This window comes from Alteromonas sp. (genome assembly GCF_984505615.1).
Genome location: NZ_CFHOXV010000002.1, coordinates 1 through 115343, shown reverse-complemented (window position 1 = coordinate 115343; position 115343 = coordinate 1). Strand labels below are relative to the sequence as shown.

General features: G+C 48.1%; 105 protein-coding genes and 1 pseudogene (1 of these 106 running past the window's edge). 43 read left to right on the top strand and 63 right to left on the bottom strand.

The features are described from left to right. Nucleotides 1-1418 carry the beginning of a phosphoribosylformylglycinamidine synthase gene (gene purL, locus AC4PME_RS02085; RefSeq protein WP_491045070.1) on the bottom strand. 2479 nt of this gene lie to the left of the window's left edge, so only the first 1418 of its 3897 coding nucleotides appear in the window; its start codon is at nt 1416-1418; its stop codon lies off the left edge, out of view. 215 nt (nt 1419-1633) lie between these two features. Here purL and AC4PME_RS02080 point away from each other — a divergent pair, with 215 nt between their 5' ends. Further along, entirely contained in the window at nt 1634-2587 is a 954-nt protein-coding gene (locus AC4PME_RS02080; RefSeq protein WP_491045069.1) for a membrane-bound lytic murein transglycosylase MltF, read from the top strand. A gap of 275 nt (nt 2588-2862) precedes the next feature. Here the strand turns inward: AC4PME_RS02080 and tadA are convergent, their stop codons facing one another. Next, the gene (gene tadA / locus AC4PME_RS02075; protein WP_491045068.1) at nt 2863-3399 is read right to left on the bottom strand and encodes a tRNA adenosine(34) deaminase TadA; all 537 of its coding nucleotides are present in this window, start codon (nt 3397-3399) and stop codon (nt 2863-2865) included. Between the two features lie 295 nt (nt 3400-3694). Here tadA and AC4PME_RS02070 point away from each other — a divergent pair, with 295 nt between their 5' ends. Then, nucleotides 3695-3928 (top strand): hypothetical protein, encoded by a 234-nt coding sequence (locus AC4PME_RS02070; RefSeq protein WP_119500502.1) that lies wholly within the window; start codon nt 3695-3697, stop codon nt 3926-3928. 8 nt (nt 3929-3936) lie between these two features. On the opposite strand, the gene AC4PME_RS02065 is transcribed toward AC4PME_RS02070, so the two are convergent. Continuing rightward, nucleotides 3937-5874 (bottom strand): monovalent cation:proton antiporter family protein, encoded by a 1938-nt coding sequence (locus tag AC4PME_RS02065; protein ID WP_491045122.1) that lies wholly within the window; start codon nt 5872-5874, stop codon nt 3937-3939. Between the two features lie 174 nt (nt 5875-6048). On the opposite strand from AC4PME_RS02065, the gene AC4PME_RS02060 reads away from it, so the two are divergent. Then, on the top strand, nt 6049-6954 hold the full coding sequence (locus AC4PME_RS02060) for a GGDEF domain-containing protein (RefSeq protein WP_161599110.1): 906 nt from the start codon (nt 6049-6051) through the stop codon (nt 6952-6954). A gap of 62 nt (nt 6955-7016) precedes the next feature. On the opposite strand, the gene tilS is transcribed toward AC4PME_RS02060, so the two are convergent. The 17 genes from tilS to rpsB all read right to left on the bottom strand — a co-directional run bounded on the left by tilS (nt 7017) and on the right by rpsB (nt 26582). Continuing rightward, on the bottom strand, nt 7017-8369 hold the full coding sequence (gene tilS / locus AC4PME_RS02055) for a tRNA lysidine(34) synthetase TilS (RefSeq protein ID WP_491045067.1): 1353 nt from the start codon (nt 8367-8369) through the stop codon (nt 7017-7019). A 16-nt stretch (nt 8370-8385) separates the two neighbouring features. Continuing rightward, nucleotides 8386-9342 carry an acetyl-CoA carboxylase carboxyl transferase subunit alpha gene (gene accA / locus AC4PME_RS02050; RefSeq protein ID WP_491045066.1) on the bottom strand — a complete coding sequence of 319 codons (957 nt, stop codon included), beginning with the start codon at nt 9340-9342 and terminating at the stop codon, nt 8386-8388. Between the two features lie 33 nt (nt 9343-9375). Beyond that, nucleotides 9376-12858, bottom strand: coding sequence for a DNA polymerase III subunit alpha (gene dnaE, locus AC4PME_RS02045; protein ID WP_119500498.1), 3483 nt, complete (start codon nt 12856-12858; stop codon nt 9376-9378). Between the two features lie 11 nt (nt 12859-12869). Next, nucleotides 12870-13445 carry a ribonuclease HII gene (gene rnhB / locus AC4PME_RS02040; RefSeq protein ID WP_490708465.1) on the bottom strand — a complete coding sequence of 192 codons (576 nt, stop codon included), beginning with the start codon at nt 13443-13445 and terminating at the stop codon, nt 12870-12872. Then, nucleotides 13438-14592, bottom strand: a complete 1155-nt coding sequence (gene lpxB / locus AC4PME_RS02035; protein WP_491045065.1) for a lipid-A-disaccharide synthase — start codon at nt 14590-14592, stop codon at nt 13438-13440. The genes rnhB and lpxB overlap by 8 nt, the downstream gene beginning before the upstream one ends. Continuing rightward, the gene (gene lpxA, locus AC4PME_RS02030; RefSeq protein ID WP_491045064.1) at nt 14593-15363 is read right to left on the bottom strand and encodes an acyl-ACP--UDP-N-acetylglucosamine O-acyltransferase; all 771 of its coding nucleotides are present in this window, start codon (nt 15361-15363) and stop codon (nt 14593-14595) included. A 1-nt stretch (nt 15364) separates the two neighbouring features. Next, nucleotides 15365-15814, bottom strand: coding sequence for a 3-hydroxyacyl-ACP dehydratase FabZ (gene fabZ / locus AC4PME_RS02025; RefSeq protein ID WP_303574431.1), 450 nt, complete (start codon nt 15812-15814; stop codon nt 15365-15367). A gap of 186 nt (nt 15815-16000) precedes the next feature. Continuing rightward, the gene (locus AC4PME_RS02020; RefSeq protein ID WP_119500493.1) at nt 16001-16516 is read right to left on the bottom strand and encodes an OmpH/Skp family outer membrane protein; all 516 of its coding nucleotides are present in this window, start codon (nt 16514-16516) and stop codon (nt 16001-16003) included. A 48-nt stretch (nt 16517-16564) separates the two neighbouring features. Beyond that, on the bottom strand, nt 16565-19042 hold the full coding sequence (gene bamA / locus AC4PME_RS02015) for an outer membrane protein assembly factor BamA (protein ID WP_474844608.1): 2478 nt from the start codon (nt 19040-19042) through the stop codon (nt 16565-16567). Nucleotides 19043-19099: 57 nt separating this feature from the next. After that, the gene (gene rseP / locus AC4PME_RS02010; protein ID WP_491045063.1) at nt 19100-20455 is read right to left on the bottom strand and encodes a sigma E protease regulator RseP; all 1356 of its coding nucleotides are present in this window, start codon (nt 20453-20455) and stop codon (nt 19100-19102) included. After that, a complete protein-coding gene (gene ispC, locus AC4PME_RS02005) occupies nt 20455-21636 on the bottom strand; it encodes a 1-deoxy-D-xylulose-5-phosphate reductoisomerase (protein WP_491045062.1) in 1182 nt (393 codons plus the stop codon). The genes rseP and ispC overlap by 1 nt, the downstream gene beginning before the upstream one ends. Further along, a complete protein-coding gene (locus tag AC4PME_RS02000; RefSeq protein ID WP_119500489.1) occupies nt 21636-22499 on the bottom strand; it encodes a phosphatidate cytidylyltransferase in 864 nt (287 codons plus the stop codon). The genes ispC and AC4PME_RS02000 overlap by 1 nt, the downstream gene beginning before the upstream one ends. A 53-nt stretch (nt 22500-22552) precedes the next feature. Further along, entirely contained in the window at nt 22553-23332 is a 780-nt protein-coding gene (gene uppS / locus AC4PME_RS01995) for a polyprenyl diphosphate synthase (protein WP_119500488.1), read from the bottom strand. A 9-nt stretch (nt 23333-23341) separates the two neighbouring features. Beyond that, nucleotides 23342-23899, bottom strand: coding sequence for a ribosome recycling factor (gene frr / locus AC4PME_RS01990; protein ID WP_119500487.1), 558 nt, complete (start codon nt 23897-23899; stop codon nt 23342-23344). Nucleotides 23900-23915: 16 nt separating this feature from the next. Continuing rightward, a complete protein-coding gene (pyrH, locus tag AC4PME_RS01985; protein WP_119500486.1) occupies nt 23916-24656 on the bottom strand; it encodes a UMP kinase in 741 nt (246 codons plus the stop codon). Nucleotides 24657-24849: 193 nt separating this feature from the next. Continuing rightward, nucleotides 24850-25722: a translation elongation factor Ts gene (gene tsf / locus AC4PME_RS01980; protein ID WP_119500485.1), complete on the bottom strand. Its 873-nt coding sequence runs from the start codon at nt 25720-25722 to the stop codon at nt 24850-24852. A gap of 128 nt (nt 25723-25850) precedes the next feature. Beyond that, on the bottom strand, nt 25851-26582 hold the full coding sequence (rpsB, locus tag AC4PME_RS01975; protein ID WP_119500484.1) for a 30S ribosomal protein S2: 732 nt from the start codon (nt 26580-26582) through the stop codon (nt 25851-25853). A 404-nt stretch (nt 26583-26986) separates the two neighbouring features. Between rpsB and map the strand changes: the two genes are divergently transcribed. From map to dapD, 3 genes are all read left to right on the top strand, one after another. Beyond that, nucleotides 26987-27781 carry a type I methionyl aminopeptidase gene (gene map / locus AC4PME_RS01970; protein WP_119500482.1) on the top strand — a complete coding sequence of 265 codons (795 nt, stop codon included), beginning with the start codon at nt 26987-26989 and terminating at the stop codon, nt 27779-27781. A 184-nt stretch (nt 27782-27965) separates the two neighbouring features. Beyond that, entirely contained in the window at nt 27966-30617 is a 2652-nt protein-coding gene (glnD, locus tag AC4PME_RS01965; RefSeq protein ID WP_119500481.1) for a [protein-PII] uridylyltransferase, read from the top strand. Next, on the top strand, nt 30614-31438 hold the full coding sequence (dapD, locus tag AC4PME_RS01960; RefSeq protein WP_119500480.1) for a 2,3,4,5-tetrahydropyridine-2,6-dicarboxylate N-succinyltransferase: 825 nt from the start codon (nt 30614-30616) through the stop codon (nt 31436-31438). The genes glnD and dapD overlap by 4 nt, the downstream gene beginning before the upstream one ends. Nucleotides 31439-31538: 100 nt before the next feature. On the opposite strand, the gene AC4PME_RS01955 is transcribed toward dapD, so the two are convergent. From AC4PME_RS01955 to AC4PME_RS01945, 3 genes are read right to left on the bottom strand one after another with little or no spacing between them, the layout of a single operon-like run. Continuing rightward, on the bottom strand, nt 31539-31988 hold the full coding sequence (locus AC4PME_RS01955) for a flavodoxin domain-containing protein (protein WP_491045061.1): 450 nt from the start codon (nt 31986-31988) through the stop codon (nt 31539-31541). A gap of 22 nt (nt 31989-32010) precedes the next feature. After that, entirely contained in the window at nt 32011-32730 is a 720-nt protein-coding gene (locus tag AC4PME_RS01950) for a pseudouridine synthase (RefSeq protein ID WP_491045060.1), read from the bottom strand. Between the two features lie 28 nt (nt 32731-32758). Next, nucleotides 32759-33070 carry a YqcC family protein gene (locus AC4PME_RS01945; protein ID WP_491045059.1) on the bottom strand — a complete coding sequence of 104 codons (312 nt, stop codon included), beginning with the start codon at nt 33068-33070 and terminating at the stop codon, nt 32759-32761. 109 nt (nt 33071-33179) lie between these two features. On the opposite strand from AC4PME_RS01945, the gene AC4PME_RS01940 reads away from it, so the two are divergent. Beyond that, a complete protein-coding gene (locus tag AC4PME_RS01940) occupies nt 33180-34232 on the top strand; it encodes a DUF3549 family protein (protein WP_491045058.1) in 1053 nt (350 codons plus the stop codon). Between the two features lie 4 nt (nt 34233-34236). Then, on the top strand, nt 34237-34539 hold the full coding sequence (locus AC4PME_RS01935; RefSeq protein ID WP_119500478.1) for a DUF3301 domain-containing protein: 303 nt from the start codon (nt 34237-34239) through the stop codon (nt 34537-34539). A gap of 847 nt (nt 34540-35386) precedes the next feature. Here the strand turns inward: AC4PME_RS01935 and AC4PME_RS01930 are convergent. Both AC4PME_RS01930 and AC4PME_RS01925 read right to left on the bottom strand, forming a co-directional pair. Beyond that, nucleotides 35387-36034, bottom strand: a complete 648-nt coding sequence (locus AC4PME_RS01930) for a GNAT family N-acetyltransferase (RefSeq protein ID WP_119500476.1) — start codon at nt 36032-36034, stop codon at nt 35387-35389. Between the two features lie 135 nt (nt 36035-36169). Next, a complete protein-coding gene (locus AC4PME_RS01925) occupies nt 36170-36529 on the bottom strand; it encodes a DUF3192 domain-containing protein (RefSeq protein ID WP_119500475.1) in 360 nt (119 codons plus the stop codon). Nucleotides 36530-36739: 210 nt separating this feature from the next. Here AC4PME_RS01925 and AC4PME_RS01920 point away from each other — a divergent pair, with 210 nt between their 5' ends. Next, nucleotides 36740-37030: a hypothetical protein gene (locus tag AC4PME_RS01920; protein WP_491045057.1), complete on the top strand. Its 291-nt coding sequence runs from the start codon at nt 36740-36742 to the stop codon at nt 37028-37030. A gap of 3 nt (nt 37031-37033) precedes the next feature. On the opposite strand, the gene syd is transcribed toward AC4PME_RS01920, so the two are convergent. Further along, nucleotides 37034-37582 (bottom strand): SecY-interacting protein, encoded by a 549-nt coding sequence (gene syd, locus AC4PME_RS01915; RefSeq protein ID WP_119500474.1) that lies wholly within the window; start codon nt 37580-37582, stop codon nt 37034-37036. A 102-nt stretch (nt 37583-37684) separates the two neighbouring features. Between syd and queF the strand changes: the two genes are divergently transcribed. From queF to AC4PME_RS01880, 7 genes are all read left to right on the top strand, one after another. Next, nucleotides 37685-38527: an NADPH-dependent 7-cyano-7-deazaguanine reductase QueF gene (queF, locus tag AC4PME_RS01910; protein WP_442858452.1), complete on the top strand. Its 843-nt coding sequence runs from the start codon at nt 37685-37687 to the stop codon at nt 38525-38527. A gap of 20 nt (nt 38528-38547) precedes the next feature. Beyond that, nucleotides 38548-40080 (top strand): GGDEF domain-containing protein, encoded by a 1533-nt coding sequence (locus tag AC4PME_RS01905; protein ID WP_150154247.1) that lies wholly within the window; start codon nt 38548-38550, stop codon nt 40078-40080. A gap of 9 nt (nt 40081-40089) precedes the next feature. Beyond that, nucleotides 40090-41448, top strand: a complete 1359-nt coding sequence (gene ppnN / locus AC4PME_RS01900; protein WP_303574449.1) for a nucleotide 5'-monophosphate nucleosidase PpnN — start codon at nt 40090-40092, stop codon at nt 41446-41448. Between the two features lie 91 nt (nt 41449-41539). After that, nucleotides 41540-41914, top strand: coding sequence for a DUF3192 domain-containing protein (locus AC4PME_RS01895; protein WP_119500471.1), 375 nt, complete (start codon nt 41540-41542; stop codon nt 41912-41914). A 10-nt stretch (nt 41915-41924) separates the two neighbouring features. Beyond that, entirely contained in the window at nt 41925-43538 is a 1614-nt protein-coding gene (locus AC4PME_RS01890; protein ID WP_119500470.1) for an HDOD domain-containing protein, read from the top strand. Between the two features lie 218 nt (nt 43539-43756). Then, nucleotides 43757-44764, top strand: a complete 1008-nt coding sequence (locus AC4PME_RS01885) for an isocitrate dehydrogenase (RefSeq protein ID WP_119500469.1) — start codon at nt 43757-43759, stop codon at nt 44762-44764. Between the two features lie 169 nt (nt 44765-44933). Continuing rightward, nucleotides 44934-45257: a ComEA family DNA-binding protein gene (locus AC4PME_RS01880; protein WP_490708447.1), complete on the top strand. Its 324-nt coding sequence runs from the start codon at nt 44934-44936 to the stop codon at nt 45255-45257. A 57-nt stretch (nt 45258-45314) separates the two neighbouring features. Here AC4PME_RS01880 and galU read toward each other — a convergent pair whose 3' ends face one another. The 4 genes from galU to wecA all read right to left on the bottom strand — a co-directional run bounded on the left by galU (nt 45315) and on the right by wecA (nt 49477). Beyond that, the gene (gene galU, locus AC4PME_RS01875; protein WP_119500467.1) at nt 45315-46208 is read right to left on the bottom strand and encodes a UTP--glucose-1-phosphate uridylyltransferase GalU; all 894 of its coding nucleotides are present in this window, start codon (nt 46206-46208) and stop codon (nt 45315-45317) included. A gap of 359 nt (nt 46209-46567) precedes the next feature. After that, nucleotides 46568-47425 (bottom strand): glycosyltransferase family 2 protein, encoded by an 858-nt coding sequence (locus AC4PME_RS01870; RefSeq protein ID WP_119500466.1) that lies wholly within the window; start codon nt 47423-47425, stop codon nt 46568-46570. Continuing rightward, nucleotides 47422-48312 carry a glycosyltransferase gene (locus tag AC4PME_RS01865; RefSeq protein WP_491045056.1) on the bottom strand — a complete coding sequence of 297 codons (891 nt, stop codon included), beginning with the start codon at nt 48310-48312 and terminating at the stop codon, nt 47422-47424. Before AC4PME_RS01865 ends, AC4PME_RS01870 begins: the two co-directional genes overlap by 4 nt. Before the next feature lie 94 nt (nt 48313-48406). After that, the gene (gene wecA, locus AC4PME_RS01860) at nt 48407-49477 is read right to left on the bottom strand and encodes a UDP-N-acetylglucosamine--undecaprenyl-phosphate N-acetylglucosaminephosphotransferase (protein WP_119500465.1); all 1071 of its coding nucleotides are present in this window, start codon (nt 49475-49477) and stop codon (nt 48407-48409) included. A gap of 552 nt (nt 49478-50029) precedes the next feature. On the opposite strand from wecA, the gene AC4PME_RS01855 reads away from it, so the two are divergent. From AC4PME_RS01855 to galE, 8 genes are all read left to right on the top strand, one after another. Beyond that, a complete protein-coding gene (locus tag AC4PME_RS01855; protein WP_119500464.1) occupies nt 50030-50383 on the top strand; it encodes a hypothetical protein in 354 nt (117 codons plus the stop codon). Between the two features lie 14 nt (nt 50384-50397). Then, nucleotides 50398-52245 carry a polysaccharide biosynthesis/export family protein gene (locus tag AC4PME_RS01850; protein WP_181013654.1) on the top strand — a complete coding sequence of 616 codons (1848 nt, stop codon included), beginning with the start codon at nt 50398-50400 and terminating at the stop codon, nt 52243-52245. Continuing rightward, a complete protein-coding gene (locus tag AC4PME_RS01845; protein ID WP_119500462.1) occupies nt 52245-53027 on the top strand; it encodes an ABC transporter permease in 783 nt (260 codons plus the stop codon). The genes AC4PME_RS01850 and AC4PME_RS01845 overlap by 1 nt, the downstream gene beginning before the upstream one ends. Beyond that, nucleotides 53024-53674, top strand: coding sequence for an ABC transporter ATP-binding protein (locus tag AC4PME_RS01840; RefSeq protein WP_491045055.1), 651 nt, complete (start codon nt 53024-53026; stop codon nt 53672-53674). The genes AC4PME_RS01845 and AC4PME_RS01840 overlap by 4 nt, the downstream gene beginning before the upstream one ends. A gap of 22 nt (nt 53675-53696) precedes the next feature. Next, nucleotides 53697-54806 (top strand): KpsE/RkpR family capsule polysaccharide export protein, encoded by a 1110-nt coding sequence (locus tag AC4PME_RS01835; protein ID WP_491045054.1) that lies wholly within the window; start codon nt 53697-53699, stop codon nt 54804-54806. 199 nt (nt 54807-55005) lie between these two features. Beyond that, entirely contained in the window at nt 55006-56487 is a 1482-nt protein-coding gene (locus AC4PME_RS01830) for a peptide MFS transporter (protein ID WP_474844842.1), read from the top strand. Nucleotides 56488-56597: 110 nt separating this feature from the next. Then, complete coding sequence (locus AC4PME_RS01825) at nt 56598-56900, top strand: DUF6170 family protein (RefSeq protein ID WP_303574457.1); 303 nt, start codon at nt 56598-56600, stop codon at nt 56898-56900. After that, nucleotides 56897-57916 (top strand): UDP-glucose 4-epimerase GalE, encoded by a 1020-nt coding sequence (gene galE, locus AC4PME_RS01820; RefSeq protein WP_119500459.1) that lies wholly within the window; start codon nt 56897-56899, stop codon nt 57914-57916. The genes AC4PME_RS01825 and galE overlap by 4 nt, the downstream gene beginning before the upstream one ends. Before the next feature lie 103 nt (nt 57917-58019). On the opposite strand, the gene AC4PME_RS01815 is transcribed toward galE, so the two are convergent. The 10 genes from AC4PME_RS01815 to ccmA are packed head-to-tail and all read right to left on the bottom strand — an operon-like array spanning nt 58020 to nt 65907. After that, nucleotides 58020-58838, bottom strand: coding sequence for an MlaA family lipoprotein (locus AC4PME_RS01815; protein ID WP_491045053.1), 819 nt, complete (start codon nt 58836-58838; stop codon nt 58020-58022). Further along, nucleotides 58835-60088 (bottom strand): c-type cytochrome biogenesis protein CcmI, encoded by a 1254-nt coding sequence (ccmI, locus tag AC4PME_RS01810; protein WP_491045052.1) that lies wholly within the window; start codon nt 60086-60088, stop codon nt 58835-58837. Before ccmI ends, AC4PME_RS01815 begins: the two co-directional genes overlap by 4 nt. Beyond that, on the bottom strand, nt 60085-60537 hold the full coding sequence (locus AC4PME_RS01805) for a cytochrome c-type biogenesis protein (protein ID WP_491045051.1): 453 nt from the start codon (nt 60535-60537) through the stop codon (nt 60085-60087). The genes ccmI and AC4PME_RS01805 overlap by 4 nt, the downstream gene beginning before the upstream one ends. Beyond that, entirely contained in the window at nt 60534-61139 is a 606-nt protein-coding gene (locus AC4PME_RS01800; protein ID WP_491045050.1) for a redoxin family protein, read from the bottom strand. Before AC4PME_RS01800 ends, AC4PME_RS01805 begins: the two co-directional genes overlap by 4 nt. Then, entirely contained in the window at nt 61136-63133 is a 1998-nt protein-coding gene (locus AC4PME_RS01795; protein WP_491045049.1) for a heme lyase CcmF/NrfE family subunit, read from the bottom strand. Before AC4PME_RS01795 ends, AC4PME_RS01800 begins: the two co-directional genes overlap by 4 nt. Beyond that, on the bottom strand, nt 63130-63600 hold the full coding sequence (gene ccmE, locus AC4PME_RS01790) for a cytochrome c maturation protein CcmE (RefSeq protein WP_119500454.1): 471 nt from the start codon (nt 63598-63600) through the stop codon (nt 63130-63132). Before ccmE ends, AC4PME_RS01795 begins: the two co-directional genes overlap by 4 nt. 1 nt (nt 63601) lies before the next feature. Continuing rightward, entirely contained in the window at nt 63602-63832 is a 231-nt protein-coding gene (ccmD, locus tag AC4PME_RS01785) for a heme exporter protein CcmD (protein WP_491045048.1), read from the bottom strand. Next, on the bottom strand, nt 63822-64577 hold the full coding sequence (locus tag AC4PME_RS01780) for a heme ABC transporter permease (protein WP_491045047.1): 756 nt from the start codon (nt 64575-64577) through the stop codon (nt 63822-63824). The genes ccmD and AC4PME_RS01780 overlap by 11 nt, the downstream gene beginning before the upstream one ends. Further along, the gene (ccmB, locus tag AC4PME_RS01775) at nt 64577-65236 is read right to left on the bottom strand and encodes a heme exporter protein CcmB (protein ID WP_491045046.1); all 660 of its coding nucleotides are present in this window, start codon (nt 65234-65236) and stop codon (nt 64577-64579) included. The genes AC4PME_RS01780 and ccmB overlap by 1 nt, the downstream gene beginning before the upstream one ends. 5 nt (nt 65237-65241) lie before the next feature. After that, nucleotides 65242-65907 (bottom strand): cytochrome c biogenesis heme-transporting ATPase CcmA, encoded by a 666-nt coding sequence (gene ccmA / locus AC4PME_RS01770; protein ID WP_491045121.1) that lies wholly within the window; start codon nt 65905-65907, stop codon nt 65242-65244. A 141-nt stretch (nt 65908-66048) separates the two neighbouring features. On the opposite strand from ccmA, the gene AC4PME_RS01765 reads away from it, so the two are divergent. Both AC4PME_RS01765 and AC4PME_RS01760 read left to right on the top strand, forming a co-directional pair. Further along, nucleotides 66049-68112 (top strand): hypothetical protein, encoded by a 2064-nt coding sequence (locus AC4PME_RS01765; RefSeq protein WP_491045045.1) that lies wholly within the window; start codon nt 66049-66051, stop codon nt 68110-68112. Beyond that, complete coding sequence (locus AC4PME_RS01760) at nt 68109-68417, top strand: EscU/YscU/HrcU family type III secretion system export apparatus switch protein (protein ID WP_119500448.1); 309 nt, start codon at nt 68109-68111, stop codon at nt 68415-68417. The genes AC4PME_RS01765 and AC4PME_RS01760 overlap by 4 nt, the downstream gene beginning before the upstream one ends. Before the next feature lie 35 nt (nt 68418-68452). On the opposite strand, the gene AC4PME_RS01755 is transcribed toward AC4PME_RS01760, so the two are convergent. From AC4PME_RS01755 to AC4PME_RS01745, 3 genes are all read right to left on the bottom strand, one after another. Further along, nucleotides 68453-70441 (bottom strand): methyl-accepting chemotaxis protein, encoded by a 1989-nt coding sequence (locus tag AC4PME_RS01755; protein ID WP_491045044.1) that lies wholly within the window; start codon nt 70439-70441, stop codon nt 68453-68455. A 379-nt stretch (nt 70442-70820) separates the two neighbouring features. Then, the gene (recA, locus tag AC4PME_RS01750; RefSeq protein ID WP_119500446.1) at nt 70821-71858 is read right to left on the bottom strand and encodes a recombinase RecA; all 1038 of its coding nucleotides are present in this window, start codon (nt 71856-71858) and stop codon (nt 70821-70823) included. Nucleotides 71859-72066: 208 nt separating this feature from the next. Continuing rightward, nucleotides 72067-72582, bottom strand: coding sequence for a CinA family protein (locus AC4PME_RS01745; RefSeq protein ID WP_491045120.1), 516 nt, complete (start codon nt 72580-72582; stop codon nt 72067-72069). Between the two features lie 289 nt (nt 72583-72871). Between AC4PME_RS01745 and mutS the strand changes: the two genes are divergently transcribed. The 9 genes from mutS (at nt 72872) to AC4PME_RS01700 (ending at nt 85538) form a co-directional block, all read left to right on the top strand. Then, entirely contained in the window at nt 72872-75445 is a 2574-nt protein-coding gene (mutS, locus tag AC4PME_RS01740) for a DNA mismatch repair protein MutS (RefSeq protein ID WP_491045119.1), read from the top strand. A 166-nt stretch (nt 75446-75611) separates the two neighbouring features. After that, entirely contained in the window at nt 75612-77243 is a 1632-nt protein-coding gene (pyrG, locus tag AC4PME_RS01735; RefSeq protein ID WP_119500444.1) for a CTP synthase, read from the top strand. A gap of 58 nt (nt 77244-77301) precedes the next feature. Then, on the top strand, nt 77302-78594 hold the full coding sequence (eno, locus tag AC4PME_RS01730; RefSeq protein ID WP_119500443.1) for a phosphopyruvate hydratase: 1293 nt from the start codon (nt 77302-77304) through the stop codon (nt 78592-78594). Between the two features lie 78 nt (nt 78595-78672). Further along, entirely contained in the window at nt 78673-79332 is a 660-nt protein-coding gene (locus AC4PME_RS01725; RefSeq protein WP_491045043.1) for a hypothetical protein, read from the top strand. Nucleotides 79333-79600: 268 nt separating this feature from the next. Then, nucleotides 79601-81160, top strand: a complete 1560-nt coding sequence (gene leuA / locus AC4PME_RS01720; protein WP_119500442.1) for a 2-isopropylmalate synthase — start codon at nt 79601-79603, stop codon at nt 81158-81160. Beyond that, entirely contained in the window at nt 81161-82258 is a 1098-nt protein-coding gene (gene leuB / locus AC4PME_RS01715) for a 3-isopropylmalate dehydrogenase (RefSeq protein ID WP_119500441.1), read from the top strand. It begins immediately after the preceding gene. 9 nt (nt 82259-82267) lie between these two features. Next, a complete protein-coding gene (leuC, locus tag AC4PME_RS01710; RefSeq protein ID WP_491045042.1) occupies nt 82268-83668 on the top strand; it encodes a 3-isopropylmalate dehydratase large subunit in 1401 nt (466 codons plus the stop codon). A gap of 3 nt (nt 83669-83671) precedes the next feature. Next, complete coding sequence (leuD, locus tag AC4PME_RS01705) at nt 83672-84274, top strand: 3-isopropylmalate dehydratase small subunit (RefSeq protein WP_491045041.1); 603 nt, start codon at nt 83672-83674, stop codon at nt 84272-84274. A gap of 85 nt (nt 84275-84359) precedes the next feature. Beyond that, a complete protein-coding gene (locus tag AC4PME_RS01700; RefSeq protein WP_491045040.1) occupies nt 84360-85538 on the top strand; it encodes an HD-GYP domain-containing protein in 1179 nt (392 codons plus the stop codon). Nucleotides 85539-85545: 7 nt separating this feature from the next. Here the strand turns inward: AC4PME_RS01700 and AC4PME_RS01695 are convergent, their stop codons facing one another. Then, on the bottom strand, nt 85546-86691 hold the full coding sequence (locus AC4PME_RS01695) for a general secretion pathway protein GspB (protein ID WP_491045039.1): 1146 nt from the start codon (nt 86689-86691) through the stop codon (nt 85546-85548). After that, a complete protein-coding gene (locus tag AC4PME_RS01690) occupies nt 86684-87595 on the bottom strand; it encodes an ExeA family protein (protein WP_491045038.1) in 912 nt (303 codons plus the stop codon). The genes AC4PME_RS01695 and AC4PME_RS01690 overlap by 8 nt, the downstream gene beginning before the upstream one ends. A gap of 136 nt (nt 87596-87731) precedes the next feature. Between AC4PME_RS01690 and AC4PME_RS01685 the strand changes: the two genes are divergently transcribed. The 5 genes from AC4PME_RS01685 to hemW all read left to right on the top strand — a co-directional run bounded on the left by AC4PME_RS01685 (nt 87732) and on the right by hemW (nt 93890). Beyond that, nucleotides 87732-88844: a tRNA nucleotidyltransferase/poly(A) polymerase-related protein gene (locus AC4PME_RS01685; RefSeq protein WP_491045118.1), complete on the top strand. Its 1113-nt coding sequence runs from the start codon at nt 87732-87734 to the stop codon at nt 88842-88844. Between the two features lie 61 nt (nt 88845-88905). After that, nucleotides 88906-90858, top strand: coding sequence for a RecQ family ATP-dependent DNA helicase (locus AC4PME_RS01680; protein ID WP_491045037.1), 1953 nt, complete (start codon nt 88906-88908; stop codon nt 90856-90858). A gap of 66 nt (nt 90859-90924) precedes the next feature. After that, nucleotides 90925-92136, top strand: a complete 1212-nt coding sequence (srmB, locus tag AC4PME_RS01675; RefSeq protein WP_491045036.1) for an ATP-dependent RNA helicase SrmB — start codon at nt 90925-90927, stop codon at nt 92134-92136. Nucleotides 92137-92155: 19 nt separating this feature from the next. Next, complete coding sequence (gene rdgB, locus AC4PME_RS01670) at nt 92156-92758, top strand: RdgB/HAM1 family non-canonical purine NTP pyrophosphatase (RefSeq protein ID WP_491045035.1); 603 nt, start codon at nt 92156-92158, stop codon at nt 92756-92758. Further along, the gene (gene hemW / locus AC4PME_RS01665) at nt 92751-93890 is read left to right on the top strand and encodes a radical SAM family heme chaperone HemW (protein ID WP_491045034.1); all 1140 of its coding nucleotides are present in this window, start codon (nt 92751-92753) and stop codon (nt 93888-93890) included. The genes rdgB and hemW overlap by 8 nt, the downstream gene beginning before the upstream one ends. Nucleotides 93891-93894: 4 nt before the next feature. Here hemW and AC4PME_RS01660 read toward each other — a convergent pair whose 3' ends face one another. The 13 genes and pseudogenes from AC4PME_RS01660 to AC4PME_RS01600 all read right to left on the bottom strand — a co-directional run bounded on the left by AC4PME_RS01660 (nt 93895) and on the right by AC4PME_RS01600 (nt 104205). Further along, nucleotides 93895-94689 (bottom strand): DUF2884 family protein, encoded by a 795-nt coding sequence (locus AC4PME_RS01660; protein ID WP_491045033.1) that lies wholly within the window; start codon nt 94687-94689, stop codon nt 93895-93897. A 95-nt stretch (nt 94690-94784) separates the two neighbouring features. Then, the gene (locus tag AC4PME_RS01655) at nt 94785-95291 is read right to left on the bottom strand and encodes an Lcl C-terminal domain-containing protein (RefSeq protein ID WP_119500429.1); all 507 of its coding nucleotides are present in this window, start codon (nt 95289-95291) and stop codon (nt 94785-94787) included. A gap of 2 nt (nt 95292-95293) precedes the next feature. Then, nucleotides 95294-96955, bottom strand: a complete 1662-nt coding sequence (locus tag AC4PME_RS01650; protein WP_491045032.1) for an Lcl C-terminal domain-containing protein — start codon at nt 96953-96955, stop codon at nt 95294-95296. Nucleotides 96956-97063: 108 nt separating this feature from the next. Beyond that, on the bottom strand, nt 97064-97555 hold the full coding sequence (locus AC4PME_RS01645) for a PAS domain-containing protein (protein WP_119500427.1): 492 nt from the start codon (nt 97553-97555) through the stop codon (nt 97064-97066). Beyond that, entirely contained in the window at nt 97555-98547 is a 993-nt protein-coding gene (locus AC4PME_RS01640; protein ID WP_491045031.1) for a response regulator, read from the bottom strand. The genes AC4PME_RS01645 and AC4PME_RS01640 overlap by 1 nt, the downstream gene beginning before the upstream one ends. A 209-nt stretch (nt 98548-98756) precedes the next feature. After that, nucleotides 98757-99497, bottom strand: a complete 741-nt coding sequence (locus AC4PME_RS01635; protein ID WP_491045030.1) for an LrgB family protein — start codon at nt 99495-99497, stop codon at nt 98757-98759. Next, nucleotides 99494-99880, bottom strand: a complete 387-nt coding sequence (locus AC4PME_RS01630; RefSeq protein WP_491045029.1) for a CidA/LrgA family protein — start codon at nt 99878-99880, stop codon at nt 99494-99496. The genes AC4PME_RS01635 and AC4PME_RS01630 overlap by 4 nt, the downstream gene beginning before the upstream one ends. A 69-nt stretch (nt 99881-99949) precedes the next feature. Next, nucleotides 99950-100780, bottom strand: coding sequence for a LytR/AlgR family response regulator transcription factor (locus tag AC4PME_RS01625; RefSeq protein WP_491045028.1), 831 nt, complete (start codon nt 100778-100780; stop codon nt 99950-99952). A 17-nt stretch (nt 100781-100797) separates the two neighbouring features. After that, nucleotides 100798-101277 (bottom strand): DUF3718 domain-containing protein, encoded by a 480-nt coding sequence (locus AC4PME_RS01620; protein WP_491045027.1) that lies wholly within the window; start codon nt 101275-101277, stop codon nt 100798-100800. Nucleotides 101278-101467: 190 nt separating this feature from the next. Then, complete coding sequence (locus AC4PME_RS01615; protein WP_490708412.1) at nt 101468-101797, bottom strand: hypothetical protein; 330 nt, start codon at nt 101795-101797, stop codon at nt 101468-101470. Nucleotides 101798-101915: 118 nt separating this feature from the next. Further along, on the bottom strand, nt 101916-102725 hold the full coding sequence (locus AC4PME_RS01610) for an MbnP family protein (protein ID WP_491045026.1): 810 nt from the start codon (nt 102723-102725) through the stop codon (nt 101916-101918). 840 nt (nt 102726-103565) lie between these two features. Next, a pseudogene (locus AC4PME_RS01605) lies at nt 103566-103781 on the bottom strand (hypothetical protein); the annotation flags it as partial. Between the two features lie 241 nt (nt 103782-104022). Further along, nucleotides 104023-104205 (bottom strand): hypothetical protein, encoded by a 183-nt coding sequence (locus AC4PME_RS01600; RefSeq protein WP_483959749.1) that lies wholly within the window; start codon nt 104203-104205, stop codon nt 104023-104025. Nucleotides 104206-104460: 255 nt separating this feature from the next. Here AC4PME_RS01600 and AC4PME_RS01595 point away from each other — a divergent pair, with 255 nt between their 5' ends. After that, a complete protein-coding gene (locus AC4PME_RS01595; protein ID WP_490708410.1) occupies nt 104461-105216 on the top strand; it encodes an abortive infection family protein in 756 nt (251 codons plus the stop codon). Nucleotides 105217-105354: 138 nt separating this feature from the next. Then, nucleotides 105355-107118: an ATP-binding protein gene (locus AC4PME_RS01590; RefSeq protein ID WP_483957458.1), complete on the top strand. Its 1764-nt coding sequence runs from the start codon at nt 105355-105357 to the stop codon at nt 107116-107118. Nucleotides 107119-107315: 197 nt separating this feature from the next. Here AC4PME_RS01590 and AC4PME_RS01585 read toward each other — a convergent pair whose 3' ends face one another. Continuing rightward, nucleotides 107316-107798 (bottom strand): hypothetical protein, encoded by a 483-nt coding sequence (locus tag AC4PME_RS01585; protein ID WP_491045025.1) that lies wholly within the window; start codon nt 107796-107798, stop codon nt 107316-107318. 30 nt (nt 107799-107828) lie between these two features. Beyond that, nucleotides 107829-108695, bottom strand: a complete 867-nt coding sequence (locus AC4PME_RS01580; protein WP_491045024.1) for an HD domain-containing protein — start codon at nt 108693-108695, stop codon at nt 107829-107831. A 134-nt stretch (nt 108696-108829) separates the two neighbouring features. Here AC4PME_RS01580 and AC4PME_RS01575 point away from each other — a divergent pair, with 134 nt between their 5' ends. Further along, nucleotides 108830-109030 (top strand): helix-turn-helix domain-containing protein, encoded by a 201-nt coding sequence (locus AC4PME_RS01575; RefSeq protein WP_483957461.1) that lies wholly within the window; start codon nt 108830-108832, stop codon nt 109028-109030. A 2849-nt stretch (nt 109031-111879) separates the two neighbouring features. Here the strand turns inward: AC4PME_RS01575 and AC4PME_RS01570 are convergent. From AC4PME_RS01570 to AC4PME_RS01560, 3 genes are all read right to left on the bottom strand, one after another. Then, the gene (locus tag AC4PME_RS01570) at nt 111880-112362 is read right to left on the bottom strand and encodes a DUF1643 domain-containing protein (RefSeq protein ID WP_491045023.1); all 483 of its coding nucleotides are present in this window, start codon (nt 112360-112362) and stop codon (nt 111880-111882) included. A gap of 75 nt (nt 112363-112437) precedes the next feature. Next, the gene (locus tag AC4PME_RS01565) at nt 112438-113322 is read right to left on the bottom strand and encodes a DNA polymerase (RefSeq protein WP_491045022.1); all 885 of its coding nucleotides are present in this window, start codon (nt 113320-113322) and stop codon (nt 112438-112440) included. Continuing rightward, on the bottom strand, nt 113301-114302 hold the full coding sequence (locus AC4PME_RS01560) for a hypothetical protein (RefSeq protein ID WP_491045021.1): 1002 nt from the start codon (nt 114300-114302) through the stop codon (nt 113301-113303). The genes AC4PME_RS01565 and AC4PME_RS01560 overlap by 22 nt, the downstream gene beginning before the upstream one ends. Nucleotides 114303-115343: the final 1041 nt, after the last annotated feature.

The following is a 115343-nucleotide window of genomic DNA, read 5'->3' as shown; positions in this document are numbered from 1 at the left end:
TCACGCTGTACAGAAGCAAAATCCAGATCTTCGTTAGACTGACCGGACGCCATAGACGACGCCGCGCCGCCACCGAGACCGATATTCATTGCAGGACCACCCAGCACGATAAGTTTCGCACCAACGGTGATTTCGCCTTTTTCGATATGGGATTTACGGATGTTACCCAGGCCACCGGCCAGCATGATTGGCTTATGGTAACCACGTACTTCCACACCGTTAAAGCTGGAGACTTCCTGCTCATAGGTACGGAAATAACCTAACAGATTAGGACGACCGAATTCGTTGTTAAACGCCGCGCCACCCAGCGGGCCTTCAATCATGATGTCCAGCGCGCTGACGATACGCTGTGGTTTGCCATAGTTGGCTTCCCACGGTTGCTCAGCCCCCGGAATGCGCAGGTTAGAAACGGTAAAGCCCACCAGACCGGCTTTAGGCTTGGAGCCACGGCCTGTTGCACCTTCGTCACGGATTTCACCACCGGAACCGGTAGCGGCACCCGGGAACGGCGAAATGGCTGTTGGGTGGTTGTGGGTTTCCACCTTCATCAGAATGTCGATATCTTCATGATGATATTCGTACTGATGCGACTGCGGGTTCGGGAAGAAACGCCCCGCCTGCCAGCCTTCCATCACAGCCGCGTTATCTTTATAAGCAGAGTGAACAAATTCAGGGTGGGTTTCGAAGGTGTTTTTAATCATCTTGAACAGGGATTTGTCCTGCTCCACGCCATCAATTGTCCAGCTGGCGTTAAAAATCTTGTGTCGGCAGTGCTCAGAGTTAGCCTGCGCGAACATGTACAGCTCAACATCGTTGGGGTTACGGCCTAAACGGGTAAAGCTGTCAAACAGGTAATCAATTTCATCGTCGGCCAGCGCCAGACCCAGACTGATATTCGCATCAATCAGTGCCTGCTTGCCGCTTCCCAGCACGTCCACCGAGGTAAAGCTTTGTCCTTCAGCCTGCTCGAAGAGAACCGCCGCACTTTCCGGTGCTGCAAATACCGACTCAGTCATGCGGTCGTGCAGTTCTGCCGCCACCAGCGCTTTATCTGCATCAGATAATTCGCCGTTTACGTCAACATAATATGCACAACCACGCTCAATGCGGTCGATGGCGGTAAGGCCACAGTTCTGTGCAATGTTGGTGGCTTTAGATGACCAGGGGGAGATAGTACCCGGACGAGGCGTTACAAAGAAACATTCGCCAGCGGGTGCTTTGGTCTGCGCTTTCGGACCGTAAGTGAGGAGTTTATCTAAGACCTGACGAGCATCGTCGGTCAAAGGTTGCGTTGTGTTCACCAGATGAACAAACTCTGCATAAATGCCATTCACGGTGATACCGGATTGACCCAGCCGTTCAATAAGTTTAGTTTGTCTGAATTCAGACAGGGCGGGTGCGCCTCTAAGGACCAACATATCGCTTTACCTGATTGTTTGGAAATAACGTCTGACAGCTCAAAACGCTATCTCTTGGATGGACGAGGATTTCGGCGCGGATTATAGAGGAATTCCGGCCACTTGATAACCTACATTCAAAACAAGTTTAGTTTTTTTTCGATTTTCAACCAAAGGTAATACCACTAACCGTGTCGAGTAAGATGTCTTTTCTCCTGTCTGCCCCACTGACAGTAATGTTACGTTCCGTTACCGGTTTGCTGTTAGTTCTGACCGTTTCCGCCTGCAGCGAACCTGAATTACCCAATCACCTTCGTTCTGTTAAGGAAGCCGGTAAGCTGACAGCAGGCATTGAGTATGCACCTTCACGTTATGAATATGGCCCGCAGGGTCCCCGCGGGTTTGATTACACACTGATCGCCGGATTCGCTGATTACCTTGGCGTGGAACTGGCACTTATCCCCTATTACGACGACCACAGTCTGAACGCTGCTCTGGCCGACTCAGCTATCGATTTGATTGTGAGCAGTGATGCCGGAGCGCAGGCATTGTCAGCAGATATGGTTACCGGACCGGCGTATGCCGGCACCGCCTGGGCATTCTCTGCCCGCCTTGATGACTCTCTTCGCAGTGCAGTCTTTGATTACTTTGCGACGCTCAGGCAACAACGTGTGGTTGCCAAAATGCAGAATGAATGGCTGACGCCGGCGGCTCCGCTGCAAGAGGCAGATATTCCGGCATTCATTCTTACGGCTGCCGGAAAAATAACTGCTCTCAAAGAGCAATTCAGTGCTTACGACAGCGATGCTAATTGGACTCTGCTGGCAGCTTTCGCCTGGCAATTAAATCAGTGGGAAGATGCCGGTGAAACCGCAGATGCAGTAGAGCAACTGCTTACACTGCATGAGAAAATTCCGTCACGGATCCCCGCTACGGAGAGGATGATGATGACCCTTGCAGCGTGGCGCACCGGACTGACACATCTTGAGGATTGCCGGGAACTGACATCCCGCCAGGGCGGCAACAATGACCGCTGGCTGGATGTGAAACAGCGCTATCCATTACTGGCCGTTAAGGACGTTTACCGTCACCTTGATTATGGCTATGCAGACAGCGCAGACACAGTGAGATTTACAGAAAATATTCAGCAGTACGCAACAACGTTGGAAACACTGTCTGAAAAAGATTGAAAATTGTCATAAAGCCTTCATGTTATACCGGTAGAACGGCATGAGGCATAAGAACAATGCCACCCTGAATACGTTCTCCTTACACATTTAAGGATGAGGAGGGTTTATGAGAAGACAAAAAGCAATAAAGGCAAAGAAAATTTTGAAAAGTAATAACCGCAGAAAATTAATGATTAAACGTGCCCATCAACGGGTCCTTCAACGCCGCCGTCATTTTATGACTCATGAAATGTTCGCGAAAAGTCCGGAGTCAACCTGCCAGTAGCAGTTCCGGACTACTCCTCCCCATTTCCCCCGCACTCTTCTGCCTGAGTCGCTCTGGCCAATAACTTAGCAGCTTTGATTTCAGCCCGGCGACGCCGGAAAAATGCAGACAATTTTTCTCCGCAAACACCAGCCAGCACGCCTCCGGTAATATCACATTGGTGATTAAGTTCAGGATGCTGCAACAACTGCATCACTGATCCCGCGGCACCGGTTTTTAAATCACTGGCACCGAATACCACTCTGGCGATCCGTGCGTGCACCAGCATTCCGGCACACATAGCACAGGGCTCAAGAGTGACGTAAAGGGTCGCACCGGTAACCCGGTAATTTTCTATGTGGCTGGCGGCTGCACGTACGGCCAGCATTTCTGCATGAGCGGCGGGATCATGGTCTGTAATCGGTGAATTCCAGCCTTCTCCGATGATCTTTCCGTCTGCAACGACTATCGCGCCCACCGGTACTTCGTTAATCGCTTCAGCTTTATCAGCACGAAGCAACGCCTGCTGCATCCAGTATTCATCACTGAATAATTCTTCGTTACTCATTGGTTATTTTGACCAAACTTTTGGTTATTTCAACTAAAGGAATACAGTACACGGTATATTAAAAATCATAACCAATTGAAATATAATGATTTACCAAATTGGTCACAATCTTGCGTACTCTTAATTATCATACAGCAAAAGCACGGTTAAAGCGGGTCTGTATGCAAAAATTCAGACTGATGAAAAACACAATGTTACGATTTAAATTGTACAAAAAGGTTATAAAACAGGCTGAATTAACGACAAAATGCCCGTAAGCCGTTACACTAAAATTTTACTTTGTTGAGGGAACAAAATGAATACAACCGCCGTTGTCATTGTTGCAATCTGTGCCTGGGCACTGGTCTCTATCGTCACTGCAGCGAAAGACAAGAGTAAATCGAAAAAAGATATCCGTAGTGATAAAGCCATGGAAGCCGAAATCGCGGCACTACGGGAGCGCGTTGAAGTACTGGAAAAAATCGTCACCGAAGAAAATTACGATCTCAAAAAGCAATTTAAAGATCTTGAGAGCGGTAAAGTTGCATAACGGCTTTGTCAGGCACCGTCCATAAAACGACGTTCTGCCCGCTCTACCCTTCTGGGCTTGCCGGCGATGACTAGCACATCACCGGCTTGCAACACTTCATTTCCATCCGGCTGCGCAATTTCGCTGCCATTCCTTCTCAGCCCCTGCAGTCTTACCCGCATTCTTTGAAAATCGATGTCTGACAACGACTGGCCTAAACAGGCTGCATCGTTATTCAATACAACAGCATGAACAAACTCCAGCTTATCTTCAGTGCCGTAGCTGATTTCAGTGGTTTCCCCGGGATAAAAGCCGTGCAGGTGATCGTACCGCCCCTGGCGTTCCTCCCTCACCCTTCGCAGGATCCGCGACATGGGTACGCCGGCATAATGCAGCACCTGGGAAATCAGCATCAGACTGCCTTCCTGTATTTCAGGTACAACCTGACTGGCACCGGCTTTATACAAAGCATCCAGCTGATAGTCCCGTTTTGTGCGTACCATTAGATTGATGTCCGGCGAGATTTGCCTTGCTGCGTTAATGACCTGCTTAGCTTTCTCAGGCTGATCAAAAGTGACCAGCAGTAAACTGGCTCTGCCAACACCGGCATTTTCAAGAATGTCCTTCTGGCTGGCATCACCAAATAAAATCGGTTCGCCGGCATTGCGGCTTTCGTGCACCCTTACCGGGTCTGCATCAATGGTGATAAAGGCAATGTTCTCCAGTTTCAGCAAACGGGCAACAGACTGCCCCACCCTGCCAAATCCGGCGATGACAATATGGTTTTGCAAAGCTGAAGCTTCAGGAATGGCACTGTCGGGCTCCACGTTGACCGCTGACGCAGGTTCGAGTTTCTGCGCCCAGGCCACACTGCGGGTTACCAGCAGCGGTGTCAGTGCCATGCTGATCACGCCCATACTGATGATAATAGAAGATGTTCTGCTGTCGATGACTCCTTCTGCGGTAGCCAGTGCAGCAATAACAAAACTGAATTCGCCAATCTGACACAATTTGATGCCGGTGGCCCAGGCATCCACCGCGTCAGAATTCAGTAACCTTGCAACCAGGCGCAACACCAGCACCTTAAGTACCATTAATACCGCCACCCCACTGAATATCCACAGACCATCCTGATAAAGTACGTGCAGATTGAGTTGCATGCCGACAGTAACGAAAAACAGGCCCATCAGAATATCTCTGAATGGCCGGATGTCCGCTTCCAGCTGGTACTTATACTGGCTTTCTCCCAGCATCATCCCGGCAAGAAAAGCTCCCAGCGCCATGGATAAACCGAAAATATAGGTCAGCCCGCCGGCCAGAATAGCCACCAGAATCGTGGTAAGCACGAACAACTCATCAGTTCTGGTTTTCGCCACTTCACGAAATATCCAGGGTAAAACCCACTTGCCGGCAGACAGCAGCAGGATCACGACCAGTACACCTTTTATGAGTGCCTGAATTAACGCGGTGGCGAGACTGATGTTTTGTTCTGATGACATTAATGGAATGGCAATGAGGAATGGCACCACTGCCAGATCCTGAAACAGCAGAATACTGATGGCCATTTCTGTACGACGGTGATTAAGTGCTCCGGCTTCAGTAAGCTGCTTAATGACGATAGCAGTGGAGCTCAATGCCAGCATACCACCGATGATAACTGCCGGCCCCCAGGCAAATCCGAGAAAGTGTGCGATTGCTGAGAACACACCCGTAGTAACGACCATTTGCCCTAATCCGACACCGAAAACCAGTGAGCGCATGGACATGAGCTTGGGCAGAGAAAACTCGAGCCCCAGAGAAAATAACAGAAATACAATCCCGATTTCTGCCAGCAGGTGCATGTCTTCCGGATGAGGAAACAACGCCAGCAGTTCAGGGCCGGTGAGCAGTCCGGCAAAAAGATAGGCCAGAATCGGGGGCAAATGAAGCTTTCGGAATACTGCGACACTGACCACTGACAGTGCCATTAACACTACGACTTGTCCAAATCCACTTGCTACCACGGCAACTCCTTTAATCCGGCACTACAAGCAGGCACACCACTTGCAAGACTTTAGTCAGACACGCTTAGATGACGATTTTCTGACGTAAAAGTAAACAATCAATGCTAAGTATAACCCATGTTCCCGAGGAGTACTGTTTTGGAATTCTCAACTTCTGTTTATGAACACGTATACCCTGACAGCTTTTATCCTATGGCCTCATCCGGCCCGCGGTTAACTGCCGATCAGAAAAACAGTTTCCTGGGGCAGATCCTGTCAACTATCGATATTTCTGCACTGGGTTCTTTATACTTTCATCAGCTCAGACAACATGTTGCACTCGTTCACCTCAACCTGAGCGATGCGTCACGTCACCTGAGTTATGGCCGCATTAAGCCGGAAGACAATGACACAAACACTCTGATGCTGCCTATGAATAACCGTCACAGCACATCCGCGCCGGAATACATCCGCTATGTGTTTGCCAGCATGCCATCAAGGGAAGAACGTCAGTGTGTAGCTGAGTTACACGTTCTTTTCAGCCATCAGTTCGCCAATGCTCTGGAGTTCGAGCGACTGAAAAAAATGGCGACAAAAGATGCACTGACCACATTAGGTAACCGCAACGCATTTGATGAGTCCTGTGGCCGTCTGACCAGCAGAGCAGATCGCCATGATGAAAAATTCGGATTACTGGTCATAGACTTAGACAACTTTAAGACAGTGAATGACACCTACGGGCATCAGGAAGGTGACAAGGTATTGCAAGCTGTGGCTGCAGAGATTTCGTCAGTGCTGCGTAATGAAGATGAAGCATTCCGCATCGGGGGTGATGAGTTTTGTTGTCTGCTGGACTGCAAACAAAAAGAGTCGCTGAAAGTCATTGCTGACCGTCTCAACAAACGAATCGAAAAGAACCCGTTACTTAAAGGTCACGGAGTTTCCTGCAGTATCGGCGGTGCGGTCTACCGTCAGGGAGACAACATGCAGTCGTTATTTGAGCGTGCTGATCACGCGTTATACCAGGTCAAAGCCGCCGGAAAGAATGCTTATCTTGCGGCATAATCTCCCCGCAGGCTTTTAAATAAAGAGGCAAAACCTTGCCTCTTTACCAGAAGACTGCAATCTTATTCACCGCTGCTTTTGTACATTATTCTATTAAGATCCTGATTGCCGGCCGCCAGCCAGACCACTCTGTCTGTCAACAGCAAAGCTGCCGCTTCACCATTGCATAGTAAAACAGGAATGCGTTCTCTTTCCCAGGGCGGTATCTTCCACTGCTTAAACCATTTCCGCGCTGTTTTCCCTGTGGGATTCCGGCTCACATAAATTTTATCCAGACTCACCGCCGGTACCCGCTGCCAGTCACCCGGGCCGGAGATTTTAAATGTTACCGGCAACCCGGGGACTTGCTGCCACTGCTCTATATCTACCGGTTGCGGATCACCGCTTTCCTGCATCATATCGTCCGTGCAGCTCCCGCTATCCGCAGTAAATAACAGTTCGCTGTTGTAGCGGCGGATCACGCCAGCGCCGGCTTTAACGCACGGTATGGCATCGTCTCTGGCATGTAACATAGCGAGGACCTCGTCCATCTGAGCTTTAGAAGGCAAGGTCACACCCCGTCCGGTCAGCCAGTGACGTATAATCGCCCTCTGCCAGCCAGTGCTTTGCAGCAGCAAAGCAGGAACGCTCAGTCCACCGTTAACGGTCTCAGCGTCTTTAAGCCGTTCAGCAGTCACTTCTGCCAGCAATGCATTTTGTTCCTGCAACAGTTCACAGGAGCGTGAAGCGGCTTTTGCAAAGCCGGGCCAGCGCCTGTGCATATCCGGCAGTACACGATTGCGAAGGAAATTACGGTCAAAACGGTCGTCCTGATTGGACTCATCTTCAACCCACGGCATCCCCAGTGAATCCGCCGCAGCCTCAATATCTTCACGGCGAAAATTAAGCAGAGGCCGGAGAACAGCAACGGGTGACTCGCTCTCACTAACTTGCCGGTAATGCAGCCAGGGCATGCCAGCCAGACCTGCCGGCCCGCTTCCCCGCTTCACCGCCAGTAATAAGGTTTCGAGCTGGTCGTCCTGATGCTGGCCTAAAACCAGCGCACCGTTGTGCTGCCGGCAATAGCGCAGTAATGCATCATAACGGGCGTCTCTGGCACTTGCCTCAAGGCTGGTTCGGGACTGAACCGTCACATTAACGGATAACGCAGAAAAGATAACATTGCGCTGGCGACAAAAAGTTTCGCAGTGATTTTGCCACGCGTCTGCGTTGGGACTCAGACCGTGATGGATATACACCCCGTGAACGGGCAAAGAAGAATATGAAGAGAGTGCGTGGAGTAATAAACCGGAGTCTACCCCGCCACTGAAACCTACCACAAGGCAGTTTGGCGACGGGGTAACAGTATCGAGCAACCTGGCTGTTGTGCGGATGATGTCAGAACACAGCGTACTGACATCCATTTCACCAGCCATCGTAACCCGCTCCGGATCAGCAGTAACCGAAAGACATCAGTCTCTGGTAACGCTCTTCCATCAGGTTTTCCACATCCAGTGTTTTTAACTGGTTCAATTGCTGTTTGATGGTCGCTTTCAGGTTTGCAGCCATGCCGTCATGGTCACGGTGTGCACCACCTAAAGGCTCTTCAACAATACTGTTAATTAAACCCAGCTCTTTGATTTGTGGTGCACTTACGCCCATCGCATCGGCAGCCAATGGCGCTTTATCCGCGCTCTTCCACAGAATAGATGCACAACCTTCCGGAGAAATAACGGAATAGGTAGAATATTGCAGCATGTTAACGCGGTCGCCAACACCAATGGCCAGTGCACCACCGGAACCACCTTCACCGATAACGGTACAGATGATCGGCACTCGAAGCTGAGCCATTTCAAACAAGTTGCGGGCAATGGCTTCACTCTGTCCACGTTCTTCTGCGCCAACACCCGGATATGCTCCCGGCGTGTCGATAAGGGTAACGATAGGCAAATTGAAACGCTCAGCCATTTTCATCAGACGCAGGGCTTTACGGTAACCTTCAGGTTTTGGCATACCAAAGTTACGCTTAATTTTTTCGTGCGTATCACGCCCCTTCTGATGACCAATCAGCATGATTGGTTGATCGTCGATTTTTGCCAGACCACCAACAATCGCCTTGTCGTCAGCGTATGCACGATCACCCGCCAGTTCATCAAACTCAGTGAAGATACGGCCAACATAATCCAGCGTGTAGGGACGCATGGGGTGACGGGCAAGCTGGGAAATCTGCCAGGCGCCCAGATCTGAGAAAATCTTGCGGGTTAAATCCGAACTTTTAGTACGAAGTTTTGTGATTTCTTCTTCAATACCAACGTCAAATTCACCGCCCTGATTAACCAGCCGAAGCTCTTCGATTTTTGCTTCTAGTTCAGCGATCGGCTGTTCAAATTCCAAAAACTGTATACTCATTCTGTGTCCTATCTATACTACCTTTCACGCCTGTCAGTGATAACACATGGCGACTGACTGCTCACCCAGACACTGTTTTAATTCGTGCAACAGCTGATCTTCCGGCGTCACATACCATTGTGCGCCACAGGCCAGCACTGCTTCCGCATCCGGGTGTACTACACGCATTTGTACCGGACAACTGCCGCCCCGGTACGTTTGAAGAATTGCCTGTAGCGACGAAATTCTGTTTTCATCAATTTGCACGGTGTCGAGTTCCAACATCAGTGCTTTTGCGTTCTGTTCTCTGGCCTGAACAATATCCATTGCATCACGGGCAGAGATTGTATTGCCACCGGAGAAATCATCAAAGCTGACCTGTCCTTTTATTAACAGGATACGGTCAGTTTCGAGAATACTCTCATATTTTTCGTACATATCGGGGAAAAAACGTACATCCATGCGCGCGCTCTTGTCGTCGAGAGTTACAATGGCCCAGCGACGCCCCTTTTTGTTTGTCATTACCCTGACGCCCAGCACCAGACCAACGGCAGTGGACATCTGATCTTTTCCGGTCGGTTTTAAATCAACCAGGCGACCATCAGAGTAATGCTTAATTTCATCAGCATACTGGTTAATGGGATGCCCTGTCAGATACAAACCCAGAGTGTCTTTTTCACCATCAAGCCAGACTTTTTCCGGCCAGTACGGCACATCCGCAAAGGCTTGCTTCACATCGTCCGGCTCTGTCGTCAGCAAACCGAACATGTCAGACTGTCCGTAGGATTCCGCTTTAGCATGTTGATCTGCAGCAGCAATAGCTTCAGGTAAAGAGGCCATAATCGATGCACGGTGCGGCCCCTTGCCGTCCTGCGGACCAAGATTATCCATGGCGCCGGCGAGAACCAGCTTTTCCAGCACCCGCTTGTTCACCCGTTTGAGGTCAACTTTAGCACAGAAATCAAACAAATCAGTAAAATTACCTTGTTGTTCCCGGGCTTCAATAATGGCTTCAATGGGGCCTTCACCTACCCCTTTAATAGCACCGATACCGTAAACAATACGGCCATGCTCATCAACCGTAAATTTATACCGTCCGACATTCAAATCCGGCGGCAAAATGGTCATCCCCATACGGTCGACTTCATCTACCAGCGTTACAATCTTATCGGTGTTGTCCATATCCGCCGACATTACCGCCGCCATAAATTCAGCAGGGTAATGTACTTTCAGCCACAGCGTCTGGTATGACACCAGTGCATAGGCCGCAGAGTGCGATTTGTTAAATCCGTATCCGGCAAATTTTTCTACCAGATCGAAAATTTTCATCGCCAGCTCGCCGTCGATGTTGTTGTCTCTTGCGCCATCTTCGAAGGTTGAGCGCTGCTTCGCCATTTCTTCAGGTTTTTTCTTACCCATCGCACGGCGAAGCAAGTCAGCACCACCCAGACTGTACCCGGACATTTCCTGGGCAATCTGCATAACCTGTTCCTGATACAGGATGATACCGTAGGTGGGCTCAAGAATTTCTTTCAGACACTCATGCTGATAATCAGCATCCGGATAAGAGATTTCTTCACGACCGTGCTTACGGTCAATAAAGTTGTCTACCATGCCTGATTGCAGCGGACCCGGACGAAACAGGGCCACCAGTGCGATAATATCTTCGAAACAGTCCGGTTTCAGGCGCTTGATCAGCTCTTTCATCCCGCGGGATTCAAGCTGGAATACTGCCGTGGTCTCTGCCGCCTGCAGTGAACGGAAACTCTTTTTATCTTCCAGCGGGATGGCACTGATATCGACATCCACACCCTGACCTTCTTTGATCATGTCCAGTGCCCACTGGATAATGGTCAGGGTTCTTAATCCTAAGAAGTCAAACTTAACCAGACCGGCGGTTTCGACGTCATTTTTGTCGAACTGGGTGACAGGGTTTTTCCCTTCATCATCACAGTAAAGCGGTGCGAAGTCGGTGATAGTGGTAGGCGCAATAACCACACCACCGGCGTGTTTACCGGCATTACGGGTAACACCTTCCAGAATGCGGGCCATGTCGATAAGGTCTTTGACTTCCTCATCGTCGTTATAAAGTTCCGGTAAACGGGGCTCGACCTCAAAGGCTTTGCCAAGAGTCATACCGGGATCGGACGGGATCAGCTTGGAAATCCGGTCAACGAAACCGTAGGGATGACCAAGTACACGGCCCACATCACGCACAACAGCCTTAGCAGCCATCGTACCGAAGGTAATAATTTGTGATACCGCCTGACGGCCGTAAAGCTCGGCCACGTGGTCAATAACCTCATCCCGCCGGTCCATACAGAAGTCGACGTCGAAATCAGGCATAGATACACGTTCGGGGTTCAGGAACCGTTCGAAAAGCAGGTCAAATTCCAGCGGGTCCAGATCGGTAATTTTCAGCGCATAAGCCACTAATGAGCCTGCACCGGAACCACGGCCCGGTCCTACCGGAATCCCGTTGTCCTTACTCCACTGGATAAACTCCATAACGATAAGGAAGTAACCCGGGAACCCCATCTGGTTAATTACGTCGAGTTCTACTTTCAGACGGTCGTCGTATTCAGGACGCTTTTCTGCTCTGACGGCTTCATCAGGGAACAGGAATTCAAGACGCTCTTCCAGTCCCTCTTCTGATTTTTTAACCAGAAAATCTTCCGTTGTCATACCACCGGTAGGGAATTGAGGCAGGAAGTACTCACCAAGCCTTACAGTGACATTACAACGTGTAGCAATTTCTACTGTATTTTCGATGGCTTCCGGAATATCACTGAACAGCTCAACCATTTCATCGCTGCTACGCAGATATTGCTGTTCGCTGTAGCGTTTGGGGCGACGGGGATCTTCCAGTGTGTAACCGTCGTGAATAGCTACGCGGATTTCATGGGCCTCGAATCCTGCCTGTTCAATGAAACACACTTCATTCGTAGCCACCACCGGCAAACCGTATTCCTCAGCCACAGCCACAGCCTGATGAAGGTAGTCTTCCTCGCCGGGACGGCCGGTGCGGATAAGCTCAAGATAGAAACGGTCGGCAAAATGCTGCTGATAAAACGCCAGGGAGTCCGCCAGCATTTTCTGGTTGTTCTTGGTCAGAGCAATACCGACGTCGCCGTGCAGTGCTCCGGAAAGCACAATCACGCCCTCAGCATGTTCTGCCAGCCAGGCCTGGTCTATCACCGTTTTATGGTGCACCGCACCCCGCAGATAACCTTTTGAAATCAACAGGGTAATATTTTTATAGCCCTCGTTGTTCATGGCCAGCAAAGTGAGGCGGAAAGGTTCCTCGTTCAGAACATCGTTCTGCACCCAGAAGTCGGTGCCGATAATGGGTTTGATACCACGGTTATGGGCTTCAGAATAGAATTTAACCAGACCACACATGTTCATCTGGTCTGTAATAGCCACCGCAGGCATGTTAAAGGCTTCAACCTGCGCGAGGATGGGTTTAACCTTGTTTAACCCATCCATCATTGAAAAGTCGCTGTGAACGCGAAGATGAATAAACGGCGAAGACATGTGAATTTCTCTTATTTTTGTGCTGCCAGACGCGCCTGTACGGGCTTAAAGCTCATACGATAACACGGCAGGACACCATATGCTTCTAATGCTTCAAAATGTGCTTTCGTCGGGTAACCTTTGTGGCCGGCGAAGTTGTACTGCGGATGAAGGGCATGCAATGCAATCATATCATTGTCACGTTCAACTTTAGCAAGAATCGAGGCTGCAGAGATTTCTGCATGCAGTCCATCACCTTTCACGATCGCTTCTGCTGCATACTGCCAGTCCGGCAGACGGTTACCATCGACCCGCACGAAATCCGGCTGTACAGACAACCCCTCAACGGCACGCTTCATGGCCAGCATGGTTGCGTGCAGAATGTTCAGCGTATCGATTTCCTGCGGCGTGGCCCGCCCGATTGCCCAGCAGAGGGCTTTTTGCTTAATCTCTTCTGACAAAGCGATACGTTTTTTTTCGGATAATTTCTTTGAATCGTTGAGTCCGGCAATGGGTTTTGCAGGGTCAAGAATAACCGCAGCGGTCACTACATCACCCACCAGCGGTCCGCGTCCCACTTCATCAACACCGGCAATATATTCAGCCATTGATAACCTCTGCAATCGCATCTGCTGCCATTTTATCAGCATCCAGTTTAAGGGACTGGTGCAAACCGGTAAACCGGCTTACCAGTTCAGTCGTATCCTGCGTGAAAAGGGGCAATAAGTAATCGCAAAGTGTGTCAGGATTCACATCGTCCTGCAGTAATTCAGGAATCAACGCTTCATTGGCCAGTAAGTTAGGCAGGGAGAAGAACGGCGCCTTGTAGAGTCGCTGCATTATTTTATAGGTCAGTGGTGACAACTTATAGCAAGTCACCATGGGGCGCTTGCAAAGCATGGCTTCCAGGGTTGCCGTACCTGATGCCAGCAAAATGACATCGCTGGCAATCATGGCGTCTCTGGCCTGCCCTTTCACCAGCTTGTAGTCGCTGTCACTGAGCCAGGCACTGCAATGCTCTTTCAGATAAGCCTGAATGCCATCAAAACGATACTGATTAGCAGCAGGAATTACAAAGCGGATGCCTGGCAGCAGGGTTTTCATTTTCTCCATGGTGGCAGTAAAAACAGGTAACAGTGCTTTTAACTCACCACCACGGCTGCCGGGCAATACGGCCAGCACAGGACCGGAGCTGCTCAGGCCCAGTGTCTCACGGGCGGCAGACTGATCTGGTTCTAATGGCACGGCATCCGCAAGTGTATGACCGACAAACGTATAGGGAACATGATACTTATCGTAAACCTGCTGTTCGAAAGGAAACAAACCCAGCACGTGATTTGTGGCGGCTTTAATCTTATGAATGCGCTTTTCACGCCATGCCCACACGGTAGGACTGACATAATGAACAGTTTTAATCCCCCTGGCTTTCAGGGCTTTTTCCACACGAAGATTAAAGTCAGGTGCATCCACACCAATGAATACATCCGGCGGATTGGCTTCAAAATGCGCCAGCAGTTGCTTCTTCAGTTTGAGAATAGCAGGAAGATGAGACAACACTTCCACCAGTCCCATGACAGAAAGTGTTTCCATATCGAAGAGTGAGTGAAAGCCGGCGGCTTTCATGTGATCACCGCCGATGCCTTCGATAATGGCATCGGGGTAACGCTTTTTCAGTTCGGCTATCATACCGGCGGCAAGCACGTCTCCTGACGGCTCACCTGCCACAACGCCAATTCGCAATGTTGATGCGGGCATTTAGCGGATGATACCCCGCTCGGCATTTTCAAGGAAAGACACCAGTGAGCGGATATTTTCATCGCTTTCAGCTACATCAGACAGCTTAGCCACAGCTTCAGCGATGGTATTGTTGTCACGATAGATGGCACGGTAAGCCCGCTTTATTGCCATAATTTGATCGGATGTAAATCCACGGCGGCGTAAGCCTTCAGAGTTAATGCCCGCAGCGACGTGCTTCTGGCCGTTAACCATGACAAACGGCGGTACATCACGCAAGACAATCGCGCCGGCGCCAACGAAGGCATGACTACCTACTTTGCCAAACTGGTGAATAGCTGCACCACCACCAAAAATAACAAAATTACCCAGTTCAACATGCCCTGCCAGTGAAACATTGTTCGCAAGAATACAATCGTCCCCGATGATCACATCGTGAGCCACGTGGGCATTGATCATAAACAGGTTGCGGGAGCCAATTTTTGTCACCCCTTCATCCTGAATAGTGCCACGATGCACTGTACAGGTTTCACGGAACACATTGTCATCACCGATTTCCAGACGGGTTTCTTCTCCGGCGTACTTTTTGTCCTGGCATTCTTCACCTACAGAACAAAACTGAAAGAAGCGGTTACGCTTACCCACAGTCGTCGGGCCTTTGATGACCACATGAGACTCAAGAACACAATCGTCACCGATAACCACATCGTCACCGATATAACAGAAAGGACCTACGGAAACATTATTTCCCAGTGTCGCCTTTTCAGATATCACGGCAGTAGAATGAATCACGTTAAACCATCTCTCTCATTGCACACATGAATTCGGCACTGCAAGCTTCTTCACCATCAACGCTGGCGGTCCCCTTAAACTTCCAAATCCCTCTGCGCTCTTTAACCAGACAAACATCAAATTCCAGTCTGTCACCAGGCGTAACAGGACGCTTGAAGCGCGCGCAGTCGATGCCGGCATACAAGTATAGCTTATCTGACTTACCCATGGTCTTGAATCCCAGTACGCCGGCAGCCTGTGCCATCGCTTCCAGGATTAGAACGCCCGGGAAAATTGGACGACCGGGGAAGTGCCCTGTGAAGCAGGGTTCATTCATGGTGATGTTTTTATATGCCTTGATAGACTCGCCTTCCACGTAATCAGTTACGCGATCAACAAGCAAGAACGGATACCGGTGAGGCAATAAATCCAGGATTTCCTGAATATCAATAGTGTTGAGTGAATTGGCCAAAAAAGCTCTCCTAATGCCAAAACCAGTCTGTCATAGGCTTATAGCAGACTGTTTGCCGTATTGTAATTTTAAATGGCGGCAACCATACGCGCATATGCGCTAAAAACAAATCAGACCAACGCCTCACGACGTTAGTCTGCTTGCGGGCTCAGGCCCGGTAATCATCAGCCGGTAACCGGCCGGACATTACTTAATTTTTTTAACCTGTTCCAGCACTTGCTCAGACAGATCATGCTGGTCGTCTGCGAATGCTACAGCACCGGCATTCAGTACCAGGTCATATTTTTCTTTCGCAGCCACTGAGTCAATCGCCTGCTTGATCAAGCCCAACAGTTTGTTGCGCTCTTCATTGCTGCGACGCTGGATGTTCTGTTGCAGAGGCTGACCTTTTTCTGCCAGTTGCTCACGAACACTCAGAATTTTCTGTTGCAGTTCTTTTTTCTCATCTTCACTCATCGTAGCGGCATCACGCTGCAGACGCTCAGCATAGAACTGACCATCTTTCTGAAGCTGGTTAACTTCGTCGATTTGCGCTTTGAATTCGACCTGAATGTTATTAGAGATTTCAGCGGCCTGTGGCATCGCCTGGAATACGCCCTGTACATCTACAACGCCAATTTTTTGTTCAGCCATTGCAGAGGCACTTACCAGCGCACTACCTAACATCAGGGTTGCTACGAATTGTCTTGCCAACTGTTTCAAAAGGAACTCCTTTTTAAAATTTAAGCCCGGTTCACTGCCGGATTAGTATTAGAATGTTTGACCGATATTAAACGTAAAGAACTTGGCATCATCACCATCGCGTTCCTGAATAGCACGCGAGAAGCTGAATACCATAGGTCCCATCGGTGAAATCCATTGTACAGAAATACCGGCGGAACTACGATACTGTGTCCAGTCGGAATAGTCCAACAACTTACCGTACGATGAGTTGATCTGGTCTAAGTTTTTGTACTTATCGTAGTCGAATTCAGTATCCCACACGTTACCTACGTCGAGGAACACACTGGTACGTACTGAATTATCGTATTCCACATCCACAAATGGTGTCGGAACGATTAACTCGATGCCACCCAGTGCCATGGCGTTACCACCCAGGCTCCGGCTGGAGATCTGAATACTATCATCAGCTGCATCGCCCGGATACACCTCTCCGTCAGGACCGGTCACCGTATTATAATTACGTCTGATCACACCACGGGGGCCTACGGTGTTATTTTCAAAGCCACGCAGCGTATCTGCACCACCGGCCGTGAAGTTTTCCGTAAACGGCAGGATCTGCTCATTACCGTTAATGTCGCCGTAGCCGTTACCATAACCTAAACGCAGACGAGCCAGCACTGACCAGCGCTGATTACGTGACAGCGGGAAATAGAACTTGGTATCAAATACAGTTTTAAAGTAATTCACGTCAGAGTTTGGCGTAGTAATACTGAAACTCGCACGTTGTGATGAACCGGCTGTCGGGAACAAACCACGGTTCAGAGTACTGCGACTCCACGCCACACTGGCCTGGAAGCTGTCATAGTTAATAGGAGCTTCCGGATCGGCGGAATCACGGAACTGGTTATAAAACTGCTCAGTCTGCTCGTAGTAACCGGTGTTATATAACTCCACACTGGAGTAAGTAATACCGAAGTTAATACGGTTAACTTCGTTGATTGGATAACCAACGTTAGCGCCCACTGACCAGCGCTTAGAGTTGTACTGGATAACGTTAAAGTCAGAGCCGTCGAACTCGCTGTAACCGATGCTACCACCCAGACTGATACCGTCGATGGTGAAATAGGGGTCGTTATAGGTAATTTGAGCTGAACGCTGATACGATACCGTACTGATGTTCAGACCCACCTGCTTACCTGTACCCAGGAAGTTATTTTGCTGAATACCGGCATTCAGACTCAGCTTCGTTCTGTCACCGTAACCGATACCGGCGTTAAACGAGCCTGAAGGTTGTTCCTTCACTGAGAAGTCCACATCAACCTGATCATCAATGCCAGGCAGACGGTTAGTTTCGAACTCAACCTCTTCCATGTAAGTCAGACGGGACAGCTGCGCTTTTGAGCTTTCCAGCAGTGAATTCGACAGCCACGTGCCTTCCATCTGGTTAACGTTATGACGTAAAACATTATCAGACGTAACAGAGTTACCTTCGAAGTTTATACGACGCACATAGATACGTTTACCCGGATCGACTGACAGGGTCAGTTTAACCGTTTTATCTTCGTCGTTAATTTCCGGCACCGTGGTCACTGTCGGATAAGCGTAACCAAAACGGCCCAGATATTTACTGATAAATTCTTCGGTATAGGTAACTTCAGCCTGACTGTAAAGCTCGCCAACAGTCAGCGGCAGCACCCGCTCGATATACTCTTCGTTACCCAGCAAATCACCGACAAGCTCCACATCAGAGATGGTGTACTGCTCTCCTTCGGTGACATTCATCGCAACGTAGATGCCGTCTTTTTCCGGCGTCATGGAAACTTGCGTAGAATCAATATTGAAACGCAGGTAACCACGGTCCATATAATGGCTTCTTAAGGTTTCCATATCCCCTTGCAGGGTTTGCTGCTGGTAGCGGGTTTCAGACAGAAAATCCCACCACGGTGTGTCGAACTGCAGTTCAAGGTCCTGCATCAGTTCTTCATCTGTAAATACTGAGTTACCGACGATGTTAATTTGCTGGATTTCAGCGGCATCGCCTTCTTCGAACAGCAGTTTCAAATCAACACGATTACGGGGCAACGGTGTCACAATAGCAGACACATCAGCATTGTATTTACCAATGCTGTAGAAGAAGTCTTTGAGGCCATTTTCAATTGACGTCAGCACGGTTTTATCCAGCGGCTCTCCCACACGGATCCCGTTACCATCCAGACTCTCCTGTAACTGCTCATCTTTGATGTCATCGTTACCTTCAAAGATAATGTTACTGATAGTCGGACGCTCTGACACTTTCACGATAAGGGTATTACCGTCGCGTAACACCTCTACCCGCTCAAAGTGAGTAGAAGAATAAAGAGAGCGAATAGCCTGGGTGATGCGGAAGCTGTTCAGGCGGTCGCCTACCTGAACAGGCAGATAGGTCAGTGCCGCACCCAGTGCCACACGTTGCAGGCCGGTAATTTTAATATCTTCAACAACGAATTCACTGTCAGACGCTGCAGCATTGGCGAAGCTAGCACTGGAAACCATGATTCCGGCTGCTACTAACTGATTTAACTTCATCTATTCTTTTATTCCTGGCCGCGTTTGCTGTTCTAATGTAAAACTGCCGTTTTGTCCCTAAGAAACAAAGCGACTAATATCGTTAAATATGGCGATGCTCATCATCATGAAAAGCAGTGCGCCGCCAATTTTAAACCCCCACTCCTGCACATGCTCCGGTACAGGTTTGCCTGATGCCCACTCGATGATATAAAACAGCAAGTGACCGCCATCCAGCATGGGGATTGGCAACAAATTGATAATGCCGAGACTGACACTGATCAACGCTAAAAAACTTAAAAAGTATGCCAGTCCGTATCCGGCACTGACGCCTGCGCCCTGCGCAATGGAAATTGGCCCGCTGAGATTATTCAGCGATACATCGCCGGTAACCAGCTTGCCGAGCATTTCCACACTGACGGCTGTCAGCCGCCAGGTTTTATCCAGTGCTTTACTCACGGCTTCAACAGGTCCGTACTGATGAGTAAAGACATAACCTTCAGGCCAGGGCTCCGCTTTAGGGCTTACCCCTAAGAAACCATCCTGACCGTCAGGGGTATCCCGGCGCGCTATTGTAGCACTAACTGTCTGTTGCTGACCGCCGCGCATTAACGTAATGCTGACGGTTTCACCGGGTAACCCTTTAATAGTGTCAACAAGAGACATCCAGTTTTCTATTTTTTCGCCATTCAGCGCAATCAGTTCATCATCGACCTGTAACCCCGCCTGCTCTGCAGGACTATCTTCAGAAATGAATGCCACCACGGTAGTGATTTCAGGTCTGAAAGGTGCGATGCCCAAACTGTTTAAAGCAGACTGTTTTTCCGGGTCAAAGTTCCAGCCGGCGATATGTAAATTCGTCTGACTGGTCACACCTTGGGCAGATTTCACGGTAATTCCCACCTGAGGTGTACCAATCGCAGAAATCAATTCCAGATTTACCGATTCCCAGTCAGGCGTTTCATGACCACCCACTGTAATAATTTCATCACCGGCTTTTAACTGAGCCTGCGCGGCGAAACTGTCCGGCGTTATATCGCCAATTACCGGCTTAACTGTATTCTGACCAATCAGGAACATCATATACAATGCGAGCACTGCAAAGATAAAATTTACACCGGGGCCAGCGGCAATAATTGCCATACGTTGTAATACAGGTTTGTTATTGAACGCCAGGTGACGTTTTTCCGCAGGCACGTCATCCACGCGCTCGTCGAGCATACGTACATATCCGCCCAGCGGTATAGCGGCTACCGCAAATTCGGTGCCCTTCTTATCTTTTCGTGTCCAGAACGGTTTACCAAAGCCAATTGAAAACCGCTCGACATGCACGCCACACATCCGGGCAACAATAAAATGTCCCCACTCGTGCACCGCGACTAAAATACCCAGTGCGACTATGAATGAACCTAAACTCCACAGAAACGTGAACACTACACCTTACTCCGTACCAGTTCTGTGGCGACTTCCCTCGCCATTCTGTCTTCTTCAAGGATCTGTTGGAGTGACGATACCGTTACAGGTTCCATTCTGTTTAACGTTTCCTCGTTTATTGCTGCAATATCGGTAAAACCAATGGCGCCATCCAGAAAGGCGGCAACGGCAATTTCGTTGGCCGCATTAAGCCGCGTTGTGGCAGCCTGACCGCTGTCACAGGCATCAATAGCCAATTTCAGGTTAGGATACCGCGCGTAACAGGGTGACTCAAAAGTAAGGCTTGCCATTTTCGCAAAATCCAGCGGTTCAACACCGGCATCAATACGTGCAGGCCAGGCGAGGCCATAAGCAATGGGCGTACGCATATCAGGGTTGCCTAACTGGGCAATCACCGAACCATCGGTGTACTGTACCATGGAATGGATCACACTTTGAGGATGCAGTACCACCGTAATATCTTTTGAAGAAGCACCGAATAACCAGCAGGCTTCAATAAATTCCAGTCCCTTATTCATCATGGTCGCCGAGTCCACCGTGATTTTCCGGCCCATGGACCAGTTCGGGTGATGACAGGCTTCCTCTACAGTGATGGTGTGAAAGGTGTCGATATCGCGGTGACGGAAGGGTCCGCCGGAACCGGTGAGCAAAATTTGACTGATCCCTGCCTGCTGCAATTCACCATAGCGAAATCCTTCAGGCAAACACTGGAATATGGCATTGTGCTCACTGTCAATGGGAAGAATTTCTGCCCCGCTCTGATTGGCAGCATCGATGAAAAGCGCACCGGACATGACCAGCGCTTCTTTGTTTGCCAGCAATACACGCTTACCTGCTTTTACCGCTGCGAGAGTTGGTAATAAACCTGCTGCACCCACAATGGCCGCCATCACCGAAGTCACCTCCGGTGCACTGGCAACTTCTTCCAGCGCCTTAGGGCCACAAAGAATTTCAGAACTGACTTTCATCGACTGCGCCAGCTTCACCGCATCGTCATACAAATTATCATCTGCGACTACCACGTAACGTGCTGCGCAGCTGATTGCCTGCCGCATGAGCTTTTCAAGCTGACTGTTGCCGGTAACAGCGAAAACCCGGTATTTATCCGGGTGTCTGTTGATAACGTCGAGGGTACTGCAACCGATGGAGCCGGTTGCGCCAAGTATGGTAACTGTCTGCATCAAGCCATCCAGGTAACATAGCAAAATGCAAATACGGGAAAGGCCGCAGTGAGACTGTCGATACGGTCGAGAATACCACCGTGCCCGGGCAATAATTTGCCGCTGTCCTTAATGCCTGCACAGCGCTTCAGCATGCTTTCGTTCAAATCACCCAGCGCAGATACCGCCACGGTAATACCACCGATAAGCAAGTGCAGCCAGATGCGGTCTGTTGCTACCTGATAATGTAATGCTGCAAAAGCGATAATAGCGAAAGACGCACCGATTCCACCGATTAAACCTTCCAGCGTTTTGCCGGGTGACACATTAGGCCGCAGTTTATGGCGACCGAATTTAACGCCGCTGAAGAATGCGCCGATATCCGCCGCCCAGACAATACCGAGCACATAGAAAATCAGCGATGAGCCATATAAGGTGTCAACATCATGAAGACTGGTTCTGAGACTGATAACGGCAACCCAGGTCGGGATTAAGGTCAGCAGACCGAAGCCTAAACGAATCAGATTATTGTTCCGCCAGAAGGCTGAATAACGGGGATAGAAAATGATCATCCACAGCGAGAACATCCACCAGATAACGGATACGCCCAGGATGAAATGGTAAAGCCCGTGGAGTTGTCCCTGGTACCAGATGTATTGAGCATCCACAATGGAAGACAGCACCAGACACAGCGCAAAAACAAAAGCAGCGAACATGGCTTTGCGGGGACGTGCTGTGATGCCGGACATATTCGCCCACTCATAGGCACCCAACCCGACGACACCGGCAATGGCAACTTCAAACTGCCAGACCGGTAAGAAAAGGATGGCTATCAGCGCCAGAGGCGCCAGAATTAATGCTGTTATTATTCGTTGTTTTAGCATAATTGGCGATGTGCTCCTGATGGCGGTGCCGGCACCGCCGTTAGTTGCAGGCTTCAGTTCCGTGGAACGCTGACCTGTTCGCCCGTAAGACCGAAACGGCGCTGGCGTTGTTTGAAATCATTGACTGCCTGCTGAAAAACATCTTCAGAAAAATCAGGCCATAGTACGTCAGTAAAATAGAGTTCAGCGTAGGCACATTGCCACAGCAAAAAGTTGCTGATGCGATGCTCACCGCCTGTGCGGATAAGTAAATCCAACTCCGGCAGCCCTGCTGTTGACATTTTTGCGTCGAAAGCCTCTTCAGTGATATCAGCCGCAGTCATCGAGCCTTCTGCTACAGCCTGAGATAACTCCCGCGCCGCATTAACGATATCCCAGCGGCCACCATAATTGGCAGCAATATTGAGAACAAGATCCTTATTGTCAGCAGTCATTTCTTCTGCTTTGCGGATCTTATCTTTCAATTTATCATCAAAAGCTGAAACGTCACCGATCACTTTTAAACGTACACCGTTTTTATGTAATCGCTTAGCTTCATTATTCAGAACAAGATTAAAAAGCTCCATCAATACAGACACTTCTTCTTCCGGACGTTTCCAGTTTTCACTGGAAAACGCGAAAAGCGTTAATGACTGAATACTGTTCTGACGGGCAAAACGCACAACTGCCCGGACAGATTCCACGCCGGCTTTATGGCCAAACGTTCTGATTTTGCCTTTCTTTTGCGCCCACCGACCGTTTCCGTCCATGATGATCGCAACATGCTGAGGTCCCGGTACATTGACCGGGGTCTCAGTAGTTTCAGGCGCTGTGTTAGACCGCATTCCTAACATAGTAACTTTTTAAATTTCCATCAGTTCTTTTTCTTTGTCTGCCAGCATGGCATCCACTTTTTTAATGAAATCATTCGTCAGAGACTGAATGTTTTCTTCCGCAGCGCGGCTTTCATCTTCACTGATTTCTTTTTCTTTCAGCAAATCTTTAATGTCACCGTTTGCGTCACGGCGGATGTTACGGATAGCAACACGACCACCTTCCGCTTCGTTACGTACAACGCGGATAAGATCTTTACGACGCTCTTCCGTCAGCGGAGGTAACGGGATACGAATCGACGCCCCTGCACTCATCGGGTTGAGGCCCAGATCAGATTGCATGATAGCTTTCTCTACAGCCTGAATAGCACTCTTATCAAATACACTCAGCGCCAGCGTGCGGCTGTCTTCTGCGACAACGTTCGCAACTTGCTTCAGCGGCGTATCCACACCGTAGTAAGGCACCATGATGCCGTCAAGCAGGCTCGGGTGAGCACGGCCTGTACGAATTTTGCTTAACTGACTTTTCAGTGCACTGATGCTTTTATCCATACGCTCTTGCGCATCTAATTCAATTTCATCAATCACAGTTGTTTCCTATTTCTTACTTAAAATTTTCAGGATGGTCGATCAACGTACCTTCCTGCTCACCCATGACAACCCGCTTCAGACAGCCCGGTTTGTTCATGTTGAATACGCGGATAGGCATACGGTGATCACGTGCCAGAGTGAAAGCAGATAAATCCATCACTTTGAGTTCTTTTTCCAGCACTTCCTGATAAGACAATTGGCCATACAGTGTAGCGTCAGGATTTTTTACCGGATCGTCGCTGTAAACACCGTCTACCTTAGTGGCTTTCAATACGGCTTCAGCTTCAATTTCAATGCCGCGCAGACAGGCAGCAGAATCGGTAGTGAAGAAAGGATTCCCGGTACCTGCAGAGAAGATAACAACGCGGCCGGATTTTAATAAGCTGATAGCTTCTGCCCAGTTGTAGGCGTCACAAACACCATTTAAAGGAATAGCAGACATCAGGCGGGCGTTTACAAAAGCACGGTGCAATGCATCACGCATAGCCAGACCGTTCATGACAGTGGCTAACATACCCATGTGGTCACCCACTACACGGTTCATACCCGCTTTCGCCAGGCCTTCACCACGGAACAGGTTACCGCCACCGATAACTAAGCCAACCTGTACACCCAATTCAACCAGCTCTTTAATTTCCTGAGCCATGCGATCGAGCACTTTAGGGTCTATACCGAATCCTTCGGAACCCATTAGCGCTTCACCGCTGAGTTTTAACAAAATACGTCGATAGGCTGATTTTGGTGTGATACTCATTGTTTGAATAGTCCTTATGAATTCGGCTTGTCTCATGCCTCGTTATACATAACAAGAAATGACGCAAGCCGACTCGTTACAAGCGATATTTTTACTGTCAGGCAGTTGATTGCCTCACTCATAAAAAAGCACCCCCGAAGAGGTGCTCTGTAGTGTATCCGACATTGGCCGAATGAAAAAGCGAAACGCAGAATTATTTCTTCGCCGCTTCCATTTGAGCCGCAACTTCAGCTGCGAAGTCTTCAGTTTTCTTCTCGATACCTTCACCCACTTCAAAACGGATGAAGTTAACAACGTCAGCGCCTTTGCTCTTCAGCAGTTCGCCAACAGAAACAGAAGGATCTTTAACGAAAGGCTGACCTGTCAGGCTGATTTCGCCGGTGAATTTCTTCATACGGCCAGCAACCATTTTTTCAGCGATATCAGCAGGCTTACCAGACTGGATAGCCAGTTCTACCTGGATTTCTTTCTCTTTTTCTACAACTTCAGCAGGAACGTCGTCAGGCTTAACGAACTGAGGGCTTGCCGCTGCAACGTGCATTGCTACGTCTTTAGCCAGTTCTTCGTCGCCACCGTTTAAGATAGCGATTACGCCGATACGACCGCCGTGCACGTATGCACCCAGGTTGTCGCCTTCAACGTTGATAACGCGACGAGGAGAAATGTTTTCACCGATTTTAGCAACTAACGCGTCACGTACTTCGATAACTTTCGCGCCGTCTAATTCAGCTTCGTTCAGTTCTTCAACAGAGTTGATGTTACCGGCATGTGCAACGGCCAGAACTTTGTTACCGAAGCCAAGGAAACCTTCGTCACGGGCAACGAAGTCAGTTTCACAGTTTACTTCCATCATGGTAGCGCGGTTGCCTTCAACCTGAGTCAGGATTACACCTTCAGCGGCGATACGGCCAGCTTTTTTAGCGGCTTTAGCCTGACCAGACTTACGCATGTTTTCGATGGCCAGTTCGATGTCACCGTCGGTTTCAACAAGCGCTTTTTTACAATCCATCATACCTGCGCCGGTACGCTCACGCAGTTCTTTAACAAGTGCTGCAGTCACTGCCATTTTTCAATTCCTCAGCATTAAACATTTAATAAGGTAAAAGGGGCTATTGGTGCCCCTCTTGAGATATTCGGTATTTTTGATGACAGTGGCATGTCATTGCCATGACCACTGTCACCGGTCAGGTCTGATTACTCAGCGGCTTCTACGAAGTCGTCTTGCTCAGCCTGAACTTCAAGGTTGCTTTCGCGACCTTTGTTTACTGCATCAGCAGCAGCATCAAGATACAGCTGGATAGCACGGATCGCGTCGTCGTTACCAGGGATGATAAAGTCAACACCGTCAGGGTTAGAGTTAGTATCTACAACACCAACTACAGGGATACCCAGGTTACGTGCTTCAGTGATTGCAATGTGCTCGTGGTCAGCGTCGATAACAAAGATCACGTCAGGCAGACCGCCCATGTCTTTGATACCGCCAAGGCTGCTTTCCAGCTTGTCCATTTCACGTTGCAGCATCAGCGCTTCTTTTTTGGTCAGCTTGTCGAAAGTACCGTCTTGTGCTTGTTGCTCAAGATCTTTCAGACGCTTGATAGACTGGCGAACTGTTTTCCAGTTAGTCAGCATACCGCCCAACCAACGCTTGTTCACGTAGAACTGGTCACATTTCTGTGCTGCATCTTTTACAGCTTCACCAGCCGCACGCTTAGTACCAACAAACAGGATTTTACCTTTCTTGGAAGCAACACCAGACAGGTAGTTCATTGCTTCGTTGAACAGAGGTACTGTTTTTTCCAGGTTGATGATATGAACTTTGTTACGGGCACCGAAGATGAAAGGCTTCATCTTAGGGTTCCAGTAGCGGGTTTGGTGACCGAAATGCACACCGGCTTTCAGCATGTCACGCATTGATACGTTAGCCATGATATTTTCCTCTTGGGGTTAGGCCTCCATATACCCCTTCCATCGATCCGCGCGGTCTGTGAAGTCCTTGCAGACACCCCGATGACAAGTGTCGGTATATGTGTGTTATTTAAAAAGTTAATTTACGAATATTGCGGTCCGGATAAACAGTGTTTTTCCGACTCTCACAAAACGCGGGCGCTTTATACCACAACAGGCCCCCATGCTCAAGTTTTAACGTCATCTGAGGCTGTCAAAATGCAGGATGACTATACAGTTGCGCTGTCAGACGTTACCATAATAGCAATCATGCGCCTGCCGTTTTAATTTGTGATAACTTCAAATACCTGAGTCAGGTATATCATCAGACTAAACACATTCCCGGCGCATTCCCGTTTTCTCTGTTATCAATAATCGAGGGTACAGTGGCAGCTATTATTAAAACCGCTGAAGAAATTGAAAAAATGCGCGTTGCCGGCAAACTCGCCGCAGATGTGCTGACGATGATTACACCACATGTGAAAAAGGGTGTAACCACTGACGAACTGAATACCTTATGCCACGACTATATTGTCAATGAGCAACAAGCGATTCCGGCACCATTAAACTATGGTCATCCACCGTTTCCAAAATCTATTTGTACATCGGTAAACCATTGTATTTGTCATGGCATCCCGTCGGATAAAAAACTTAAAGACGGCGACATCATTAATATTGATGTAACCGTGATAAAAGACGGTTACCACGGCGATACCTCAAAGATGTTTATCGTCGGTAAGCCCGCCATTCTGGCTGAACGCCTGGTGCGGGTAACGCAGGAGTGTTTATATAACGCCATCAAACAGGTAAAGCCCGGCATGCGTCTGGGGGACATTGGTCACCTTTGCCAGACACATGCTGAATCGCATAATTATTCTATCGTCCGTGAGTACTGCGGACACGGTATCGGTGCAGGTTTCCACGAAGAACCTCAGATTGTTCACTACGGCCGTCCGGGCACGGGTGATGAACTGGTTCCGGGTATGTGCTTCACAATTGAACCCATGGTAAATGCCGGTAAGCGCCACTCAAAAGTACTGCCGGATCAATGGACTGTGGTCACTAAAGACCGCAGCCTGAGTGCCCAGTGGGAGCATACTTTGCTGGTTACTGAAGACGGTGTTGAAGTACTGACGCTGCGTGAAGAAGAAGATTTGCCCAGAGTCATCAGCCACAGTTAATTCCGGCCGGTGAGTTTTTCCGACAGGCGTGTCCCGGCGCCTGTCTGTCTCCCTTAGTTATAACTTTTTCGACTAATTATTCACTTTTTAGCTCATTTTCATCACCTTTGCATAATGCGAAAATATGACGTTTCGTGTTATTGTTCGCCAGATTTTTCCTTTCTGAAGTAATAAAAGGCACATTTTGAGCTTACAAAGACTAATCGAACAGGCCGAAACCATCACCTCCGCTGAAGATATCGCAGGTATCAAAGCGTGTATTACTGCGTCTAACCAGTGGCTCGAAAGCGCGTTTGATACGACACCGGTGGATCAACTGGTCACCGGCCGTGCGAAGTTTGTGGATGCCATGCTTGCCCACCTCTGGCAACTGATGGGTCTGGATGTTGTATCCGGCCTGGCGCTTTGTGCGGTTGGGGGATATGGTCGCGGTCATCTGCAGCCGCATTCAGACATTGATTTATTAATTGTCAGTCACAAAAAGCTCAATAAAGATGTGCAGGAGCGCATCAGTCAGTTCATCACACTGTTATGGGATATCAAACTGGACGTGGGCCAGTCTGTCCGGACAGTGAAAGAAACACTGCAACTTGCAAAAGAAGATATCACGATTACCACAAACCTTGTGGAGAGCCGCCTGCTCACCGGTGACATGGATGTGTTTGAAACACTGTGGGATAAGCTGAACAGTCGCAAATCCCTTTCATCGAAAGACTTTTTCAAAGCCAAGTACGACGAGCAAATGGCCCGTCATGCCAAATTCAATGGCACGTCTTACAACCTTGAGCCTAATATTAAAGAGAACCCGGGTTGTTTGCGTGATATTCAGTCCATCGGCTGGGTCGCGAAGAAGCATTTCAAAGAATATGACGGCTTTAATCTGGTTGGACACGGTTATTTTACTGAAGAAGAACATGGCGAACTGATAAGCTGCCGCATGCACCTCTGGCGTATGCGTTTTGCTCTGCACCTTATAGCCGGACGCAGTGAAAACCGCTTACTGTTTGATTACCAGCCGGATGTAGCAGAAAAACTGGGATATGGCCGCGACGGAAAAGCATCAGTAGAAAAAATGATGCGGGACTTTTTCCGCATTATCCGCCGTGTGAGTGAACTGAATAAAATGCTGCTGCAACGGTTCCGCTACGATATGCTGAATCAGAGTGTACAGTCTGAAACGCCGGTTAACGCAGACTTCAAACTCCTGGACGGAATGATATCTCCTACCCGTTCCGGTGTATTTGATTGCCCGGAAGCTGTGCTGGATTTTCTCAAAGTCGTGGCCGACACTCCTGCAGTACAGGGACTGGACACCGATACCATCCGCCAGCTCAGGAATGTCCGCAGAAAGTTTGAAAATAACTACTACGTGGAACGGGAAGGTTGCAGGGAACGGCTGATGCTACTTTTCCGCCATCCCCACTTTTTCGATTTCGCATGGGATATCATGCATCAGTACGGCATTCTGGAATGTTACCTGCCGGAATGGGACAAAATTGTCGGCATGATGCAATTCGATTTGTTCCATGCCTACACAGTTGATGAGCACACCCACCGTGTGGTGAAAAATGTGAATCATTACTTCCAGCCGGAAAACATTGAATTTCCCCGGTGCGGCAGAATTGTCCGTAATCTGGACAAACCTGAGCTGATTTATATTGCCGCAGTATTTCACGACATTGCAAAAGGCCGTGGCGGCGACCACTCAGAACTGGGCGCTGAAGATGTGGCAAAATTTGCCGGATTACATGGCATAAAGCCGAAAGATGCAGAGCTGATTGAATGGCTGGTCGAAAACCACCTGCTAATGTCAGTGGTTGCCCAGCGTCGTGATATTTATGATCCGGATGTGATCAGCGAATTTGCCACCGCCGTGCGCAGTCATACCCACCTGAACCTTTTATACGTACTCACTCTGGCGGATATCCGCGCCACCAATGATAACCTGTGGAACGACTGGAAATCATCGCTGCTCAGAGAGTTGTATCTTATGACCCAAAAGGCACTGGACAATGGTTTGCAATGTCAGGTCACGCTGGACGACCGGGTAAAAGAACATAAACACACAGCGCGTATTATTCTGGACGCGCAGGGTGTGCCGGAAAACGATATTCAGTCGCTGTGGGATCGTCTGGAAGACGATTACTTTGTGCGCTTCAAGCCGGCGCAGATTGCCTGGCATACACTGGAGATTTTAAACGGGGAAAAATCCGTACTGGCAGATAATCCGGACGCTCTGGTGGTTAAGGCTAATGACAACTCCGCAAAAGGCGGCACTGAAATTCTCATTTACGGGCGGGACCGGAAAGCACTGTTCGCTCAGGTTGCCTCAGTCATAGACAGCAGAAACTGTTCAATTCACGATGCCCACATTACAGTCACCCGTGACGGCTATGTGTTTGACAGCATTCTGGTGCTGGAAAATGACGGTTCCAGATTAAGTGGTGAAAACCGTACGAAGAGTCTGGAGAATGCCATTCTTTCTCAACTGGAAAAGCCGGGACGGGCCCATGACAACAAGCGCAAACTTTCCCGCCAGATGCGTCAGCTGGATGTCCCCACGAAAGTCCGCTTTTTTACATTAAATGATGAAAGCACACTGATAGAACTGGAAGCGCTGGACGCCCCCGGGATTCTGGCTAAAATTGGCCATGCATTCGTGGATAAAAGCGTGGTGCTGAAACTGGCAAAAATTGCCACCATCGGGGAACGTGCCGAAGATATTTTTATTGTCAGCAACGACGCTGGCAAATCATTAACCCAGGAGCAGCAGGTTGCCCTTAAAAAGCAAATCCTGTTTAAACTCGATCAACTTGAAGACATCAACATATCATGACTGAATTGAAATCCATCATTGAAGATGCGTTTGAAAACCGTGACGCTTTGTCACCCTCTTCTGCGCCGGACGAAGTAAGACAAGCTGTTGCAGACGCTATCGCTATGCTGAACAGCGGTAAAGCCCGCGTAGCGGAAAAAATTGCCGGTGAGTGGGTTGTTCATCAATGGCTGAAAAAAGCGGTATTACTGTACTTCCGTCTTCACAACAATGACATTATCGATGGTGCTGAAACCACATACTTCGATAAAGTACCTTTAAAATATACCGGCTACACTGCTGAACAATTTGCCGCAGAAGGCGTTCGTGTTGTGCCACCGGCTGCAGTACGTACCGGTTCATTTGTCGGTAAGAATGTGGTTGTGATGCCGTCTTACGTAAACATCGGCGCATTTGTTGATGAAGGTACCATGGTAGATACGTGGGCAACGGTTGGCTCGTGTGCACAGATCGGTAAAAATGTTCACCTGTCAGGCGGCGTAGGCATTGGTGGTGTACTGGAGCCATTGCAGGCCAACCCGACGATTATTGAAGATAACTGCTTTATCGGTGCACGTTCTGAAATCGTTGAAGGCGTGATCGTAGAAGAAGGCGCAGTAATTTCTATGGGCGTCTACATCTCCCAGAGCACCCGCATTTATGACCGTGAAACCGGCGAAATCACTTATGGTCGCGTACCGGCAGGTTCAGTTGTGGTTTCAGGCTCTCTGCCTTCTAAAGATGGCTCTCACAGCCTGTATGCAGCGGTCATCGTGAAGAAAGTGGACGCAAAAACCCGTGCAAAAGTAGGCATCAATGCCCTGCTCCGTGGCGTAGAATAATTCTGCGGATCACGTAAATAAAAAGCGCAGCCGGGAGTATGAACTGACCCGGCTGCGCTTTTTTCGTTATAGCTGCCTGCTATAAACCCACTGACGGTGATTACATCACCAGTTCATCTTTGATGGATTCGACAAACGCCAGCACCGGCTTTTCCGGCTCAAAGCATTCAATGGCATCCACCTCCAGCATCTCAGCCACGGCTTTACCCTGCAATTCGCTTAGCAATTCAAACCACTGGCGTCCTGCTGCACAATACGTATCTCCGTAGCTACTGTCACCTAACGCACAAACAGCGAAAGGTTTCCTGTCGAGTAACGGAAACTGGTCTTTTAAATCTGAAAATACAAATTCCAGATTCGGTGGCACATCTCCCTGTCCGGTTGTTGATGTGATCACCAGTAAAGCACCGGCGTCAGTCACATCTGAAACTTGCGGATCACTGCACACCTGACACTCGATGCCTTGCGCACTCAGGGATTCAGCTACCGTTTCTGCGGCATGCTGCGCATTTCCGTAAACACTGCCGGCAAGAATGGTTAATGCTGTCATATCAGCCCTCTTTAATCAGTCATTAAGTCACCTCGTACCCGGCCAGGTTGCTGAGCATACTGGCAAAAGGCGCATGAGGCGTTGTATTGATGGTAACGGTTTTTCCCGTCACCGGATGTGAAAATTGCATTAAAGTACACGTAAGGGCTAATTGATTAAAACCAAACTGCTCCCGTGCAAATTTATTTTGTTTGCCATCACCGTGTGAAGTGTCACCGATGATGGGATGGCGTAAATGAACAAGGTGTCTGCGCAACTGATGTTTGCGTCCGGTAAACGGCCGGAGCGCCACCAGCGAATAACGCGCAGAATCATACCTTCCCACCGGCACAGGCACACTGAATTTTTTCATAACCGTGTATTCAGTTACTGCATGCTGCGGGGCTACGTCTTCTGCCCGGTGAGCATCGGCAAACTTGTCCCGTTTAAATGTGAGGGCATAATCGATTAAACCACAGCCGTTCATCCAACCACGCACCAGGGCCAGATAGCCTTTACGGATCTGTTTGCCCATCATTGCCTGCCCCAGCTGACTGGCGATCTGTCCGTTAAATGCAAATACCAGTACACCGGAAGTAGGCCGGTCCAGACGGTGCACCGGATAAACGTGCTGCCCCACAGTATCCCGTAATTTCTGAACGGCAAATTCAGTTTCCCGCTTATCTATCGGGCTGCGATGAACCAGCAAACCCGGGGGCTTATCCATGGCAACAATGTGATCATCCTGATATAAAATCTTCACTGGCTGATGACCGGTTATCAATCCTGTTTCACTCTCCACAAACAACCTCGTCAAGTTGCTGCAGCACCAGATGCAAATCTAACTCGCCCGGCAACGCAATCTGGGCCATCGGCAGTAAAGCCATATTTTCGGGTAAAGGTTGTCCTGCAGCAATTAGTTGCTGAAAGCGGGGAATGAAAATAAATTGCAGCCATGCCTCAAAGGCCAGCGTATCGCGGGCGAAGGGCTGCGTACTTTGCAACGCTTCCGGCGCCGGTGCTGTTGACGACCAGTAGCCACCTGCCTTAAGGACTGTTTCCAAATCTTTCAGTAACAGACCAATGTGTTCAACCTGTGACATAACGGCTCTTTATGATGAAAAGCGGCCATTATAGAGTCACTGTTACGGTAGTAAAAGCCCCGGCACACCGTTATCATACCGCCTTTGTTTTCAGGTGGAGCAGTTCAGTATGTCCGGTCAGTCAGCCCAATCTATTCAAACACTCAGCGAATTTCTGCTGCACGCAGGAACGGACTTTCAATTGTTTGATTTAGGCCGTGGTGTACACCCTCTGGACACACAGCAATTCCTTGAGATGGAAAGCGGCATGCGCCCCTGCCCCAGACCACGCCAGCAACACGCCTGGTTTGGCATTGTTTTCTGGTCGGGCAAGCCGGTAAAACATCACTATATCTGGTTTCTGAAGTTCCCGGTTGATGAGCGGGGTTTACTGGTCATGGCCGCCCGTAATCATTTTTTGCAAATTATTGTCGATGTGCTCGGTAGCAGTCCGGAAAATGAAAAGCAGGATACATTGCCGGATAATCCTTACTCTTTTGTGCCGGTACAGTCGCAGATGGCGCAGTTCAACGCCCTGACCCGAAATATGCTCGGCCTGCCGGCAGCACCGGGCACAGATAAAGTTGCGCAGTATGTAAAAGCCCCGGCAGTCAGTGACTGGCGGGAACTCTCTGTACAGGCCATTGCCGATTATGCCACTACGCTGACATCAGATGACGCTGTCACCGCTGTGGTAACCAACCTGTCACTTTTTCAGCAGGATTTTGTCAAGACACTGATGGAGAGTTGTGAACCCGTTGACCTGGCGCCAACATTGAAACAAGCCATTGCCGTTTACTGTCGGGAAACGCTGCTTGAAAACCCGGTAACGGGTCTGGCCGCATTGCGGGCACTGGCCAGCGAAACAGCAGATAAAACTGTCACGGCACTGTTGAAAGATTTACTGAACGGGGAACAGGCTGATATTCATCTGCTCAGCGTGATTGCCGGCCGCCACTATGCACAGCTCGATGAAACCCTTCTTGTTCGCTTTTTTGAAAATGCTGCCGCTATGGATGATAAAGAAAACAGGCAAGGCGCAGTATTTGGCGGTTTTTTCTCTGACCTGGTTCAGTTACCGGTGCTCAGATTACAGGTACTGACCCTGTTGAGAACGGATACGTGCAGCGAAAAGCTGAAACTGGCCTTCGGGCGGTTGTTTAACCAGGCACAGAAGCAGTAAACAAATGACTTTAGGTGAATTAACTTTATTTCTGCTGATTGGATTTGCGGGCTTTCAGTTCTGGCGGATACGCAGCATTTCAGAGGCGGCATTCGAACACGCGCGCCTGTACTGCGACACGCATCATCTCCAGTTGCTGACACTGGCCCGTCGCTCCACACGACTGACTTTCAAATATGCTAAGCCAGACTGGCATTCACGATTTGAGTTTGAATTTTCCGGAAACGGAGAAGACAGATATACAGGAGAAATGGAAATGGTGGGAAAACGGGTACTCAGAACGCAATTACCGCCTTACCGCGTATAAAAACGCAAAAAAAGCGATAGCCCGACGCTATCGCTTTTTCTGAATTTTGAGCGTCCTTCTCTGCGATCCATTGCAACTTTCACCGTCCAGTAAAAATCCGTATGCGCCCCTTTCCTTCTTTTCCTGCGTCATCCTGAGCAGGCCACTCTGTTCCGTGAGCGGATCCCTTTCCATTTTTCCTGTAGTAACTACACATCCTTCGTGCAGCATTCTTCAATCCCTGAAGTTGTCCATTGCGTTCATCATGAACGCTATCCTTATCCCTTAATCCATATTAACCACTCATCCGTGCAGTGGTAATCCCCGTTCCTGAGGTTGTCCCTGATGCGCTTTCCTTCGCGCTTCCAATGTCCTTTTGACCACAATCCCCGTGGTATTCTTCATCCTGAAGTTGTCCCTGACGGTCATCCTGACCGTATCCCTTTTCCGTTCTCCTGAAAACTGGCTCTTCCTGAGTCAGTATTCCGTTCCTTCGGTTGTCCGCAGTTCATCCATGAGTGTCGTAAAGTTCATCCCTGACTCGTCGTGTTTCCCTGTGACATGATTAATAGTACTGATCCTGTAGATCTGTGCTACATGCTTTTTTCAATTATTTTCACCGTCATAAATCTGTCATTAGCGGCATTAGCAAAAAGTCTAACAAAAACAGCAACTTTATACTTTGGTATAATAAAAACGTCATAAAAAAAACTTCAAAGTCCTACACTTTTGTAAGACATGTCTTACAAACTTTTGGGTAATGTCTACCGGGGGAATTCTGCGAAAAAACACCGGTAGCAGAATAGTGATGAAAAAAAGCGCAACCATCAGGTTACGCTTTCAAAACAGGGAGATAGAGGCTAAGTGATCAGACCAGCGGCTTCGGCTTAAAGAGGATCTCTCCGGTAACGTCAGACACTGTGATCACCGAGATCTGTTGATAGAACCCGCTTCTGAAGAACTTCAGGTATTTGGGCAAGCTCACAAAAACGCCCACCCCTTCGCTGGATGAGTCTTCATTTACGATACTGTCTATCGCCCCCATTAATACATGACCCAGACCATGATGCTGATGGTCCGGATGGACGGCAATAAAAGACACCATATGATAATGTTCAGCGGGCATTGCACTACGGATCTTCTCTTCTTTCTCAACCATAGCACGGGTACTGAAATAGCCTGCTGTCAGCAGCATTTTCAATCGCCAGTGCCAGAAACGCCCGCTGGAAAAGCTGCTGCCGGGTTTCGTCAGACAAGTGACAGCCAGCAAGCGACTGTCTTCGAACAACCCTATCATAGGTTGACCTGCATCCCAGAAGGCATCCAGCTCTTCTCTGATGGCACTACGCAGACGGCCTTCATAGCCTTCTTTTTCTGCCTGAAAGATGTCCATGAACAGAGGATCATCATGATAGGCGTTATAAAGAATGGAAGCGGCTACTTTCAGATTGTCGGCAGTAAGGAATACTGCACGCACGTCTTCGATATGTACATCTGACTCAAGAACGGTATTCATGGGACGATCTCCTGTAAATGAGAACAGGCGGATGCACTACTGACGCCTGACAAACAGTTATAGCCTGTTTTTTAATCACTTTACAGAAGAACGGCTCATTTGTTAACTAAAAGTTAATTCACACTATTCAGCGGTTCAGAGCTGGTTGTAAGCACCGTCACCCCAGCCCGTAAGAACACCGTCACGGAATACCAGAGGCGTACATTCGTCTTTAGATGTGACACCGTCATCCATGGTGCGTTGAGTACGGTAGAACAGTACGCGGTAAGCGTGATCATTCTTATCGTGCATTTCGTTAAAGTCGGCTACACCCATTTTGCGGACAACCGATTCATAGGTCATACCGGTTTCTAACTGCGAAACATGCTTACGGTTATTGTATTCACGATCCTGCCAGTCTGAAGAATAATGTCCGTCATCTCCGCCTACAGAGATAACACAACCGGTGAGTGTGAACGGTGAAATAAGAGCAGCGGCCAGAATGAGATGTTTCATTGTAATCCTTTTTATAAAAATAATTTCAGTGGTTTTATTAACACCTTAAGAATCAAATTTCAGACCACAAATTAACTCACTGATTTTGTTTAACATTATAAAATCCAGTAAAGTAAGCCTGGTTAACATTTAGTGTATTACACTATTAACTGGTGCTTTATACTATTCCCGAAAACTCTGTATTCTCAGTAACCGAAGTAAGGAAAAATGATGTCTCAGGCCGATCAGTCACAACAGCTCGTTATGCTTTGCCACAAAATGCACCAGGAAGGTTTGCAGCCCGGCGTAGGGTTGTTGCGCGCGCGGGCTCCTTTCAAAGTCTCAGTGACGCAGGCTATCGATGCGATAAAAGCCTGGAATGCCAGCAGCAAAATGCCGGCAACACCAGCTTCAGATGCCGGCGACCGGGTCGCTGCGCTGGAAAAACGTGTCAGCGAAATGGAATCGGCTATTGCGATACTTGAACAACGTCTCGCACAATTGAGTGATAAAACAGCGTAAAGATTAAGTGCGCGGGGTAAGCGCCGACAGAAAATCAGCCATTGAAGGGGCAAGCACCTGCTCAGCACGTTTGCCAACTCTCTCCAGCAATACCTCACCGGTGCTATTGTCCAGTGAAATCAGGTAGTCATCGTCGTCTGTGAGTGCGAAGAATAACGTAGCAGGCTGTTTCAGGCGACGTTTCATCATAATGTGCCCGATGAGATTTTCCTGAAGTCTTTCGAAATCTTCATCGCTGCATACCTGCAGCAGTTCACAGTTGCCCTGCTCCGCTTTTGCCGGTATATGAAAGCTGAAGTAGCGGGTAAACCAGGTAACAAAATCAGCGTGTAATTTAATATCCAGCGCCTCTTCCAGACCATTAAAGTTATTGTTGCCTGTTTGCTTAACAGGTTGCCAGTTTACCACTTCACCATTCTCAGCATTCCGGGAATAACACGGTGAAGGCCAGTCTTTATCAAATTCAATCGTCAGAAATTCGGGATTTTGTGACCCGGCGGTAAGGCATTGCTGAATAAAAGCATCTAAACTTTGTGTTAATTGGTCGGGCATTTCGGTGGCCTTTTGGTTACACTGAGGACCTGCTTCATTCTGGTTTTATCAGATTGCGGGCCCGTTGACTTTTCTGCCCGCTATTTTAAGGTTGAATCACACATTATGACAAACCCAAAGCCTTTCAAGGTGCCTTCGGATCTTTCCCTTGGAAAAACGGTTGAATATGAAACGTCTTACAATCCTTCATTGCTCCAAGCTGTACCACGCAGCCTGAGCAGAGATACACTGTCATTATCAGCGGAAACCCTGCCTTTTCAGGGCTGCGATATTTGGACCGGTTATGAATTGTCATGGCTGAACAGCAAAGGTAAACCCTGTGTGGCGATTCTTGAATGCAGAGTGCCGGTCACGTCTCCTTCATTAATTGAGTCTAAATCTTTCAAGCTCTACCTTAACAGCTTTAATCAGTCGAAATTTGATGATGCAGAAGCAGTAAAGGACGCCCTGACCAGAGATCTATCTGCCTGTGCCGGAGAAAATGTTGATGTCACAGTTATCCTGCCAGACGCATTCAACGCGCTGGGAATGGAAGAACTGTCAGGGCATGTGATTGACGATCTGGATATTACGGTGACGTCATATTCTCCTGACAGCGGGTTATTAACTACAGAAAATCAGGATGTTGCCGAAACAGTAGTCAGTCATCTGCTTAAATCGAATTGTTTAATCACAAATCAGCCAGATTGGGCTAGTATTCAAATCAGGTACAGCGGAAAACAAATCGATCACGCATCGTTACTGAAATATTTAATTGGTTTCAGACAACACAATGAATTCCATGAACAGTGCGTTGAACGAATATTTTGCGACATTATGAGCCAGTGTAAGCCGGAAAAACTTACTGTCTTTGCCCGTTATACCCGACGGGGAGGACTGGATATTAATCCGTTCCGGTCGAATTATGAAACTGCAGGTTTAAACACCCGTTCGGCTCGCCAATAGTGGGCGGTCACTCCGCCGGTATGCAAAGGAAAATGATGGATTCTAAGCAACTATCTTCATTAGCTTCACATAATGAGACGCTGGTACAGTTCATAATACGGTTAAGTTCCTTTTATGAGGGTTTGTCAGCCGAGACTGATAAAGAATTGCGGGTTCTGCGGGGACACCTGTCCGGAAAACCTGATTTTACTCTCGCCACGGTCAGTATTAACAAGCTGAACACCCATATCCAGCATGCTGACACGTCAGTGAAACAGCACACCCAGCTTACCGTTAAAGAACTTGAAAAGGCGATCAAACAGTTTCAAAGCACATTTCAGCAGAATAAGACATTGCGTCAGCAAAGTGCGCATTTACTGATTGCCGCTCAACAGCCCGTCGATAACCTGTTTCAGCTGCAGTCATTGTGTCTTAAAGCAATCAAACTGTTCTCTCTTGTGTCTGCCGAAGCCGTTGAGGAAAACGCCGGCTCATCTCCCCAATTGCACAAAAAGCCTGAAGCACGGACGAGCGGTTCACTGTTTGAAGAAATTCAGAACGAACTGAGTCAGCTCATCGACAGCTACGCAAAAAAGCAACCTGATGAACCGAAGGTCGTTGATTTGCGCACGAAACTGGAATCGCAACTTTCTGAAGAAGAGCTGCTGCAGACCTGTATTATCGTTATCAGGCTGGTAGTTACGGAATCCATGCATGAGGCAACCCTGTCCGGACGTATGATCTACCGTATCCATCACGCGTTAGGCGGGATTCAGGAAGGTGTTGAAGCCAGTATGGCTTCGTCGGGCAAAGCCTTTGAAGCGCGAAACGCCAGTGCGGATGACATTGCCAGCCAGCTGACGGAAATGGGTCAGACCGTTCAGGACTCTGATTCACTGGAAAAACTGAAAACGCAGGCTCAGGCACACATTACGTCTATTTCTACGGCCGTGGCTAACCGGAAAGAGGCAGACAATAAGGAACAGCAGGCACTGATGGGCTTGCTGAGTGCGATGCAAACGCAAATGGAAACCCTGCAGCGTCAAACTCAGGTTTACCGTCGCAAGCTGGCTGAGCAGACTGCATTTAGTCATACTGATCCTCTTACCCGCCTGCCAAACAGACTGGCTTACAATGAACGCTTCAACCGCGAGTATGAGGATGCCCTGAATGACAACCGTGCGTTATCACTCGCTGTGATTGATATCGACTTTTTCAAATCTATTAATGATCGTTTCGGCCACCAGGCCGGTGATAAAACCTTGCAGGTGGTGGGACATCACCTGAAAAAACAGCTTCACGGTGATGAGTTTATTTCCCGCTGGGGTGGTGAGGAGTTTGTGATGATCCTGCCATTTATCGAAACCTCAGCGCTGGAGAAAAAGCTGGATGACATGCGGGAGTCTCTGTCCCGTTTACCTTTCAAATTTAAACAGGAAAAAGTCAGTATAACCGCATCATTCGGTGGTACCTGCCTGCGTGAGAACGATGAACCTCATTCCATGTTTGAGCGGGCCGACGAATTACTCTATCAGGCGAAAAAGAACGGCAGAAATCGCGTTGTAGTCGAATAGGACTGTGATATGAATAAAGTGCAACTGAACCCGGTAGGCTGGATGAGCCAGCTGTCACAAGATGAAGTCGCCAGACTTCAGGACACCACTAACAGCAAGTTATTCGATGTTTTTAAACGATGTTGTCTCGCAGTCCTCAACAGCGGCGTAGACGAAGACAATTTCGAACTGCTCTTTGCACCATACGACGACTTTGATATTCGCCTGATACGACGTGAGCGCGGAGTCAAAATAGAGCTGATTAATCCCCCTGAGGTTGCCTTTGTGGACGGCAAGTTGATGCGTGGCGTACATGAGCATATATTCGCGGTGCTTCGTGATTTACTGTTCATGGGCAATAAATACGCTTTTGTTCATGAAAAAGCGCCCACAGAAGGCAGTGCTGTTACCGACATGGTGTTCGATATGCTGCGTCACGCCCAGGCACTGGAAGGCAATGATGAACTGAATACCATTGTCTGCTGGGGTGGCCATTCCATCAGACAGCACGAATATAAATATACCAAGGAAGTCGGATACCAGCTGGGTCTGAGAGAAATGAATATTTGTACCGGCTGTGGTCCCGGCGCCATGAAAGGGCCGATGAAGGGTGCTGCCATCGGCCACGCCAAACAGCGCTATTCCAAAGGGCGTTACATTGGCATTTCAGAGCCGGGCATTATTGCTGCCGAGCCGCCAAATGCTATCGTCAATGAACTCATTATCATGCCGGATATAGAAAAGCGTCTTGAGGCTTTTGTTCGTCTTGCACACGGCATTATCATCTTCCCGGGTGGCGTGGGTACAGCAGAAGAATTGCTGTACCTTCTCGGTATTTTGATGAACGACCGCAACGCCCAGCAGCCTTTCCCTGTCATTCTTACCGGTCCCGCTGAATCAAGAGTCTGGTTTGAAGCGATAGACGAGTTCATTGGTGCAACACTCGGTAAAGAAGCACAGGATAAGTATCAGATCATTATCGATGATGCCGCAGAAGTCGCCCGTACGCTCAGCGCCGGTTTGAAAAAAGTAGAAAATTTCCGCCGCGCAATGGGGGATGCATTCAGTTTCAACTGGTCGGTGCGTATCGATGAGTCATTCCAGATGCCTTTCGAGCCCACTCACGAGAGTATGGCTGCCCTTCCTCTGCATACTGATCAACCGGTTTCAGAAATAGCGAAAGTACTGAGACAAGCCTTTTCCGGTATTGTCGCCGGTAACGTAAAAGCGGACGGTGTAAAGCAGATTAAAGAACAGGGGCCGTTCCGTCTTACCGGCGATCCCGCCATGATGGAACGTATTGATACGCTGTTGCAGTCATTTGTATCACAACAGCGAATGAAGTTGCCCGGTTCGGACTACGTTCCCTGCTATACAATTAATGCCTAGTTCCGGTTAAAGCTTGTTACGATTTAGTCGTTACAGTTGAACGGTGTTTTAAGGTACACTGAGGGCAATTCGCAGTTAAAAGTGAAAAAGGATGAATGGCAAGGTTTTAAAACTGATTTTGCTGGGCGCATGCGCCTACGCCCTCTTTGTTTTTCTGGTAATGTCATTTTACCCTGACAAGCCGGAAAATATGGACTGGCAGGATCGGGAAGAATACAACAAGGTTCAAATCACCAAACTGAAGTTAGGTGCCACCCGTGAAGAAGTACTTGCCTTGCTCGGGTCTCCGGACATTACCGAAGCAAAGATGGACTCAGGCACAACTATTCAGGTGATGTTTTACCGTACTCAACATGTCAGAGCTGATGGCCTGACTACTCAGGATGAGTGCACGCCTTTGTTGTTTGAGGGCGATCAGTTAATCGCCTGGGGAGAAGGTGCCTATCAGAGTTATCTGAAGTCATAACTCCCCTGCAATGCATAGTGTCATTGAAGATCTTGTAAACCATATTCATCAAACCGGCCTGCTGTTTACGCAGGCGTGTTCTCCCGCAGAAATAACCAGGCAGAGTCTCTCTCTGGCCATCCGGCTAATTAAATCCGGCCGCACATTACCCGACTCGCTTCTTGCCATTACATCGCTTCCGCAGGCCTCTTCTGCTCACAATCTGTTGCCACAACGTGCAGCTTGTTTAATGACCTTTCTGGGCCTTAAGTTTCAACTTAATGATCACTATCTTCAGCACCTCGTAGCCGCTACTTTCGCCGTTTGCAGCCTGAAAAACAATGCTGAACAACAAGAAGGTTGTCAGCTTTTCTGGCGGGAGAAGCGACTGCTTTTTTTTTCCGGTTTACTGAAACTTCAAAAAGTGGCTCAGGCACCAGCCCCCCACCGTTTCCTGCATCCTCACCGGTTAAACGAAGAACAATCGCTGTTTATCTCCGTCATTTCACTGATTAAAAATCAGCAGGGCTCAATGGTAAGCAGGTTGAAACCGGTTATTCCCCGCACTAATGAGAGGGAACAGCACCGGTTTGAATGTTTACTGAAGTATCCCGGCGAATTTATGCCCGGCTGCGCAGTGTCTTTTCCTAATGGTGAAGGTGTCTTCCTGTTCACTTTAACGTCCACCACAGGTGCTGTATTGACAGGGTCCGGGGATGTGGAGGAGAAACACCTTCGTCAGATTAAAATAACACGCTATCAGGCTTTGTCTCTGAATGAATGGCTATCAGAAGTAAAGGCCTGCGATGCGGCTTTTAAACCTGCCGTCAGACAACTGATACCCGATACCTACCCTGTGAGTCGTTTACCCGGTGATCTGCAGACTATCATTACGAGTTTGCACGATACCAATACCGACATTCATAAGCTCTCGCGCAGGCTTTCACGCATGCCGGTATTTTCAGACTATCTGAAGAAAACGGCCAGTCTGGACAACCGGCTTCAGTTACCTGTGAAAGACGTTAAACAAGCCATTATGACTTACGGCCTTACCCGGGTGGGCGATATGCTAATCATGCGGGCACTGAACCAGCGTCTGCACCAGCGGCACTTCCCGCAGCTTGCTGTTTGTATCCGGTTCGCTGAACTTGTTGCTGCGATTGCATCAGAACTGGCTGAGAGGAGTAATGTTAAGCAGACACCGCAAACAGCAGCTTTGATTGCCACCTTTATAACAGCACCTTTGTTTACCTTGCATGCACTAAAGGTTATTAAACACTGGCCGCTTCAGCGGCAGCGGTTGTATCAACTAACGGCATTGCAGGAGACGGAGACCCAGCCCCTCCCGGCCCTGTCTGCTTCGCTGGCGAAACAGTGGCAACAGCCGGCGCGCTATCAGGCTGTTATCACCCATTGTTCAACGTTACCGGCTCATGTGCCTGAAGCGGTACGGGCAGACGCAGCTTTAGCCGGACTCAGTATATTACTGGCTAACAAATGGCTGTTTGGTGGCGCTGAATGTGAGAATACGAAGCTGTTTAAAAGTCAGGCGTTACAGAGTCTGAAGCTTACGCCATCCTCTTTGTCAGAAATAGCCGGCGTCACCAGCTACCTGATGTGGTTACCTCTTCGCCAACGCTCATAGCCAACATTCATGAAATTTATGGCGAGTGACATGCAGTTTTCTGTTACACCCTGTCGTCTTGATATAAAATAGAAGGGTTAAGACTTTTGCCACTGGCAACGGTTTTACGCATTTCCGGCTTTGGCGACTCTCCGTAGGTGACACAACTTTACGCTGTCACAGTAGCGCCTGGCAACCTGACGATTAATTAAAAACAGAAACCCAAAGGATTCCTCAACATGACTCAGCAACGCATTACAGTCATTCGCGGCGACGGCATTGGTCCGGACATCATTGATGCCACTATTAAAATACTGGACAAGGTGGGATGTAACTTCGCTTATGACTATGCTGATGCAGGTCTGGTAGCGCTGGAAAATCATGGCGAACTGCTACCACAAGAAACCCTCGACCTTATCGCCAAAAACAAAGTGGCACTGAAAGGCCCGCTGACGACGCCGGTTGGTGAAGGTTTTACATCAATCAACGTAAGCTTGCGTAAGCAGTTTTCTTTATATGCTAACGTACGTCCGGTGTTATCTTTCAAGGGTACCAAAGCCCGCTATGAAGATATCGACATCATTACTGTACGTGAAAACACCCAGGGTATGTACTCAGGTCTTGGCCAGGTGGTCTCTGAAGACGGCCAGGAAGCTGAAGCGATGAGTAAAATCACCCGCCAGGGTGCAGAGCAAATCGTAACGTTTGCCTATGAACTTGCCCGCCGTGAAGGACGCAAGAAAGTCACTGCAGTGCATAAGGCGAACATCCTTAAGTCTACATCCGGCTTATTCCTGAAAGTGGCCCGTGAAGTGGGTGAGCGCTATCCGGACATCGAATCAACAGAAATGATTGTTGATAATACCTGTATGCAACTGGTTATGAACCCTCACCAGTTTGATGTGATTGTTACGACCAACCTGTTCGGTGACATTCTGTCTGATCTGTGTGCCGGTCTGGTAGGTGGTCTGGGTATGGCTCCGGGTGCAAACATCGGTAAAGACTGCGCCATCTTTGAAGCGGTACATGGTTCTGCACCGGATATCGCTGGTAAAAACCTAGCAAACCCGACTTCAGTGATCCTTGCTGCAATCCAGATGCTTGAGTATCTCAACATGGGTGACAAAGCAGAGAAAATCCGCAGTGCACTGAAAGAAGTTATCGAAACCGGTGACCGTACAACCCGTGATCTGGGTGGTCAGGCCGGAACGACTGAGTTTACCGACGCGGTACTGGAACGTCTCTGATAGTGAACGGTTGAAAAAACTTTGTAGAAAGCGGGCATCATGTCCGCTTTTTTGTTGTCCTGACCTTTACCTGTACAAAAACTGGTCTCTCTTTTTATCTTCTTTGGATTTAAGCTTTTTATGTACACCGGTACACACAAATCACTTAATTCAACACAAGGAAGATACAATGAACAAATCCAGACTGGCACTGGCCGCTTTATTTGCAACACTCTTTTTGAGTCAAAGTGGCGCTGCTCTTGCCAACACCATTGAAACAGATGTCACTGAAGCAGCCGGAATTACGCTGCCCGATGCATTAGACTTAAACACTGTCACGGCAGAAGAATTGACTGCCTTACCCGGTATCGGTCTGAGTAAGGCGGAAGCCATCATTGCTTACCGCAATGAAAAGGGCTATTTCCATGAAGTGGACCAACTCACCGAAGTAAGGGGGATAGGTGAAAAACTGCTGGCAAAAGTGCGGGACCGGGTAAAAGTAGTACAACATTGATCACCGCACATAAAAAAGCCCGCGAAACGCGGGCTCAATTATATTCACATTCCGGAATTAACCATTCAGTGAAGCAATGTACTGCTTGAACTCTTCACCCAGGTCAGGGTGACGAAGAGCATATTCAACATTTGCTTTCATATAACCAAGTTTACTACCACAATCATGGCTCTTGCCCTTCATGTAGTACGCATCAACCTGCTCAATTTTCATCAGTGAATCAATGGCGTCAGTTAACTGAACTTCACCACCGGCACCCGGAGGCGTGAACTCCAGCAGATCCCAGATTTTCTCGGACAACACATAACGACCGACTACTGCAAGATCTGAAGGTGCTTCTTCCAGTTCTGGTTTTTCTACCATTTTGTGGATTTTCGCAGATTCACCCGGCTTAATGTCTACGCCTTCCAGATCTGCAATACCAAATTTAGAAATATCTTCTTTTGGCACCTGCTCCACCATAACCTGACTAACACGGCTGGTATTAAATTTAGCAACCATGTCTGCCAGGTTATCTTTCTTCGGATTACTCGCAACATCGTCAATGATTACGTCAGGCAGAACAACCGCGAACGGTGCATCGCCTACCAGCGGATGCGCACACAGAATTGCGTGACCCAGACCTGCAGCATGGCCCTGACGGACGTGCATGATAGTTACGTCTTTTGGACAGATTGACTGTACCGCTTCGAGTAACTGACGTTTAACACGTTTTTCCAGTGTCGCTTCAAGCTCGAAGGACGTATCGAAATGGTTTTCAATGCTGTTTTTACTCGCGTGAGTAACCAGGATAATTTCTTTCACACCAGCAGCAACACATTCGTTTACTACATACTGGATAAGCGGCTTATCAACAACTGGCAGCATCTCTTTCGGGATGGCCTTGGTTGCCGGCAACATACGTGTTCCCAAACCAGCTACCGGAATAACCGCTTTCTTTACTTGACTCATATTCGTGTCCTTTTACTGAAAATCCTCAACCGATGATGTAGTAATGCAATCCGCATTCCGCTCTACAACATGGTTCACAACTTAAGCTGCCGTCAGTGATTAACACCAGCTATAAAATCATTTTACATAAGCAGGATGCGTTACCCATGCTTCTACGATAAACGAGTTAATATGGCTCAATCAACTTGCATTTACTACAACCAATACAAAATAGCAGCCACTTACGCACCATTTCAGTGCGAACGCACTAAAATAGACACAGACGCACTCCGTTAGAACAATTTCTTCATGACGTCTATCTATTAAAATCGCGACAGTTTACTTAACCACCGTGACGGATTGATGACGAAACATGATACCTATTCCAGCGGTCCATTTTTTCCTTTGAGTCCGTCAACCAATCCCTTCGCAAAATACCGGCCCCGCTGCTTTCCGTTGTCGAAAACCCAGCGGTTAATGAGCCACCTTAACGGAATGGCCGGAATATTTCTCAGCTTCCAGTAAAGCGGCACGTAACTTCTGCGACTTAATATAAGCACATTACGTACCTGATAATATAATCTTACCGGTGCACCACGTTTAAAGGTAATTCCGAGGACCTTATGTCTGCCGTCACCCTGCTTATGCAACATGGTCACGTCCGTCAACTTAACCACAGAGAATCCTTTGTCTCTGGCTCTCCAGCACCATTCATGGTCTACACCGTCAATGAACAGTGACTCTTCCTTGTGACCAATGGTTTCCAGCTCAGAAAGGCTGAGCATCATCCCTGAGGCAATTATTTGTTTAACACTGGCAAGGCCGTCCCGCACATCTACTGCCTGCTGCACTTTTGGCTTTACCGGCTGATTATAAAATTCGCAGATAATTTGCGGGCCTACCGCAGCTACCTTGCCGAAATGTGCTTGCGCTTCAACAAAACCGGCGCACAATCCTTCCATCAGCGCTGGTGTAACAGCACTGTCCTGATCGAATAAAACAGCATGGCTGAACTGTTGCCCGGCAAGATGAGACAAACCGCGATTCTGAGCAGCGGCAATCCCGATGTTTTGGGGATAGTGGAGATAAACCACTTCCTGCGGCAATGCCAGCTTCAATTCATGGGGAGAATTATCGACCAATACCACCCGATAACCCGAATCAATCAGCGTTTCTAACATCCGGCTAAGATGCGAAGTATCAGGATGAAACAGGATTATAACAACCCCGGTTTTCATGACTTCTCGCCTCTCTCCAGCATCTTCCGGTCCAGTTTATACGCCAATTTAACCAGCTTTGAAGGCATCATCCGCATCAGCAGTACGCAACTGGCATAAAACAGATTCCAGGGCGTCATCCGCTTTAAGGCACGCATAGCGTAGAGCCTTGCACGAAATTCGTTGACCGACTTGGAAAAGCCCCGGCGTTTATAGAAATTATTTACCCGGCGGAATTCCAGTAAACGCTCACTGAGATTTCTGAATACGAAACCTTCCTCTGCCAGTTGGATCCACAAGAAGTAGTCCTGAGTATTCATCAGTTCAGCATCATAGCGAAAGCCCTTCCGGAATATTTCATATCTGAAAGCGACTGTAGGATGATTTATGGAACAGCGGCGGGGTAAGACTTTAACGATTTGCTTGTGGGATGCCGGCATAATTCTCGCTCCTACGACCACACCACTTTCATTGATTTCAGTCAGTGCTGTACCAAGGATCCCCACATTCTGATGATTACTGAGGTATGTCACTTGTTTTTCGATACGATCCGGCAATGAAATATCATCGGCATCCATTCTGAAAAAGAAATCAAAGTTCAACGCCATGCCCCACTCTATAGCAAAGTTCATACTGGCCGCCAGACCAATATTGGAGCTGTTCTCTGCGAGAAAAATACGTTCATCACTGGCCGCGGTATGCGTCAGAAAATCACTGATATTGCTGTCGACAGGACCGTCTTTGATGATAAGGAAGATAAACGTTGAGTAGGATTGACCGGTAATGCTGCTGACAGCTTGCTTCAACCAGTTCAACTGGTCTTTATGATACACCGCCATTGCCACCAGAGACCCGGTACCGGCAGGAATTTTACCCTGATGAATTATCGTTGTTTTTGCTTTTGACAAGGCAGCCGCCAGTAACACATCACTATTTTAACTGGCTGCAAACATACCAAAATTATTCCCTGTCGTCTGCACTATTTATGGGCAGTTGACGGTTTTAAGGTTTTGTTTTCAATGATCGTTTAACGTGACGGATCAATTTCCAGATGTTTTGAATGATATAGCTGTAAACCATCAGCAAGCCAAGGAACGACCAGAACATGACATACTCAGGCACCATCAGGATTTCTCCCAGAATACCCACACCGGCGTAACACAACCCCAGGAACAAAATTGCAGCCAGCGCTTGTCTGCTGGAGAGTCCTGCACGCATAAAGATATTGTGCAAATGCTTGCGGTCAGGACGCAACATTGACTGCCCTTTGCGTGCACGTCGGTACATGATCGCTGCCATGTCCATCAGCGGAAGACCAATCAACCACACAGCGGTAATAGGTCTGAAAGCAGCGGCTTCGCCCTGCGTGTGGTCCACAAGCAACCACACAATAGTAAGTCCGACAAACATACTGCCGGCATCACCCATAAAGATTTTATTGCCTTTGAATCCCTTCCAGCTCAGATTGAAGGCCAGAAATGGCACGATAGCAGCGACAATAATCAGCGGCTCCATGATAGCCGCACCGTTACCTGTTCCCAGCAGAATACCGACAACAGTCAACAGAACAATCAAACTCATGCCACCGGCGAGCCCGTCTATACCATCAATCATGTTGAAAGCGTTAATTACACCCACAACGCAGACGATGGTAAAGAAGTAACCGGCAATCCCCAGATACGCTTCACCGAAGCCGAAAATGTTACCCAGGGAAGTAATATAATTCTGTGCACTCCATGCCATGATGGCAGCAACACCAAACTGACAAAGGAGACGGCCTTTGGCACTTAACTGGAAGCGGTCGTCCAGCATGCCAAGCAAAACAATAAACGCTGATGCTGTGAAAAACAGAGGATTGTTTTTCATCCACACATCAGTCGCCACACTCGCCACCAGCACAGCCATGAAAATGGCAACTCCACCAGTCAAAGGCACCATGCCTGCGTGACGTTTACGGTAAGTCGGATGATCAACCAGGCCAAACTGATGAGCCAATGGAGTCATCACAATCAATAAAATCAGGGCGACAAAAAATGCCGTGAACAACGGTACAATTTGAAGATAATCAAACATACAAAGTACTAATCCCTAACCATAGGTCTGACTTGCCGGTAGATGTGAAATATGTGTGAGCGGTGTTGATAGCGATATTCCATTTTGTCTAAAACTTCCTGATGCCGGGCAGCATTTTGATCAGCAAACACCAACATGCCAATATAATAATAGACTAAAGACAAAAAGACTACCTCCTGAAATTACAACAGAGAAATTTTCTTTCAAATCTTTAAATCTGCTTTACCTCTTCTGACACACATCTGACATTCCACCGCCTTACAAAGCATACTGCGAACTTTTTTAGCATCACAGACTCACACAGACGTCATTTTTAGTTTTAACATTACCCGGGGGAACCATCTTATGCAGATACGTAACATCAGCAGGCACTCCTGAGTAACAACACCATTTTAAATGTCAGTAGCTTTCAAGCAATTATCAAGCCATCACTATAATTGGTTACTAAACATGACAAATTACAGATTTAGCGCAGATGCATAAAGGGCAGACTGCAAAAGCCGGTGAATGTGGTATGCTATCCGGCCAGATTAGACAAGGAATTATTAAGACATGAGTATTATCAGAAGTTTAAGTGCTGGTCTGATAGGTCTTACCGTACTGTTGAGCGGATGTTCTTCAGCCCCTACGCAGGTGAATGCGAATATTCCGCTGGTTTCAGGCGATTCAATGCGACTAGCTGACAGCCAGGTATATCCGGTACCGCAAGGCAATTTGTCGCCGGGTGAGATGTTGCAGATTGGCAACGAACAGTATCAGATCCACAACCGCTATATTTCAGCATCAGGATTAACCTGTATGTCATTGCGGGATCTGACCAATCCGGCAAACCGTCGTGCAATTTGTGAACGGGACGGGCAATGGCAAATGCTTGCTCCGCTTCTTACTCAAATCTCAGCTAAATAATCATGGCAGAATCTATGTCAGTAATCCGTACACTTTCCACCTTGGGTAAGGTGGTGTTGGCCTGTGCCTGTTTTTCATCTCTTGCAACAGCACAATCTCTGGCCGATCTTCAGCAATTACGTGAACAGGCCCAACAGCAAAACTCGGGCAATTCCGCTACCACCGGAACCGGGAACGCCCAGACTCAAGCCGTGTCGCCTATGAATGTGCAGACTTCCCGTACTTTGCCGGGCGCACGCAGCAGCATGTCAACGTCTACCGGCCAGTACAATAAAGAACCCCGCTCCGGTGTGTCTCTGCCCGGCGAACCAACCGTAGAAGATGTATTTCCTTACAGCGAACCGCTTGTCAGCCCGCCATTCGCTGCCAACCTCTTCATAGGCGGTTTCGAATCTGAGCGCAGCTCAGGCCTTAATGAAAACTACCTGATTGCGCCCGGTGATAAGATTTCAATCTGGATGTGGGGTGCCGTCAACTTCTCCGATGTGGTAACAGTTGATAACCAGGGAAATATTTTTATTCCTAACATTGGTCCTGTGCATGTTGCAGATACGCCGGCCGGTTCGGTGAATGCACTGGTCACTAACAGTATTAAAAGAATCTATACCAACGACGTTAACACCTACGTGAATTTGCTCACGTCTACGCCGGTAGCGGTTTATCTTACCGGCCCCGTTATCCGCCCCGGCCAGTATGCCGGCCTGGCATCAGACAGCGTGCTTTATTATCTTAAACGTGCCGGCGGTATTGATTTCAACCGTGGCAGCTTCCGTAAAATCGATATCCGCCGTGAAGGAAAAGTAATTGCCACGGCAGACCTTTATGAATTTATCCGTGAAGGCACCCTGCCCGGCGTTTCTTTTAAAGACGGTGATACCATTGTTGTTCATCCGGTAGGTGACAGAGTTACTGTCGCCGACGGTGCGAATAACAGCTATACCTTTGAATTCAAAAAAGACGAGTTGATGGGTGAGACTTTGCTTGACTATGCCAGACCACGGGATTTTATCAGTCATGTTTCCGTTGCCGGCCTCAGAAGCGATCAGCAGTTTGCTCAGTACGTTTCGCTAAATGAATTCAACAATGTTGTTTTGCAGTCCGGTGATGAAGTCAATTTCATTAATGACCACGTCGCGAAGGTTTACCAGATAAACATTGAAGGTGGTCACACTGGTCCTTCCAAAATCATGGTTGACCGGGGCACCCGTTTGCAGGATGTTCTGGATTACATTCATGTTGACCCGTCACTCGCCAGTGCGTCAGATGTTTATCTGCGTCGCGAAAGCGTGGCACAAAGTCAACGGGAGCTCATAGAACAGTCGCTGCAGCGCCTGGAGCGCAGCATCTATACAGCACCAATCAGTTCTACCGGAGAAGGTTCTATCCGTGTTCAGGAAGCGCAACTGGTCAGCGACTTCATTGAGCGTGCCAGACAAGTAGAGCCACAGGGTAAAGTCATTGTGGCTGAAAACGGTGAAGTGGCCAATGTACTGCTGGAGCCGAATGATACCATTGTCATCCCTGAAGCCACTGATCTCATTCATGTGGGCGGCGAAGTAATGATGCCTCAGGCTATTGTCTTCAATAAAGATGCGACCACCGCTGATTATGTTGCCTGGGCCGGCGGGTTTACCCAGCGCGCTGACGACGAGCGCATCCTTATCATCAGACAGAACGGTATTGTAGAGTTCGACAGTATTCACAGCAGTTTGTGGTCTGAAGGCGAAGGTAAGCTCACTATCCGTCCGGGTGATCAGGTTGTGGTATTACCGTCTATCGATGTTAAGTCTCTGCAGACCATCAAAGATATCACACAAATCATTTATCAGATTGCTGTGGCGGCCAACGTAGCTACCAACTGATGGATATTACCTTTAAATCACAGGTTGCAGCATGGCGAAGAGTTATCTTCGCCCTGTTTCTCCGTGAGCTGCAAAGTAAGTTCAATGATAAACTGGGACTTGGCTGGGCCTTTATTGAACCCTTCGTGTTCATTTTTGCCATGTCCTATCTCCGCAGCTTTATCAGCGGCAGCGACGTTCATTCCGTGCCGTTATTTGTATTTATGATGATGGGCCTGATGGGCGTACAAACATTCATGACCTGCACGTCTGTGGTACCTGAATCAATCGGTAAAGCAAAACCCCTCTATGCCTTCAGGCAGGTACAGCCTATGGCTGCGCTTATCACATCAGCATTTATGGAATTTGTGATAAAAGTTGGTGTGGTTTGCCTTGTTGTATGTGCTGTATATCTGCTGGATATTGATTTTGACGTGGACAACCCTCTGCTGTTAATTGCGCTTTTCGCATTACTGTGGATTTTTTGCTTTTCCATCAGCCTGGTATTCGGTGTCCTCATCGCCTTCATACCTGAAATGAAAAAAATTAAAAATATGCTTAACCGGCCTATCTTTTTCATTTCCTGTACCTTTTTCAGTTTGCAGGATCTGTCACCTGAGGTATGGCCCTGGTTGACCTGGAACCCACTGGTTCACTTTATTGAACTCGCAAGATACGCCTGCTATGAAACCTATGGTGATACCGGTGTGTCTTTGCAGTTTGCTGTTGAAGTTACCGCCATCACTCTGTTTGCCGGATTAGCGCTCTATCACACAACCTGGAAGAAGGTGTTGTCACGGTGATTAGAATAGAAAATCTGACTAAGAGCTATCCGAGCAAACTCGGGCCGCAATACATTTTTAAAAATTTAAACTTTGAATTCCCCACCGACCATAGTGTTGCCATTTTGGGTAAAAACGGTGCCGGTAAATCCACATTGTTCCGTATGCTGGCCAAAAGCGAATATCCGGACAAGGGCAGGATCCTGACAAATAAATCCATGTCCTGGCCGGTTGCACTGGCCACCGGTATTCATCCGCAAATGACTGGCAGGGAAAATACGCGATTTATTGGCCGTATCAACCAGGTGAAGTCACTGCCAAAGTATGAAAAACAAGTGCAGGAATTCGCCGAGATTGGTGGCCGGTTTGATTTACCGGTTAAGACGTATTCCTCAGGTATGCGTGCCAAGCTGGTTTTTGCCTGCTGTATTAATATTGATTTTGATATTTATCTCATTGACGAAGCAACTTCTGTGGGCGACCCCACATTTCGCCGCAAGGCCCGTAATGCCCTGAAAGAGAAAAATCTGACAGCAGGTATGATCATGGTCAGTCACGAACTGGACCAGATCAGGGAATTTTGTACTTCAGCCATTCTTATTGAAGACGGTAAGCTGAATTATTTCAGCGACCTGGAAGAAGGCATAAGTGCCTACATGGCAGAATAAATTTAGGTTAAGTGATATTAAAATGATGAAAGCGAAAGCAACCCTCAACAAACTGAAAAAGAACAAGCTGGTTTTCATTCTTGCGCCCTGGCTGTTATATGCGTTCTACCTGATTGTGTGGGCAGCACCGCAATATGAGAGTACAAGTAAGCTCATTATTAAATCCACAGACGGCGGCAGTTCCTTTGACCCCACCAGTTTACTGGGTGCATCAATCAGCGGCGTAGCGTCGACAAACGACAGTCAAATCATCGAAAGTTATATTAAATCTCAGGATATGATGCGTTATCTGGAGAAAACGTTGTCCCTAAGCAGCCATTACGGTGCTGACCATGCGGATATGTTCAGCCGTTTGCCGGAAGACCACAGCCAGACACAATTTTATGAGTATTACCTGCGACAAATTTCAGTGGAAGTAGATTCAGCATCTTCTGTTATCACCCTGAATGTAAAAGCTTACACGCCGGAATTTGCACAGCAGGTCAACAGCACCATTGTGGATAAAGCCGAGCAATTTCTGAACGACATTAATAACAATCTGGCCAAATCTAAAATGGAATTCGCTAAGGGCGAACATCAGGTGGTAGAAGATAAACTGCAAACTGCAAAGCGTGACATCCTCGCTTTCCAGTCTAAGTATAATGTGCTTGACCCTACCGCAGAAGGTGCCGCTTCCCAGCAAATTGCGTTCTCTTTGCAGGCCACGCTGGCGCAAAAGAAGGCAGAGCTGAATACCATGGAGACGATGATGTCACCCAGTGCCCCCGAAGTACAAAACATCAAACGTCAGATTGGAGCCCTGCAACAACAAATTAATATTCAAAAGGAAGGCTTCAGCAACCAGGTAACCGGTGAATCGCTGTCCGTAACAGAGCAGATGGCAAAGTACTCTGACCTGCAAATCCAGCTGCAACTGGCTATTCAGGCTTTTTCGTCCTCGCTGGTGTCACTGGAAAATGCCAGGGTCGAGGCCTATCAGAAATTACAGTATCTGGTCACCATCGAGTCTCCTACTCTGCCGGATGACAATGCTTATCCTAAAATAGTCTATAACCTGGTGCTTTTTGGTGTCATTTTACTCATCCTGTATGGCACAGCACGTATTATCATTGCGACTATCAAAGAGTTGTAAACAGCTAAAAGGGCTACACCTGCCTTACAGGGTAGTCCTTTTAAAGACTAAGCGTTTTACCCTGTAATTCTCTTGTGTATAGTGGAGTCAGGCATTAATTCACCTGACTGAGTCCGCAAGGAAACAGAACCGCCGTTATCTCAGGCAATGAATTACAAAACCAATAACAATCATTACAAAACGGAACGACATTGTGACAATAAAAACATCTAACGATTCCAGTTTCTTTGGCCATCCGGGGGGCCTGCAGACACTGTTCTTCACTGAAATGTGGGAGCGCATGAGCTACTACGGTATGCGTGCCCTGCTTGTTATTTTTATGACTCTCACCATCCAGCAGGAAGGTTTAGGGTTCGACAAAGAAACCGCCTATGCCATTTATGGCTTGTATACCGGCGCTGTTTATTTCATGGGCCTTTCCGGCGGCTGGCTGGCAGACCGTTTGTTTGGTGGCCAGAATGCAGTGTGGTACGGCGGTATTATTATTATGTGCGGCCATATCGTGTTGGCCATTCCTACCACCTCTACCTTCTTCATCGGCTTGATCCTGGTTGTACTTGGCACAGGTTTATTGAAACCCAACATCAGTGCAATGGTCGGTCAGCTTTATTCTGAACATGATGCCCGCCGTGACAGTGGTTACACCCTGTACTACATGGGTATCAATATCGGCTCGATTATCGGTAACCTGGTGTGTGGCTGGTTAGCCGTTAACCAGGGTTATCACTGGGCATTCGGTGCTGCTGCAGTAGGCATGGGGATCGGTCTTGTTCAATACAAAATGACTCAGCATAAACTGCCTTCAGAATCAGCGAGTCCGACAGTGAACATGACACCTGCCGGTGTGAAGAAAAGTTGGACGGGCATTATTTTGTTTCTGGTCACACTGTCCATCGTCACTTATGCCATGAGCATGGGTTATCTGGTCATTGATGTTGCAGAAGTCGCAGAGTCGGTAGCCTATCTGTTTACTGCTATTTTCCTGCTGTATTTTGGTTTCATCTATTTCTTCGGCGATTTAAGTGAAAATGAAAAGAAGCGGATGCTTGCATTGTTCTTAATCTGCGTAGCCTCTTCCTGCTTCTTTGCCGGTTTCGAACAGGCAGGTTCTTCACTGAACGTGTTTGCTAACGAAGATACTGACCGCATGTGGGGCGACTTTGAAATTCCTTTCGCCTGGTTCCAGTCGCTCAATTCGTTGTTCATCATTGTATTATCACCTTTCTTTGCCGCCCTGTGGATCCAGTTAGGTAAACGAATGATGGATCCTTCCTACGGTATCAAGTGTGCCCTGGGCACCCTTATCATGGGCAGCGGTTTCATCGTAATGTTTTTTGCAGCCATGTATGCAGCGGGCGATCAGAAAGTGGCGCCTTACTGGTTAGTTGCTACCTACTTCCTGCACACTGTGGGTGAACTGTGTTTAAGCCCGGTAGCATTAAGTGCGGTAAGTAAATTATCCCCCCGTCGCTTCTCAGGACAGCTGATGGGTCTGTTCGTACTGACTTACTCTATCGGTAGTGTGATTGCTGGTGTAATGGCCGGTGCGTTTGGTACAGAGTCAGATAATGTGTCGGCACTGTTCAGCAATATCGCCATGTTTGCCGGCGTCATCGGTGTACTGGTTCTGGTATTCTCACTGAAAACCCGTAGCTGGGAGAAGCTGCCACAGGAAGATTAAACACCTTCCACCAAAGGCGGGTTGATCCCGCTACCGATTAATCTATTATAAACCGCTGTAACGTTATTCCTGGTTCAGCGGTTTTTTCTTTTCAGGATCATCAAGCAGTAATGGCAATTTATTTTTCTACCAGACAAATTCCGGGCCTGTCCGCTCTTCCCCTTGCTCAGCGTATGACTGTGATGGACAGTGCCGCAAAATGTCTCACTGTCCCCGAAAAAACTCTGCTCAATATTTTAAAACTACTGGTTATCGTACCGGTGTTTGCCTTGATTATACGGACAACGACGAACTGGCACTCATTGCTGTGGGCATTGCTGGTATTTTTGTTGTATCCGTTAGTCGTGAAACCTATTCAATATTCACTGTGCGCCAAGTATGTGCCACAAATATTATCTAAGGAGAGACAATGAAAACCATCCTGGTAACAGGCGGTGCAGGATATATCGGCAGCCACACTGTGCTTCAGCTGCTGGAACAGGAGTATCATGTTGTCGTACTCGATAACCTGGTTAATTCCAGTGCCGAATCCCTTCGTCGTGTTGAAAAAATCACTGGTAAACAAGTGACATTCGTACAGGGTGACATCCGCGATGACAATGTACTGGATACCATTTTCAGCCAGCATCAGGTCAATGCAGTGATCCACTTTGCCGGTCTGAAGGCGGTTGGTGAATCTGTACAGAAGCCTCTGGAATACTACGAAAACAACATGTACGGCACGCTGAGCCTGTGTAAGGCAATGCGTAAGCACAATGTCATGAATCTGGTTTTCTCCTCTTCAGCCACTGTCTACGGCGATCCTGTGTCGTTACCATTGCATGAGAAAATGGCAACAGGCCATCCGACTAACCCTTACGGCATGTCAAAACTCATGGTGGAACACATGCTGACAGATTTGTACAAGTCAGATGAGCAATGGAACATCGTGTTGTTACGTTACTTCAATCCGGTGGGTGCACATAAGTCAGGCCTGATTGGTGAGGATCCTAATGGTATTCCGAACAATCTGATGCCATATATCTCTCAGGTAGCTACAGGTAAACTGGAACAACTGAGCGTATTCGGTGATGACTACGATACAGAAGATGGTACAGGCGTAAGAGACTACATTCACGTTGAAGACCTTGCCAATGGGCACCTGAAAGCACTTGACCGCCTGGCACTTAACATGGGACTGGATGTGTACAATCTGGGAACCGGACAGGGCTATTCCGTGCTGGAGATGATTAAAGCATTTGAAGAGGCTTCCGGGCAAACTGTTAACTACCGGATAGCTCCCAGACGCAGTGGTGATGTTGCCGCCTGTTATGCCGACCCCACCCTGGCGGCAAAAGAGCTAAACTGGCATGCTGAAAAGAACCTGCAGGACATGTGTAAAGATGTGTGGCACTGGCAGTCAAATAACCCGAAAGGTTATCAGGACTGATTATGAGCCGCCGGCACACTGAAATGTGTGCCGGAACAAGTAACCGGAGTGCGGAGAAACTTTCTCCGCATACGTTTTATTACAGCAGCAATCTGAATGACGGTTAGTTCTGCTCTTCTGGCAAATCAAGATCATCAAGCATAGATTCAAACTCTTCGAAATCGTCTAACTCTTCCTGCTTAATCACCTTTTCACCACTTTTTCCGTCAGTCACACGAAATTCCAGATTCTGGAAATAAGCGTTTTTAACGAAGGCATAGTCATCAATCGCCTGCTCAAGCTGCGGCTCCTGATCGATCAGCCCTGCACGGCCTTCCAGAATAGAGACAGCGAAACGGGCCACATTCATGCTACCGGTAAGCACAGTCATCGGATAATACACGTTATCCGCTACATCACCGGCCAGTGAGCGCGGATCGCTTGGCCCCAGTGCAGGAAACATGAGGTAAGGACCCGTTTCCACGCCCCAGTAACCGAGCACTTCTCCGAAATTCTCACGCTGACGTTTGATACCCATCGCGTCGGCCACATCAAACGCACCGAACAATCCTACGGTAGAGTTGATGATAAATCTGGCCAGACTATCCAGCCCTTCGTCAATTTTTCCCTGGAAAAAGTTATTAAACATATTGCCGGGCTCATCCAGGTTATTGGTGGCATTCACAAGTCCGGTCCGGGCAAATTGCGGCATGACCGTCACATAACCAATAGTTACCGGACGCAATATGTACTGATCAAGTACTTCCCAGTTGAAATTCCAGGCCACACGGTTCAGTGGCTCCAGCGGATCCCGCGGGTCGCCTTGCGGTATCTCGTTGCTGGCCTGTGCCTGCTTATCCACAGCACGCTGACTGGCGCAACCTGACATTAACGTTATGCCCAGCAAAATGCAGGCGAAGAGTGATTTAGACGTATTGATCACTGCAATTCCTTGTTGATTTGTATCGGGAGCGGGAGCACTTCGCCCGGTGACACCGGTACCGTAAGTACTCCACTGAGGTCTCCGGCAGCGGGCATAACATCATCACCGGTCGATATTCTTGCGGTAAGCTTAACCTGCTGCAGAGATGCCAAAGTGAACGTTGGCACCATGGCATTATCCGTACTTAGCGACAAAGATACAGGAAAATTTTGTAACTGCATTTTAACTACGGCCGCCGGCATACGGTTTTCACTCTGTGCATCCTGCGCATAAACAATCAGATAACCATCGTCAGGAAGTTTATCTTTTATTTCATCAGCAATAGTTACCGTAATATCAAACCCTGTTTTAGCAGCCATTTGCTCTGCTGCAACAGGCACAGATTGTTGCTGCTTTTTAAGACCGGCAATACGTTCTTCCAGCGCCAGACGGGTTTCATGTTGCGGCGGCAGTTTATCGCGGATAAGCGCAAAGTACCGCTCGGTGCCGGCCAGATCACCCAGCCTTGCCGATACCACAGCCATCATCAAAGATAAGTTATCATTCTCAGGGTTTTCTTCTGTCAGACTCTGCAAAACCCGCCGGGCGGCGGCCAGCTTTCCGGCGTCTTCAGACACCATCAATGCTTGCGCATACGTAATCCTGATAGTCATGTCACCGGGTTTGAGTGACAAAGCCCGCTGAATAGATTGTAAAGCCTGCTCATCTTCTCCCACAGACATCCACAACCGGCCCAAAAACATCCATCCGGTAGCATCTTCGGGTTCGCTGCGCAGCCGCTGGCGGATAGCATAGGTCAGGCTGGCAATATCCTGCGCAGTGAAGCTACCGGCATCACCGGATGCCAGCTTGTCACTCAATTCCGGCAGTGACTCGATAGCCGCCTCAGCCTGTCTGACCTGTTGCAGATGGTTGACCGACGCGTAAACGATAGTGCCCGTAGCTATGGCCAGTACTGCACCGGTCAGCAAAGGCAGAAGTGCAGACTGTTTCTTCACCGTCGCTTCAGAACCGGCCTCATCCACCATAGCGAGCTTCAGTTCATCACTGGCTTTTTGCCTGTCAGCTTCGGAAATGAGACCTTCAGAGACCTCTCTTTCCAGTTCAGTCAGCCGCTGACGGACAATTTCAATGTTCGATAAGACATCCCGCTGACGTACTTCACGACGACGTAACCACGGGAAGGCAACGAGCAACAGGACCAGAGTGATCAATCCTGAGGTAATCAGCCCGAATTCAGTCCAGCTCATTCTTTATCCTGTTTTAACATAGCTTCTGCGCGCTTTAATTTCTCTTCCGTGTCCACCGGCATACTCTGGCCGGATTTGCGGGTAACGAAGAACAGCACCACTGCAATAAACAGCACGGGTAGAGCCCATAACCAGAATGTGGCAATGTTCACCGGCGGTTTGTAATAAACAAAGTCACCGTAGCGTTCTTTCATGTAGCCGATGATTTCATCTTCTGACTTGCCCTGCTGCATCAGTGAATACACTTTCCTGCGCATATCATGGGCGATCATGGCGTCAGAATCGGCAATATTCTGGTTCTGACACATGGGACAACGCAGTTCTCCGGTCAGCTTGAGAAAAAGTGCCCGCCGTGCCGGATCGTCAAAAGCATAGTTATCTTCCACCGCTATCGCGGTCACAGACAGTAAAGAAACCAGTAAAAGCAAAACTATCCGTATGGTATTCATCGGGCTCCTCCGGCTTGCTGCGTTTCCTGCTCAGACAGAAGCTTGCGGTACAAGGGCCCGACTTTGGTTTCCCAGACTCTGGGATTGATATCACCGATGTGATGCATTCTGACAATACCGCGGCTGTCTATCAGGAAGTGCTCCGGAGCACCGGTCACACCTAAATCCAGCGAGGTGTCACGGTAAACATCAAAGATATTGTACTGATACGGATTGCCGTAGCGGCTTAGCATTGATGTGACTTCCTGCTGCACCCGGCTCAGTGTTTTCGTGCCGAAGTCAGGATCCAGATCCTGATCAAAATACAAACCGACAAAGTTGACCTGCTGCTCATGACGTAGTTCCGTAAGATAAGGCATTTCAACGGCACAGGTAACACACCATACGCCCCACACGTTCAGAATCGTGACCTTGCCTTTAAAAACGTCGGGAGTGTAAACAACATCAGGCTGCATCAGATCGGGCAACGAGAAGTCCGGCACCACCTTATCCTGCACTTGTGAGTCCAGTGCTCTGGGATCGGAAAACAGTCCCTGAAAAAGAAACACCACCAGTGCCAGAAAAATCACCAGCGGAATTATAAATAAACCTGTTTTTTTCATCCCTGCTCTCCTGCCATAGGGGATGTTGAAGCACGAAAGACTTTTTTCACTTTTGCCAGTCTTGCCATCCGGTAGCGGCGGTCTGAAACAGAGCAGATCCCACCCAGCGCCATAATAACTGCTCCGGCCCAGATCCATGTAACAAAGGGTTTGATGTACACCCGCACCGCCCAGGCACCGTCATCAAGGGGCTCGCCCATAGCAATAAAAAGATCACGGAAGACGGTGGAGTGAATGCCCGCTTCCGTCATCGGCATTCTCTGCACGGTATACATGCGTTTTTCCGGTTCCAGGTGGACTAGCTTTTCACCATCAACATACACATCAAAAACGCCGATATCAGCGGTATAATTTGGCCCCTGAAACGGTTTCACTTCATTGAATTTAAACGTGTAACCGCCCAGTTCTGCGGTTTCTCCGGGCGCCATACGGATATCACGCTCCAGCGCGTAATTTGACACAAGGGTGATACCAATAATCGTAACAGCAAAACCAAGGTGACCAAGAACCATGCCCCAGTGGCTGGGTGTGAGCTTACGTAATTTTCGCCACAAGCTGTCCTGCGGCATTGCATCAGTGCGCTGCATCACTTCCAGTACCGAGGTCACCAGGATCCACCCGGCCAGTACCAGGCCAAGTGCAGCCATATAGGTAGGAGAATCGTAGGTAAAATTAATCAGTAACCCGGCGCTGATACTCAGTCCGGCGGCAATGGAAATTTGCTTTTGCAATGCCCCCGGCGCCTGGTGCTTCCATCTTGTCAGCGGGCCGAGGCCAAGAAAGAATACGAATGGTACTATCAGGACAGTAAACATCTGATTAAAGAACGGCGCACCGATGGAAATAGAACCCAGGCCCAGTTCTTTATGAACCAGAGGCAGCAGCGTGCCCAGAAGCACTACCAGTGTTGCTGCACACAAAAATACATTGTTTCCCATCAGTAAAACTTCACGGGAAAACAAGCTATAACGGCCGGGCGATTTCAGTTGTGATGCTCTCAGCGCATACAGTAATAAACCGGTTCCGGACAGCACCACCAGAATACCGAGAATAAAAAGCCCTCTTGAAGGGTCACTGGCAAAAGAGTGTACAGATACAATGACGCCGGAGCGCACGAGGAAAGTGCCTAGCAGGCTTAATGAAAACGCTGCAATGGCTAACAGAACCGTCCAGGATTTAAACACCTTACGCTTTTCTGTCACAGCAAGAGAATGCATCAGCGCCGTGCCAACCAGCCATGGCATGAAGGACGCGTTCTCAACAGGATCCCAGAACCACCATCCGCCCCAGCCGAGCTCATAATAGGCCCACCAGCTTCCCAGCGCGATCCCCACGGTGAGGAACGACCATGCAGCAATCACCCAGGGGCGTGACCAACGTGCCCAGGTTGAATCCAGCTGACCGGAAATCAGTGCGGAAATGGCAAAGGCAAAGGAAACAGAGAACCCCACGTATCCCATATACAGCATGGGGGGATGAATAATCATGCCGAAATCCTGCAAAAGAGGATTTAAGTCCCGCCCGTCCACAGGAAAGAAAGGCAACATGCTGTCAAAAGGATTTGAAGTGAGCAGCATAAACAAATAGAAACCGATCCCCACAGCCCCCAACACCGACAAAACTCGGGATACCATTTCATCCGGAATGCCTTTACTGAATATCGCTACGGCCATGGTCCAGACAGATAACATGAGTACCCACAGCAGGAACGACCCTTCATGTCCGCCCCACACGGCTGTGACTTTGTAATAGTCCGGCAGTCTGCTGTTAGAGTGTTGCGCTACGTAAGCGACACTGAAATCATCAGTGACGAAGGCCCACACCAGCGCAACAAACGCCAGCAATGTAAACAGGAACATGCCAGAGGCCAGCGGCTTGGCAGTACCCATCAACAAAGTATGCTTTGTCTGCGCGCCCCATAGCGGATACACAGCCAGTAAAATGGCGCATACCAGTGCCAGTGTCAGTGAAATATTACCCAGCTCAGGGATCATTGTCCGGCTCCGGTATTTGCCGGCTTCACGTGTTTAATGCCTTTCATCTGTTCAGCCAGTTCCGGCGGCATATAATCTTCGTCGTGTTTTGCCAGCACTTCCTGCGCTTCAATGACACGGTCTGCCACCAGTGTACCGGTAGCCACAATTCCCTGCCCCTCACGGAAAAGATCCGGCAGAATGCCTTTGAAACGTACCGTCACTGCAGGTCCCGTATCGACAAGATCGAAGGATACCGCGAGACTTTCTTTGTCACGGTTGACAGTGCCGGGCACAACCATTCCGCCTATTTTCAGTCGCTGGCCAACCTGTGGCTTCACGCCTTCACGGCCATCAACGATTTGTGATGGCGTGTAGAACAAATCGATACTGTCGGTCAGTGCGAAAAGCATCAGGCCAACAGCACCGGTAACCAGCGCGCCAACCAGAGTAACAACTAATAACCTTTGTTTTCTGCGCGGATTCATACTAAACGCTCCTGTCAGAATTAGGGGAAGAGGCCTGAGCGGCTTGCGCAGCCTTACGGATACGCCCCTTACGCTTTTGCTCAGCAGCAATGTGGCGGATGAGTTGCTTATGTGCCAACCAGCTTTGATAAATAATGCCGGTCATCACCAGCGCGGCAATGCCAAAGGACAGCCAGACATAAAATCCGTAACCGCCCATAGCCCAAAATTCTGCCCAACTGTTAAACTGCATCAGACGTCTCCCGCAAACCGGTGATATCCTGCACCCAGGGACGGTGCATTTCCCGCCGCAGAATTTCAGTTTTCATACGCATGGTCGTAACAGCGGCGATAAACAGCGCGAAGCCTGCAAGATTAATCAGCAGTGGCCACAACATCTCCGGCGCTATAGATGGCTTGTCGAATTTGGTGATGGTGGAACCCTGATGTAATGTATTCCACCATTCTACCGAATAGTGGATCACCGGGATGTTCACAACACCCACCAGCGCCATAACACCCGCCGCTTTACCCGCCTGCTGCTTATCTTCAAACGCGGTATACAAGGCAATGACGCCAAAATACAAAAACAGCAAAATAAGTTCTGATGTCAGCCGTGCATCCCACACCCACCATGCGCCCCACATAGGTTTCCCCCATGCTGCACCGGTAAGCAAAGCAATGAATGTCATCGCTGCACCAACAGGGGCCATGGCAATCATGGCCATGTACGCGGTCCGCCATTGCCAGACCATTCCCACCAGTGCAGCTACAGCCATAGCAACATAGGTACTCATTGACAACATGGCAGATGGCACATGGATGTAGATAATTCTGAAGGAATCACCTTGCTGATAATCCTGAGGCGCAAATAAAAGCCCCCATACCGTACCGCACAACAAGCTGATTACTGCAGCCACTGAAAACCAGGGGAGCAGCGTATTACAAAGCTGGTAAGCCCGCTCAGGCTTGGCATAGGGATGTAACCACTTCCACATCAGTTCTGACTCACTTTTAAAGAGTAGGCAATAGCAGCCGGAGCTAACGCCATTGCCAGCAACAACATCGCGCCAATAATAGCAATTTGCGCCCTGTAGGGTAATTGTAGCGCAGCTGCATCCACTGCCGAGGTAGCAAATATCAATAATGGAATGAAAACCGGGATCAAAAGCAGCGCCAGGAGTACACCACCACGCTGAAGCCCTACCGTTAATCCCGTTCCGATTGCGCCCACCAGTGACAAAAGCGGTGTACCTAACATCAGGGTGAGTACCAGCGCTATGTACATGTCAACAGTGAGATTAAGAAACAGCGCGAGCAAAGGTGACAACAGCAAAAGCGGAATGAAAGTCACCAGCCAGTGGCAAAGTACTTTTAGGGCGGCGACGGCATAGTAGGGCTGTCCGGATAATTGTAGCTGTTCCAGTGAACCATCTGCGAAATCGTCCCGGAATAACCGCTCCATCCCGAGCAATGAGGACAATATAGCAGCTATCCAGATAACGCCCGGTCCTATCCGTTGCAGGGTGTCAGGGCCGGGTCCTATTCCCAGCGGAAACAATGTCACTACCATGAGTAAGAACATAAGCGGCTGTACCAGCTCGGCCTTCTGACGAAATGCCAGTGCCAGGTCCCGTTTAAAAACCCCCTCATACATGCCGCTCAAAACCGGTACTCCAAATCAAATGTCTGATACCCGCCCGCACGATGGCTCAGTGTCTGATGTGAGGTAGTCAACACAGCACCGCCATTGCCTACATGTTCACACATTTTATCTTCCAGTTGGGCAACGCCACGGGTATCCAGTGCGGTAAAAGGTTCATCGAGGATCCACACGTCAGCCTGCTTCAACCATAATCTTGCCAGAGCGGCACGGCGAAGTTGCCCTGCAGACAGTGTGCGGCAGGGTACATCTTCCATACCCACCAGCCCCACCAGAGCCAGCACGTCATAAAGATTGTCTTCGTTAAAGCTGACTTTATGCTGCGCACACCAGAATTGAAGGTTTTCCAACGGCGACAAGGTGCCGTTTATGCCGGCTTTGTGTCCTATATAGATGAGGCTGGTGAACCAGTCTTCGCCCAATGGATTCCCCTGCCAGAGAAGGGAGCCGCTTTGAGGCTGACTTAATCCACTGAGGATACGCAACAAACTGGTTTTCCCGGCACCGTTAGGCCCACGCAAATAAATCAGCTGCCCTGGCAGGAGCTGAAAAGACAGATCTTCGAACAGTACTCTGTCCCGTTTAATGCACGTTAGTTTGCTGGCAACCAGTCCCGACAAACCGCTATCCTCTTTAACATATCTTTGTATATTCCGGTCTGGCATTCTAGCATAGGCAAAACGGAACACATCACGCCCATTGGCGTATTAAACTTTTTTATGACTTAGTTCAAACTGAAGGACCATTGACAACAGTGAAATGCACAAAATGCTTGAATTTTTCAATTAGTTGCCGATAAATCTGACATGAACTTGCAGATTGCTCAACTGTTTTCGGCGAATGCCACTGCCGCACCGGTTAATGCCGACGCAGGTGCATTGCGTTCAGACACCTTGCAGCAGCTACCTGCAGTAGCCATAACCCGTTTACCCGGTCCGCTTATTCAGTTAACCGGAAACGCCCTCCCTCAGGAGGGACTTGTCGTAAAAGATCCCGGTCTCAGCACATCTCAGCCGCAGGTTTCCCTGGCCAGAACATCAGTCAGTCAGGTGACGTTATTTGAACTTCTGCCTGTGAAGCACAGTGCAGTACTGACACAGGCTGACACACAAAGACTGGTTACAGCTCTGGCAGAAGGGCTGGCACAGTCGCAGCAACTCAGCCTTGTTAAAAATAATGCAGCCTTATCTCTGGGCGCCATAGTTGAGCAGGCGTCCCCCAAACAACTGACACTCAGGTTACAGTTACCCGGCGCACCAGTGATTAAACTGGATTTACCGGCAACCCAACACGCTGCCACTGAGTCAGGAGACAAATTTTCGTTAAAAATAACGCCTTCAACTGACAGCAGGCAGTCAGGATGGCAAATTACCTTAACACCACAAGGGAAAGGCTCTGCGCAGCCTGCTCAAAGTGTGAATGTACCGGCATCGGCGCCGGTAGTAAAACTGGCTCTGGCAAAAGCGCTGGTCAGTGAAGGGCTCAGCATTGAGGGGAAATTGCAGGGGGCTTTGCAACGTTCATTGCATATACCCGATGGACTATCAGGCAGTACGGGAAGAGAAACATTACAAACCCTGAATGTCAGCATGCGCGGAACGCAACTATCAGCGACGGGTACCCAAACACGCCCCCTTGCTATGGTCAATTTGCCACCTGCTTTAGCGACATCTGCAAGCAATACTCTGCAGGCTCTTCCGCCGGTCCCTCTTAAACTGGCAGACATTGCCAGCCAAAAAGGGTTGCCGGTATTGCATATCCAACCGCCACCGGATCATGCGGCTCCGGTTGCCGGTCAGCAAGTATCAGGCGCGACAGCTAATAATATAAAAGATGTCTTTTCTGCAGGTTCGCTGAACCTGCCGCCCGAACAACTTAGCCGTGTCAGTGAAACTATCCGTCAGCTTTCACGGCAACTTCTCGCAGAAACAGGCTCTACATCAGAAGCACTGACTAAACTGGTTTCTATCCTTACCAAAGCGCCTCCTGGAACGGCCGCCGGCACAAGGTATTTAATGAGTGCTTTATCCGCTCAGATAGCCGCTTCGCTTCCTGTTATAAAAACTGCCGCGGGAACTGACAACTTTCAACATGCCGTTACTGTTCAAACAGAGACTGGCATTCCGTCTCAGGATACAGCGCAGTCGATTAAACAGCTGTTGCAGACGCCCGCACTGGTCACAACACCAACGAATATTCTTAGTCCGCCATCACAATCCGGTTTCGTGAATGCCCTTATCACACTATTACAAATCAGTTTTGCAGGCCGTGCAGTTCGCAACCAACCAGATCTGGCAAAAGCGCTGGATAAAGCTGAATCGGTAATAGTCAGAAGTGGTGCTTCCGCCGGCGGGGGTAGTCCGCCATCAAAAACTGCCGGCGATATGGCGCAAATCGACAGCAGAACCCATTTGCTCGATCATGTTAAGTCACTGCTCGCTAATCATCAGCAACAAAAACTCCAAAGTGCAGAAGCCCGGTTGCAGGGTCAGGACACCTTGTATTATGTGTTGCCTGTAGCCGGTGACGAGCAGCCACCTCCCGAACTGTTTCTTCGTGTCGAAGAACGGGACGCGCGGGAAGAGCAGGCAAAGTCGTCCGCACAGAGAATATGGCATCTGACCATGAAACTCAGTGCAGGCGAGTATGGAGAGCTGCTTGCCAAAACTAAAATTGATAAGGACGTTATTTATATCAATGTATACACATCGACAGATGCACTGTTGATAAAGGTTATGGACACCATGCCATGGCTGTTAAAGCGTTTAAAAGGCCTGGGGCTTGAGGTTGAACAGCACAGTTGTCAACGGGGAAAAATACCGCCGTCACTCAAAGATACGCCCTATCAACTGTTCGAGACACTGGTATGAGTGACAAAACACGTAAAGCGATTGGCTTGAGATACAACAGTGGCGAAGCCGGAGCAAAACCTAAAGTCGTGTCAAAAGGGTACGGTGAACTGGCTGGTGAAATCATTCGGGCCGCTGAAGATGCAGGCATTCTTATTCACGAAGATCCCTACCTTTCTGACTTGCTGGCAACATTAGATCTCGGGCAGGAAATCCCGGAATCTCTGTATTATGTAATTGCAGAATTGATTGCCTGGTCCTATGTGCTTCAGGGCAAAATACCGGAAGGCTGGGAGAACAGCGGGCAACTTCCCCAACGGGTATAAGCCGGCACAGAAAACTGTCCGGCCTGACCACCAGGTTACAATTTAAACTGTCCAGCCAAATCTCTCAGCTCGGTAGATACACCGCTGAGCTGGGTAGCCTCGGCAGCCAGTTCCTCTGAATGCTCGCTGGTCTTTTCACTCAGATTAATGATTTTAACCAGTGCCTCATCTATTTCAGTTGCCACCACGGTTTGTTGCTCAGTCGCTCTGGCAATTTGCGTACTCTGCGATTGAACAGTACTGATCGAGTGACTGATATCCCGTAAGGACGATACCACCAGTTCGGTTTTCTCTACGCCTTTTAACGAGCGCTCTTTACCAGCCTTCATCGCCGTGTCGGTTTCTGATGCCATCTTCTGGAGCTTTTCTACCATCTTGCGGATATCATCAGTGGAGTCCTGAGTCCGCGAAGCCAGCGAACGCACCTCATCGGCAACGACCGCAAAACCTCTTCCCTGTTCACCGGCACGGGCAGCCTCAATAGCCGCATTCAATGCCAGTAAATTTGTCTGCTCCGCTATGCTGTTGATCACATCAACGACCGCGCCGATATTATCTGACTCCTGGCTCAGACCACTCACTGTCTGAACGCCCTGGCTGATTGCGTCTGCAAGAGCGTGGATCTCAGTTAACATGTTTTGTGCCTGCGACATGCCGTCTGTCGCCTGCTGCTCTGCTACGGTTGCGGCTCTGCTGGATTCGGCAGCATTAGCTGAAATTTCCTGTACGGTATGCGCCATTTCAGTAACTGCCGTCGACACACTGTCTACTTCGGTTCTTTCCTGATTGATTTCGCGACTGCTGGCGCCGGACACATCACGCAAGTAGTCTGCGGCCTCAGCGACAGCTCTGGTATGCTGAACAATATCCTGTAGTAATGTATGAATTTTACCGGTAAATACATTGAATTGTTCAGCCAGTTGCCCAACTTCATCGCCCGACTTAATTTCAAGACGACGGGTTAAGTCACCGTCTCCTGAAGCAATATCAGCCATAGCGTCTTTGAGCTGTAAAATTGGACGGGTGATCACTGCACCAGCAAACCAGGTAACTGCTCCGGCGATAACCAGTACAACCACAGCAACAACTAGTGAAGTTTGTAACGCTTCCTGTACCGGCGCTTCAACCACGGCTTCCGGAACCAGTAATCCCAATGTCCAGTTCATTTGCGGCGAAGCAAGAGTGACATGCTTATAAACCACAAAATAATTTTCATTGTTGTATGAAACTGGTGTGATACCTTCCGGATGGCGGGCAATATCTCCGCTTAAAGCTGCAAAGCCATCAGCACCTTTCAGGCTTTTATCAATGGACGCCAGTGGAGATGATAATGGCAGGGCTTCCCTGCTCCCTGGGAAGTACACAATATTTTGTTCGTCATCGACAAGAAACGCAGCGCCGGCTTTCTCATATTGGATCTCTGACAGCATATCTGCGACTGTGGTGATGAGAATATCGACGCCACCCACTCCCAGAAGTTTACCATCGCGGTACACAGGCCCCTGAACCACCGTCGAAACGCTTCCATCCTGTGAATCTGTCGCCGGAGGTGTGACATAGATCCCCCCTTTCTCTACAGCGGTCAAAAACCACGGGCGCTGATTTGCAAAGTAATTATCTTCCTCACCCACACGGCCCTGCTCATAAAAATACTCTCCGGTACTGGCAGTACCGAAAAAAGCAGACTTAATGTGCTTGTCATTACTGCTGATGGCGCTGAATGACGCAAAAATATCGTCAGCAGCCTCACCACTTAACGTACCGCCACGCTGCGAGTGTTGAGTAAAAAAGTCCGTGAAGAAAGGATTGTTCAGAAATGTAGAAGCGACACCTCCGTAGGTAGCAAAGAAACCTTTTACAGATTCCGCTTCACTGGTAACGAGAAAATGGAGATCCCGCTCAACGGTCTGCCTGGTTTTATCGCTGACAATATTGAGCAGGAAAATCGTTGCTACAATCAGTAACAATGCGATAGCACCGCCAACAATGAGCACAAATTTTTTCTGAAGTGAGAGTGATTTCATACGCGTTCCCGTGTTTGTGTTTCACCTTCCATATTCGGGAGTTGGTGAAATCTTTTTTATAAGTTTATGTTTTTAACGGCAGTCATCTTCACTTCTACAGTAAATTGAACGATAAAAAAAGTGCATTCCTCGTCTTTTGTACAGTTCATTACCTACTGATTTTATTATTCTTTTCATTAGATAACACTAATAAAAAGAGTTAAACGGTCTACAGAGGTCTTCTTACAAGACGGTTCGCCTTTCAGGATATTGATTTTTTAAAACCCGGTTTTTTCACACAAAAAAAGAAGCCAGCTTTTCAGCTGGCTTCTCATTTGATTAACTGTCTATTGATTTGTCGTTTCATGCGCAGCCTTTCACTGGCTGCCGGACATAAATCTTACAATTTTTCTTCTGTTTCGCCTTCGGCTTCTTCAGGCTTTACTGTTTTTTGAGCCAGTAACTCTGCACGCAGCTTGGTTTCGATGTCGTTAGCGATATCAGGGTTATCTTTCAGGAACGCCATTACGTTCGCTTTACCCTGACCAATACGGTCACCGTTGTAGCTATACCAGGCACCGGCTTTATCAACCAGCTTCTGCTTCACACCAAGGTCAATAAGTTCAGCTTCCTTACTGATACCCTCGCCGTAACGAATCATGAATTCCGCCTGCTTAAACGGTGGTGCAACTTTGTTCTTCACCACTTTCACACGGGTTTCGTTACCAACAACCTCATCACCTTCTTTAACCGCACCTATACGACGGATATCGAGACGCACAGAGGCATAGAATTTCAGGGCGTTACCACCGGTTGTGGTTTCAGGGTTACCGAACATAACACCAATCTTCATACGGATCTGGTTGATGAAGATACACAGCGTATTTGATTTCTTGATGTTAGCGGTAAGCTTACGCAGCGCCTGAGACATCAGACGTGCCTGAAGACCCACGTGAGAATCACCCATCTCACCTTCAATCTCTGCTTTCGGTGTTAATGCAGCTACCGAGTCAACAATTACTACGTCAACAGCGCCTGAACGAACAAGCATGTCACAAATTTCCAATGCCTGCTCACCGGTATCAGGCTGAGAGACCAGCAGATCATCTATGTTTACGCCCAGCTTTCTTGCATAGACAGGATCTAGTGCGTGTTCCGCATCAACGAATGCACAGGTTTTGCCTTTCTTTTGCGCTTCAGCGATAACTTGCAGTGTCAGGGTTGTTTTACCTGATGATTCAGGACCGTAGATTTCAACAACACGCCCGCAAGGTAAACCGCCTATTCCAAGTGCAATGTCGATACTGAGTGAACCGGTAGAAATGGCTTCGATATCATGCGCCTGATTGTCACCCAGACGCATAATGGCACCTTTACCAAATTGCTTTTCAATTTGGCCAAGAGCGGCGGAAAGAGCTTTGTTTTTGTTGTCGTCCACGATATTATCCTCAAGATAATGACTGTCCGGTAGTTACCCTGTCGTATTACGCTGCCACTTTTACTTCTGTTATTTTTTAACTTCCGCAAAATATAATTCGGTCAGCGCTTCAGTAACTCACGAAACGTAATTCGAATGTTGAGTGCATTTTATACTGTATAAGCATACAGTCAAGTAAGATTTCACAATTAGTCTGTCAAATCCCGTTTTATTCAGCAACCAGTCGTTGGTACAGATAAGAAATTGCATGGGCGATGGCCTGTTCCCGCACCGCTAACCGGTCACCTGAAAATACGTGACGCTGCGTGTTCAGTTCACCGTCTATCATAAAGCCAAACCAGACCGTACCCACCGGCTTTTCCGCCGAACCGCCGCCAGGCCCTGCAATACCACTCACCGACACACCAACCTGCGCACCACTTTCCTGAACAACACCCTGCACCATTTCAGCAACAGTGTGTTCCGACACTGCACCAAATTTCGCCAGCGTTTCAGCTTTCACCCCAATAAGTGATTGCTTAGCCGCGTTTGAATAAGTGACCCAGGATTGATTGAACCAGTCAGAGCTACCGGAAACGGAGGTTAATACGTAAGCAATTCCACCACCGGTACAAGACTCAGCACATGACACATGCCAGTTTCGCCGGCGAAGCACATCTCCGGTGGCAACCACCTGTTTAAGTAACGCACTGTCTTGTGAAACAGTTGAAAAATCTGCGCTCATACGAATAATACTCACCAATGAATTAATTCCGTTGTACCATTTTACACATTTAGCAAACTGTAAAGACAGAAAGTTGGCCTGATGAAAACTTTGTAGTGAAGTTCGCTGATGGTAGGGGGAGCGTAACTGCATTTGAAACACGCCGTAAACCCATCCCTGGGGGCTCGGCTGCCGCATCCATGCGGCAGACGGTTTCAAATGCAATTACGCCCCCCGACCGCGCGCCCTTCACAACTAGCAACATCGCGCCAGAATAAACAAAGAGGTTTTCTTGGAATCACATACGCCGATGATGCGCCAGTATCTGGCCATAAAAGCACAACATCCTAATATTTTACTGTTTTACCGGATGGGAGACTTTTATGAACTCTTCTATGACGATGCCAAAAAGGCCGCACACCTGCTGGATATTTCATTAACAGCCAGAGGCAAATCCGGCGGTGAACCCATTCCCATGGCGGGAGTGCCTTATCACGCAGTGGAAGGTTACCTGGCGCGCCTGGTAAAAATGGGCGAGTCTGTGGCGATTTGTGAGCAGATTGGCGATCCTGCTACCAGCAAAGGGCCGGTAGAACGTCAAGTTCAGCGTATTGTCACCCCGGGCACAGTCACCGATGAAGCACTATTAGAAGAGCGTCGTGATAACCTGCTTGCTGCAGTGTGCGGTCACAGCATGCAGTACGGCGTTGCCACCCTCGATATCAGCAGCGGACGTTTTCTGGTGGTTGAATGTGACAGTGATGAACAATTGCTGGCCGAATTGCAACGCCTTAATCCTGCGGAACTGCTTTATCCGGAAGGATTCGAAGGTTTACCTCTTATTGAAAAACGAAAAGGTTTACGTCGCCGTCCCGAATGGGAGTTTGATCCGCAAACGGCAACAGAGCAACTCAATCAGCAATTCGGCACCAAATCACTGGATGGATTCGGCATCAACGGCTTAGATAAAGCCACCGGTGCAGCCGGCTGTGTACTGCAATACGTTAAAGATACCCAACGTACCGCCCTGCCCCATATTCGCAGTATTCATCGTGAACAGCAGGAAACACGTATTCAGCTGGATGCCGCCACGCGAAGAAATCTGGAATTAACCGCCAATTTATCAGGCAGTCAGGAAAATACTCTGTTCAGCGTGCTGGATTCTACCGCCACCCCCATGGGCAGCAGATTACTTCAACGCTATTTGCACGCCCCCATTACCGATCATTATGAACTCACCCGACGCCAGCAGGCCATCGGAAAACTGATTGAACAGGGTCATGAAGATATCGCCGATACATTAAAACGCATTGGTGACATAGAACGCATCATGGCGCGGTTAGCCCTGCGTTCGGCCCGTCCCAGGGATTTCTCCCGTTTACGCAATGCGTTTAACGAATTGCCCGGACTGCTCGACCAGTTATCCTCTCTTGAGGATTCGTTATGTGCGGATTTAGCCAAGGCTGTCAGCACCTACCCCGAATTACAAAGCCTGTTAAATCAGGCTATCGTGGATAACCCTCCGGTTGTGATCCGCGATGGTGGTGTTATCGCTGAAGGTTTTAATGAAGAGCTTGATGAATTGCGGGCGCTGTCAAGGGGAGCCACGGACTACCTGGATGCTCTGGAAGTCAGAGAACGGGAGCGTACCGGCGTCTCTACACTGAAAGTGGGCTATAACAAAGTGCATGGCTTTTTTATCGAATTAAGCCGCGCAAACAGCGGCGCAGCACCGGCAGACTATATCCGCCGTCAAACGTTGAAGAACACCGAGCGTTACATTACGCCTGAGCTGAAAGAGCATGAAGATAAAGTACTGACCAGTCAGGGCCGGGCGCTGGCTCTGGAAAAGCAGCTTTATGAAGGATTATTCGATGCCTTCCAGCCTCAGCTTACTAAGCTGATAAACACAGCCGAAGCACTGGCTAAACTGGATGTGATTCAGTGTTTTGCCGACCGGGCGACCGCGCTCGACTTACATTGCCCTATCCTCACAGACAACCGCGAAATCACCTACGAAGCCGGTCGTCATCCGGTGGTTGAGCAGGTCATGACCGACCCGTTTATTGCCAACCCGGTAACCCTGGACACCAAACAACGCATGCTTGTTATTACCGGTCCGAACATGGGCGGTAAATCAACGTACATGCGTCAGACCGCTCTGATTGTACTGATGGCATACCTTGGGTGTTACGTACCTGCAGAAAATGCAAAAATCGGCCGTGTGGATCGTATTTTCACACGTATTGGCGCATCTGATGATCTGGCGTCAGGGCGTTCTACCTTTATGGTTGAAATGACCGAGACCGCCAATATTTTGCATAATGCCACTGAGCACTCGCTGGTATTAATGGATGAAATCGGGCGCGGCACCAGTACATACGATGGCTTATCTCTCGCCTGGGCATGTGCCTGCTTCCTGGCAAGGGAGATTAATGCTTATACCTTGTTTGCCACCCATTATTTTGAACTGACACAATTAGCTGATTCTGAAGAAGGCGTGGTCAATGTACATTTAGATGCGGTAGAGCACGACGATACCATTCGCTTTATGCATACGGTAGAAACCGGTGCGGCCAGCAAAAGCTATGGCTTGCAGGTTGCCCAGCTTGCCGGCGTTCCCCGTCCGGTAATCAATGCTGCCCGGGCTAAATTGCATGAACTGGAAAACCGGGCACCACAGGAAGACGCCCCGGCCACAAAAATAACAAAAACGTCGTCAGATTCCGGTTCGCCCACAACCAGAGCCGGACAATCGGAAATGCACTTTACCGATATGCCTGACCCGCTGCGGGATGCACTGAATAATTTGTCTCCCGATGAACTTTCTCCCCGGCAGGCACTGGATTTAATCTATACGCTAAAACGGCTAAGTCAGGCGTGATACTTAAGGCTTTATTAATTTACCTGAAATAAACCCGCCAGCCCGGCAGGCAAACCGATTGTTTGCCTGCTACTCTTTCGCTATAATGTTGCGCCGTCCAGGTGCTTAGTTCGGTTTTCGCAACTCTCAGCACATTAGCCAAAAATTCCAACGCCTTAGGTTTCGCATGACAAATTATATTTTCGTCACCGGTGGTGTCGTATCATCGCTTGGTAAAGGTATTGCTGCCGCTTCGTTAGCAGCTATTCTTGAAGCGCGTGGTCTCACCGTTACGATGTTAAAACTGGATCCGTATATCAACGTTGATCCGGGAACAATGAGCCCAATCCAGCACGGGGAAGTGTTTGTCACGGATGATGGCGCAGAAACCGATTTAGATTTAGGTCACTACGAGCGCTTTATCCGCACCCGTATGACCAAGCGTAATAACTTCACCACTGGCCGGGTTTACGAAGAAGTATTACGCCGTGAAAGACGTGGTGACTATTTAGGTGCAACCATCCAGGTCATCCCGCACATCACCAACGAAATTAAGCGTCGCGTTATCGACGGTGCAGAAGGTCACGATGTAGCTATTGTTGAAGTAGGCGGTACAGTAGGTGATATTGAATCACAACCGTTCCTGGAAGCTATTCGTCAGTTAGGTACAGAAGTCGGCCGCGAGCGCGCCATGTTCATGCACCTGACGCTGGTACCTTACATGCCTGCTTCCGGCGAAGTGAAAACTAAGCCTACTCAGCACTCTGTAAAAGAGCTGCGTTCTATCGGTATTCAACCGGACATCCTGGTTTGCCGTTCTGTTGGCGCACTGCCGGCTACCGAACGTTCTAAGATTGCCCTGTTCACTAACGTGGCAGATAAAGCCGTTATCTCACTGAAAGACGTAGACAGCATCTACCGTATCCCGGCTGCGCTTAAAGCACAGGGTATGGACCAGCTGGTTGTTGACCGTTTCCGCTTAGATTGCAAAGAAGCCGATCTCACCGAATGGGAACAGGTACTTTATGCAGAGTCTAACCCTACTGCAGAAGTGAATATCGGTATGGTGGGCAAATATGTTGAACTGCCTGACGCGTACAAATCTGTCAATGAAGCATTAAAACATGCCGGTCTGAAAAACCGCCTGACAGTGAATATTCACTATGTCGATTCTCAGGACGTTGAAACAAAAGGTACACAAATTTTAGAACACCTGGATGCTATCTTAGTACCCGGCGGTTTCGGCGAACGCGGTATCGAAGGCAAAATTGCAGCAGCACGCTATGCCCGTGAGAATAAAGTCCCTTATCTGGGTATTTGTCTGGGTATGCAGGTTGCTTTAATTGAATTTGCCCGCAATGTAGCAGGTATGGAAAACGCAAACAGCACCGAATTCGATCCTAATACACCGTTCCCGGTTGTTGGCCTGATCACTGAATGGCTGGATGCAGACGGCTCTACCGAACAGCGTGATGCCTCTTCAGATTTAGGCGGCACCATGCGTTTAGGCAGCCAGCTTTGTCACCTGATCCCGGGCAGCAAAGTCTGTGAAACCTACGGCAGCGAAGAGATTTACGAACGCCACCGTCACCGTTACGAAGTAAACAATAACCTTCGTGACCAGATTGAAGCTGCGGGCTTAAAAGTAAGTGGTTTGTCCACCGACAAACGCCTTGTAGAAGTGATCGAAATCCCTGACCATCCATGGTTTGTTGCCGGTCAGTTCCACCCTGAGTTTACTTCTACGCCCCGTGATGGCCACCCGCTGTTTAAAGGATTTGTAGAAGCTGCCGGGAAATACCAGAAAGAAAATCACTGATTCTAAAAAGCAGAAGGCTTACTCCCGTTGCCTTTTGCACAAACGTTGAGGAAATAAAATGGCGAAGATTGCTCGCATTGTAGGACGCGAAATCCTGGACTCTCGTGGTAACCCCACTGTAGAGGCAGACGTTTACCTTGATTCAGGCGCAATGGGTCGTGCCGCTGCACCATCCGGTGCATCAACTGGTTCACGTGAAGCACTGGAACTGCGTGACGGTGACAAAAGCCGTTACCTGGGCAAAGGCGTAGAAAAAGCCGTTGCTGCAGTAAACGACATCATTGCTCCGGCGCTGGCTGGCATGGATCCACTGGCACAAACTGACGTTGATAACAAAATGTTAGAGCTGGACGGTACAGAGAACAAAGAAAAGCTGGGCGCAAATGCGATCCTGGCGGTTTCTCTGGCTGTTGCCAAAGCGGCTGCGATTGAAAAAGGCGTTGCACTTTACGAGCACATCGCTGACTTAAACGGTACGTCAGGTCAGTACTCTATGCCTGTACCTATGATGAACATCATCAACGGTGGTGAGCACGCTGACAACAACGTAGACATTCAGGAATTCATGGTTCAGCCAGTTGGCGCGAAGAGCTTCAAAGAAGCCCTGCGCATGGGTGCGGAAATTTTCCATAACCTGAAAAAAGTACTGTCTGCTAAAGGCCTGAACACAGCAGTGGGTGACGAAGGTGGTTTTGCACCTAACCTGAGTTCTAACGCTGAAGCGCTGGCTGTTATTGTAGAAGCCGTTGAAAAAGCGGGCTACAAAATGAACGAAGACATCACGCTGGCACTGGACTGTGCGGCGTCTGAATTCTACAAAGACGGTAAATATGTGCTGTCTGGTGAAGACAAGTCTTTTGACTCAGAAACCTTTGGTGACTACCTGGCTGAACTGGCTGAACAGTACCCTATCGTTTCAATCGAAGACGGTCTGGACGAAAGCGACTGGGACGGTTGGGCAAGCCTGACTAAGAAGATTGGTGACAAAGTACAACTGGTTGGTGATGACCTGTTCGTGACTAACACCAAAATTCTGTCCCGTGGTATCGAGAATGGTATCGGCAACTCTATCCTGATTAAATTCAACCAAATCGGTTCACTGACCGAAACCCTGAATGCAATCAAGATGGCGAAGGATGCAGGCTTCACTGCGGTTATCTCTCACCGTTCAGGCGAAACCGAAGATGCGACTATCGCTGACCTGGCGGTTGGTACTGCAGCGGGTCAAATCAAGACCGGTTCTCTGTGCCGTTCTGACCGTGTTGCCAAGTACAACCAGTTACTGCGTATCGAGCAGGCACTGGGCGACAAAGCGGTTTATCCGGGTCGCAGCGCAATCAAAGGTCAATAATGACTATGAACGGGTAGCGCTGGCTACCCGTTCTTTTTAATGCTACTTTACTGATATTATTCATAATCCTTTGTAGCCATGTCGTCAGGTTCTCACACGTCGTCAAGTCAGACTGATATTTTTGCTGCCACCGGCGCAACCGACGATTCTCCGGTCTTCACAGAAATTTGTAATGCCCTGTACGAGCGCGAGTTGCTGGTGCTTTCACAAGCGTCCGCTGCGCAGATATCTTACCTCCAACGCAGACTGGCCGCACTTCCCCACCGGATCCAACGGGCAGCCCACTTTCTGGCAAACCACAAAACACCGCTTGCAGTTGACAGTCACAACGGTACCTGGCAATGTAAACAGGCACCTAAATGTCCAGCCCATAAAATTACGCCGGAAGACACGCTGACCTGGTATAAAGACCATGCAGCCTACGGTTTACCTGTACCGGTAAGATTACTTCGCTTTGATGAAGAGCATATCGAGCTGGACTCTATTGACCGTGTCCAGCCTGAGAATGAAATGGTGCACACCAATAAATATGGCTGGTTTACCTTTGATGGTGTGAGTCAGGCCAACAATACAGACACCGACTATACGTTACTGAAACCCACTAAAGCTGTGATGGCTGCCGCATGCTGCGGACACCGCTGGAATCACAAAGGCAGACTGGCCCCACGCACACTCTCATTAAGAGAATTATTGCTTTCCACCACGGTAAAGTGGAAAAAATTCACCTTAAATACCTGACCAACCAAACAGAGTTAGGATAAATATAACCAATTATTATATTCATGATGGCAAAGAAAGGTTGACCTGTGGCCCCTGTATGGTTACATTGTCGGCTATCAATTGGATGCCCGTGAAATTCGCATAATTATGCAACATTTTTTACTTTCTCTTCTACTCCTTATGGCAGCAAGACTGCACGGGTAGAATGCATCCAGTAAGAGGAATTACAATAAACCCGTGCATCGCACGGGTTTTTTTTTACTAATTATCACCACGAGTACAAGCCATGACGAATCAGGTAAAAATCTTTGATACCACGTTACGCGACGGCGAGCAGGCACTGCCCGCCAGTTTAAGTGCCAAAGAAAAATTGCAGATCGCTCTGGCCCTCGAACGTCTGGGCGTAGACATCATCGAAGCGGGTTTCCCGGTATCTTCGCCGGGTGATTTTAAATCCGTGCAGATGATTGCCCGGGAAGTGAAAAACAGTGTGGTTTGCGGTTTATCCCGAGCCCTTGAAAAAGACATTGATGCATGTGGCCAGGCGCTGAGTGTCGCTGAACAATTCCGTATCCATACCTTTATCGCCACATCTGAAATTCATGTTGGCGCCAAACTCAGAAAATCTCAGGACGAAGTCGTTGATATGGCAGTGGCTGCAGTAAAGCATGCCCGCCGCTATACCGACGATGTGGAATTTTCCTGTGAAGATGCCGGCCGTACCCACATCGATTATCTTTGCCGTATGGTCGAAGCCGCCATCAATGCCGGTGCCACTACCGTAAATATTCCGGATACCGTGGGTTATACAACGCCCACCGAGTTCGGCGGCATCATAGGCAACCTGTTTAACCGCGTACCGAATATCGATAAAGCCACGATTTCCGTGCACTGTCACAACGATTTAGGTCTGGCTGTTGCTAACTCACTGGCAGCCGTTGAGCAAGGTGCCCGCCAGGTAGAATGTACCATTAACGGTATCGGTGAACGTGCAGGAAACTGTTCACTGGAAGAAATTGCGATGATTCTGCAAACCCGCGAGGCCATGCTGGGCATGCAAACCAACATCAATTCCACTGAAATTTTCCGTACCTCCAAACTGGTCAGCCAGTTGTGTAACATGCCGGTTCAGTCGAACAAAGCCATTGTGGGCGCGAATGCCTTCAGTCACTCCTCAGGTATCCACCAGGACGGTGTATTAAAAGCGCAAAATACCTATGAGATCATGACACCGGAAAGTGTGGGTATTAATAAAAACAACCTGAACCTGACATCACGCTCTGGTCGTCACGTTATTAAGCACCGTTTAACAGAGCTGGGCTACAAGGCGGAAGACTACGATCTGGAAACGGTTTACACCGCATTCCTTGCGCTGGCCGATAAGAAAGGTCAGGTTTACGATTACGATTTGGAAGCCTTGCTGTTTTTCGATCAGCAAAAACACGAAGACGCGTATTACCAGCTGTCTTATCTGCAGGCCAACTCTGGCCGGGAAATCATTCCCAGTGCCACTGTTCGTTTACAGGTCGGCAGCGAAACCGTTACCAAAACAGCCATCGGTAACGGTCCGGTGGATGCCGCCTTTAATGCCATTATTTCTATTCTGGGTCATGAAGACCTGGAAGTGGTGGACTTCAAACTGGACTCGAAAGGTGAAGGTGCTGACGCCCTTGCCCAGGTCGGTGTTATCGCCGAGTACAAAGGGCGCCGTTTCCACGGTATCGGCCTGGCCACAGACATTGTCGAAGCCGGGGTTAAAGCCCTTATCTTCGTACTGAACAATACACATGTTGCTGACCAGATTGATCAGCAAAAGATTCAACAAGAACGCGTTGCAGGAGTATAAATGAGCGAATTCAATATTGCCGTACTCGCCGGAGACGGTATCGGCCCGGAAGTCATGCAGGAAGCCAATAAGGTCCTGGATGCCGTTGAGAGCAAATTCAAAGTGACTTTCAACCGGACCGCGTATCCGGTTGGTGGCTATGCCATTGATACTGAAGGTGAAGCATTACCGCCAGCCACCCTGCAAGGTTGTGAACAGGCCGACGCGATTTTATTCGGCTCAATCGGTGGACCAAAATGGGACTCCCTGCCACTGGAACAACGCCCTGAACGTGCAGCACTGTTAACCCTGCGCAGCCATTTCGATTTATTCAGTAACCTGCGTCCTGCCAAAATCTATCCGGGTCTTGAGGACTTATCCCCGCTGCGCGCAGACATTGCTGCCAGCGGTGTGGATGTACTGGTTGTCCGTGAGCTGACCAGCGGTATCTATTTCGGTCAGCCTAAGGGACGTGACGGCGAGGGTGAAGAAGAATACGCCTTTGATACCATGCGCTACTCCAAACGGGAAATTCGCAGAATTGCCGTATCCGCCTTTGAAGCAGCACAGAAGCGCCGCGGTAAAGTTACCTCGGTAGATAAAGCCAACGTACTGGTATGCAGCCGTTTGTGGCGGGAAGTCACCGAAGAAGTCGCCAAAGACTATCCTGATGTGGAACTCGAGCACATCTATATCGATAACGCGACCATGCAGGTGATGAAAAACCCGGCCCAGTTCGACGTGATGTTATGCTCTAACTTGTTCGGCGACATCATTTCAGACGAATGCGCCATGATGACCGGTTCTATGGGCCTGCTGGCATCAGCCAGTATGAACGAAGAAGGTTTTGGCTTATACGAGCCGGCTGGTGGTTCTGCACCTGACATTGCCGGCCGGGGTATTGCTAACCCTATCGCTCAGGTGCTGTCAGCAGCCATGATGTTGCGTTTCAGCTTAAACTTGCAAGATGCTGCGGACGCTATCGAAAAAGCGGTTGTAGCCACGTTAGAAGCCGGTGTATTAACCGGAGAATTGTTACCTGAGGATAAACGCGCGCAAGCATCCACCACGGCTCAGGTTGGCGATGAAATTGTCAAACAGATTTTAAATCAGGAGTAACAGACCGTCATGGCCAAGACCTTATATGACAAAGTCTGGGAAGCACACGTTGTAGACCAGATTGGCGAAGACAGCTTATTGTATATCGATCGTCACCTGATCCACGAAGTTACCTCGCCTCAGGCCTTCGCAGGTTTGAATGAAAAAGGCCGTAAAGTGCGTCGTCCTGACCGTACATTCGGCACCATGGACCACAGTATCTCTACCCGCTCGCTGGCCATTGACGCCTGCGGTCCGCAAAACGCGTTACAGTTACAAACGCTGGCGAAAAACTGTGAAGAACACGGCGTTAAGCTATTCCCGGTAGGTCACCAGAAACAGGGTATTGTTCACGTAATGGGTCCTGAACTGGGCCTGATCCTGCCCGGCGTTACCGCAGTATGTGGTGACTCGCACACCGCAACCCACGGTGCATTCGGAGCGTTAGCATTCGGTATCGGTACCTCTCAGGTTGAGCATGTACTGGCCACACAAACGCTGAAGCAAAGTAAAGCGAAAAGCATGCTGATTAATGTGCACGGTAAATTACCGGTGGGCATTACGGCAAAAGATATCATTCTGGCCATTATCGGCAAAATCGGACACGCCGGCGCTACAGGTTATGTTATCGAATACGCCGGTGAAGCCATCCGCTCTCTGACCATGGAAGAGCGTATGACCATCTGTAACATGAGTATCGAAGCCGGTGCGAAAGCCGGTATGGTCGCGCCGGATGAGACCACATTTGACTACGTGAAAGGCCGTGAATATGCACCTTCCGGCGAAGCGTGGGATGACGCCGTTGCATACTGGAAAACTCTGTACAGTGATGATGGCGCGAAGTTTGACAGCGTTGTTGAATTAAATGCCGCTGATATCGCACCACAGGTCACCTGGGGCACTAATCCGGGTCAGGTAATTGGTGTGGATACACCGGTACCTGCGGCTGACTCCTTCAGCGATGCAGTAGAGAAAGAGAGCGCGAGAAAAGCCCTGTCGTACATGGGCTTATCAGCCGGCGACAAGCTGGAAGATGTGGCCATCAGTCATGTATTTATCGGCTCTTGTACCAATGGTCGTATTGAAGACATGCGTGCTGCTGCATTCATCGCCAAACAGGGCAAAGTCGCTGACAATGTCACCGCGATTGTTGTGCCGGGCTCCGGTGCGGTTAAACGTCAGGCGGAAGCAGAAGGTCTGGATAAAATCTTTACCGATGCAGGGTTCGAGTGGCGTTTGCCGGGTTGTTCGATGTGTCTGGGCATGAATGATGACATTCTTCAGGCCGGGGACCGTTGTGCTTCAACCAGTAACCGTAACTTCGAAGGTCGTCAGGGCCGCGGTGCCCGTACTCACCTGGTGAGTCCTGCGATGGCAGCTGCCGCTGCATTGAAAGGCCGTTTCGCCGATGTCAGAGAATTTCAGGAGTAAATCATGAGTCAAGGTTTTACTACACACACCGGCCGCGCCTGCCCCCTTGATCAGGCTAACGTCGATACGGATCAGATCATCCCGAAACAGTTCCTTACTGGCGTAACACGTACCGGATACGGTAAACATTTGTTTCACGACTGGCGCTATCTGGACTTGCATGAAAAAGAAGCCAATCCTGATTTCGTGCTAAACAAACCGGAACACGCCGGCGCAAGTATTCTGATGTCGCGGGAAAATTTTGGTTGTGGTTCCAGCCGTGAGCACGCGCCATGGGCACTGGCTGATTTTGGTTTTGATGCCGTTATCGCCACATCCTTCGCTGACATTTTCTACGGCAACTGCATTAACAACCAGTTGCTGCCGGTAGCGCTGACATCAGCGCAAATGGATGAGCTGTTTGCCATTGTCAAAGCCAATCCGGATACCGCTGTGGAAATCGATTTGCCGGCACAAACAGTGAAAGCAGGCGATGCAGTATTCAGCTTTGACATCCTTGCACACCACAAAAACAATCTGATCAAAGGCTTAGATGCTATCGGTCAGACGCTGGAACTGACAGAGACCATCGAATCATACGAAAGTAGACAACCAGTCTGGCTTTAATTTTTTCGATTTCAACTATACTCAAAGGGCGATGCATCAGCATCGCCCTTTTTTTCGACCCCGGCTTCTGATCAGGTAACATTGCATGCTAAAAAACGTGACTATTGATGAACTCATTCCGGGTATGTACGTCAATCAGGTTTTAGAACAAACCGGACAATTACGCGTGCGCTCCAGCGGCGTGGTGAAATCACCGGTCTCCATCGGCAAGCTGAAGGAAATGGGGATCACCCTGGTAGAAGTCGACTATGCCAGAAGTCAGTTGCCGGAAGCAGCAATAGTCAGTGAACAGGTGCCCGCCCCTTCACCTGCCACACAGTCGAACTCAGATGCTCTGAATGCCGCCAGTGTGCTTTATGAAGAAGCCGTGAGCTTACAGCAGTCTTTCATCACTTCTCTCAACAAGGGCGCTCCTAATGATCTCTCTCAGGCATCAGACCTGTCATTCAGCATCATTGATGCAGTTTTCGATAATCAGGATGCCATGTCCTGCCTGACAATGATAAAGAATTCAGATCAATACCTGCTTGAACATTCGATTAACTGTTCCATCCTGATGGCTATGTTTGCCCAGCATCTTGGTTATGATCGGGATACGATTGATGAAGCTTGTATGGGCGCATTGCTTATGGACGTGGGTATGTCGCAGATCCCACAGGAACTGAGGCATAAAAACGGAAAACTGAGTCAGGCGGACTGGGATGTGGTGAAAAGCCATGTTGATATTGGCGTGGAACTGGTAGAGCAAGGCGAACAGATTTCAGATTTAGCACTGTCGGTTATATCTCAACATCACGAACGGGAAGACGGTTCCGGCTACCCGAAAGCACTGAAGAGTGACACCATCTCCCCCTTGTCCAAAATGGCGGCTATTGTGGACTGTTACGATGCGATGATTTCCACCCGTCCTCACAAAGACAGCATTACGCCGGCGCTTGCGCTGAAAAGGCTGGCTAAAGATCCGTCTCTTGACAGCGTGTTAGTTAAACAGTTCGTGCAGTGTGTCGGTGTTCACCCCGTGGGCTCGCTGGTAAAACTGAAAAGCGGGAGACTGGGGATCATCAGTAAACAAAATCCCGACGATCTCACCTCACCGGTGGTAATGACTTTCTACAGCATTACCGGAGGTCACTTCAGTGAAATCAAACGCATTGATTTGCTTACTGTCGACGATGAAATTGAGTCAGGTGTCCGCCCTGATGATTTTGGCATTAATCTACCGAAATTTTTTAAAGATGTATTTATCAGCCAGGTGCCGGGCTGAAACCCGGTCACCAGTCTGTTAACGCCGCCATAGAAAACTCTTTATTTTCGAAACTCAGAATAACCCGCTGAGCTTCAATCTTTACTATTTGCACCTTGTCATCAATCCAGTCCCCTTCCCCGAGTTGTTTGCCGTTCACTCTGACCCAGCGGTCAGACGGACGACTGGCATACATATGCGCATTAAACGCCATACCCGGTAAACGGGTAAGCATTCTGACAGGAAGTTGATCGACACGGGGTAAATCGTCACGCACGGTGATCTGTGTTTCAGGCTCATCTTCGGTAGCCTTGTTGTCCAAATCTTCAATGGCCTTATTAAACCGGGCCATAAGCTCCGGTGACACATTCACATCGCTTTCCTGCGGCGCATTGATGATTTCACCGCCTAAATCTGAGGCCTGCGCAACAATATCATTCCCTGCACCATCTCTGTTAACCGGATTGGCGGACGCAGTATTCTGCTGCCCGGTTGCACTCTGGTCAGGAGTTGCGCTCTGGTTTGGGATTGCGCTTATTTCAGGCTGACTCCCAGCGGTGGTATCGGGAACCGGGTTTAATTCATTTGTGTTATTTACCGGGCTGCTATCCACTGCGGCAATATTATTACCGTCTGGCACCACAGCCTCTCCGGTAGATTTCAGGTTTGTACTGTCTTCAGGTGTTGTTCCCGGGATCTCCTGTCCGTTTCCGCGCCCATCGCCGGCGGACACGATATTTACCGTATCAGGCCACCACGCAGGGTAACTGCCGATGGCACCACCTGTAATAAGTCCGGCCAGAATGACACCGGCAAAGGACACAGCCTGTCTGGTATACACTTTCCACAACGACGGCATTCCCTGCACAGTGGGCAGGAACAAGCTGCGGTTAAATTGATCTGACAACCCGGCATCAAACTTACTGACACTGGTGTCGTGTTCTCCCCTGAGCAGCGCCTGCGTTTGCGTGCGGTGATGCACTGGCTTTTCAATTTCAACGGCTTGAGCAGGGTCAACTTCAACTTCCTGCACTCCCATTTCCGCCAGGCCCTGTACCATGGCGTCACTGGATACCAGACCACTTTTGCGAATTTTAACCGGCCCGTTCTGCTCAGTGATGCGAATAATCACCATACCGGGTTTCAGCTCTGCAATTTTAATGAGGTCAGACATACAACCTCCCGAGGCCAAAGCCAGTCACCACAGCAATCACAAACAACAATATCATCAGCCATTTACGCTGGCTTTGAATACGCTGGCTCACCACATCCTCGCCAAGAATTTGTTCTGCTGCGGCAAGGAATACAGGTTTCTTCACGACTGCATGCTGTTTGGTGAATGACAGGGTCAGTGCGCGGTCACAAAGCAAGTTAATTACTCTGGGAATGCCCCCTGTGATTTGGTGAATGGCTTTAATCGTCGACGGGCTGAAAATGCTCACGTCCCCCTTTGCCACACTCAAGCGGTGTGCTACGTAGGAAGAAACTTCCGGCGCGGTGAGCGGTAACAAATGATAACGGGCGGTAATACGCTGAGCCAGCTGCCGTAATTCGTTTCGCTTCAGTAACTGTTGTAATTCAGGCTGCCCGATTAACACCACCTTCAGCAGTTTCTCACGGTTGGTTTCCAGATTGGTCAGTAAACGCAGCTGCTCCAGCACTTCCGGCATCAGATGCTGTGCTTCATCAATCATCAGTACCGTATTCATGCCGGCCTGATGATTGTCAGCCAGCTTTGCCAGAATACGATCAGTAAAATATTTCAGACTGGCCTTGTCCACATCATAGGGAATGCCCAGCTCGTCGCAGACGGTGGCCAGCAGTTCAAGAGCAGACAACGTGGGATTTAAAATCATTGCTACCTGTGTATTGTCAGGTAATTGCTGCAACAATTTCCGGGATACCGTGGTCTTTCCGGTGCCAACCTCGCCGGTCAGCATCACAAAACCGCCGCTTTCGCGCAGGCCAAAGGTCAGATGTGCCAGTGCCTCTTTGTGGCGCGGGCTCATATATAAATAATCGGGGTTTGGCGCTATGGAAAACGGGTTGTCCGTCAGTCCAAAATAATTCAGATACATGTGTTTGAGAGAGTTAGCAATTCACCGCGACTAAACTAACCGGCCCGGGTGAATAAGTCAAAATCAAAGCCTTTCGATAAACAAAAAGCCTCTTAGTTCAGGCATAATGAAACAAAACAAACAGCGTGATGGTTTTATGGATGTTTATTTAGTGGGCGGCGCAGTACGGGATGAATTACTCGGACGCCCGGTAACAGAACGAGACTGGGTAGTTACAGGTGCCACACCACAGGAGATGCTCAGTAAAGGCTATGAACAGGTCGGGAAAGATTTCCCGGTGTTCCTGCATCCGAAAACCAAAGAAGAATACGCCCTCGCCCGTACGGAAAGAAAGTCCGGCAGCGGTTATACCGGCTTTGTTTGTTACGCTGCACCTGACGTGACGCTGGAGCAGGATTTGATCCGTCGGGATCTCACCGTAAATGCTATCGCCAGAGACAAAGATGGCAATCTGATTGACCCTTACCACGGTGTTAAAGATATCGAATCCCGCACATTGCGGCATGTGTCTGAAGCCTTCAGTGAGGATCCCCTGCGGGTATTCCGTGTTGCCCGTTTTGCAGCAAGGTATGCTTATCTCGGGTTTACCTTAGCAGATGAAACAGCGTCACTCATGCGCTCCATGGCTGACAGTGGCGAACTTGCCCATCTTACGGCAGAGCGTGTATGGAAGGAGACTATCCGTGCATTGGGAGAAATGAATCCTGAAGTCTATTTTCAGGTGCTTGAAAACGCTGATGCACTTGGTTTCTGGTTTTTGGAACTTATCCCGTCACGGGTAAACAGTAACTTACGGCTTCAGCGGGCAGCTGCGGCGCAATGCAGTGACGACATTCGCTGGGCACTGCTATTTGCAGACGTTTCACCGGAACAAACAGAGAAGTTATGTGAGCGGATAAAAACACCCAACAAATACACCGGACTGGCGCTCCTGATCAGCCGTTTCAGCAAGAACTTTACCGCATCAAACCATGCAGAAGACTGGCTTGCCCTGTGTAATCAATGCGACGCCTGGCGTAAACCGGAACGCTTCACTGACTTTATTACCGCGTGCACACTGATAGCGGAACCCTCTGATACAGATAGCGCTTTAGCAACGGCACTGAATGAAGCGATCAGCAAGGCTGGCAAGCTGAGCGCCAAAGCCTTTGTTGAACAGGGCCTGCGGGGCCCTCAAATTGGCGAAGCCATGGATCAGGCCCGCATGGAAATTATTGCGGAGTTCCTGCAGGCAAATCAGTCCTCATAGCCAGTCATAAGATATCTGGTTAACGATTAATATCAGTCTAAATCACTTATTGAATAACAATATGCACACCCTGACACAACAGCTTCAGCAACGTTTTGGCTTCGACGGTTTCCGCGAAGGTCAGCAACAGACTATTGAGCAGCTTCTGGCCGGGCATTCTTCGCTGGCGGTGTTTCCCACCGGTTCAGGTAAGTCTCTGTGTTATCAGTTCACCGCGACACAATTGCCCCATCTCACACTGGTGATTTCGCCGCTCATTGCGCTGATGCATGATCAGCTGGCATTTCTGCGTAGTAAGGGTATTGCGGCTGCCAGCCTGGATTCCACTTTGAGCAAAGAAGACAGTCAGCAGGTCATGCGGCAGGCCCGTGATGGTGAGCTTAAGATCCTGATGATTTCGGTAGAGCGATTTAAAAACGAGCGCTTCCGCCGCTTTATCGACAGCATTCCCGTATCCATGCTGGTGGTGGATGAAGCCCATTGTATCTCTGAATGGGGTCACAATTTTCGTCCCGATTATCTGAAACTGCCCCGCTACCGCCAGTCACTGAACATTCCGCTGGTGCTGTTGCTCACCGCTACAGCGATGCGCCGGGTACAAAAAGACATGGCGCAGAAATTCGATATCGGCCTGCAGCATATCGTACAAACGGGATTCTACAGGGCTAACCTGGACATAGACCTGATTCCGGCACAGAACACCGGTAAATTCCCGTTGCTCACGCAAGTGCTTGATGACACGGCCGGCGCCGGCATTGTGTATGTCACGCAGCAAAAAACGGCAGACGAACTTGCCAGCCAATTACAGGCAGCAGGCTATTCTGCTGTTTCTTATCATGCAGGCCTTGGTAACGACAACCGTGCTGCCATTCAAAATCGCTTTATGGCGGGCGAAACACGCATCATTGTGGCAACCATCGCCTTTGGCATGGGTATCGATAAAGCAGATATCCGTTTCGTGGTGCATTACGACCTCCCGAAATCCATAGAGAATTACAGCCAGGAAATCGGCCGTGCCGGACGTGACGGACAGAACAGCCGGTGCGTACTGCTGGCAAGTCTGGACGGCATTAACGTGCTGGAAAACTTTGTCTATGGCGACACACCTGAAAAGCACGCCATTGACGCGCTGCTTAATGAAATCACGGCCAACACACAAAATGGTCAGTGGGAAACAAGGGCCTGGTCGCTGTCACAAACCACGAATATTCGCCCTTTACCACTGAAGACGCTGCTGGTACAGCTGGAACTGGCCGGCGCGGTCGAACCTGAATACAGCTACTACGAAGACGTAAAGGTAAAATGGCTGACGGCTCCTGAGCAAATTGCGCAACACTTACCGCAGGAACATCAGGGACTGTTCGATTCAATTGTCAGCCACACCCGCTTCAAGAAAATTTGGGGCGTTCCTGATTTCGACGCCCTTCAGCAGCAAGGATACCAGAGAGGAATGGTGCTGAATCTGCTGGAGCAACTGGCTGACAACGGCCAGGCTGAGCTGGAAGCCAAACAGCTCACCGATGTGTACCGGGTAAATCCCGATTTATTCACCCCCGACCTTGCCGGCAATCTGCATCAGTATGCCTGCAAGAACGAAGGATCAGAAATTGCCCGTATTGCTACCATGCTGCGCTTTTTCAATCTCGACCGCTGCCTGAATCACAATCTGGCATTGTACTTCGGCGATCAGCATGCACCTGAACACTGCGGGCACTGCTCAGTATGCAGGGGACAATCACTGAGTCTTAGCCGTGATAACTCAGAAACAGAGTCCGGCAATATCGCCCCTGACATGCAACAGGCCCACAACTGGCTTTCTGAAAAGCTGCCTGCACAGATGCTGACACCTGTCTTGCTGAGTCGCTTCATGGCCGGACTTACCCAACCCGTTTTCACCAAAATTAAGGCAAAGCAGCAGCCGCAGTTCGGAAAAAACGAAGAGACGGCTTATCACGTACTGCTCAGCTGTGCCAATTCTGTTGTGAATGAATCTGAAGGCGCAGTTTCGGGATAATAGTTATCAAAACACAGCGGTGAGGTGCTACAATACGCCTTTATTTTCGCGACGCAAAAACACCGAATGACCTTTGAAGAATTAGAGCTTGATGACAGCCTCTGTCAGGCTGTTACGGAGATGGGATTTAAAAACCCAACTTCCATTCAGTCTCTCGTGATCCCGCCGGCGATGGACGGCAAAGATATCCTCGCATCGGCCCCTACCGGAACCGGAAAAACGGCGGCCTTTTTGCTGCCTGCGTGCCAGTTTTTACTGGATTTCCCACGTCGGGAACCCGGTTCGACACGCATCCTTATTCTCACGCCAACCCGTGAACTTGCCTTACAAGTGTATGAGCAGGCACGGGCAATTACCCGTTATACGGAACTGGTGTGCGGCGTAATTACCGGCGGCATAAACTATGGTACTGACAGAGAAACACTGAGCCAGAACCTGGATATCCTTGTGGCCACGCCGGGCCGCTTATTTGAGCATATCGAGAAAGAATCGGCGGATTGTCGCAACATTGAATGTCTTATTCTTGATGAGGCGGATCGTATGCTCGACATGGGATTTGGTGCCATTGTGGGTCAGATTGCCGCAGAAGCCCGCTGGCGTAAGCAGAACATGCTGTTCTCCGCCACACTGGAAGGGCCGGGAGTGAAGTTTTTCTCCCGCGATATTCTTAATGATCCGGTTGAGGTAGAAGCGAATCCTTCCCGGAAGGAAAAAGCGAAAACTCATCAGTGGTATCACCTGGCTGATGACATGGCCCACAAGCAGGCCATGCTGGTGCATATTCTTAAAAACGACATTACCAATGCGGTGGTGTTTATAAAAACCCGCGAGCGCCTGCAGGCACTGAAAGATTTTCTGATGTCAGAGAAAATCGAAGTGTGCTGGCTGCAGGGAGAAATGCCGCAGGATAAACGTAATGACGCCCTGCTTCGGTTTAAATCCGGAAAAGTCCCCGTACTGCTGGCAACCGATGTGGCTGCCCGTGGCATAGACGTACCTAACGTCAGTCATGTCATCAACTTCGATATGCCCCGCAAGGCAGATATTTACGTTCACCGTATTGGCCGTACAGGTCGTGCAGGCGCAAAAGGTACCGCCATATCACTGATTGAAGCTCACGACTTCGATATGGTAGGTAGAGTTGAGCGTTACACCGGTGAACCGCTTAAATCCCGTTTCGTAAAAGATTTGCGGCCTAAGCATAAAGCTCCGAAAAACACCGCGAAGAAAAAGGCCAAAAAGAAAAAAGCCGCCACAGCGAATAAGAAAAGTAAGTAATCAGTAAGGACGGTTTGATATGTCATTTCCGGAAAAAATTGTACTGGCATCAGGTAACGCCGGCAAAGTGAAGGAATTCACCCGCCTGTTTTCAGCGCTGAACGTGACCGTGGTTCCGCAAAAAGAACTCGGCGTGGAAGACGTTCCGGAAACAGGCACCACATTCGTGGAGAACGCCATTATCAAAGCCCGTCATGCTGCGAAAGTCACCGGCTTGCCGGCGATTGCAGACGACTCCGGGTTGGTAGTGAATGCACTTGGCGGTGCGCCGGGTATCTATTCCGCCCGCTACGCCGGCGCACAGGCCAGCGACAGTGATAACATTGATAAGTTGCTGGGAGCGCTGGATGGTAAAGCAAACCGCCGTGCACATTTCTTTTGTATGCTGGTGTTTATGCGTCATGCAGACGATCCGGTACCGCTTATCAGTCAGGGTTACTGGCATGGCACGATTACGGAGTCTCAGGCCGGTCACGGCGGCTTCGGGTATGATCCGGTGTTTTATGTACCTTCCCATGAATGTACCGCCGCTGAACTGGACCGTCAGGTTAAGAATCAAATCAGCCATCGTGGTCAGGCCATGGCATTTCTGCTCGAACAAATGAGACAAACTTTTGCGTAATCCCTCACTGGGCCTGTATATCCACATTCCCTGGTGTGTTCAGAAATGCCCTTACTGCGACTTCAACTCACACGGGTTGAAGTCATCGCTTCCTGAAAATGAATACATCGCCCATTTGCTGGACGATCTGGCTATTGACGCAACACGCGTAAAAGGACGCGAGATCACCAGTATTTTTATCGGCGGCGGTACGCCAAGCTTGTTTTCCGCAGAATCCATAGCAACCCTGCTGGACGGCGTTAAACAACGGGTAGCGTTGTCTGAGCATGCTGAAATTACTCTTGAGGCTAATCCCGGTACCGTGGAGGCGGGACGCTTTGACGGCTATGCTCAGGCTGGGGTAAACAGGATTTCCATGGGGATCCAGAGCTTTCAGAACCACCATCTTAAAGCCCTTGGCCGCATTCACGATACTGACCAGGCAAGCCGGGCCATCACTCTGGCGAAGGCCGCACCGCTGAACAGTTTTAATGTGGATTTGATGCACGGCTTACCGGATCAGAGTATTTCCAATGCGCTGGACGATCTAGACCGTGCCATTGCCATGTCTCCACGCCATCTTTCCTGGTATCAGCTCACCATTGAGCCCAACACGCCCTTTTACTCAAAGCCTCCTGAGCTGCCCGATGATGATATTTTATGGGAGATCCAGTCACAGGGGCATAAGAGGCTCAAAGCTGCCGGCTTCGAACAGTATGAAATTTCCGGTTACAGCCAGCCCGGCTTCCAGTGTCAGCACAATCTGAATTACTGGCGCTTCGGTGATTACCTGGGGATCGGCTGTGGTGCTCACGGTAAAATCACAGATATCAACAGCGGTGAAATAGTCCGTACTGTAAAAGTGAAGCATCCCAGAGGCTATATGGATATTGCCCGCCCCTACCTCGATACTTCTTCAACGGTAGAGAAAGAAGATTTAGCCTTCGAATTTTTCATGAACCGGTTCCGCCTTGTCGAACCCTGCCCCAAGCGGGATTTTACTGATTTTACCGGACAGACATTATCTTCTCAGGAATTAGCAGAGCTTTCTAAAGCCCGCGAGCAGGGACTGATTGAAGAAACGGAGTTGCACTGGCAGGTGACGGCAAAAGGCAGACGATACCTTAACAGCCTGCTCTCAGCATTTGTTTAACGATTTATTCCGAAATAATAATGTCGTAAGGTTTCAGCGCAGGGATATGCTTGCGCAGCTTTTCTTCCAGGGTATTCAGGCGGTGTAGTTTGTCACAGAACCACTGCGCTTTATTGTTCAGTGATGCCGGCCCGGCTTCAAAATCCAGTTGCTCACCTACGGCCTCAAGTTGACGGGTGATTTCTTCCACCCTTTCGCTGCTTAAATCTACCCGGTTTTCATCCATGCCGCCAATGGCTGAGAGAATACCGCCGATAGACATAGAGATAGCCTGCTCCAGTTCAGCTTCAATTTCACTGTCGACAAAGTGGTCGACACTTTCCAGTGATCCCGGGCCGATAAAGTAATGGTTGCTGGCATGACGGAACTTGTCTTTAACACGGTTACGCACGCGCTTCATTGCGTGCTGCAGCTTTTCGTAACTTTCGTGATCGGTTCCCACCAGCCCCTGATATACGTTATCCACGGTGTCTGCTGCCAGGTCTACACCTTCTGTCGCCAGAATAATCATCTTGGGAACAACATAATGCAGTCCACGCGAATAATCACGGAGCCAGCGGCGCTCGGGTACACTCAGGTTTTGCCAGCGACCTTTTACGAACAGCTGATCCTGGTCGTTGATTTGAACGACAGTACGGCTCTTATCAAGGATCCGTAACTGATGTTCGTTAACCACCAGACCATAGGCAAAGTCGATGTCACAGGATATATCTGCTGACGCACAAAAAGGCACCGTGGTGAAAAACACCAGCGGAACTCGCAAAGCAGATAGTAATTTTCGCATTCTCATGCGTAGCATTGTGTACGCCTTACCCCTAAATAAAAAGCCGCGACAAGTCCAACCTGCTAAAATTCAGGTTGAATAAATCGCGGCATTATAAGGGCTGTTAACGTCTAATCAAGCTGTGTACGCACTAAACGCACGTAAACAAATCTGTCCTTTTCTTTGATTGAGTGACTGGCGTTAAAAAATGCGACTACCCAGGAACGTACCGGATCTTCCAGTGAAGGCGTTGATGTCCAGAAATCATCCGGCGGTGTATTGGGGAAAATAGCTTCATTAATCGCAGGGCGTACACACAGGCGTTCAGTAATAGTCGACAGCTCTTTGATATTAGGTAAACGCAATCCTGCAAGGTCAACGGCATCGGCTTCCTGCGCAGCGATGAGTGCTTCCTGCCAGTTATATTTAGTGGCAGTGCCTGTGCAGGTTGTCCCGTTCCAGGTCTGCCCCAGTGAGCAACGCTGCCAGATTAGCTGAGTTTCAATATGCAGCACTTCGCCGCCACCCAAATCTTCAAAATCGTCCTCGCCGGCGGTTTCAATACCATCACCCAGACAGGTCTGAGCCATTAAAGACGCCGAAAACAGCCAGCATAACAATACAAATACAGGTTTCATGCTTATCTCCCTGCCCTTACCAGACGCACCCGCGCCGGGCTCGATTTAATTAAGAAGTTATCCAGGCCGGATGCAAAATCCAGTGCCCAGGCATTCTGTGCCGCATCACCGGACACCCCGTCAGCACTTGGCATGCGGGTCCAGTACCATAACTTGTCTTCTCCGGCCGCCAGTGTGCCGGCGAAAGGGAAATAGTCATCATCAAGCATCACGCCGCTGGGCTGACCGAAATGAATAATCGACATCAGCTCCTGATGTGTCGGCATACGCCAGTCGTAGAACCCGCACAGGCCCTGGGCGTTTACCGCATTGACATAAGCCTGGGTGTTACAGTTAGTCATTGTACAACTGGCGGTAGTCGTAGTTTGCGGGCCCTGATAACCTCCGTTTTGCGCAGAGAAGAACCATGAATAGGTGTTATCTGCGTCACGAAGTCCGGCATCGTCGGTTTTCTTCTCCCAGATAAGACCGGTAATGTTATCGCGTACACAAGACCAGGCCTGCGACGTATCATCTTCTTCATCACCGTTGCTATTAAGTTTGGTGAAATCAAAACCCGCTTTACCACGGCCTGCCTTTTCGAGGAAACCGGCAGCACTGATCACATCACCGCCCCGCTGTCCGTCCTGACCGGGAAAATCGTTCTGCTGGGTATTGGCGTAGGCTGTATTGTTCGCCTGCACTGTAACGCCGGTGTCGTTTAACAAAGGAACGGGCATGGGACGGACGGTAACGAAAATTTCGTCATAGACGATATGACCGAAGGCATCACTCACGGCAAGGGTGTAACTCATTTGCGTTTCCACATCGACCTGCGGCGCAATCGCATACGTTGAAAGAGTATCTGCATCGCGGACCATGCCCGCACTGCCTGACGCTTCCCATTCACTGAGTAGCGGTAAACCGGCGGACACCGTCGTGGTTGCAACGCCATTGAGGACAATCCGCTCACCGCTGAATACCGCCTGGTCGTTGCCGGCACTGACCTTTGGTAAGGTCTGGCTTTCTGACAATGTATTCAGGGTAACAGTGGCGGTATCTGTGGCACCTTCTGCATCAGTGACCGTCAGTGTCAGTGTCAGCGCCTGCGCACTGGTCTCCACCGGCATAGTAATCGTTATCGAAGGCTGATCAGTGGCGATACCATTTAAAACACTGTTACCTGAGGTTTGTTGCCACTCCCAGCCCGCTATAGGGTTCGCTGAATCCGGTGCATCCTCGTCTGTACTGGCCGACCCGCTCAGCTCCACGGTACTGCCGGCAGAGTATGTATTCTGCGGCTGACCGGCTTCCTGCTCCGGCGTGATCACAGCTGTCGGTGACACATTTACCGGCCTGACCAGAATATTTAAGGTATCAGAATCGCTGTTACCGCTGCTATTGGTGACAGTCAGGGTAACAACAAACGACGTATCGGTGGTAACGACAGGTGCAGTAAAAACCGCGTCTGCAACAGTATTGTCATCCTGCGTGATAGTGGCAGAAGGCGTTACAGACCAGCGCCAGGTCGCGCCATCGGTATTGCCTGTAGCACTGCCACTCAAACTGGCGTCCGTGGCCTCCAGTACTTCAATGTCGGCACCGGCATTCACGTAAATCGCATTGGGATTAGTGGGCGTGCCACCGGAGTCATCACCGCCACCTCCGCCGCATGCACTCAGCATAAGACTCATCAAGAAAACGGTGAACCCGTGCCGGCACGGAAGGTGTGGAGAAATTCGAAACATCACGTCGTCTTACCCTCTGAAAAAGAAAACGCCGGTGTATTCAGTTTATTGTGGTGAACGTCTTTCCCTGCGTTCTTCACTGCTCACCTGCAACGCTTCAAGTTGCTTTTTACCGGACGCGATATCCGTCATATCGTAAATCATTACGCTGATATGGTCGGTTTTCCCGTTCGCCGATGTTAAAGGTGCCAGTGTTATATTCTGATACATGTACGGCTCATTACCTGTAATCGGCCGGTAATTGTGAAACTTGAACAAATGAGGCCGCTGTTCCCAGGTCATGAACGCCCGGGTTTTCAACTCAAATACAGGTTTGCATTTTTTCGCAAACCAGCTTTCGTTGATGTGAGGGAAAATGCTGAATAAGGTTTTGTCACGCACTTCGCTTGGTAAGAGCCCGCTGTGGCTTTCCATGAAGCCATTCCATACCTTTACCTGGAATGCTCTGTCCAGAACGATAATGCCAACATCAACACTTTGCAGCATATCCATCATCCAATGGAAAGACTGCATTTGCTCTAATTCACTGTCCTGCATTACATATCCTCCAGTAAATGAGCAAGTTTGGCGTTCATGGTTTGCATAGAGTCTTCGGTGAAAAGAATTAACAGGTCACAATTCACATTGTAACCTTCCAGCCCGTAACTCAGTTCAATCGCCAGAGTACGTTTCCACTTCACCTGATTAGTCTGAATAATATCGGTAATCGCACGGTGCTGCCCGAGAACAATGGGCTGCCCCTGTGCAAAAGTCACGTCCATTTGTTGCGCCAGGCCCGTGAGGCAGGTGCCGATAAGGATACTGGCCGCATCCATTAGCAACTCAAGCTGCAATTGATCGTCCACATCCTCCTGCACATCGAGAATTTTTGCCACATCTTCAAAACTTGAATCACTGAGAATACACATGACTTCACCGCGGATCCCTGAGCCGATAAAGCCCTGGCACACTGCTGTTACCTGCTCATGGCTGTCTATATCCGACAGCATCATGCGCATTTCAGATGCTTCAATAAGATTCACATTGGGAATAGGCAGGTGAACAAACACATTCATCGTCCGGGCAAGGTGGTCACCCGCCCGTCCCATGGCAATATTAGTGATTTCCTGATAGCAGTCGCGGATATCCGGATCCAGTTCAACTGACTCTGCGACTTCCGGCTCGTTTTCCAGCAAATTATGTTTAACCAGCACGCTTTCAAGCGTTGCCGGGTCCACAGGCTTGCGAATAAACTCCAGTGCTCCCAGACGGGTTACCCGTTCATGGGCCTCGGGCTGTATATCCCCGGAAATCACAACAACTTTGGTTTTCAGCCCCTTATCCTGAATGGCCTGCAAGGTGGCGTATCCGTCCATCACCGGCATATTCAAATCCAGTAATAACAGTTGTCCTTTACCCTGCTCTAAAGCGGCGACCGCTTCCTGACCATTTTTGGCGAAATGAACAGCGACATCCCAGTCAGGCGGCAAGCACTTTGCTACCTGTTTGCGTGCTACCAGCGAGTCGTCACAAACCAATACCGAAATCATGTAAAAAGATTACCTTCCTTTAGCCTTCGCTGAATTGCGAAATCTTTTGCAGAAATTGCCTGACCATGAATATTGTATACCGTGCATACAACAGTTTTCAGTCAACTGAATCCCTTATACATTGATAGCAGGATTCTGAGTAATTTCCATTCGTCATTGGTGTAACACGGCGGTTATTTTTTAAACTCAGGTTCCTGCTAATGACTCTGTTACGCAAACAGTAAAGGCAGGATAATCGCCGTCATGATGCCGTTCAGGCACAACCCCAACGTTGCCAGCGCGCCGGTACGCTCACTCATTTGCAACGCTTTAGCGGTCCCCACTGCATGACACACGGCTCCCAGCGCGACACCACGGGCTTGCGGCAGAGTGACATTTAACAAGTGATAGACCCCCGGCGCAATTACCGCCCCCACAATACCTGTAGTGATAACGAATACAGCAGCCAGCGCAGGAATACCATTGATTTGCGCAGTCGCTTCCATTGCCAGCGGCGTAGTAATAGACTTCGCCAGCATGGTCATCTGAATAGCCAGTGGTGCATCATAAAACCACACTGTCAGCCATGCTGTTAACGGTGCGATGACGCCGGCAAGAAATACCGCCAGAACCAGACGCCAGCCCAGTTCACGAATTTTTTGCCACTGGGCATACATGGGGATCGCTAGCGCCACCGTGGCCGGCCCCAGTAACCAGTGAATAAAGCCCGCCTCATGCTGATAATTACCCGTTCCCTGCCCGCTTATCAAAATAACCATGCCGGTGATCACCGCAGTGACCAGAACAGGGTTCGCCAGCGGATGTCCGCGGGTTCTGCGAGCAATGGATAATGCGAGTAAATAGGCCACAATGGTTATACTTATCCAGACTAATCCCGTTGCCGAAAAAGAAGGCACAACGAGCGCAGAGACACTTGCAAACCAGTCATTAAATGCCTGTACAACAGTCATAAGCCAGGATCTTCTTCTGAATCCACAGCAACAGATTGCAATAAACGTTGCGCTATCCACCCGCTGAGGCCCAGGCTGACAGTGGTTGAAACAATGATGGCTAACCCGATGCCGGTAAGGTTTTCATTGATTTGCTGCCAGTAAACGCCAACGCCCAGCACAGCAGGAACAAAAAGCATCGCCATATGCCTTAACAGCGGGGCCCCGCCCGATATCAGCACGACAGGGGTTTTCCTGCGGAGAAACTGAAAAGCGAGCAACATTAACAGTCCGGCGAGTGTGCCCGGGAACGGCAGAGCTAATACTCTTACCAGCATCTCTCCGCAGAAATAAAAAAGAAAGATCGCAGCCAGACCGGCAAGCATGTGCAGCAGGTTATTCATAGGCGTCCGTGTAAATGAAGATAAGGCAGTGTATCTGACAGAGACCGGGTCTCACAACCGACAATGGTATTAGTTCGAAGTATTGATAAGTGATGTTCTCATCGCATAATGCTGACTTATATTAAGTTTTATGTTGCCAGACAAGTGAATAAACCGGGGGCGCCTGCAACATTCATCGATTCTGACAATAGCAGTACAATTAATTATGGCTGAGCGGCTGATACGCGTAAATTGATCCGGCAATTTGCGCTGCATATCACAGAGCGAGCAACGGACAACATGATTTTCAGACAGACAGTGCACAACAAGATAGTCCCCTGCAGCTTCTATCCAAATGATGTCGCCATATTCAAGATATGTCCACTCACCTGCACAACGTAAACTCAGACGACGTTCAAAACCCGGGTGGTTAAGTTGACGGTTCAACCTCGCTTTCAGTGCGCTTACGGAAATACCAGCCTGTAGCGAAATAGTTTTACAAGCGGATTCATAACCGGCGCGTTCCGTACGGGCACTGAACAGTGCGTGCTGATGTTGCAGACAAGACCGGACATTTTCCTTTGAAGGAGGCATAGAGATAAATCCTCCAGCATTGATAGCAAAGGCCTTTAAAGCTTCCTCATTTGTACTGCCGGCAATAACAAGTGGACATTGGTGAGGGCCGGTAACAGCAAAAGAGTTGAGACAACTTATTAATATTGAGTTGCGGGAACCATTAAACCAGTAAAGTTCTTCGGGGGTACGGCATATTGTCACACATCCAACCTGCGGGATATCTTCTAATATCAGCCTGAGTGACGAATGATACTGCTCATTCTCAATCATCACCAGTACACTGAGCAGGGGTAGCGGACCGGCTACAACTTCTGTGTGGCTGCCGGTACCGTTCAGACTTTCCATGTTCGTACCTGCCGGGGTTAACGCCGGGCTGTTAATGTTTCATCCTGAAGCTTCAGTCGTCTCGCGATCAATTCACTGGTGTCCATTGCACGGTGGCGCTCTGCAAAGGACATCATATCTTCACCATTACAGACTAATCCTTCATGAAGAACTTTCAGTGACACCCTCGAATCTCTTACTGCGTTTTTTAAAGCACGCGTGTCATCCTTCCGGATAGCATGACATACAGATACAAGGCTGTTCTCAAGCCATCCGGGATAGGTTGCGGCAATTGCATTTGAGCTTGTCACAGGAATAATGAATGATGCGCTGGTGATAACAGCGACAATTAACGCGGTGTTGCGTTTGGGAAGTTTAGATTTCATGGTCGTCTCCTTGTTAAAATCACCTTCCATCAGGTCGATGGTCAGGATATTGATAACGTAGAGAAGTGTTGTTAAAAGGACTGTGAAGAATCGATGAATCGCAAAGTTTTGAGATCTTGCGATGAACAACATTTTTTTGCCGTTCACTTATCGGCAACAGAAGGAATACATCGTGCTAAAAACACATTTTGTCACATTCATATTTAGTACGAAGATGAGTAAAAAACGACGGAGGAAAAGAATTTAGCAGGTCAGTTCAGGTTCTGTTTGAAAGCGGCCCGGGATATTTGCCGGGCTCCGGAAGGTGTAGTTCAATGGCAGATCAGAAAGCGCTGTCCTGATGCACTTTAATGAACATAGACGTTTCAGCTTTGCTGTAATCCACCTTATATTCTTTACCATTCAGTGTCTGAATGAACACCAGTGTTTTTTCGTCACCGAAAACATCACCGGTTGTAATATCAACCAGTTCCATGTCCATCATTTTGGCTTCACGCTTGTTATCAGGGATTTTTCCCTCGTAGCGCTTAATACCTTTATAAGTCACGATTACCGGCGGATTTTCGTCACCGTTAACAATCAACAAATCAAACTTGCGAACTTTGTGGATGATTGTATTGCGGCCACTCACCAGGAAGGGCTTCTCAGTCATTCTTATCTCCATGCTGGCTGGCTAAAATTAGTGTAAAGGAAAGATAGCAAAGAATCTGAAACCTTGCACTACGCCACAGGCAAATTTCGCCTTAAACCACCGACTTACGTTCATACCCTCAGGATTTCAGGTATACCTTTTCAGGCGCGTCCCAACGCAACCATTCCCTGCCGGTGAGATTTTTCATGACTTTTTCACAGCTCTTATCGTGAGACCCGGCCATATTACATTCCGTAACCGCTTTTAAATCAACGCGGAACAGAATTTGTTGCAGCTTCGCCAGTAAGCTGAGGTCCGACACGTTCTGGGCCATGGGTAACTTCACCGTTACACGGTTAGGAAACGCACAATCTGACGGCTTCGTTTCAGCATTCTCTCCATTGCATCCTCCGCTGGCCAGTAAAAACGACCAGATGGCGCCCGGCTCGCGGGTATTTTGTAATTCCACACGGAAGAAGTTATGTCCGGCATTCACCGACTGGTACATCGTTGGTTTGTCCAGCGGAGGTATTTGTTCCACCGGCAATGAATGGTTCTCATCAAAATTAAGCCCCATCGTCAGGCGCAGTTCTGTAGCTCTGCTTAGCAAAGCTTCATTAGCATCCAGCAGAATATGATTGTTGTTCAGCTTTTTATCGCAGGCATGATGAAACTGCAAAAAGGCGACTTTATCAGACTGCCAGTCATTCTTTACGAAGTTCAGCGGGACCCACCTGCCCTCTACCTTTACTTCCGGTTGGCTCAGATAAAAAGCCAGATAGTTTATTTTCCACAGATCTTTATCCACCGTGACTTCCCAGGCACAGTCTTCGCCTAATGAGAGGTCGGTAAATTCCACGGGGATATCTCCGGGTGCTTTGCTGCTCCCGAACAGATCGCCGCAGCCTGTCAGCATCAGAAACGCCGGGATCAGAAAAATCCATTTCATGTTCATAATTACGCTTAATTTAAAACTTACACCGCTAACATAGTGAGCGGGCAGCCACCATTTCGTCAACCAGACAAAAGACTAACGGGGCAAAGAATGAGGTGCGCGGAAGCCGTACGCTTTTTACTAACAACTTTAACCGCCGGGTGTTACAACTGCAGGCTGAACAACTTTTCGCCAGGCAATTGAATTCACAGGCTGTATAGGGTGACAAGCCACAAAAAACTGCTTATACTTCGCCCCGCTTGTAAAAACCAGTGCGCAGTACTGCGGCAAACACCGGCTCTCCACGCAAGCTTCTGAAAGTTAGAATGGCCCTATAGCTCAGTTGGTTAGAGCACACGACTCATAATCGATAGCTCGAAACCATGCCAGCAAATTAATCTATCTATATTTCAACCAATTAGCTGATAAGCTAAAATTCCCACTAACTTTATTTGATCGTGAAAAGTCCCTTGAAGAGTCTTTTCAAAACTATTCCGAGTAGAAAGTTCAGGCTCTCGAAAAATGCCTTGTCCAGTACATATTTTAAGTCCAGCGTTTTGGTAATCTTAGGCAATCAAGAGCGGATTTGTGGACATTGATATTAATGACTGCTTGATACGCGTTATAGATATTAGCTCCTATACATGAAAGCATAGAGTATAGTTTCTTATGGGAAACGGGTGTTATTATGAAGTCTCAGAAATAACCTATTAGCTTTCTTGGCGGTACCCTAGCCATCTTCCTTGTCTCTTTCAGCAGTTGTGTCCAACTTAATGAGCGTTTGTTAGTTTTGCTGGTGCAAGGTGGCAGCGAAACAACAAATAGATAAATTTTGATGGGAGCAAGATACCATTTTACGGGTTTCTTTTTACCTTTATCAACGACAGTAATGGAACCATCGTCATTGATTATTAGCCTGATGGCTTCATCAGTAGAGTAGTCTACGATCTCAAAAACCATGTGATGCAGCCCAGTGCCATTATCGGTATCACCGATAAACATACCCGGCCTTTTTCTTACTGCATCTAGTCCTTTTAGAACTTTGATGGAACTTGAATCATATTGGCTCATTTAGTGAAATCCTGCTCTGATAACGACTTGCCGCTGCTTCAGCAAATCATTATTCCACCGGAGGAATTGGCGCTCCCTCCAAGTGATAACAGAGGTTAAATTAGTTTTTTACGAGGAGTAATATTCATAGTAACTCCTTTGCTAAGTTTTAGTTTTGGCGTTCAATTTTTCTTGCTTATACATTTTGCCTATTCGATAGAACTCCTTATTCGTGAAGCGTAGTAAGCTTGCCACAGCGAACCTACGAGTCCAGATAGCACTTTGCAAAAATTGCGGCAATGCTCGCAGCAACGCGTACGATTGGACGCACTTTAATAGTTGCAATTGCATACTCTACCGCTTCTTTCTGCTCTTTAGTTAAATCTGAATTTTCACGAAGCTTTTTCAGTGCATTTAGGTGTTTCTTACGGGTGGTTTCAATCATATCCAGTTTCTCCAAAAGGATATGAGGAAGCCACCAACCCAACTGCTAGCTACGAGCAGGGTGTAGCTATGGACAAGATGGGGACTCATTTTGCAAAATAAAGTAAACTGCGGCAAAAGCTAACGAACAACTGTAGCCGTTCGCTGGGGCTCACTGGGACAATAATACGCAGGCTCAGTCGCTCCGCCCCTCAGTTTAGTCTGCGTGTTATTGCCCCTAAGTTGGGCGTTATATTTTTCAAAGGAAGTGTTTACTTTGCAAGGATTAGAGCATTTAGAAAATCAACTAGATAAAGTCGAATATTTTCAAACTTTACTAATAGCAAGAGCCACAGGTGGTGATGCTAATGATGGGCACTACCAAATCATAAGACAGGAAATATTAGACTCTCCAGTATTATCGGAAATGATGCCTCGTTGGATAAAGACGAACAGAAATTTGTCTCAGTTCTGGGAGTTTATAAAGGGAAAATATCCTAGTTACTCGGAGCGTAGGCGTTTCATATGGGACGCTTTTAATCCCATATTAGAATTTCTAGAAAGTGGCTTACAGCATCCAGCAAAGAAAACTATTGATGAAGTTCTTAGTAATTTCGATTCTGAGAGTATTCATTACGCATGGGCAAAAGCACTTGAACGAAAAATGTCAGATCCCGAAGGTGCTATTACTATCTCAAGGTCAATGCTGGAAAGTGTGTGTAAGCATATTCTTGATGACAAGGGAATTACCTATAACTCTTCCTCAATTGACCTGTCTGAACTTTATAAAATGACAGCTAAAGAATTGAATCTTGCCCCCGAACAACACACTGAACAAATATTCAAGCAGATTCTGGGAGGGTGCTCTGGTATTGTAAATGGACTAGGAACACTTAGAAATAAGCTAGGTGATGCTCATGGACAAGGTAAATTGCCAGTAAAGCCACAGGCTCGTCATGCAGAACTGGCCGTCAATTTAGCAGGCTCAATGGCATTATTTCTGATTTCAACGTATTCCAGCACCAAAATATAACAACCAAATTAAGTCGCTCGTGGGCTCGCTGGGACACAAACATTGCAGCTTTGACACTTCGTTTCGATTATAGCCGCCATGTTTGCGCCCCTTATTTGGGTGTTAAACGAAGCCACAAATCTACGAAAGGATTGAGTAGTGAAAAAAATTGCGTTTCAAGTTGATACTAGGCTAGCCAAGCTTCTCTCAGAAAATTACAGGTCTACTGAAAGGGCTTTAAAGGAGCTGGTAGACAATGCTTGGGATGCTGATGCCGAATCAGTCAAAATTTCACTCCCAGAGCCTCTTTCCGATGATCCGATTTTCGTACACGACTCTGGTACAGGCATGACGGAAGAGGAGCTTTTGAGAGAGTATTTATTTATAGCAAGTGATCGAAGAAAAAGGCGGGGCGAGCTAACAGCTGAGAAAAAGAGAAAGGTTAAAGGGAAAAAAGGTATAGGGAAATTTGCGGGGTTAATGATCGCAAAAGAAATGAAACTTGAAACGTGGGCAAGAGGCAAAAAGTGTAGCTTTTCGATTAAAACGTCTGACTTTGAAAATGCAACTGACATTGAAGATTTGACTATTGATCTTACGATTGAAAATTGTTTCAGCGATCTAAAAGGAACCAAAATTACTCTGTCAGAACTTATCCAAGGATTATCTTTCCCGAATCCAGACAAATTCAGGCAGCTACTACTTCAAGAGTACGGTCGAGAAGAGGGGTTCAGTGTTGAGGTTAATCAAAAGGCTTTAGGGATTGACGATATACAAGGTAACTACACAAAACATGAAGCCGAATTGCCATCGGCAGGTTCACTGAATTTACAATTCACTGTTTCCAATCAAAAAGGGAAGCTTAAACAGCCCGGCATCTCCATTAGAGTAGGCGGTAAAACAGTAGGAAGCCCAGACTTCTTTGGCTTAGATAATGAAGAAGACTTTCCACCTAAACTGCTTGAAAAAATCTATGGTGAAGTAGAAGTAGATGGGTTATTCGATCACGTTACGGCTGACTGGGGTGCGCTGGTTGAAAATAGTGAACTGTATAAAGAGGTTTCTGAGTATATTCGCCCGATAATCAAGGAAAAAGTTAAAGAAGAATATGGGCGTGAGATGAATCTTGCTCAGGCAAGATTGAAGAAACGGATAAATGAAAGGCTTTCTCAGTTACCGGAATATAAGAGGCAGTATGCCGATAAAGCCATTAAATCAATTCTAGGAAGGTATTACGGAGAACCTGAAACAAAAGTTGAGCCTATAGTCGGAGTCTTACTTGATGCTCTTGAAAGAACAGACTATAGAGCTGTTCTTGACTATATCCACGAGGCAGAACATTCAGATATTGCAAAACTAGCCGAAGCTTTATCAGAATTTGGGTTGGCGGAAATAGCAATAGTCGGAGAGCAGGCGAAAAGCAGGCTAGAGTTTCTCGATAGATTAGAAGAATTATGTAAAAACGCGGACACTGAAGAAAGTGTCGTGCACTCCGCATTAGAAAAAAGTTTATGGGTGTTTGGTGTTAAATATTCAGTTTTTAGTAGCAATAAGACGTTAAAACGCCAGATTGAAGATTATATTGGCAAAAAGTTCACGGGCAAAAGATCAAACAAACGGCCTGATCTGCTTTTAAGTGTCAACTACGCTAATGAGTATCTTCTTATTGAATTTAAGCGACCGAGCCACAGTCTGAAATACAAAGATTATCAGCAGGCGACAGCATATCGGAATGACTTTGTTCCCTACACAGACGCAGAGATGAAAATTATTTTAGTGGGAGGAAAAAGGGGGCAGGATCTTCCTCCACACTATAACAAAGAACCTAATTCTGAGGTCTTAATTTTTGATGAAATAATCTCTAGCGCTAGGAATCAATTAAATTGGCTTATAACTGAACTTGGCGGAGAAGCTCATGCGTAGAAAAAATATAACAGGTCAAAGCACTCGGACGTCGCTTCGCTGCGCCGGAGTTTGAGGCTCTATACATCTACTCCTTATATTGTTCAGCTCATCTTCAGCGAGCTTGCTCTACCTGCCCTTAATTTCCCAATTCGCTTATTAAAGACAAAGAGCCAAATCCGAAAGCGGCATGGTTCCCCTCACTTCAAAACACAAAATCAGTGCTGTATGTGGCTCACTGACTTGCGGAGAAACTCGCTTAACTCAGGGCAGATACTGATATTTTTATCTGCAACTTCATGAATAGCCAACTGACACAGCCCAATAAATTCAGGAGTATAGACGTATTTTTTTATACTGAGAGGAGCAGCAGTTTCTCTTAAAACTATATTGAATGCATCCATACCCGACAGTAGATACTGCAAACCTAAATAGTCCGATTGTATTTCTGATGGATAGCGATAGCTGTGTAGCAACGACCGCCCCAACCGTAACATGCTCACGCCACACCCAAACTGTGTAAATGACTGCAGTAGAGCTTGCTCAACGGCTGTTCTTGGGTACTCTAGCTCAAGATTGCCCCAAGCCTTATTTGTTGACCAGTACCAACCCGAATCATCTGACAGAAACGCTGGAACACCATCGATTAATTCAGGTGGCGTCAATCTCGTAAAATCGACTATTGGAGAATCCATTAGCATGCTGACCTCTGTTATGTATTACATTCTAAGCTATGGAAAAACAACATGCTCACTGAACGAATTCAGATCGCACTCTTCCAGCCGCTCTGCCAACTGTGATTGTTCCGGTTCACAACATTCACTGTCAGTTTCAGCACTTGTCCAGGCGTGTCGCAGTTGATCACCCAGTCCTGGCGCCAAAAGATCCATTTCCGCCAGAGCATCTGCACAAATTTCCAATGTGAGATGATTGTGGTTCACCAGACGTCCCAGCCGGGTTCTGACCAAATCACTAGTCATTGTTTGAGTTTTTCCGATGTCATGCAGCAGAGCGGCGACGATAGCCAGATCGCGCTCAACAAATGAGTGATCCTGATATCCTATAACTGACCATGCAGTTGCAACAGAATGCTCAATTAATCCGCCAGGATGGCTAAAATGCTCCTCAAGTGACCCAGGAGCTGTGAGAAATGCCATAGAAACGTGGGGTTGCATGATGACTCTATCTAAAAACCGTCTGAGATTTTGTACACGGATTCGATTTCTGAAATCCAAAAACCAGTCCAATGCCTGCGGTTTAGGGCACATACACCGGGGCAATTGCATGAGAGATAATCTTTTTTCCTGCTCCCGCTCCCAGCTATGTAGCTGTACGCACTGAACAAATTCGCAACCACGTGTCGATTTTCGAACGACTTCAACCTGCACATACATGCCTGCTGCAATATGATCCTGAATAAATTCAGGATCATAACAATATACTGTCAATTCTCCGGATGAATCCGCAAGAGCCAGTTTCCAGTAATGTTGCTCATCTCCGATTCTTGATTCAAATTCTGTTAAAAAATACGTCCCTCGAAATCGAGTTAATTCGGTTGTATTATCTAGCAGTGGTTGGAACGAATGAATTTCAGTCATATCGATTGTTACTCCATACGGGAAGAAAAAGAAACTCAAAAGAAGCATTTTGATTCTCTAAAGAAACAATAAATCAACATGAATGAGAAGTCAACAGAAAATGACTCTCTAAAGAATTATTTTGGTGCTTTACATTGATAAAATGCAACCTTTCAGCTCTTCTTGGAGCGAGAAAAATTAAAATTTCTGATCTTGTACGGGATACAGGAATTAATCGCAGTACCGCAACCAGGCTCTATCATGAAACGACAACCAGGATCGATTTTGAGACACTTGAGACTCTTTGCCGATATCTGCAGTGTGAAATTGGGGAGCTGCTAGAAATCACTGAATGAAAAACGAGCGAATGGTTTGCAGAACCTAATAACCGGCGTGACATCTGTAGATTTAATCAGTACACTACGCATCAAATTTGTTTCAGATTCAAATTAGACTCTGTAACAAATTCGGAAATGGCCCTATAGCTCAGTTGGTTAGAGCACACGACTCATAAAAATATTTGTGACCCATATTAGTAATAGTATGTGGAAAAATCGGATGAATTGCTGGGAAGCTACGTTCTAAACTTGCCAATCAGCAGCCAAGCCTGAGGGGCGCCTCAGGACGGTTCAGAGACTAGGTGGCGCGGCACGCTTGTCGCATAATACACCATTAGCGTCCGACACCCCACCGCGATAGCGAGGGTGATGATATAGTCCGGGCCGGTGCGAAAGCTTCGGATTAACGAATCGTTAGGTCCCTGGTTCGAGTCCAGGTGGGGCCACCATTTCCTCTTCCTCCCTCCTTTTTTTAATACAAGGGATGCATGATAAAAGCAGCACATTTTGTCACCTGCATAAGCAATGCATTCGTGTGACTATTTGTCAATCAGGCTGGTAATAGCCTGCTTTAACTCAGGTTGTTCAGTATATATTTTATCAATTATTTTGTCTTTGAGCTTGCATAATATTGGTACAGATAGAACACCGGGAGCACAACCTACCTCGTCCGGATTTCGGCTTATGCGCTTTTCTTTTTTGAGTATCTGTCTCCCTGAATAGTTTTAGTTACTTCTCGACAATGTCTCTTATCCGATGAGAAGTAAACTCGCTGATATCTTGAAGAGTATAATGATCTAAGGACTATACGTTACAGTCCCTTATTACCATTGCTTTTATTCTTTCAAATCTTTTCTTATCTGACTATCAAGCTTGCCTGGATTATACCCACTTTTGAATATATAGAGTGGCTCTCCGGAGTTGCTTCTTGTTACCACGCGCTTCGGCCTTTGTCTCTCGCATTCAGCTTGAAATAGTTTGACTAACTCTCGCGGAATCGGATGAGCTACACAACAGGAATACTGAGTTATAGGCGCAGAAATTGTAGTTACTTGCTACTTCAAGTCCTCTATTTTAGTCGTAGCGGTGAACCGCATAGACACCACACCTTCTGGTCTGATTTGCTCCTGTAATTGGGAACTTTCTATCGTGTAAATTTTGGGCACAAACTTCTATTCATTAGGTTCCTGCAAGGATGCATAATAACTGTTTTCGTATTTTTTGGCCCCCAGTTATCGAGTTACAGACACCAAGCTTTTATGGTATTTGTGTTCAGTTTAACACTATTACTGCGCCCAGATTAGTTGCAGTATGTTGGCCAAATAACGTTGTTTCTGGCGTATTAAATAACTAGGATAAGTTAAAGAAATCGTAGCCGAAATGCTCTATCCACCGTATCTGGAAAACAGCAGAATCTAAACTCTACTGCCCTCTCATCTTCCTTTGCATTGCCAGATGAAGTGACAGGAAAGCGAACACTTGCGATGGTAATTTAAGTTCTCAAGCAGCGTTATACGCTAGACTTAAAATAGCCTAATTTAATCACTGTGCACCCCGCATTTTTTTGCATATCACTCGAATTCAAACATCGCTAATCGCCATGTCTAATATTCAAATCTACATAGGCATCTAATCACTGAACAACCACTGAAAGCATGCTCCATTGATGATTATATTTTTGGAAATTAAGTTTTTGGTGGAATTATTGGGCCAATCCGTCTGCAGGCCACGGAAAAAGCGTTACTCCTAGAGTAGGAATATTATGAAATTTGAACAACTCCCCCCGTTACTCCTAGAATAAAATTCTAGGGGTAACGCTTGATTTTTTTCTAGGGGTAACGCTCCGAAAGTACAGCCTAGCCCGTACATTTTTCACAATTTTTTTGTTAAATTTGTCTTGCAAGCCCTGAAATATTTTTTGTCTTTCCGCTTATACTCGCGTCAAAACTGCGACGAAAAGTCAGCAAAAAATTGCTAAAAAATACCAAATAATTGAGCTAAACAGACTGCCTTAAAGGAGTTCTTTGTATAGTGCGACTTGTCACTACTTTGGTAGAAAAAGATACTCTCTCTTCAGACTGATTACATGTGTATTTTAAATGATATTGACTCGATAACTACGCTAGTAAAGTCAGGCCAATTTCGAATTGAATTCTTGTAAAAATTTGAGAATATGAAATTTCCACACTTTTTGTAACCTATCCGTCTACAGGCCACGGAAAAAGCGTTCTGCCGAAAGTAGGAAGTTTTTGATTTTTGAACTACTCCCCACGTTACTCCGAAATTAAAACTTTCGGCAGAACGCTTTATTTTTTTTTCGGAGGAACGCTTTGGAAAGGCACCTGACTCAGCACATTTTTTCACAAAGTTTTTGTTGAGCGTGTCTTTTCTCACATTAAAATCCGTTCAGAATCTCGACGACAAACTGTTGCTACTAAATAGCGAAAAAATTGCGTGAATCCTGCTGGGTGCTAGCACATTAATTTGTGCCATTTTGAACCGCTAAAACTTTACATTTTAATTGCCATTTAAAATAAGCAAAAAATGTCAGAGAGTTGAGATAAACCGCTTAAAAGAAAGGGCCATGGAAACTTTAGCATGGCACTTTCCATTAACCCTAAACTGAGACCGACGAATTAACCTGCAGTCCGTTGAAAACGGACGCCGTTAACTGCCACAAAATGTCATTGGATAATAAACAGAGGACCTGAACTATTCGCACGGTTTAAAACAGTGCGACATTTCTACGCTCGTTTAACCATTCAAACCAGATCTGAAGTGAAAAATTTACTATTCAAAATCAATCAGACTCTAGCTAAGTTAACGCAGTTTTAGCTAGTTTATAAAGCTCATAAAACATGTAACGATCAATACGGTATAAATGGCGTATCATAACTAAGCATCAAAGGATGTTTCGGGTCGTTACTAACGGTTTTTCCAAAACACTTAACAGGCTTTCCAGAGCAGTTCCGTTTGTCCACAAACATATCCAAATGTCCCCAGAGTTCTCTTGGTAATTTGTTCCTGCTTCCCCAGCATGGAACAAGAATATCAGCTTCACTGATAATTCCGTCTATGTGGAGCATGTTCTCTGGCCCCACAGGATCCTCGGCTCTTGCCAGTTCACCGACATCAGTTGCTCGAAATGCGAACACGTTGCCGATTATAAATTTCACACCATTATTTCGCTCAGTAAATCCGCGCCAACGTCGTACTGTAGGATCGTCTTTTTTCTCATCTGCAGTGCTAGGATTTATTCCAAAATACGCAATCGTTACTTTGCCAGACTTGTTGACGTCACGCGTTAAGCGGTAACGGAATTTTCTGCACGAACTTAAAATTGCTGACATGAATTATCTTCCTTTAAAAAATCGACAGATGTAATTGATGATCAATGAAATAATGCGCAAATATTTTGTAGCAAACTAGACGCTTGCTACACCTTTCCTAACCTCATTAGATATTGTTTTTATCCACTCGTCATAACGCTGCACATCAGGGCCCGCATTCCAGCAACTTGGATCCGAGTCGCTCACCTTCACATGTGGTTTTAAAGAAGGGAAAATATCAGTCATAGCACGCTTCATAGAGGCGACAACAACATCTGTATAGTGGGAGAGCTGAGGTAAAGGTGCTTCGAATACAATAGCGTCGTAATGAGGGACCAGGAGTTTAAATTCACTGAATTGTATATTTTCCGCCAAATCAATTAGCGACTTTTTGAACACTACAGCTGCATTAGCCTGTATCGAAAAATTCCTCAGCCAATTACGTTGCCAGATTAATAAAGGTTTTTGATCAGATGACGCGCGTACAGCTCTTCTGTTTATTCTGCGTCTCAGACCGGTCGTGGTCGACACGTAGCCCATGCGCTCCCCTAAAGCGGCCTGCTCATCCAAATAAGCCATAGCTCGTTTATAAGACTGACTGAATTGCGTTAAAACATTATCAACAGACGTCTTTTCCATGTTAAGCCAAGCAACCAGCGTCGATTTCCCAACGCCGTAAAGCACGGCAAGAAAGAGCTGTTTTGCCTCGCTCCGTTCAATCGCAAGTTTATCTGCGAACTTTTGATAAACGTCGCCAGAGTTGTAGTCTTCGAGTAATTTATGATCTCCTGAGAGCGCAGCAAGAACTCCAACTTCCATTTGCGAGTAGTCACACTCAACAATGCCATATCCATTTCGAGCTTTAACCATAGGACGAAGCTGCTTGGGGATTCCCATGATATTAGTTTTTTTGCTAGTGCATCGACCTGTATCTGCCCCTAATATCTGGTAATCAGGTTTTAGGTGCCCTTCAGCAAACATATTGACATCCCTACCCAGCCTTTCAATTCGCTCAAGCTTTTGTAGCAAACCAATTTCCCGGCAGCTATTCGCAAGGCTTTAGTGTCTCCCCGCAATAGCGCATTTCTCATTACCCAGGCATCCTGGCGGCTATATTGCTGTTCTATGTATGACAGAAACGCATCTTTGTCTGGTGTATCAATGCCTAAAGTCCTGAGTTCTTCAACCACAATATATCTTGCAAGTAATACATCATGGATGAAATTACTGATATCGAAAGGCTTTATTTCTATTCCTTTGCCCAGTAAGGAGCTCAAAGCAAAAGTAAACGGTAACTCAACGGTTTTGTAATGATCCCACAATGACTCGCTCCGCATCACTTCAAATCTTCTAGCCAACCAGTCCGAAAGCTTCTGAAACGAAGCATTATCAAACTCAGAAGAAAGCGATAGCTGCAGCACCGACTCTATTGAATCATTTTCAACACCAGACTTGTATTTTGGATGATTTAGTCCGAGTGATGTCATTCTATCAATCAATTTAAGGTCGCAGATAAACTCATATCCAGAAAGTTTACTTGGGATAATTAATCCTTTGTCCAGGCAATAGAACAAATCATATACATAGAGAAGCTTACCTCTACTGTTAAAATTCTGAAGCCGGAGTCCTTTCTTGCCTTGCAAAATTAGCTCGCTCGGGACGGCAATTACAGAGTCTGCAGACGAAAGCCTTTGTTGAACTTTATTAAGGGCACCACTTTCAGGTACGAGTTTTTTATAAGATTTATTATCCAGTGAAACAACCGCATCACAAGCGTCATTCCTGCAATTCGCTCTTGTTCTATTTCCAAAGCCGACGTTAGCAAAAGCATCAGAAGTTCCACATTTAGGGCACCTACCTGTCGTCCCGCCATGATGCTTACAGCAACTTGCGCACTTTCCACAAATATAGAATTTTTTATAGGCTTTAATTTCATGAGGATCACAGGAAACTGTATTCACACGGCTATCGATTTCTTCGCCACATCCGTAACAATACACAAGTTTGATTGACCGACAGTATTCATTGCATTCTCTATTTCCACAGTGCCAGAAAGTCGCACCTACCGCCATATTCCCCATTGAATTTTTGGGATGTTCCGATAAGGCTAGTGGCTTGGAACAATTTGTACAATGAAGGCTTTCAAGATGTGAATTCCACCGATTGAGCGATGCTATGGTACGGGTGAACTTTTCACTGTGGTGAAACTGCTCTCGTGAAAAGCCAAATAGCTGTTCAGTTACTGTAAAGAAATACGCTTCCGCTTTCTTAGAGTCGTACAGACCTGTGTTGCTATCGCCTAATCGTATCGCTGCCTAAGCTACAGTGAGAAAGCCCGCAGCGGCTTCTGTGGGGAGTAATGACTGGAAAGAAGTTCACACGCTCTTCCCAGTTATGAGCCTTCAAGAAAGCGGTTTACCCTGTTAATGAAGAATAAAACGGACCGACGGTATTCCGTATTGTTCCTGCTCTTTTTCTGTAATCCCTTTTATCACAATCGGATTTTCCTCACTGGATGTGTCCACTTCCCATTTTGGCAAACAGAAAAATCATATTATGCAGGATAGATGTTGACAATCGGATCAAAAACTAAAATTGTTACTGCAATACGGAGGTGCTCCATAGATGTAATAGGTCGCATCTGAAATACCCTATTCAAGACAGACTTCTTTGACCAGTCTGCCTGCTTCCACATCCTTTGATACCTGTTTGCAAAGAAAAATGATGCGTCTACTCAGAGTATATAGGGACTAAGAATAATATTATCCACCTGTTTTCTATGTATATTTTGCGTTATGAAAAAGCTTATTAACATGACCTTATAAAGCATTAAAGTCACAAACCAGCTATTACGTTGTTTTTACTTTCAACACTTCATTTCAAGAAGTCTAAGGATTATCTGTCACAGCATATCTTTTCTCTTTATTTCAACATCTGTCAAAGCTGAAGGTGAATTCTGTTTAAATAAATTTACATTGTCTGAAATACTTTCGACGCTGAGC

Coding starts and splice junctions, on each gene's coding strand:
- AC4PME_RS01825 (WP_303574457.1), top strand. CDS start 56,598: ATGGCAATTTATTTTTCTACCAGACAAATTCCGGGCCTGTCCGCTCTT.
- AC4PME_RS01870 (WP_119500466.1), bottom strand. CDS start 47,425: ATGAAAACCGGGGTTGTTATAATCCTGTTTCATCCTGATACTTCGCAT.
- AC4PME_RS01725 (WP_491045043.1), top strand. CDS start 78,673: ATGTCGTCAGGTTCTCACACGTCGTCAAGTCAGACTGATATTTTTGCT.
- AC4PME_RS01955 (WP_491045061.1), bottom strand. CDS start 31,988: ATGACAGCATTAACCATTCTTGCCGGCAGTGTTTACGGAAATGCGCAG.
- ccmD (WP_491045048.1), bottom strand. CDS start 63,832: ATGCAGTTTAACAGTTGGGCAGAATTTTGGGCTATGGGCGGTTACGGA.
- tsf (WP_119500485.1), bottom strand. CDS start 25,722: ATGGCAGTGACTGCAGCACTTGTTAAAGAACTGCGTGAGCGTACCGGC.
- leuD (WP_491045041.1), top strand. CDS start 83,672: ATGAGTCAAGGTTTTACTACACACACCGGCCGCGCCTGCCCCCTTGAT.
- accA (WP_491045066.1), bottom strand. CDS start 9,342: ATGAGTATACAGTTTTTGGAATTTGAACAGCCGATCGCTGAACTAGAA.
- AC4PME_RS01945 (WP_491045059.1), bottom strand. CDS start 33,070: ATGTCACAGGTTGAACACATTGGTCTGTTACTGAAAGATTTGGAAACA.
- AC4PME_RS01745 (WP_491045120.1), bottom strand. CDS start 72,582: ATGAGCGCAGATTTTTCAACTGTTTCACAAGACAGTGCGTTACTTAAA.
- AC4PME_RS02000 (WP_119500489.1), bottom strand. CDS start 22,499: ATGCTAAAACAACGAATAATAACAGCATTAATTCTGGCGCCTCTGGCG.
- AC4PME_RS01695 (WP_491045039.1), bottom strand. CDS start 86,691: ATGTCTGACCTCATTAAAATTGCAGAGCTGAAACCCGGTATGGTGATT.
- pyrG (WP_119500444.1), top strand. CDS start 75,612: ATGACAAATTATATTTTCGTCACCGGTGGTGTCGTATCATCGCTTGGT.
- AC4PME_RS01655 (WP_119500429.1), bottom strand. CDS start 95,291: ATGAAACCTGTATTTGTATTGTTATGCTGGCTGTTTTCGGCGTCTTTA.
- AC4PME_RS01805 (WP_491045051.1), bottom strand. CDS start 60,537: ATGAATACCATACGGATAGTTTTGCTTTTACTGGTTTCTTTACTGTCT.
- AC4PME_RS01600 (WP_483959749.1), bottom strand. CDS start 104,205: ATGATTGAAACCACCCGTAAGAAACACCTAAATGCACTGAAAAAGCTT.
- AC4PME_RS01615 (WP_490708412.1), bottom strand. CDS start 101,797: ATGACTGAGAAGCCCTTCCTGGTGAGTGGCCGCAATACAATCATCCAC.
- ccmE (WP_119500454.1), bottom strand. CDS start 63,600: ATGAATCCGCGCAGAAAACAAAGGTTATTAGTTGTTACTCTGGTTGGC.
- ccmA (WP_491045121.1), bottom strand. CDS start 65,907: ATGCCAGACCGGAATATACAAAGATATGTTAAAGAGGATAGCGGTTTG.
- AC4PME_RS01845 (WP_119500462.1), top strand. CDS start 52,245: ATGGATATTACCTTTAAATCACAGGTTGCAGCATGGCGAAGAGTTATC.
- AC4PME_RS01700 (WP_491045040.1), top strand. CDS start 84,360: ATGCTAAAAAACGTGACTATTGATGAACTCATTCCGGGTATGTACGTC.
- AC4PME_RS02065 (WP_491045122.1), bottom strand. CDS start 5,874: ATGGCACTGTCAGTGGTCAGTGTCGCAGTATTCCGAAAGCTTCATTTG.
- AC4PME_RS01940 (WP_491045058.1), top strand. CDS start 33,180: ATGTCCGGTCAGTCAGCCCAATCTATTCAAACACTCAGCGAATTTCTG.
- AC4PME_RS01880 (WP_490708447.1), top strand. CDS start 44,934: ATGAACAAATCCAGACTGGCACTGGCCGCTTTATTTGCAACACTCTTT.
- AC4PME_RS01680 (WP_491045037.1), top strand. CDS start 88,906: ATGCACACCCTGACACAACAGCTTCAGCAACGTTTTGGCTTCGACGGT.
- AC4PME_RS01760 (WP_119500448.1), top strand. CDS start 68,109: ATGAGTGACAAAACACGTAAAGCGATTGGCTTGAGATACAACAGTGGC.
- AC4PME_RS01635 (WP_491045030.1), bottom strand. CDS start 99,497: ATGACTGTTGTACAGGCATTTAATGACTGGTTTGCAAGTGTCTCTGCG.
- AC4PME_RS01885 (WP_119500469.1), top strand. CDS start 43,757: ATGACTCAGCAACGCATTACAGTCATTCGCGGCGACGGCATTGGTCCG.
- AC4PME_RS01935 (WP_119500478.1), top strand. CDS start 34,237: ATGACTTTAGGTGAATTAACTTTATTTCTGCTGATTGGATTTGCGGGC.
- AC4PME_RS01895 (WP_119500471.1), top strand. CDS start 41,540: ATGAATGGCAAGGTTTTAAAACTGATTTTGCTGGGCGCATGCGCCTAC.
- AC4PME_RS01640 (WP_491045031.1), bottom strand. CDS start 98,547: ATGATTTCGGTATTGGTTTGTGACGACTCGCTGGTAGCACGCAAACAG.
- leuC (WP_491045042.1), top strand. CDS start 82,268: ATGGCCAAGACCTTATATGACAAAGTCTGGGAAGCACACGTTGTAGAC.
- AC4PME_RS01855 (WP_119500464.1), top strand. CDS start 50,030: ATGAGTATTATCAGAAGTTTAAGTGCTGGTCTGATAGGTCTTACCGTA.
- AC4PME_RS01565 (WP_491045022.1), bottom strand. CDS start 113,322: ATGTTTGCTGAAGGGCACCTAAAACCTGATTACCAGATATTAGGGGCA.
- AC4PME_RS01585 (WP_491045025.1), bottom strand. CDS start 107,798: ATGCTAATGGATTCTCCAATAGTCGATTTTACGAGATTGACGCCACCT.
- srmB (WP_491045036.1), top strand. CDS start 90,925: ATGACCTTTGAAGAATTAGAGCTTGATGACAGCCTCTGTCAGGCTGTT.
- wecA (WP_119500465.1), bottom strand. CDS start 49,477: ATGTTTGATTATCTTCAAATTGTACCGTTGTTCACGGCATTTTTTGTC.
- galU (WP_119500467.1), bottom strand. CDS start 46,208: ATGAGTCAAGTAAAGAAAGCGGTTATTCCGGTAGCTGGTTTGGGAACA.
- AC4PME_RS01630 (WP_491045029.1), bottom strand. CDS start 99,880: ATGAATAACCTGCTGCACATGCTTGCCGGTCTGGCTGCGATCTTTCTT.
- AC4PME_RS01570 (WP_491045023.1), bottom strand. CDS start 112,362: ATGTCAGCAATTTTAAGTTCGTGCAGAAAATTCCGTTACCGCTTAACG.
- AC4PME_RS01685 (WP_491045118.1), top strand. CDS start 87,732: ATGGATGTTTATTTAGTGGGCGGCGCAGTACGGGATGAATTACTCGGA.
- AC4PME_RS01610 (WP_491045026.1), bottom strand. CDS start 102,725: ATGAAATGGATTTTTCTGATCCCGGCGTTTCTGATGCTGACAGGCTGC.
- AC4PME_RS01925 (WP_119500475.1), bottom strand. CDS start 36,529: ATGAAACATCTCATTCTGGCCGCTGCTCTTATTTCACCGTTCACACTC.
- leuA (WP_119500442.1), top strand. CDS start 79,601: ATGACGAATCAGGTAAAAATCTTTGATACCACGTTACGCGACGGCGAG.
- AC4PME_RS01625 (WP_491045028.1), bottom strand. CDS start 100,780: ATGGAAAGTCTGAACGGTACCGGCAGCCACACAGAAGTTGTAGCCGGT.
- ispC (WP_491045062.1), bottom strand. CDS start 21,636: ATGCAGACAGTTACCATACTTGGCGCAACCGGCTCCATCGGTTGCAGT.
- ppnN (WP_303574449.1), top strand. CDS start 40,090: ATGAATAAAGTGCAACTGAACCCGGTAGGCTGGATGAGCCAGCTGTCA.
- AC4PME_RS01755 (WP_491045044.1), bottom strand. CDS start 70,441: ATGAAATCACTCTCACTTCAGAAAAAATTTGTGCTCATTGTTGGCGGT.
- AC4PME_RS01800 (WP_491045050.1), bottom strand. CDS start 61,139: ATGAAAAAAACAGGTTTATTTATAATTCCGCTGGTGATTTTTCTGGCA.
- mutS (WP_491045119.1), top strand. CDS start 72,872: ATGATGCGCCAGTATCTGGCCATAAAAGCACAACATCCTAATATTTTA.
- AC4PME_RS01905 (WP_150154247.1), top strand. CDS start 38,548: ATGCAAAGGAAAATGATGGATTCTAAGCAACTATCTTCATTAGCTTCA.
- AC4PME_RS01580 (WP_491045024.1), bottom strand. CDS start 108,695: ATGACTGAAATTCATTCGTTCCAACCACTGCTAGATAATACAACCGAA.
- ccmI (WP_491045052.1), bottom strand. CDS start 60,088: ATGAGCTGGACTGAATTCGGGCTGATTACCTCAGGATTGATCACTCTG.
- syd (WP_119500474.1), bottom strand. CDS start 37,582: ATGCCCGACCAATTAACACAAAGTTTAGATGCTTTTATTCAGCAATGC.
- AC4PME_RS01780 (WP_491045047.1), bottom strand. CDS start 64,577: ATGTGGAAGTGGTTACATCCCTATGCCAAGCCTGAGCGGGCTTACCAG.
- AC4PME_RS01660 (WP_491045033.1), bottom strand. CDS start 94,689: ATGCTACGCATGAGAATGCGAAAATTACTATCTGCTTTGCGAGTTCCG.
- tilS (WP_491045067.1), bottom strand. CDS start 8,369: ATGGCTGGTGAAATGGATGTCAGTACGCTGTGTTCTGACATCATCCGC.
- AC4PME_RS01835 (WP_491045054.1), top strand. CDS start 53,697: ATGATGAAAGCGAAAGCAACCCTCAACAAACTGAAAAAGAACAAGCTG.
- lpxB (WP_491045065.1), bottom strand. CDS start 14,592: ATGCCCGCATCAACATTGCGAATTGGCGTTGTGGCAGGTGAGCCGTCA.
- AC4PME_RS01850 (WP_181013654.1), top strand. CDS start 50,398: ATGTCAGTAATCCGTACACTTTCCACCTTGGGTAAGGTGGTGTTGGCC.
- uppS (WP_119500488.1), bottom strand. CDS start 23,332: ATGTTAGGAATGCGGTCTAACACAGCGCCTGAAACTACTGAGACCCCG.
- AC4PME_RS01690 (WP_491045038.1), bottom strand. CDS start 87,595: ATGTATCTGAATTATTTTGGACTGACGGACAACCCGTTTTCCATAGCG.
- AC4PME_RS01650 (WP_491045032.1), bottom strand. CDS start 96,955: ATGCTGAGTGCATGCGGCGGAGGTGGCGGTGATGACTCCGGTGGCACG.
- dapD (WP_119500480.1), top strand. CDS start 30,614: ATGACTGAATTGAAATCCATCATTGAAGATGCGTTTGAAAACCGTGAC.
- galE (WP_119500459.1), top strand. CDS start 56,897: ATGAAAACCATCCTGGTAACAGGCGGTGCAGGATATATCGGCAGCCAC.
- bamA (WP_474844608.1), bottom strand. CDS start 19,042: ATGAAGTTAAATCAGTTAGTAGCAGCCGGAATCATGGTTTCCAGTGCT.
- pyrH (WP_119500486.1), bottom strand. CDS start 24,656: ATGAGTATCACACCAAAATCAGCCTATCGACGTATTTTGTTAAAACTC.
- eno (WP_119500443.1), top strand. CDS start 77,302: ATGGCGAAGATTGCTCGCATTGTAGGACGCGAAATCCTGGACTCTCGT.
- AC4PME_RS01765 (WP_491045045.1), top strand. CDS start 66,049: ATGAACTTGCAGATTGCTCAACTGTTTTCGGCGAATGCCACTGCCGCA.
- tadA (WP_491045068.1), bottom strand. CDS start 3,399: ATGAGTAACGAAGAATTATTCAGTGATGAATACTGGATGCAGCAGGCG.
- leuB (WP_119500441.1), top strand. CDS start 81,161: ATGAGCGAATTCAATATTGCCGTACTCGCCGGAGACGGTATCGGCCCG.
- AC4PME_RS01890 (WP_119500470.1), top strand. CDS start 41,925: ATGCATAGTGTCATTGAAGATCTTGTAAACCATATTCATCAAACCGGC.
- dnaE (WP_119500498.1), bottom strand. CDS start 12,858: ATGTCTTCGCCGTTTATTCATCTTCGCGTTCACAGCGACTTTTCAATG.
- ccmB (WP_491045046.1), bottom strand. CDS start 65,236: ATGTATGAGGGGGTTTTTAAACGGGACCTGGCACTGGCATTTCGTCAG.
- AC4PME_RS01645 (WP_119500427.1), bottom strand. CDS start 97,555: ATGCAGGACAGTGAATTAGAGCAAATGCAGTCTTTCCATTGGATGATG.
- rnhB (WP_490708465.1), bottom strand. CDS start 13,445: ATGGCTGAATATATTGCCGGTGTTGATGAAGTGGGACGCGGACCGCTG.
- AC4PME_RS01930 (WP_119500476.1), bottom strand. CDS start 36,034: ATGAATACCGTTCTTGAGTCAGATGTACATATCGAAGACGTGCGTGCA.
- AC4PME_RS01920 (WP_491045057.1), top strand. CDS start 36,740: ATGTCTCAGGCCGATCAGTCACAACAGCTCGTTATGCTTTGCCACAAA.
- AC4PME_RS02080 (WP_491045069.1), top strand. CDS start 1,634: ATGTTACGTTCCGTTACCGGTTTGCTGTTAGTTCTGACCGTTTCCGCC.
- AC4PME_RS01795 (WP_491045049.1), bottom strand. CDS start 63,133: ATGATCCCTGAGCTGGGTAATATTTCACTGACACTGGCACTGGTATGC.
- rdgB (WP_491045035.1), top strand. CDS start 92,156: ATGTCATTTCCGGAAAAAATTGTACTGGCATCAGGTAACGCCGGCAAA.
- rpsB (WP_119500484.1), bottom strand. CDS start 26,582: ATGGCTAACGTATCAATGCGTGACATGCTGAAAGCCGGTGTGCATTTC.
- AC4PME_RS01620 (WP_491045027.1), bottom strand. CDS start 101,277: ATGTTGTTCATCGCAAGATCTCAAAACTTTGCGATTCATCGATTCTTC.
- AC4PME_RS02070 (WP_119500502.1), top strand. CDS start 3,695: ATGAATACAACCGCCGTTGTCATTGTTGCAATCTGTGCCTGGGCACTG.